We start from the raw sequence: 92,525 nt of genomic DNA, 5'->3' as shown, positions 1-92,525 counted from the left end.
AGAGCCCAGAGCCCAGAGCCCAGAGCCCAGAGCCCAGAGCCCAGAGCCCAGAGAATTGTCGGAGGAGCAATCTCTGCCGTCTAGTCCACTAAGCAAGAAAAGTGACGGCGCAACCTCAATGGAGAGCGAAATGTGTTATGCACGGAAACTCTGTCTTGCGGCCAAGTCCCAAGTCATGGACATGTTCCAGGAAGCCCGGCTTGGCAAGGCCGTCGACCCAAGCACGACGTTGCCGCTGGTCGGAGAAATCGCTGCCTCGGTGCTGCGCCAACCTCATGCCCTCATCAGCGTCGCACGCATCAAAACGCACGACGATTACACCTACCTGCACTCGGTTGCCGTCTGCGCCCTGATGCTATCGCTGGCCCGGCATCTCGATCTAGACGAGGAGCAAACGCGCCTGGCTGGCATCGGCGGACTGATGCACGACCTAGGCAAGGCCGCGATGCCGCTGGAAGTGCTTAACAAACCAGGCAAGCTCACCGATGCCGAGTTCGCCATCATGAAGCGCCACCCTGTGGAGGGCGCAAAGATGCTGCGCGCAGGCGGGGCCGAGCCCGGGGTGGTGGACATTGCCCTGCACCATCACGAGAAGATCGACGGAACCGGCTACCCGGATCGCTTGGCCGGTGACGCCATTTCACTCCTGGCCCGCATGGGCGCAATCTGCGACGTCTATGATGCCGTGACGTCGGAGCGAGCCTACAAAAAGCCGTGGGACCCGTCCGCGGCGATGCGGCAGATGGCCAAGTGGGAGGGCCATTTCGACAAACGCATCTTCCACGCCTTCGTCAAGGCCGTGGGCATCTACCCCGTCGGCTCCTTGGTTCGCCTGTCCTCTCAGCGTCTGGCCGTTGTCGTTGAGCCGGGAATGGAATCACTGCTGACTCCCAAGGTTCGCGTGTTCTTCTCGCTACGCTCGAGAGAGCCGATCCCGATGCAGACCATCGACCTGGCGGCCACGAGTTGCAAGGACAGTATCACTGGCCCCGAAGACCCGACGCTCTGGAACTTCAAGAACCTCGACGACTTGTGGATGGAATAGCCCCCACAAAACGACGGCCCCGTGAGGGAGCCGTTGAACATCGTCGAGCGATGCCCGTCCAGGGAGGGATGGCCGAGCTCGATTCTCCAGAAGGTAGCTGGTGACACGAGTGTTGAGCCCACCCAACTAGGGTGACGGAAATTTCTGGGGTTCCGGCTTACATCCCCAATCTCGGAAAGCTCCGAGGCGATGTGCATGTCAGCAACAAAACCGGGTGTGGAAGGGCCAATGAAAATGCCTGCCAACAAATAACCAATCAGTGCGGGTATTCGCATCTTTTCGGCCAAAAAGCCCAGTATCAACGCGACAACAAGTCCCGCAGCAATCGTCGTAATAAGGGGAATGTTGTGCTCCATAGAACTCCTTCTAACGTGTCCAGTATTCAACCGCTAGATATGAGCATAACTGGCCGGACTTTCATTCACCCTTACTGATTGGCTAAAAAAATGTCCTTTCATTACAGGATGTTAATGGCATCCTTTCGGTATGGGTAATAGTTTGATGGACAATGCTAGGTTCCGTGCCCGCGTACGGGTTCAGGCTTGAGCAGCCTTTACTTCCTTATAAAGATGAAGATTGGAACAAACTACGCTGCGATAGGTATTTTGAGCGTTGTCATGTTTGCTTTTGTTGGTTATCTTGACTACAGGGATTTCCAAAAAGAAAAGCAATAAAAAGCTAGCCAAAACCTCTAGTTAGGGCCGAACAAACTCAGCGACTCCAAGAGGCAAGCAGGTTGCCCCTTGGAGTACGTTAGATGTCGGCTCAATGCGTGCGTTTAGATTGGGTGGAAGGTAGAAAGATCGTAAGAATGCCCAAGAGCGGCATGAATGAGCACAGCGTGTAGACGTACTCGATACCACGCAGGTCCGCCAGATGGCCCAGCGCTGCGGCTGCAATACCACTAAAGCCGAACATAAGCCCAAAGAATACACCGGCGATCATGCCTACGTTGCCAGGCACCAGCTCCTGGGCATAGACCACAATGGCAGAAAAGGCCGACGCCAGGATAAATCCAATAATCACGCTCAACACGCTGGTCCAGAAGAGATCAACGTACGGCATGGCCAACGTAAACGGCGCGGCCCCCAGAATGGAAAACCAGATTACCGCCTTGCGCCCGATCCTGTCGCCAATGGGACCACCAAAGAACGTACCTGCTGCCACTGCGCCCAGAAACAGGAACAGATGCAGCTGGGAGCTGGCCACCGACAAGTGAAACTTCTCGATCAGATAAAACGTGAAATAGCTGGTGATGCTGGCCATGTAGATATATTTGGAGAAAACCAGCAAGGCCAGGACGACCAAGGCTCCCGTGATCTGGCGGCGAGACAGCCCATGCGTAGCTTCACGTCCCTTCTTTTTCCCCGCCGTATTTAAGTGGCCCCGATACCAGAGGCTAAGCCGATATTGCACGCCGATGGCAAAGAATCCGAACAGGCCGAACCACACGATATTGGATTGACCAAAAGGGATGATGATCGCTGCAGCGAGCAATGGCCCTACGGCGGTTCCTGCGTTGCCTCCTACCTGGAAAGAAGACTGAGCCAGACCAAAGCGGCCACCGGAAGCCAGACGGGCAACCCGCGAGGTCTCAGGATGAAAGGTGGATGAGCCAACCCCAATCAGCGCCGAGGCTACCAGTATGGTCGAAAAGGTATCGACAAAACCCAGCATCAGGATGCCTATCAGTGTACAGACAGCACCAGCCGGAAGCAGAAACGGTTTTGGATATCGATCCGTATAGAAACCAATCCATGGTTGCAGCAAAGAGGCTGTGACTTGAAAGGTCAGCGTAATCAGCCCTACCTGGGTAAAGGTCAGGCCGTAATTTTCCCTCAGCATGGGATAGATGGACGGAAGAACCGACTGGATAAGGTCATTGATCAGGTGCGCGAGCGCGCAAGAGAAAACAATGCTCATCACAAGGGGATTGGCGGCAGAGGCTGAACGGATGGAAGTGTCAGCCTGGGCAGTAGGCACGGACATGAACGGTACTCGTTATACTCATTGTTTGGTACCGTACTGTGCCATTTCGTAAGCATGGTATCTAGATACAATTCGAAACAGTGTGCAGGTCCGGTTGCGGTTTACTTATAAGCAAGGCAAATACGGCACCTTAAAAGCCACATCCTATCCAGTATGAAAGACGACCGGCAGGAAGGCCTCACTGGCACCAGCGAGGCGGATCAATTCAGTGCTCAAGACGTTACCCGGACCAGAGCCACGACACCGCTCCATCACAGGCACATCAGTTGGGATCGATTGAGGCTACCATCCTGTCCTTTATGAAGGATCACTTTACAAGACGCTGAGCCTCTTTTAGCAGGTCTCACATCAGTGATTTATCGTAAAAAGGGCAAGTAAGGCAAAACTACCCAAGGCCGACATCCCAGCCTGTATCTTCTTCAATATTCTCTGCAACAACCTGCTTTGTATGCGCATGCCACACCTCCTGCAAAGAACGATTACCCATTTCTGAAAGTACTTTTAATAGACAGCCGTAAAACGCTGTATCACTACAGGACCGGCTAAACGGTATAGCTGTTTGTCAGACTGCAACCCTTTTCTAAACCAAGAAATACCGAGCCGATATCAAAGTAGAAGCGTTGCAATAGCACGGGCTATTAGAGGCGAGCTGAAAAATAGCCCGGACGGATATCTGTTCTGAGAGGAATAAGACAGTACAACGTCCATCCAGGCTAAAGGCCTAGCTTCAACTTACTAGCAGGACCGCTAGCACGGTAAAGATACTCAATTAGGGGGATGAGAAGTTCGTTAGAAACGGTAAAGGTAAGTAAATAATCGATACAAAGGAGTAGGTCAGCATGAGGTTTCCAAGGTTCTTCTAAGACACGCCGCCTTTAATCAACAGCTGAACGGGAAATGACCTCTTGTATAAACCTCAAATCGGCTCTCGTACCAGAATGCCCTGTTCGGCTTTGCGCAGCTCGGATACAAGATTGGTATCCAGCAGGCGGATCAGGAGCGACCCGCCTTCCGTAAGTGAATTATTACTCGCGGAGCCTCAAACTATTACTCTGCTGTATCGGGAACCTAGTTTCTCAGATGCCGTTATTGAACGACCTACCTTAAAGACAGAACGTTGTGTCCTCTTTAGGATGAGGGATAATCAACAAAGCGTTTGCTCTAGGGTGCCCTAGCGAGGAAAGACGCCGCTGCGATGCTGTAATGGAATATGGCCGCGTTGCTTCTTCCACTCCAAAGCATGTGTTTAAAGCATCATGTGTCCGCACTGTGCCTGCCGGGCACTAAGTTCTATTAGACCGTGGGTCGTAAAGGTAAAACGTACGGCTAGACAGCCTGCGTTAATGCAAATGCTGACTATACTCATGGAAGCCACATTCCGCATTAGTAAAACAGGTAGACACCAATGCGCAGAAACAGGGAAGAAATGATTGCCATGCTTGAATCCCGAGTTCATCACGAAGCTCTCTGGTTCAGCCGCATCCCTTTGCTCATTGGCATCGTAGCGGCGGTCGTTGTTTGCTTGGGCTACGCTTCATCTCATTGGACGTTCATGGCGGTTGGGCTTTTTGTCCTGATTATCGGCTTTAGCACCCAGGCGGTGCTCTGGTTTGGCCTGAGAGATTTGAATCGTCGTCGTTAGCACTGTCTGCAAAAGATCTAACGAAAGCCCTAGGCACCTCGGGCTTTCTGTACTTGTATATCGCCACACGGTGCGTCACCGACTTTATTTATGGCTTCCCAAACGTGACATCCAATGTCATCGAGTCAGTATGGCGCATCGGATTCTGGCCAGTGGGCAGACGATCATCATCAGGGTGCATGTAAGTCATGCCTGTACCGAGCTTCTCGGTCATGAACTGGCCGCCTTTATTCATGGTTTCTGTCGAACCATCGTAGAAGCCAGCAATGGTCTTGTTACCAGCAGAATCGGTTGTAACGATATTGCTGGGCGCAGCGTCAGCAATACTCTTGTTATCACCAATCTCGAATCCCTTGTTATCCGTGGCATGGATCGAAGCGTTTCGGCCATCGATGTCACTGGTATTGATAAAGCCGTTGAAGAATTCCAGCCGGCTGGCATCAGGGCGGTAATGTCCGTCTGCATCCGCCTGCTTAAGCAGTCCAGTGGTATCGTCCTCGAATCTCATAACGCCTGTCTGCCCTGGCTCAAGCGTTAGCTCAGCGGTCAACTGCTCGTTCTTATCGAATTGGCCTATTTTGATCGGATGGTCCTGAGTATTGGTTATATTGAATGCACGCGGACCGCTACCGGCAGTGGGCCCGTCACTACTGGCTGGGTTTGCAGACGTTACCTTTTGCGGGTCAGTTTCGGGAGTTACAGCAGGGCCAGAAGCTACAGAAGGTTGTTCCAGACTACCAGCCGCTGGTGCGGTGGCTTTTCCTACCTCCCTACCCTTACTTTGGTCCTGAGAGGATGCTCCCGTGTCATTCTGATTTTGCTGTAACCGTTGCGCAATCATCTGAAGGATTTGCTGCACCAGGTCACGCACCAATGCCATCAAATCCTCTTCGTTAGCTCCCTGGACGCCACCTGGGGAATGACCAGCCCCAGCCTTGCCGAATGTAACTTCTCTTCCCTGGCTGGCAAGCTCAGAAGGCGAACCGAAATTAACCTGTCCGCCGTATGGCTGAGCCAGGCCACCGTTAAGCCCGGGCGTTGGGCCATAATCATTGCTGCCAAGGCTAAAACCTGGCTCAGCGGGCCCAAGCACTTTTACTGACATATCAGCCTCCACAGAGCAAATAGGATATTGCCTGTGTGGTCAATTTAAGTTTCGGGTTCCTACTTAATCGTCCTGACAGCTTTGGCAGTACGCGAACTGGAGAGGAGAAACGCTAACCGCTCACGGTGCAGCCAGCGTTTTTCTCCCTTGTACTACAGCTGCCTTTGCTTGAGATCTGAAAACGAAGCCTTGAAGCCCAGAATGAAATCCACCGCTAGAAACACAAGCAGGCTGGCGCCTAATACAGGCAGACAGATCCCCAGTACTGTTGAGATCACAATCGCCAGGATTCGTTGAGCCAGGCCCAGCTCACGCCATGCATCGATAAGACTCGGTTGAGGAATATCATTAAAGGTCGGACGACGACGCCACCAGAGCAGGTATCCCCAAACCACCATGACCACAAGGCCACCCGCAAATCCAATCAACAACAGCTGATTGGCAAGGCCGAAAAGTACCCCCATATGCGCATCGATACCCCACCGGGTCAGTTTGGCTGGCAGAGAATACTGAGCAAACAGGACATGATCCACCACCGCCAAGGAGCCGGGATCGATAGCAACCGCATCCACATGAGTAGGCCAGCGACGGTCGATTTCATTAACCGTCCAGGCTTTTCCCGGCTGTATGGCAGGTTTGATTTCCACCTTTGCAGCGTCAATGTGCTGGGTACGTGCAGCGGCCATCACCTGATCAAACACGTCGGGATCAACCGCTTCCATCTTTGGCATGTTATCCATGTGCATATGATGTTCGGCATGCTCGTCCATGGGCATCTTCATGGCGGTTGAGCTATCCAGCTCCGTTGAAACAACAGGCGTCGACCATCCATAATATGCACGCAGAATGCCGATATTGCTCCCTGCATACTGTGACCATGTCAGCCCCGTGGCCGAAAAGAACAGCAGCCCTGCCAGCAGCCATACCCCTGTGGACCCATGCAGAGAGCGTAGACCCGCCGGCGTCTTACCACGCGTACGACTCCGTCGTGACGCCCATAGCACCAAGCCGCCCAAGGTGGCGACCCATAGCCAGGATGCCGCCAGCTCACTATAGATTCGGCCTACATCACCCAACAGAAGGCCCCTGTGAAACTGATCCAGCCAGGTACGTAATGGCAGGACACCACTCGTCCCGTATACCTTCATATCGCCTTTGACCTCACCGGTCACCGGGTCGATAAAGATGGCACGGCTCTCGGAGGCGCCTAGGCCCGGCGCGTTGAACATCACCCGGGTAGTATCACCGGCTGCAGGCGCAGGGCGTACGGCAGTGATGCGAGAGGACGGATCTACCGCTGCCTGGGCCGCACGCACTTGGGCGGCAAGGCTGAGAGGAGCACCCTGGCTATCCGTATGCAGGGCATCGGCATAAAGGTAGTCCTCAAGCTGAGGGGTCAAAGCGTAGACAATACCGCTCAGCGCCGCCACGAGAAGAAAAGGACCAACAAAAAGCCCGATATAGAAGTGCAGTCGTTTGAGTAACTGGATAAACGCGCCCGGTCTATTCTGGACCGACGCTGGCGAAGAACCTGACATGAGAATTCACCACGGCTAAGCACGACGACAACACATGGCTGCCGCCAACTAAGGGTTAGTAAGTAAATGCCGCCAGTGGCTGTCAGGGCGCGCGGGGATTGAGGCAGGGAAATGCGTCACGGGGAGGTCGTCGACAACCGGCGTCCAGATGATACAGGCGTTGCCGTTTATGACGCAGCAGCCAGCTCAGCGCCGTGAAAACCATGAGCGCCAGTGGAAGCGTACCAGCGAAGGCGCAATCGCTCATGGCAAGCTGCTTGATAGCTGAATCATGAGATGAGTCAACCATGGGCATACTGCCCTGGTGCATATCTGGCGCGGCGGTCATAGCATGGTGATGTGCGTGATGGTCCATCTCCACCGTCGTTTCGTGGGGCAACGGGAGACGGTATGTCTGGCCATGCATGATGCTGTGACCAAAACTGCAGGCGAGACCATTGAGCAGGACGGCGGCAACCAGCATCCAGGCAAGAGAAGTAAAATGGGCTCGAACTGACTTCATACCAACCAATTTAGCACTGATGACAAACACAGGCCAGATGCGGGATTTGTTGTCGAACGGTGGATATACAGCAATACCGTACGTAGACGCCGGGCTGCGGCCACATGGCGCAACACCGGCTTTTGAAGAAATCAGGCCTGTCTGGGCTGCCCATTGGAGGCTGAGAGCCCACCATCGACAGGGAGATTCACGCCGTTTACGAAACGGGCATCATGACTGGCCAGGAACGCAATGACATCAGCGACCTCTTCGGCCTCGGCTGGTCTACCCAGCGGAATCCGCTCCCTGAAGCTGGCCATAAGCGATTCATTGCCAAGCATATCTTCCGTCAGCTCGCTTTTAGTGAGACTGGGGCATACGGCATTGACCCTGACGCCTTCTTCACCAAAGTCCATTGCCAAGGCACGGGTAAAGTTGGTCACTGCCCCTTTGGCCGCGTTGTAAATACTCATCCCCCAGTCACCGCCCAGGCCTGAGACCGAGGAGACATTGACGATGCAGCCCTTCTGCTTGATCAGCTCAGGCAAGGCGCTTCGGCTACAATAAAACACACCGTCCAAATCGGTGGACATGACCTTGCGCCAGTCGTCGACATCAGCCTCGGTAATCTTGCCCTGGGCCACCGTACCCGCATTGTTTACCAGCACATCCAGGCGGCCATACTTCTGGATGACATCCGCGATCAGCTGCTCTACTTGAATCCGGTCCGAGACATCAGCGGTCTTGATGTAGCTGCTATCCGCCGGAAGCGTACGCGCCACGTGCTCAAGCTTTTCGGTCGTTCTGCCCACCAGCACGACCTTAGCGCCCTCTTCCGCAAATCGTTTGGCAGTTGCTTCACCAATACCCGATCCTGCCCCTGTCACGAGCACCACCTTGTTAGTAAAACGAGTCATGTCAGCCTCTCTGGATCATGGAAGGTATGCACCAGTAGAACCGCAGCAGCAAACCCAAGTTCATCAGGAGGTGCATTGCAGAGCCAAGCGATCGCTAGTTAGAAAGTACATTCTGGCGAGGGCACGCATACCACTTTACAAGCGATGCTTATCGAGAACACAACGAATGAGACACAAGCGGCCCGCTAGTGCTTCGAGAGTCACTTAGACGTCGTCTATGCAAACCTTCATTATTGATTTCTCAATGCTATGTCGTTCACTTGATCGCTTGGGCAGGTTCAATGCCGCGATTACATGTCGCGCCGACAACGCCTCTACTCGAAACGGCATGCAATAAATTACACAACGAAAACAAATTTTGAATCGCTTTAAAAGCATTTAAATTTTCACAGAATTCAAGGATTGCTATTCGTTCCGCTTGCTCACGACCCTTAAAACTTTCATTAGGTACAACCTTGTCTGCATATCGCACGATTGCAGAAAACCTCGGACAAATCGGCCATATCAGGCTACGTTCAGTTATCAGCGTAGAGACGAATAGAAGTCCAAACCGCCTAATTTCCTGACACTTTGTACGTGAAAGATCTAATCCAGTGTTTATCGCACTTTGGCAACGAACGAGTTGTAACATTTTGACTCTGACCTGTATTGCTCAATTAGGTGGACTTATAACAATGCGGGCTTCAGGTTTGTTCGTAGCTGCTTTAGGCATATTCGCCAGCCAATACAGCGCTGCTTCGACGTTGTCTCAGGAATCTTACGGCACCACGCGAGATGGCCATTCTGTAACGCGCTACACCATGACTAACGACAAAGGCGTAAGCGTCTCTTTTTTAAGTTTTGGTGGTGTTATTACGGAGATCATTACGCCTGACCGACACGGCAAACGCGCCAACATTGTGCTGGGGTACGATGATCTGCATGGTTACGAAGTCGTGGATGCTCGTGAAGGCATCCACTTTGGCGCTCTGATTGGCCGCTACGCCAATCGCATCGTCAAAGGGCAGTTCACACTTGACGGAAAAAACTATCAGCTCGAACGAAATGATGGTCCTAATACGCTGCACAGCGGTAGCAAGGGCTATGACAAGCGCATCTGGCAGGTCACGCCATTGGTGACTGAAGGCCCTGTGGTCAAGGCTGCCCTGAAGCTAAACAGCCCAGAGGGCGATCAGGGGTTTCCAGGCAACCTCCAGCTAACCGTTACCTACAGCCTTTCTGACGACAACACATTTCGTATTGACTATCAGGCCCAGACGAATAAGAGCACGGTCATCAACCTGACCAACCACAGTTACTTCAATCTGGCCGGACCTGACAGTACTCATGGAGTCCTGGATCAGGTGGTGCAGATAAATGCCGATCATTATCTTCCCACCGATGCTCAGTCGATCCCTACCGGTACCCTGCAACCGGTGGAAAACAGTGTTTTTGACTTTCGAAGGCCTAAAGCCATTGGCAAAGACATTCGCGCCAACGACCCACAGCTGCTTTATGCCCATGGCTTTGACCACAACTGGGTATTGAACAAAGGCGCTGATCCAAAGGCGTTACAAGATGCGGCCAAGGTCGTTGATCATGGAACGGGTCGCACACTTGAGTGCCTGACTACAGAACCCGGCTTGCAGTTTTATACCAGTAATGCTCTCAAGGGGAACGTAACGGGCGCAGGCGGCAAGGTATATCGGCAGACTGAAGCGTTTGCCTTTGAAACCCAGCATTATCCAAACAGCCCGAACCAACCGGACTTTCCTAGTACGGTATTAAAACCTAGGGAGGTATTTAATAGCACGACCGTATTCCGTTTCGGTATTCAATAACGCCTTTGATAGTTCACTAAAGGATCCGCGCGTTTTTACAAAGAGAGAAACAGTTGATGAGCACTTTATCGACAAGGTCTGGATTGAGAACTTTCACTGCGGTTATCGCCGTTATATTCGCGGTAATTTTAGTGATTGGAGGGGCCTGGCTTGCAGTATTAGGCGGCTCGTATTATTACGTGATCAGCGGTATTGCTCTGCTGATCAGCGCTATTCTGCTCGCGCGTCGCTCTACCGCCGCGATCTGGCTTTATGCGGTACTGATGCTCGTGACGCTCGTATGGGGCCTCTGGGAAGCAGGCACCGATTTCTGGGCTCTCGTACCACGCCTGAATATTCTCGGTCTGTTGGGCATCTGGCTGTTGATTCCCGGAGTAACGCGTGGCATTGGCGCAGGTCTTAGAGCCAGCAAAACCTTTTTATCTGCAACGCTGGTGCTGTCCATTGCCGTACTGGTGTATTCGATCTTCAATGATCCGCAGGAGATCAATGGCAGCCTGGCGTCTACCCAACCTGCCCAGGCTCAGCCGGTAGAGGGTATCAGCCCGGCGGACTGGCCTGCCTACGGCAGGACCCAAAGCGGTACGCGCTACTCGCCGCTGAATCAGGTCAACGAGAACAACGTCAAAGACCTGCAGGTCGCTTGGACATTTCGTAGTGGCGAGTCCAGAACCGAGAACGATTCGGGGGAAACCACTAACGAACTGACCCCAATCAAGATTGGCGATAACATGTATATCTGCACCACGCACCAGATATTGGTAGCGCTGGACCCGGCTACAGGCAAGGAAAAATGGAGGTTCGATCCCAAGCTTAAATCGGAACCCTCCTACCAGCACCTGACCTGCCGTGGGGTATCCTATTACGATCAAGCCAACACCACGGAGTTTGCAGCCAGCCTCGCCGGTAAACCCCAGGCTCAAACCAGCTGCCCACGCAAGGTCTTCCTGCCCGTCAATGATGGCCGTCTCTTTGCCATCAACGCAGACAATGGCCAACCATGTAGCGAATTTGCCAACAATGGCGAGCTGGATCTTAAGGAGATGCATCCTTATACCTATCCAGGTGGTTTACAGCCCACCTCACCGCCGGTTGTAACGGGCACTACAGTAATCATTGGTGGCTCAGTTACTGACAACTTCTCTATCCATGAGCCATCAGGCGCCATCCGGGGTTATGACGTCAATACCGGCGCGTTGCAGTGGATATTCGATACGGGTGCAGAAGATCCCAATGCGATCCCGACTGACGGCAAGACCCTGGTTAACAACTCACCCAACGCCTGGGCACCCTTGGCCTATGATGCCGCTGCAGATGTAGTCTATGTACCGACAGGTAACGCCACGCCTGATATCTGGGGCGGCCACCGTACGCCGCTTATGGAGCGCTATGCCAGTGCCATCGTTGCGCTGAACGGCTCGACCGGTAAACTGGTCTGGTCTTATCAGACTACCCACCATGACCTCTGGGACATGGATGTACCTTCCCAGCCTACTCTTGCTGATGTAAAGACAGAATCTGGCGACACGGTTCCTGCTGTTTACGTACCGACCAAGGCGGGTAATCTGTTCGTACTGGATCGTCGTGACGGCAAGCCCATTGTGCCCATTACGGAGGTGCCGGTACCACAGGGCGCCGCAGAAGGCGATTGGGTAAGCCCGACGCAGCCTCGCTCCGCCTTGAACCTGACCCCCATCCAGACACTGACTGACAAGAACATGTGGGGCGCCACCATGTTCGATCAGCTGATGTGCCGCGTGATCTTCAAGCGCCTGAGCTATAAGGGTCAATACACGCCACCGTCCGAACAGGGCACGATTGTTTTCCCCGGTAACCTTGGCGTCTTTGAATGGGGTGGCATTTCCGTCAACTCCGATCGCCAAATAGCGTTAATGAATCCTATGGCGCTGCCCTTTGTGTCAAAGCTGATTCCGCGCGGCCCGGGTAATCCCATGTGGCCAGAAGAAGGCGCCAAAGGGACCGGCACCGAAACGGGCATTCAGCCTCAATATGGTGTGCCGTTTGGTGTAGAGATAAATGCGTTCCTGTCACCGCTGGGCCTTCCGTGCAAGCAGCCGGCCTGGGGCTATGTCGCCGGGGTCGATATGAAAACCCACGAAGTAGTTTGGCGTAAGCGAATCGGTACGATTCGGGACAGTCTGCAGGGGCTTCAACTGCCACCGTTGAAAATTGGTGTCCCCATGCTAGGAGGCCCGATCTCGACAGCAGGTAACCTGATGTTTATTGCCGGTACTCAGGACAACTATATCCGCGCCTATAACGTGACCAATGGCGACAAGGTATGGGAGGCACGTCTACCGGCTGGTGGCCAGGCCACACCCATGACCTACGAAGCCAACGGCAAGCAGTACGTTGTCATCATGGCGGGCGGGCACGGCTCCTTTGGCACCAAAATGGGTGATTATCTGATTGCATACGCCCTTCCCGATACGAAGTAAAATTCGTAATCAGAGCTGACCTCTACGCGAAGCCCGGAAATCTCATCCGGGCTTCGCTGTTTCTGCATTATGCCTAGGAATTGGCCTGCCAAAATAAACGTCGTTGTTGGCAGAGTTCATTGCCGCTGCGTTATGCTTGGCAATACAGCTCTCGGGCAGATGAGACCTGTCTCACTTGCTGCATCACTATTACAACAAGAGCCCCCAACCGATGCGAGCACTCTTCAAATACTGCGCCGCCATCCTGGCCTTTGGCGTTCTGGCAGGCCCTATACAGGCTGCAGACAAGGTTATTTTCGATACCGACTTCAATGTACTCAATGATGACGGTCAGGCATTCATCATGCTGGCGCAACTGCATGCGCAAAAACGGATCGAGCTGTTGGGCATGACGTTGGTGAGCGGCAATGCTTGGGTGGATCAAGAGCAGGTAGACGCCCTCAAGGCCGTCGAGCGTATGGGCGTGGAAAAGGAGGTCGGCGTTTATTCTGGCGCAGCCTACCCGCTTCTACATGACCTCTCGACGTACCCGCAAGAACAGGCGCTGTTTGGCGCAGGATGGCCTGGCGCCTTCAAAGGTCCACGACCGACTTCAGCCGATGCGCTCATCGCGCCTCCGGATGGCCGCGCCACCCATACGACGGTACGCCCTGAATCAGCGACCCAGTTCATTATCGACAGCATCAAGCAGCACCCCCATGAAGTCACAATTCTGGCTGTCGGCCCGCTGACTAACCTTGCCCTGGCCATCCGCAGCGCACCTGAGATCGTGCCGCTGATCAAGCGGATCGTGTACATGGGCGGCGCCATCGAGATTCCAGGCAATACCACGCCCGCAGCAGAATTCAACTGGTGGTTCGACCCGGAGGCTGCACGGATCGTTTTACGCTCGCCGATAGAGCATGTGATCTTTCCCAACGACGTCTGCGAAAAGGTCATCTTCAACGCAGGCGTCTACAAGCGCATCGTGGCCGCTGAAGGGGTTATCCCTGATCTGTACAAGACAGTCCTGGGCCCTGAGTTCGACAAGGACCCTGCCTACCAGAGTTTTACCTGGGACAGTCTGCCGGCGCTCTTCCTGGTGCACCCGGAACTGGTAACCGAATCGAAAGACCTTTGGGTTGACGTTGATACCCACTTTGGCCCGAACTACGGCAGGTCACTGGGCTACCACAAGAATCCCCCATTAGGCACCCAGAAAGCCAAGGTGGTATTTGGTATCGATCAACAAGCCTTTTGGAATGATTATGTAAAGCTGGTTACGTTGCCTGCCCCAGTCAAACGACCATGAAGTGGTGCCTAGGGTTGCCAGCTGTATTGTTGCAACCCTGTCCTTGCCTCCACACAGGTCTGCGCTGCTGGCACATCCTCCGCAGCCAGAAATTCTAAATAAAAACTTAGCGGATAGTGTTAGATCCCTTGCTGCTTTAACCAGGCCCCCGCGGTACCAGGGAAGTTGCGTATCTACAAATCATGCTAGTGAGTCATAAGCAGATCACCCTGCGCGGGGCGGCCTAAATAAAACCCTTGTGCCTGATGGCAATTAAGCCGAGTCAATAATTCAAGCTGTTCCTGGGTTTCAACGCCTTCAGCCGTAACAGTGAGCGATAAAGCACGACCCAAACCAATAATGGCTTCGATGATCGCCTCGCCACTAGACGAGCCATCCAACGCGGCAATAAAGCTACGGTCGATCTTGATGCCGTCGAAGGGATAAGTATGGACATAGCTTAATGACGAGTAGCCGGTGCCAAAATCATCCATGGCTAGCCTAACGCCTAGCTCCTTGAGTGCTCGCATAATAGCCAAAGCATCGTTGGTGTTATCAAGCATAACGCTTTCGGTAATCTCAAGCTCCAGGCGCTCAGGCGCAAGCCCGGTTTCCTCTAGAACCGCGTGTATGCGAGCTACCAAGTCACTGCGCTTGAATTCTATCGGTGAAAGATTGACCGAGACAAAGGCCGAGTCCTGCCACCGCGTAGCCTCTAGGCACGCCCTGCGTAATACCCAGTCACTCAATGGCACGATTAGGCCGGTTTCTTCCGCAATGGAAATAAAATGGTCAGGGCTTAAATAGCCGCGTAGAGGATGCTGCCACCGTACCAAGGCTTCGGCCCCTGTTAGATGACCGCCTCGTATCTTATAACGGGGCTGAAACTCCAAGCGCAATTCGTCTCGACGTAAGGCTAGTCTAAGATCCGTCTCGAGTTGCCGCCGAACCAGAAGACGACTACTCATCCGTGAGGTGTAAAACTGCCACGTGTTCCGGCCTGACGCTTTGGCTTCGTAAAGCGCTATATCGGCAAAACGCAAGAGATCGTCAGCCTGACAGCTATCCTCCGGCGCCGAAACGATCCCCATGCTGCATCCTACACTCACCTCATGCTTATTGATCAACACAGGCTTTCGCAGGCTATTAAGGAGTCGCTCGCAGAGTTTTTCAATAAAAGCCCGGTTTGGCAGACCGCTGGCTACAATGACGAACTCATCGCCCCCAATACGGGAGACAAGATCATCCTCACGCATACATTGTTTCAGCCGGTGAGAAACCTCAACCAACATCTGATCACCAGCCGCGTGCCCAAGGGTATCGTTTATGGGTTTGAAACCATCCAGATCAAGGTACAGGAGCCAAAGCGGATTCTCCGCGGTAGGCTTGGCCTCCAACCTCGCCTTGAGAAAGCGATACATCATACGCCGGTTGGCCAGGCCCGTCAGAGCGTCCTCCTGAGCATCTCTTAATCGCGCTTTTTCCTGGAGTTTGCGCGGCGTAATATCCTGTACAAAGGCGCTGAAGATCGTACGGCTGTCAATTTGGATCGCCGTGATGCGTGTCTCGACGGGAATCAGCATCCCATCCTTACGCAACGCCGAATGTTCGACAACCTTGCCCACATTGTTACTTTCTCCTGTGGCGAGGAAGCCTTTCAAATCGTCACGATAAGCCTGACGCATCATCGGCGGAATAATCAAATCCTCTATAGACGCGCCTATTGCTTCTTCTCGACTCCAGAGAAAGATCTCTTCGGCTTTGCGATTCCAGGCGGTAACAGCCCCCCTTTCATCCGTACAGATGTACCCGTCACTGGTATTTTCCAGGATGGCACTCAGTTCGGCCTCACGCTTATGCAGCGTTTGAATGTGCTCTTGCGCCTCTTTGGTTAGCGAGTCTTTCCTGGCAAGGAGAACCTCCTTATCGACCAGCATTTTCTGCAGCTGCCCGTTCAGACCTTGGAGCATGTCTTTCATGCGCATATCAAGAAGCGCCCGGCCAAACTTTCGGGCTGAATCTATTTCAGCCTTTGACCAGGGCTTGGCTTGGTAGCGAACCGTTTCTTTCCAGTCTTCAAATGACTTTCGCGGCGTCAACTGCCCAGGAGTAGAACCTGGCTCAACTGGCTTATGGGGATTACCTGCCCAATTAATGGTTTCAAGATACTCGGCCCTGAACCATAGCAATACAAACGGAGGACTGTGCGAGATTACAACCGCCAGTAAGCCGCTGGCCTGGGTGGCATACACCTTTGCAGGCTCATAATGATCTACAAGTCTTTTGGTCGCAAAGGTAGTCGGCATGGATGGCTCCAGAAGCCACTCTATCAATGCTCGGGCCTGCTCCTCAGATGGCGTACTGCCCAGTAGGGTAAGCTTACCGTGAAGAAGCAGTGCTGCACCCTCTGCGTGAACAAGGTGCTGAACATCCTTCAAATAGCGCCGAATACTTTCTTCAACAGCAGACAACCCTGTCAGCCTATTGAGTAACTCTTCACGAGCAAAAGCCAATTGCTGCGCCTGATTGTTAATCGCTTTTTCCAAATGCGCCTTAATCGATTGGCCCAGCGTCTGCCCTAATAGTTTACAGGTCTCGCGCATATCATAAGAGACCCGTTTGGGAGAGGTATGATGGCAGGAGACAAGTCCCCATAGTTGCCCATCCACGACTATCGAGACGGACATAGAGGCTGTAACGTTCAGGTTTTTAAGATATTGAACATGAATGGGCGAAACGCTGCGCAAGCTGCATCCGCTCATGTCCAATGGCTGACCTGTAATGGGGTTCAATACCGGAATGAGCGGAGCAGGTGTATACCCAGCATCCGCTATTGTTCTGATGGGATTCCGAAGATAAAGCGCTCGCGCCTGCCTGGGAATGTCGGAGGCGGGATAATGATGATTGAGGAGCGCGTCAAGACTATCGATCTTGTCTTCAGATGCGACAAGCCCAGTCCCATCCTCTAGAAACCGATAAATCATTACCCGATCAAACCCGGTCAGGCGGCGAAACTCCTCACTTGCACTCTTAAGCAGAGCGTGCAGACTGGTTGTGGCACTCCAAATTGTAAGAACCCGATGGATCTCGCCGACCCTCTGCGCCGCAGTGATTTGATGCTCTGAGGAAGGCTCCAGCTCTAGAAACAACACACCATTGCAAATATGTGCTGTTAGATCTACAGGTATACCAAGGTTGCCTGCCGGCGACAACGAGCCTAAATATAAAGGTTCAGTCATATCAGGCTCGAGCGTCAGAAGAGACGTCGCGGCCTCGGCCCCAAAAATCGTATCGACTGGCTGCCCCAGCAAGTCAGTAGGGTTTCGTGTTAAAAACCGCACAGTATCACCGGCAACTTGTTGAATAGTCTGGGTATCAGGGTCAATAGCAAGCAATATACCGTGTGGCTGAATCGATCCGGGAATATGAATCGGTTCCCTGTCACACTGCGCAAGATCAAGAGGCTGGGTCGTTTGATCCATAATTAAAAGGTACGCCTGAAGGTCAGTATGCGGGTAGAGCAACAACCGCTCCACGATAGGCTACGGCTTGGCTTGTTATAGGTCTGAGCCAATACACCGCCATTGGTTCGTTAGAGATTCCCCGCTTTACTTGATTAAGAACAGGCACGCCCTGAAACCACGTAGAGAGCAAACCATGTTTATCGTAACGGGTGGCACCCAGGGCATTGGCGCGGCGGTGGTTGAAAAACTGGTTGCTGAAGGGCATCAGGTCGTTTTTACCGGCCGGGACGAAAATGCAGGGAAAGCCCTGCAGACACGGCTGAAGACAGCAGTTTTCGTGGCAGGCGATGTCTTAAGTGAGCAGGACTGCCAAAAGGTCGTATCGCATGCAATGACATTGGGAGAGGGCCGACTGTCCGGCCTGGTCAACAGTGCCGGCATGTCCAGCCGTGGTGAGTTCGCCACGATGACTCAGGACACCTGGGATCATCTTTTCGCGGTAAACACGCGCTCGGTGTTTTTCTACATCAAGCATGCGCTTCCGGGCCTGCGGGCAGCACATGGCGCGGTCGTTACAGTGTCTTCCATTGCAGGCAAGACGGGTGAACAAGGACTTGCAGCATACTGTGCAACCAAGGCCGCTCTGCTGGGACTCACCCAGGCGCTGGCGTTGGAATATGGCTTAGAGGTGCGCTTCAACGCAGTGTGCCCTGGGCAGATCGCTACGCGCATGATGGACCAGGTTATTCAGGATGCCGCTCATCTTGCTGCGCTTACCTCACGGATACCCGCAGGCCGCCTGGGCTCGCCCCAAGAGGTAGCCGAAGCGATCTACTGGCTGCTGTCGCCTGCATCAAGCTATATTAATGGCGCTACGCTCACCGTTGACGGTGCTGAGACCGCTGGCCTTATGAGCCCAAAACGGTAACGAACAACTCATCCTTCAGCAGGCGTCAGCCTTTACCCCGCCACGTTTTTTGCGGGGCCTAGGCACTAAAAGCGCTTGCCAAGTCCGGGCGGTATGCTTAAGTTAGCGCTATCTCGAAAATTAAAGCAGTTAATCGTCATTGTTTTCGAGATGCATCATCTGGCAAACAAGAGCTACAACATACGAAGCCGCTATCTGTTCAGATTTCTTAATTAAAGATAGCGCTATCTTCGGCTGGAGAATCCTATGAATGCGTATATCCCTGCCCTGGTTGTGATGGGCGTGGCTGGTTGCGGTAAGAGCTGCATTGGTGAGGCCATTGCTCAACGCAGCGGTGGCGTCCTGATCGAAGGTGACCAGTTTCATCCTGCTGCAAACATCGCCAAGATGAGTGCTGGCATTCCGCTCACCGATGAAGACCGCGCCGACTGGCTGACTCGCCTGGGTCAGGAAATGGCTGATGCCGTAAACGCAGGTATCAAGCCCGTTCTCACCTGTTCCGCCCTCAAACAGAAGTACCGTGACAAGCTCCGTTCCGCTGTTCCAGGCTTGGGCTTTGTATTTCTGAATCTTACCCGTGAAGACGCAGCCGTGCGTGTTGCCAACCGGCCTGGGCATTTCATGCCCGCAAGCCTGGTGGATAGCCAGTTTGCAGCGCTGGAGCCGCCTCTTCAGGAAGACGCGACCCTTGTTGTGGACGCGACACTGCCCATCGAGGTGATCAGCCAGCAGGCGTCCGACTGGTGGAACGATACGTTTGCGGCTGTTAAAAGCGCCTGACCGGCCGGACTCCCGTTAACGCTTCATCTATAACAATAACATGTGAGGCGACATGTCCGGCATGTATGGCTTTGCTCCTTACCTCACCCTCACTGCATGTTGCAGCGAGGGTGTTGACGTTCTGGTAGTCCTCAGGCGTCAGGCGCGCACATGTATGGCTTTCGCTAACGACCAACAACAATAGAAAGTGGCCCACCATGACTGAACCTACTGCGCTCAGCGCCAGTATATTGCTCCTCATAGCAGCAGGCGCTGTAATTTTGTTGCTCCTCTTGATTATGCGATTTAAGGTCCATGCTTTTCTGGCGCTTGTGCTGGTAAGTATCCTGACAGCACTCGCGACGCAGATCCCTTTTGACAAGGTAGTCCCGACATTATTGACCGGCTTTGGTAATACCCTTGCCTCGGTGGCATTGCTGGTTGGCTTGGGCGCCATGATCGGACGTCTTCTAGAGATTACAGGCGGTGCCCAGGTTCTCTCCGACACCCTGATCAATCGCTTCGGTGAACACCGTGCGCCCTTCGCACTTGGCGTAGCATCGCTGCTTTTCGGCTTTCCCATCTTCTTTGATGCGGGGCTGATCGTGATGCTGCCGATCATCTTCAGTGTGGCCAAGCGTCTGGGCGGCTCTACGCTGAGCTATGCGTTACCGGCGGCCGGTGCATTTGCCGCCATGCACGCGCTGGTTCCGCCGCACCCAGGCCCGGTTGCTGCCGCAGAACTTCTGGGTGCAAACATCGGTTTGCTGGTTATCGTTGGAGCCATCATCGCGCTGCCTACCTGGTATTTTGGCGCTTATCTGTTCGGCCTGTGGTCGGGCAAGAAATTTCATGTTGGTATTCCGGCAAGCTTTTTGACCGATGCTGACCGTGATACTACAGTTACCCCGCCCCGCTTCTCTACCGTACTTGCTATCCTGTTGTTGCCCTTGATCCTGATCTTTCTAGATACCGGCCTGAATACCTTGAGCGTTATGGGTACAGTCAATGGCAAAAGCACATGGGTCCAGTTCCTGCGGATGCTGGGCAAGACGCCAGTGGCCTTGCTGATCACCGTGCTCTTTGCATTGATCGTCTTTAGCGGTCGACACAGCCGTAAGCATCTGGAAAAAGTATGTGACGGCGCACTCGGCCCTATCTGCTCCATCGTACTGGTGACGGGCGCAGGTGGCATGTTTGGTGGTGTGCTGCGTACAAGTGGCATTGGCGACGCACTGTCTCAGATGCTGGCAGATACCGGACTTCCGGTAATCGTTGCGGCCTTTGTGATCTCGGCGGCGCTACGGGTAGCCCAAGGTTCGGCAACCGTTGCCCTCACAACCGCAGCCGCACTCATGGCACCAACCGTAGCCGCAACCGGTGGACTGAGCCAGTTCGATCTGTGCTTTATCGTCGTAGCGATTGCCGGCGGCGCTACTGTGCTCTCACATGTAAACGACTCTGGCTTCTGGCTGGTGGGTCGCTTCCTTGATATGGACGAAAAAACCACGCTCAAGACCTGGACCGTGATGGAAACGCTCATTGGTACTATCGCTTTCGTGCTGGCCTGGATAGGCAGCCTGATACTCTGACAGAGCGTAAAACCGGACAGGTGAGCAACCACCTGTCCGGAAGACTATCCCAGTCTTGTCGTAAAGCCTTACTGCGCGTAAATCTCGATAATGCTGCCCAACAAGCGGTGCAAGTCGTCCCGATGCCCTGAGCGCGCAGCCGAGGCGCTACCATCTGAGGTCATGACGACCGTCAACTTCTGGCGGGGCACGATATACAGCATCTGCCCACCGAATCCCCAGCCGTAATACACCTCCTGGTTCGCGATTCGCGTAACAAACCAGCCATATCCATAACCATCCCCGGTATAGCGTGAGTAGGTACGAACCTGCCAGGATTCTTCTACCCAACGGGATGAGATCAGACGGCTACCGTCCTGGGTTACACCCTTCCTCCGGTACAGTTCGCCAAATGCCAGCAATGATCGTGGACTCATGGCCATTTCGTTACCACCGATATAGATACCCTGCGGATCGCGACTCCAGCTGGTAATGGCAAAACCATCAAGAGGTTTCAGCCAGAGTTGGGCCAGTTGCAAGGTCGAGCGCCCGGTTTGTCGGGTCAAAATAGCCGAAAGCAGGTGAGTTGAGCCGGTAGAGTAGATCATGGGACCACCAGGGTCGTTTTCAAAAGGACGCGCCAGGGCAGCTTTCACCCAGTTTCTGCTAGCAACCCAGGCCCCATAGTTCGGCCCTGAGGTAGACGCCAGTCCCGCCTGCATGGACAGGAGATTGCCAATCGTAATGTCCTTCAGCCGCAAATCTGGTTTTGCCGGAAGGTCTTCTGACAACAGCGGAGCGATTGTTTGATCAGTCCCTTTGAGAATCCCCTTGTCAATGGCGATACCGATCAGCGCTGATACCACCAGCTTGGAGGCAGATTTGATGTTGGTGGGTGTAGTCGTGCGGTGCCCTCGATAACCGCGCTCAGCCATCACCTGCCCATCGTGGCTGACAATCACCGTTTCCAGTGGCCCAAGTGCTTGAGCACCATCCAGTACCTGGGACAAGTTGGGATTGGCAGAGGCGCTGATAGACACCCAGCACAATACAATAAGCCCCATAGACCTGAAACGTGCCAAACGCCGAACAAGCGGAAGGATCGGAGGCATGACCAGAACCACACTGACCTGAATGACAAATCCGACCGTCATTAACGGACAAACATGCCCTTAAACTCGTTACGTAGCATTTCATTCAGACGTTATATGAGAGTAGAACATCTTGTGAAGCCTGAACCATCCAGTCACCTAAATTACACTTGGAAGACGCTGACTCGATCCGCTAGCTGACTTGCCAGGCCAGCAAGCTGACGACTGGCATCCGCGATATGTTGTGAGCCTTTTGAGGTTTCCAGGCTTGCCCCATGAATACGGTCGGTGCTTACCTCTTCTGCCACCACGCTCTGCTGTGCAGACGCTGAGGCAATCTGAGTGTTCATGCTGTTAATTGCGCCTACCTCAAGGCTTATACCTTGAAGCGCGGCAACAGCATCCGTTGTCAGCACCTCGGTGTCACGCGCCATGCTTCGGCTTAACTGCATTTCCTTGGCAGCGGTAGCCGCGCCTTCCTGTAGGGTTGCAATCATGCTTTCAATTTCGCGGGTGGATTCCTGAGTGCGCGTGGCGAGTGAGCGTACCTCATCGGCTACCACTGCAAAGCCCCGTCCATGTTCTCCCGCCCGTGCTGCCTCGATTGCCGCATTGAGTGCCAGCAAGTTGGTCTGCTCAGCCACTGACTTAATGACGGCCACGATTTTCTCGATATCTGCACTGTTGGTAGATACCATCTGTACCGTATTGGTGGCTTGCTCCATAGTCCTACCCAATGCCTGAACCGCCTTGCCTGCATTGACGATCAGCGTATTACCCTGCTCTACCTGTGCCTGTTGCTTGGGCTGCGGAGGCTCCATAGTCCGCAACCTCACCCACCTTCGTCATTTCGTTGACCGCAGCGGTCATCTGTTCAGCCTGAGTCGATTGCGTGCTTGGTTTTACGCCCTCGTGGAGACAGGGATAGTAATACTCGTCCAGATCTTACAGATGATGGTGTGCATCAATGATCGGCAAGTCGCTCATTGCTATTCTCCTTCGGAGGCTGGTCCTAGATTCAGACGCAGCTTCTTGATTACCACAGCCGACAGGGTCGGCTGTGGTGACTGTAATTAAAGAGATACCTTCAGCATGCGTTTGAGCGCGGCACTTATGTCGGCACGGCAGGTGTCGGAGCGCTGGCCAGGAAAACGGTCAAACCCATGGAATACGCCCGGGTAAACATGAAGCTCCAGCGGCACACCTGCACGCGAAAGCCGCATACCGTACTGCACATCTTCTTCGAGGAAAAGATCCAGCGCGCCTACTGCCATGAACGTAGTCGGCAGACCAGACAGGTCATCAGCCAATGCGGGCGAGAAATAACCCATCTGGCTGGCGCTTAGTTCATATGCGCCTTGCATGCATTTCCAGGCAAACTGGTTATCTTCTGCCGTCCAGTAGAATTCTCCCGTACTCGAATTCGACAGAGGTGCCTCTGCCGTACCGGTTCGGTAGTCCAACATGGGATAGATCAGCATCTGCCCGGCGAGAGGATAACGGCCCCTGTCGCGTGCCAGGAGCGCCAGTGCAGCGGCAAGTCCTCCGCCAGCACTATGCCCCATCACTAATACTCGATGCCTGTCGACCTGGAGTGTATCGGCTTGCTTGAAAAGCCATTCCAGACCGGCATAACAGTCCTCCAGCGGCCCAGGAAACGGCGTTTCAGGCGCAAGGCGATAATCAACGCCAACGACCACTGCACCCAATGCTTGGGCGAGCTCAGTTAGGTAATCGTCAACCATGGCCGTGTCGCCAACGACGAAACCACCTCCATGCAGGTACAAAATGGCCGGTCGGTTAGTGTGCAGCTTGGATTCAGGTCGATAAACACATAGCTGAAGACTGATGCCTAGACTCGGACCTGGAATGGCAACTGGGTCATAACCGGGAAATGCCGGGCTCGGGTAACCGGCTCGCAGGCGATCGCGAATCGCAGGTAGCGCTTCTTGGGTCCACGGCTCACCGGGTGGCTGGGCATAAGCCAGATAGTCAGGATCAACTAAAGCATGAGTCTTCATAAGGGAGCATATCGGTCAGGGATTCCAGGAAGACAGAATGACAAGGTAAGAATCAGTGATCCGCACCTTGTCGCTTCGACTACAGCCAACCCTTGATCTGCGCTGCGACCGCCTGGGTGGAAATCCCGTAGCGATCATGCAGAGTAGGCAGCGCGCCAGCATCGAGAAACGCATCCGGCAGCGCGATCTGCCTGAACGTCGGCGTCACACCGTTGCGTAGGAGCAGGCTGGCGACCGCCTCCCCCAGACCGCCCATGATGGAATGGTTTTCCACTGTTACCACAAGCCGCCCCGGCTTTCGGGCCTCCGCCAGGATGGTCTGTTCATCGAGTGGCTTGATCGTTGGTACATGAAGGATGGACGCGTCGATACCGTCGGCACGGAGACGATCAGCCGCCTCCACTGCACGCATGGTCATGAGTCCTGTCGAGATGATCAACACATCCTTACCTGGACAGAGCGTCTTGGCCTTACCGATTTCGAACTTATAGTCGAATCGATCCAGCACGAGCGGTACGTTGCCACGCAGCAGACGCATATATACCGGGCCATTATGGGCTGCGATAGCGGGTACAGCCTGCTCAATCTCCAATGCGTCACACGGATCGATAACCATCAGATTGGGCATGGCGCGGAAGATCGCCAGGTCATCGGTGGCCTGATGGCTCGGGCCATAACCTGTAGTGAGCCCCGGCAAGGCACATACGATCTTGACGTTGAGATTTTCCTCGGCGATGGCCATGCAGATGAAATCATACGCGCGGCGGGAGGCGAATACGGCATAGGTGGTCGCGAATGGCGTAAATCCCTCACGGGCCATTCCTGCAGCGGCGCTCATCAGAAGCTGCTCGGCCATGCCCATCTGATAGAATCGATCTGGATGCGCCTTGGCAAAGATATGCAGATCCGTGTACTTGGCAAGGTCAGCCGAGAGCCCGACGATGTCCTTGCGTTGCTCGGCCAACGCCGCTAATGCATGACCAAAGGGGGCTGGGCGTGTGGGTTGGCCCTCGCTGGCAATGGATGCGATCATCGCCGATGTAGTCAGGCGCTTCTTGGCCGGTTCGGCCGTTACAGTTGCAGAGGTTGGCGTATTCATTAGACTCTCCCGACTTCAAGGGCTTCCAGGGCTTTTTCCCATTCATCCTCGTCCACCCGAATGAAATGGGTCTTGTCACGTGTTTCCAGGAACGGCACGCCCTTACCCATGCGTGTGTCGCAAATGATGACGCGAGGCTGGGGGCCGGTGTGTTGCCTGGCATTATCGAATGCTGTTACCAACGCACCGAGATCGTTACCGTCGATCCGTTGCGTGTACCAGCCGAAGGCCTGCCAGCGATCGACAATCGGCTCGAACGTCAGGATTTCACTGGAACGCCCGTCGGCTTGTTGGTTGTTTACATCGATCACGGCAATCAGGTTATCGAGCTTCCAGTGGGACGCCGACATTGCTGCCTCCCAGGTAGAGCCCTCATTTAGTTCGCCATCAGAAAGCAGGTTGTAAACAAACGCCTCGGAGTGCTTGCGCTTGAGGCCCAGGCACGCCCCTACGGCAATCCCTAAGCCATGTCCCAGAGAGCCGCCTGTGATTTCCATACCGGGGGTGTAGGCAGCCATGCCGGACATCGGCAGACGGCTGTCATCGGTACCATAGGTTTCCAGTTCATCAAGGGGAACGATGCCCGCCTCGATCAGTGCGGCGTAAAGCGCAATGGCGTAATGACCGATAGACAGGTAGAAACGGTCACGCCCTTCCCACTCGGGGTTTTCCGGCTGATAACGCATTGCATGGAAGTAAGAAGCGGCGAGCAGATCGGCTGCCCCCAATGCCTGACCGATATAGCCCTGACCCTGCACCTGCCCCATGCGTAAGGCATGGCGGCGAATGTTGTAGGCGCGCTCCGCGAGATCGGGCGCGCCTGTCGGAGCAGATTGTGTTTGCATGGTATGACTCCTTGCTTGAACTCAACGATTGACCAAGGCAGCAGGGATACGGAAGACCAACAGGGCCCCGAATGCCAGCACACCGGTAATGAGGTACATGCCAATCGCACTGGAGCCTGTGGACGTGGTGATCCAGCCGATCAGATAAGGTGAGCAGAAGCCCGCCAGGTTGGCGAAGCTATTGACGGCGGCAATGCCGGCAGCAGCCGAAACACCACCCAGCAGATTGGTAGGCAGCATCCAGAACAGTGAAGAGGCAGAGAGAATACCGGCAGCAGCGAGGCAAAGGCTCAGGATGGAGGCGCTGATATGACCACCCAGCAGCGCGGCGAGTGTCAGACCTGTCGCACCGGCCACCATGGGAACAGCCAGATGCCAACGACGCTCACGATGTCGATCCCCGCTTCGGCCGGCCAGCAGCATCGCCACAATGGCGCAGCAGTACGGCAAACTTGTCAGCAGGCCGATATGCAAGGGATCAGCGATACCGGCGTTGCGTACCAGGGTAGGTAGCCAGAACGTGATTGCATACTGGCCCATCACCACACAAAAGTAGATGGATGCCAACAGCCAGAGCCGACGATCACGGATAAACGCACCTGCCGAGGCATGGGTGACCTTGTGCTGCTCATCTTCAGCCAGTTCGCTGCTGATCAGTTTCTTTTCATCGTCATCCAGCCAATGGGCATCCTTGACGCCATCCTTCAGGTAACTCAGTACCATCAAACCGACCACAACGGTAGGAACGGCTTCGATCAGAAACATCCACTGCCAACCGGCCCAACCGTGCACGCCGGCGAAACGCTCCATGATCCAGCCGGACAGCGGGCCGCCTACCATGCCGGACAATGGGATGGCGATAAACCACAGTACCGTCATCTTGGCGCGGCGGTAGGACGGGAACCAATACGTGAGGTAAAGCAGCAGGCCCGGAGCTAGCCCTGCCTCGGCAATGCCCAGCAAGAAGCGAAGCACATAGAATTGCCATGCCGTTTCGACAAAGGCAAACAGGGCTGAGATGATGCCCCAGGTAATCATGATCCGGGCGATCCAGCGCCGGGCACCCACCCTGTGCAGAATGATGTTGCTCGGGACTTCGCACAGGAAGTAACCGATGAAAAACATCCCAGCGCCCAGCCCATAGACCGCCTCGCTCAAGGCCAGGTCATTCATCATCTGGAGCTTGGCAAACCCGACGTTCACCCGATCCAGGTAGGCGCAGAGATAGCAGAGCATTAGAAAAGGCATCAACCGCCAGGCTGTCTTGCGATAGGCGTTTGAACGCGCGGTCGCAACCGCGTCGAGGGTAAGTGTCGTCATGGTGTCTGATCTCTTGTTCTTATAGTGGCCGGACGAGTTTTCAGAGACTCGCCGGAACGTCAGAGGCAGCACGAGGGACGAGCCACCCGCAGGCTCGTCCTTGAAACGTCAGTGAATTAGCATCCCGCCATTCACATCCAGTGTGGTGCCGGTCAGGTAACCGGAGAGATCGCTGGCCAGGAACAACGCAGCATTGGCGACATCCTTGGCTTCGCCCAGACGACCCAGCGGAATGCCTTCGATGATGGCGTGACGGCGCTCGTCATGCATCAGACCACCCGTAATGTCGGTTTGGATAAGCCCGGGCGTAATGGAGTTGACGCGTACGTTGTCTGGTCCTAGTTCACGCGCCATCGCCTTGGCCAGACCCAGCACCCCTGCCTTGGCAGCGCTGTAATGCGGACCGCCAAAAATACCGCCGCCGCGCTGGGCCGAGACGGATGACAGGCACACGATACTGCCAGACTTTTGTTGGCGCATGGCAGGAATAACCGCCTGGGACATCAGGAGCGTACCGCGCAGGCTAACGTCCAGCACCTTGTCGTAGTCCTGACGCTGGATATCCAATGTCTTGAGAGGCTGAGTAATACCGGCATTGTTTATCAGAATATCGATACGACCATACTGCTCCAGCACTTTGGCTACCGCATTCTTGACCTGAGCTTCATTCGCTACGTTAGCGGCAAGCCCCAAGTGTTCGGTACCCAGGGACGCCGCAGCAGCAGCCGAGGCGGCCTCATCCAGATCGAGAATAACGACGCGGGCACCGTGCTCAGCAAAGGTTCTGGCAGTGGCTCTGCCGATACCGCGTTCTGAAGCTGCACCGGTGATAATGGCGATCTTGCCTTCGAGTAGCATAAGACTGCTCCTGAATTATTTTTATGGATTCGGCTCAAGGCGGGCCGTTGTGTGCAGATTCCCTGGTTCGCAGTGCGCTGGCAATCCTGAAAAAGTCACTCTATGCTGAAAAAAATTCAGCATGGAGCGTTGGCACGCTTCAGTATCCACAGGAGGGAACAGACATAATGTCCAGCGAAGGAAACCGCCTATTATCGCTTCCGCCCTTCAAGGCCATCCAAGCCTTTGAAATGGCAGCGCGCCTGGGTAACGTTGCTAGGGCGGCCGAACAACTGGATCTAACGCCTTCCGCGGTCAGCCATCAGATCGCCAATCTGGAAACGTTAATTGGCCGTCCGTTGTTTCGGCGGACAGCCAAAGGCGTGACGCTGACGCCCTGTGGCGAGCAATACTTGAGAGACGTATCTGGAGTCCTCGATACGCTTGCAACAGCCACTCAGCGGGCCAGCAGTGATCTCAGTCAGGATTGCCTGCGCCTGCACTCCTCACCTAGCTTCGGCCTGCTTTGGTTACTGCCTCGCCTCGAAGCCTTTCAAGCCAGCCATCCTGACATACAGATCAACCTGTCATGCTCCTACGAGGCGCTGCATTTCAGCCGGGACAAGGTCGATCTGGATATCCGCCACGGCGTACCCAACTGGAATACGCTCGAAGTACGAACGATTCGCCATGAGCATGTAGCCGTCATGGCTTCTCCAGCACTGCTGCAGAAACAGCCGATAGCGGCTCCTCACGATTTGCTGACATGCAATCTGATTCTGTCTGAGGCAACCCTGGTCCAATGGCCTCAATGGTTTGCCCAACAAGGTCTTTCACTTCCCGAGGCTCCGTTTTCACTAAGCTTTGACCGTTCCTACATGACACTCGAAGCGGCCAGCCATGGATTGGGTTTCGCACTGGAAAGCACCCTGCTGGCACGTGAATATCTGGAACAGGGCAAGCTCGTCTCGGTATTTGGTGCTGAATTCTGTAGCCCGGTCAGCGCACACCATCTGGTATTTCCCCGCAGCCACTCGGACTTTCCTCGTGTTAGGCGCTTTCTCGCCTGGCTGCAGCAGGAGCTTGGTCATGACTTCAGCTACTAGATGAGCAGGGTTATGAAATCCACCTACACCACTGGAGAACGGGCCGCCGGCAGCCACTATAGGCGGCCCATGCAGGCATGTGCAACAACTGCTATTCGGCAGTGACATCTGCAAATTTAAGACAGTAGGTGTGATCAATCTGGATGCCGATAGGTTGCTGCCCGTTTATAAGCAGACGCCCGAAAACCTCATGATCACCCAGGGAGCTCATCTGGGAAACCGTAATTGTTCGAATCCTGAACCACTGACTGCCGTACGCCAGACGGACACCGGCGTAGCATGCCTGGCTTCTTGAGAGATTAAGGATGTCTGATGCAGACATGCTTTCGTTGATGATGATGGAGGCTGCCGCGAAGGGCGGATAGTAAGAGCCCTCGCTGTTTTGAACGGGCTCCAACTCACCGTTCAGATAACGGACAAGGTCACCCATAAGCACAGGCGTCTTCGCAAAGAGTGCCTGCAACAGATCCTTTTCGCTCATCCAATAATAAAAAGCGACCTTTTCTCTGGAGATGATCGCGCCTTCATCAACGGCCACCGTAACCTTGTGCAGCGATATACCGATCTCCTTCTCTCCCGCCGCGATGGCATGAAAGAGTGGGTGCTTTCCCTTATAGGTTGGCAGGTAGCTTGTGTGGATATTGAAGAAGTTGAACCTGCTTAACAGATTGGGCTTGATGATCCGACTGAAATAACAAATGACGCAGAAGTCAATGTCATTAACACCTGCCAGGGCCGTTTCGATGTCCTTATGGGAAGAAGCTACGCTGAGTGGAATATTTCTTAGAACGGTACAGGTTAGAAGGTCGTCATTCAAAAGCTGACTTTCGCAAATGACACCCACAACCTCAAAATCTTGACTGCAACAAAAATAATCTAGAACAGCGGCATTACTGCCCAAAAAAACCATCTTATACGTCATAAGTACTTGCCTGATCGCCATGCCCATATGCTGGCAGTTTTAAACAGGTGACTGTACCGATATACAACAAGCGCTGTAAAGGCATTAATACCTGGATAGTAAAAGGATTAATTATTTATATATTAAAACGGACGTTTAACTTTTTTTCACCCTGAATATTTTCAAGCCATTTCTCATAATTAAAGAATGTATCTTTTTTTGTTTTCCTCCTATGCTCGAAGCATCAAAAGCTCAATACCGCTCTGCTTCAACACTCTACTTGTTCCCAGCGCCGAATCTTACATACGCCGCCAACACAGGCCTACAGGCGAACGTAAGCCTGAATGCAAGCCTGTAAATGAACCTGTATGTAAAAAGCTTTATATAACCGTCCCTGAGCCACTTACGCAAAACAATAACCAAATATTCTTACCAGCCATTTGAACTTAATTAATCTCAGGCTATTCCTATTACGTGTTTCACAAAAAGACACGATTCAGGCTACCGCTGTAATGGGATGCTGCTTTTGCTTGGGACCATCCGTATAGATAGGCGACATTGAGAAATCTATGAATAGTAATCAATCCCGTTTTAAAGGTTTAACTGCTCATTGGACGAGGAACAAAATGATCAATGTTACGCAGCCTTTCCCTGGCAACAAAGTCAAACTCCAGTCTTATATAGATCAGATATATGCTTCAGGCTGTTTTACCAATCATGGTCCTCTTACTCGTCAGCTTGAGCAGCGTCTGAAAGAGTATCTAGGCGTACGGAATATCGTGCTTACAAGCAACGGTACCCTGGCCCTTCAGATCGCTTACCGTGCTTTGGGTATTCAAGGTAGCGCAATCACAACACCGTTCAGCTTCATTGCAACCAGTAGCACACTGCAGTGGGAGCATATTCGTCCGGTTTTCTCAGATATCGATCCTGTCACCTGGAACCTTGATCCCAGCCAGATCGAAGCCAGGCTACAAAAGGACACCTCAGCCATTGTCGCAACCCATGTATTCGGTAATCCGTGCGATGTGGAGCGCATCCAGGCAATCGCTGACCGTAACGGTCTGAAAACCATCTACGACGGCGCCCATGCCTTTGGCGTTCGCTATAAGGGAGAATCGATTGCCAACTGGGGCGATATCTGTACCTTGAGTTTTCACGCTACCAAGGTTTTCCATACCATCGAAGGGGGCGCCATTGTCACCAATGATGATGATTTGGCTCAACGTGCCCGTGAACTTGCCAACTTTGGTTTCTCCGAAGGCAATCGATTGAGTGGTCCGGGTATCAACGCCAAGCTCAACGAATTCTCTGCCGCAATGGGCCTCTGTGTTCTTGACGATATTGATCTGATCTTAGAGGAACGGGCTGAAATCGGTCACCGGTATGAATTAGCCTTGGCAGGGTATCTGGATCTTCAGCATCAGCAGCCGGGTAGCGAACGTAACTACAGCTATTTTCCAATCGCTCTGCAGGAAGAAAGCGAGCTGCTCAGAGTGACAGGTCAGCTTAACGAAAGGCAGATCAATCCACGCCGCTACTTCTACCCTTCTCTCGATACCGTTGAATACCTCCAGCCGCAGCAGCCTCAATGGATTTCCAGAGGCTTGAGTAAACGCGTGCTCTGTCTGCCGATCTTTCCCGGACTTACTTGGGAGTCGCAGCGCACGGTTATCGAAACGGTGCTCAGGGAAGTCGAGGCCAGACAACTTGTACGCTCGCAGCGCGAGACGTCCGGGCCTTACCAGGATGCCTTTACTTTCAACACCATGAGTGCCCTGCCTCTGTCCAACATGTGCAAGAAGTTCACCCTGTGAGCACTTCCCTAAAACGTTTTATGCTCAAGAACACCGGGCTCAGTTACCTGGGTCAGATCTATGTAATGCTGGCCGGCATCCTGATCATGCCGTTCTATCTCAGGCATATGGGTGCCGAAGCCTATGGCCTGATCGGTTTTTTTACGGCCATGCAGGCGTGGCTTTATCTGTTGGATGCGGGACTATCGCCCGCGCTTGCCCGTCAGATCGCTCATTTTCGGGGCACTCAGCAACACAGCCGATACACCTCCGGCCGTCTGCTGCGCTCGTTCGAGCTGCTTATCCTGCCGATAGCCGTGCTGACCGGCCTGGCTATTCATATGGGCAGTAATGCCATAGCCCATGGGTGGCTGCAGGCGAACCAGCTCGATCCTGTGATGATTGGGCAGTGCATTAGCCTGATGGGGCTGATGATAGTGCTGAAGCTTTACGCCACGCTCTACAAGAGCGGTATTCAAGGCATGGAGCAGCATCATTGGCTCAACGGCATCAATGTCTTTTTTGCAACGCTCCGGTATTTTGGCGCGCTGCTGTTTATTACCTATGTCAGCGCACAGCCCCTGCACTTCTTTCTCTATCAAACACTCGTAGGGCTGCTGGAAACGTTGTCCTTTGCTCACCGAGCCTATGATCTGATGCCCCGTCCTCGTCGCCTGACCGGATTTCACTGGCGGCTGGTCAAGCCTGTTTTACCGTTTGCCCTGGGTATGTCGTTCAGCACCGTACTGTGGATGCTGCAAACCCAGTTGGATAAGGTGCTGCTTTCCAAAGCGCTTACGTTGCAGGAATACGGCTATTTCTCTTTAGTTGCCCTGATCGCGACCGGCATTCTGTCGCTGACCAATCCCCTTGTACAAACGCTGTTGCCACGCCTGACCATGCTGACAGCAGAAGGCCGAATGACTGAGATGCGGGCGTTATACCTGAACGTATCACGTCTGTTTTGCAGTGTGCTGTTTCCCATGGCTGGTGTGATCGCCTTTCATGGACAAGCGCTTCTCCATGCCTGGACAGGCAACGCCGAGGCCGCGCTCTGGAGCGGTCCTGTCCTGGTCTGGTACATCCTTGGCAGCGCGTTACTGGCCATGAGCGGGTTTCAATTCTATCTGCAATATGCCCATGGCCAACTGCGGATGCATGTCTGGTTTGGTATCTGCTCAACGGCCATCAGCGTGCCGCTCATGGCTTATGCCATTCTGACTCATGGCGCGCTAGGGGCTGCCGGGGTATGGTTTGCGGTCAGCCTTGCCTCACTGGTCATCTGGCCTCATATCGTTCATGAGCGGTATTCACCGGGCCTCAGCTTCCTTTGGTTGTCGGACCTTTTGCGTATAGCCGGCATGACCGCCCTCGGCCTGGCGGTAGGCGACTGGCTGCTGCCAGCCCTGGATGGCAACCAACGGATCGAGACCTTTATAGGTCTGGCGGGACGAGGACTGCTCTGTCTGCTGCTGGTGTTTGTGTCTGCCAAAGCCGTATTTTCAAAACCGTATCTCTTGGATCAAACCCCGAGCGTTTAATCATGGAAGCAAGAACCGAACAGGTCATCAGGGAGCACTGGGGTGCTGATGAGAAACCGCTGGTCAGTGTTGTCTGCCTGACCTTCAACCAAGCGGCGTTCATCCGAGAAACGCTGGAGGGCTTTCTGATTCAGGAGACGCGGTTTCCCTTCGAGGTCATCGTGCATGACGACGCTTCGACGGATGGAACACAAGCCATCATCCAGGAATATGCCGCACGCTATCCCTCCATCATCAAGCCTATCTACCAGCAGCAGAACCAATACAGCCTGGGTGTTCCGTTCATTACTAAAATCTTTGCCTCGCTGGACACCCCTTATATTGCCATTTGCGAAGGTGATGATTTTTGGACGGACCCGCACAAGCTACAGCTGCAGGTCGACTTTCTTGAGCGCCATGAAGACTATGTGATGGCGTTTCACGACGCCTATATGTTCAACGAGCAGGGCATCATCCGAAACGTTCAACTGGCCGGACTGCATCGGCGCGATGCAAGTCAGCAGGAACTGCTGCGGGCTCGGTACTTTTCTACGCTCACCGTCTGCTTTCGCAATGTGATCAAGGCCCTTCCGCCCGAGCTGCACGGTGTGCGTATGGAGGACATGTGCTGGTGGTCATTGCTGGGCGCTCACGGCAAAGGCAAGTACATGAAAGAAATCCGTCCGGCTGCCTACCGTGTGCACAAGAATGGTGTCTTGTCGATGCGTCCGCAAAAGCACCGCACCGCCATGAGCCTGCACGCCTACTACAGCCTGGCCCGCTACTACCAGCGCATCGGCCAGCAAGACCTGTATGAATATTTCATGACCCAGGTATTCAGCCAGTCTCTGATTGTAATGACCCACCGCAACCGCATTCAGGCCTTCCTGCAATTGGCCCGCAAGGTTCTATTCAAACCCTTCACCAACATTATTCCTTCGGTCATTCGAAAATGATCAGACTTTCCTCAGCGGTATTGCTGCCCTGCAATACCGCTTCTGGCCCAAGAACGCTTACGCGAACGCACGCCTACCCGATTCCTGTCATGCCGTGCAAGGAGAAGCACCATGCTTAAAACGATTTCGATGATGCAGCCCTACCTGTTTCCTTACCTGGGCTACTTTCAGTTGATCGCCGCCAGTGACGTCTTTGTGCTGGTCGATGACCTGCAGTTCGTCAAAGGCTCCTGGATGAACCGCAACCGGGTATTAACTCACGATGGTCAGCCCAAGCTGATTACCTTTCCGCTGCGTAAGGGCAGCCGCCGGGCCGCTATCAATGAGCGCTGGCTGCCAGAGACGTTCGACCAGGAAGCAGACGCACTGCTTACCATGCTTGAGCACACCTACAAGAAAGCCCCCTATAAAACAGAAGTCCTGGCGCTGCTCAAAAGCATCTTTGCCAATCCGGATCGTAACCTTGCGCGGTTCGCCGAAAACTCGATTCGAGCCCTGTGCCGGTATATGAAAATCGAGACGCCCATCCTGATGCTTTCAGAACTGGCGGATACCCGGGCGATGGATAAGCAGGACCGCATCATTCGGATCGTTCAGCAGTTAGAAGGCACCTGCTACCTCAACTCAATAGGCGGCGTCCCGCTCTACTGTCCTGACTATTTCGCCGATCATGGGCTGCAATTGCGCTTCATCAAGATGGATGAAGTGACCTATCCTCAGCTTACCGCTGAGTTCGTCCCTTCCCTTTCCATTATCGACGTGCTGATGTTCAATTCAGCGGAGTCTGTAAAAGAACTGCTTACTCGCTATACGTTGATAGAGGGCGTGGCACACTCGGACTCACAGGTTGAGGTTGATACAATCCAGCCTGAGTGTGCAGTCATATAGACGCGATCACTTGACGGGTGTATCAGTATCAATAGGCAGGCTACTGTGTTTTCAATACGATACCGCAGCCTGCCATCATAACGATTTACTCAGACTACCCTGTAACGAAAGACTTTTTTGCAGTCCTCACGCCGTTGGGTTTAAGATCGTCAACAACACCTGAGCGTGTTCTGCTGCATCCCTTCCCAAGCCTGTCAGATAACCACCGTCGACTTGACTGATCAGGCCCTTTTCATGAAGTCGCTTGATACCGGCCAGGACTTCTTGCGTGGCGTCGTGGTGCACCTTTAAACCGGCCAGACTGTTGCTGAGGTCATATCGAGCCAGAAGGTTCATTTCTTCGATGAGTTCTTGGGTATACGGCATGGCGTGTCCTTATTTAAGTAACCCTCTTTCTGAGTCTAGCTGCCCTGCTTCAAAAAGCCTGCCTGAGAAAATGTTTCACTTTAAATCACATGCGGTATGCCGTTATCCGCTTATGGCCATATACAACACCAGTGCTGAAGCCATAACGTAAACCGCACTATGCAAAAAGGTGTTCATGATGCGCTTCCCTCACGTTTGATGACAGGAAGGAGCCTAATAGTCATCCAGATCTGGAAAAAGCCAGTACACTAGGAATGACTGTCAACCAGGAAGAGACTCAGGCCATGCAATTTGAGGATTTAAGGCTGTTTGTAACTACGATCAACGAGCAGAGCTTTACCGCTGCGGCAGAAAAGCTGGGGCTTTCCAAACAGTACGTCAGCCGAAGAACCATGGCGCTGGAAGAGGAACTGGGTGTACGCCTGCTCAACCGGACGACACGCAGCCTGAAACCTACTGACCTGGGCATGACCCTTTATGAGCGTGCCGTTCGGATTCTGGATGAAGTCAACGAGACGCAGGAGTTGGTATCCAGCCAGGGGGTGAACGTTCGCGGGACTTTACGTGTTTCGGCCCCGATGACGTTTGGTACGTTGCATGTCAGCCCGCTGTTGCCCAGGTTCATGCAAGAGAATCCATTGATCAGTCTGGAACTGGACCTTAATGATCGAGCAGTAGACCTGGTGGCCGAGGGGTATGACATGGCGATCCGCGGCGGGATGCTGGAGGATTCTACACTTATCGCCAAGCGTCTGATGGACATTCCAATGACGGCCTGCGCAAGCCCGGCGTACCTGGAGCGCCACTCAACCCCCGAAACACCGGATGATTTGCGTCACCATGAGTGCTTGCTTTACGGCCATGTGAAAAGCGTAGAGTGGAAATTTCAAACCCAGGGCCAGCTCGTATGCGTACCCGTGAAAGGCAAGCTGCGGACCAACAACGGGGAAGTTGTCCGGGACGCGGCGGTGGCCGGTCTTGGCATTGCCTATCTGCCGGTTTTCATTGTCAGTGACGCGCTCAACGATGGGCGTTTGCAGCCGGTCTTACAAGCGCACCAGCCACCCACTTCAGCCTTCTATGCGGTCTACCCTCAGCATCGTCAGTCATCCCGAGCCGTCCAGACATTCGCCAACTTCCTCAAGGACCATCTGGCGGTGTAGGTATGCCCATAGTCCGCGCAACCCTCAGGCTTGCCGCATGACCTGCTGGTCTCCCGAGCGGCGCCAGCTAAGCGGTGTGCATCCTACCGTCTTTGTGAATACACGGGTGAAGTGTGATTGATCTGAAAAACCACATTCCGCACCGATCTGGCTTATCGGCAAACACGTGTTCAGAAGCATCCGCTTGGCCTTGGCAATTCGTAATTGCTGATACCAGTCACGTGGCGAAACGCCTGTGTTTTTCTTGAAGGCTCGGGAAAAATGGCTTCTTGACAACGAGCAGGCACTGGCGATTTCGGATACCGATAGGCCATCGTCCAACTGCTCCATCATCAGACGCTTGGCCAGTTGCTCCTGCCAGCGAGACAAGGCAATCCGATCCTCACTCGGTAAGGTCACGTGCAAAGCGTCTGGCAAAAGGCGGGCTTGCAGTTCATCTATCAAGGTACGGCTGATCGGACCTTCCCCGTCTTGAACGCTATCAAGCGTTTCGAGGAGGCGCTGCATAAGTACCTGCGCAGTGTTGGGAACACTCGATCCAGGCTTTTCAGCCGTAATTGCAGGTAAGCGGTACGATAGCTTGGAACCCAGCGTGGCCATTGCAACGCTCCTTGAGGCGGTAAGGTTGGTGTCCAGTATCGGCTCTGGGAACCCTTAAGGTCCTTGTCTTAAGTTGAAGCGTTCTTAAACGAAAATACCTGCTTGTCATCAATGATTAACATGTGATCGCAACGCCTTTATCTCAGGCGTAACGAAAAAGGCCGGCTCCCCAGAGGGAGTCGGCCTAAAAGTACTAGCGTTGCTTGGAAAAGATCTGAACCGATCCTTAAGATTTCTTAATCAACGCGTCGACAATATTTCTGGGTGCCTCTGCATAGCGTGAGAACTCCATCGAGTAGCTGGCACGACCTTGTGACATCGAACGTACATCAGTCGCATAGCCAAACATTTCGCCCAACGGAACCTCGGCCCGAACCACCTTGCCGGAAAGGGTATCTTCCATGCCTTGAATCAGGCCCCGCCGACGGTTGAGGTCTCCCATTACATCACCCATGTAGTCTTCAGGTGTCACCACCTCGACCTTCATGATTGGCTCGAGCAGTACCGCGCCCCCTTTCTGGGACAGCTGCTTGGTTGCCATCGAGGCGGCGATCTTGAATGCCATCTCGTTGGAGTCCACATCATGGTAAGAGCCGTCGAAGACCGTGGCCTTGAGACCTAGCAAGGGATACCCGGCGAGCACACCATTCTTCATCTGCTCTTCGATACCCTTTTGAATGGCCGGGATATATTCCTTGGGAATCACGCCACCCACGACCTCACTAGTAAACACCAGACCCTCCTCGCCTTCATCAATGGGTGCAAATCGAATCCAGCAATGACCGAACTGCCCACGACCACCCGACTGGCGAACAAACTTGCCTTCGATCTCGCAGGTGTTGCGTATGGTCTCGCGATAGGCCACCTGAGGTTTACCAATATTCGCTTCGACGTTGAATTCACGCCGCATGCGGTCGATGAGGATATCGAGGTGCAACTCGCCCATCCCAGAGATGATGGTCTGCCCGGTTTCCTCGTCGGTCTTGACGCGGAAAGAAGGGTCTTCCTGGGCCAGTTTGCCCAGGGCAATCCCCATCTTTTCCTGGTCAGCCTTGGTCTTGGGCTCAACCGCTACGGAGATAACCGGCTCGGGGAAATCCATACGCTCCAGGATGATGGGCTTTTCAACCGAACACAGAGTGTCACCGGTCGTCACGTCCTTCATGCCGATCAAGGCGGCGATGTCGCCTGCGCGAACCTCCTTGATTTCTTCCCGCGTGTTGGCATGCATCTGCACCATACGGCCGACGCGCTCCTTCTTGCCTTTTACCGAGTTGAGTACCGAGTCACCTGATGAAAGCACGCCCGAATACACCCGCGCAAAAGTCAGGGTGCCCACGAAGGGATCTGTAGCGATCTTGAACGCCAGCGCCGAAAAAGGCTCGTTATCGTCGGCATGGCGCTCGTCAGTCCGCTCGGCATCGTCAGGATGCACGCCTTTGATGGCGGGAATCTCGGTAGGTGACGGTAGGTAGTCGATGACCGCGTCGAGTACCAAGGGTACACCCTTGTTCTTGAAGGATGAGCCACATACAGCCGGAACGACTTCACCCGCCAGTGTCCTCAGCCGCAGACCCGTGCGGATTTCATCGTTGGTCAGGGGCTCCCCTTCCAGGTATTTGCTCATGAAGTCTTCATTGGCTTCGGCGGCAGCCTCGACCATGCGCTCGCGCCACTCCTCGGCCTCAGCCTGCAGCTCGGCAGGAATGTCCTCCTCACGATAGGTCATCCCCTGATCATCATCATTCCAGTAGATGGCCTTCATCTTCAGCAGATCGATCTGGCCGACAAAGTTCTCTTCACGGCCAATCGGCAGCTGAATCGGAACCGGAGTATGACCCAGGCGTTTCTTGATCTGGTCAACGACGCGCAGGAAGTCCGCTCCCGCACGGTCCATCTTGTTCACATACGCAATACGAGGCACATGGTATTTGTCTGCCTGACGCCAGACCGTCTCGGATTGAGGTTCTACACCATCCGCACCGCTGAACACCACGACCGCGCCATCGAGTACCCGCAGCGAGCGCTCCACCTCAATGGTGAAGTCCACGTGCCCAGGCGTATCGATGATGTTGATCCGGTATTTGTCGAACTGCTTGGTCGAGCCAGACCAGAATGCAGTAGTCGCCGCGGACGTAATGGTGATGCCGCGCTCCTGCTCCTGCACCATCCAGTCCATGGTCGCGGCGCCATCATGCACCTCGCCCATCTTATGGTTCACGCCGGTGTAGAAGAGGATTCGCTCGGTTGTGGTGGTTTTACCAGCATCCACGTGAGCGACGATGCCGATGTTGCGATAGCGGTCGATAGAGGTCGTTCGGGCCATAGAAGATTCTCCTAGAAACCAGCATGGGTCAGCCGGCAGACAGGCGATACGGATATCCGCCCGGGTTGCAATAACAATAGACTGACTTACGAGGCTTGTATTGAACGTTTGTGCGTATCGCTAAAGGGAGCCTGTCTGATTGAGCAGACTCGTCTTACTGTCAACCAGATGGAGACTTTTTTACGCATTTCAAGTGGTTTATCACCCCACTCGATCGCTTTACTCTTGGTCGCATACCGATACAGGTAACAACATACCGTTGATTGACCAGGAGACCGAACATGTTAGCCCTTCGTAAAGCAACCGAACGTGGATTTGCCAACCATGGCTGGCTCAAGTCTTTCCACACCTTTTCCTTTGCCAATTACCGCAACCCCCAAGAACAGGGGTTTTCGGATCTGTTGGTCATCAACGATGACCGAGTCGCCCAGGGAAAAGGGTTCGGCACTCACCCTCATCGGGATATGGAGATCTTTTCCTATGTGCTCGAAGGTGCGCTCGAGCACAAGGACACCCTGGGTACAGGGTCCGTCATTCATCCGGGCGACGTGCAGCTCATGAGCGCCGGCACGGGAGTAGCCCACAGTGAATACAACCACTCCCAGAGCGATCCCGTACACTTTTTGCAGATCTGGATTGTGCCCAACGCTCGAGGTGCTGAGCCTCGCTACCAGCAAACGCACTTCAGCGCGGATAGCAAACGTGGCCGGTTGCGCCTGATCCTTTCACCTACAGGTGAGCAGGGCTCACTGGAAATTCGTCAGGATGCTCGTGTCTACGCCGGTCTGTTCGACGGTGAAGAGCAGGCGACTCTAACGCTGGGATCAAACCGCTACGCCTATGTGCATGTAGCCCAGGGGCAGATCGAACTCAATGGCCAGACACTGGCGGAGGGAGACGGTGTACGTGTGCGTAACGAGCAGGTGCTTACGCTAGCCAACGGCAAGCAGGCCGAGGTTATCGTCTTTGACCTGCGCCCCAATGAGCTGCCCATGATGCCATGATCGACGAGGGCCTCGAGTGGTCGAGGCCCTATCAGCCTCCGCTGTCGCTAACCGTAAACACAGTGTTTACGCCCCGCCTAGACATAAGGCCCACAACCCCACGTAGCCAGACGGAATACCTCCTTCCTTGACGCTAAGCAGATCACACGTTTACGAGGTCCATAGCGTTGCCGTAATAGGACTTCAGCGATGGATACTACTGTTGCTGCACGACAGGAGACCCGATCGATTCAGCCGATGGTCTGGCCTATAAAAAAGACGCCACGTAGGCGCCTGAGGGCATGTCTTCCATCCAAAGGAGCATCAGAAGACATGCATAACCTTAATTAAGGACGGTCTCGGCTCCAACCTCCGCCAAGGCTCTTGAACAGATTGATCTGTGACAAGGCCAGCTGAAGCCTGGTGTCTATCAGGGTATTTTCAGCCTGATACAGCGTGCGCTGACTATCCAATTGCGTCAGGTACTCATCGAGCCCCTGCTGATACCGTTGCTGTGCAAGGACAAGGCTTCGGGCAGCGCTATCACGAAGCCGCTCCTGAGCGTCGAGCTGACGCTGAAGTGGCTGACGCGCAACCAGCTCATCGGACACCTCTTTGAAAGCGGTCTGTATGGATTTTTCATATTCCGCCACACTGATCTCTTTGCGCAGTGTCGCGACCTCAAGCTGTGCGCGGTTACGACCGCCTGTGAAAATTGGCAGGTTGATCTGAGGCGTAAAACTCCATGAGCGATTACCGCCGTTGAACAGGTCTGAAAGTTCTGCGCTGCTAAAACCGGTATTGCCCGTGAGACTGATGCTTGGAAAGAACGCAGCGCGCGCAGCTCCGATAGTGGCGTAATTGGCTTTCAGCCGGGCTTCGGCAGCCTGTATATCCGGTCGGCGGGTCAGCAGATCTGCCGGAAGCCCGGCGGGTAAGGGCTTGTCCAACCCTTGCCTTTCCAGCGAAAGGGCGGGCGACAGATCATGAGGTAATGGTTGACCGAGCAGGAGAGCCATCGCATTGTCCGCCTGTCCTATACTACGCTCCAATGTGGCAAGATCACTGGCAGTTGTCTCTAGCAGTGTCTGGGCCTGAGCGATATCCAGTTCAGAACCAATCCCATAGTCGAAACGTTGATGAATCAATTCCAGACTCTGCTGACGGCTCTCATAGGCCTGCCGGGTTATGGCCATTCTCTCGCGCAGGGCACGCTGGTTGGTATAGGCCGTAGCGATTTCAGCGATCAGTGATAGCTCAACCGAACGTCGCGTCTCCTGCAACGCCAGATATTCACCCAAGGCTGCATCTCGAAGATTGCGGACACGGCCAAAGAGGTCCACTTCGTACGTGCTCAGCCCTACCCCTACGGTATACAGGTTGGTGACCTGGCTTCCACTGCTTACGGCCTGAGCCGGTAGCCCACCGGTGTTTTCCAGCCCGAGCGATGGGGAGCGCTGACGGGTTGCCGAGCCGCTTACGCTCACATTCGGCAACAGGTCCGCCCGCTGGATTCTGTATTGCGCCCGCGCCTCTTCAACGCGAAGCACTGCCATACGCAGGTCACGGTTCTGATTCAGCCCAATCTCGATAAGCCGACGCAGGCGCGGATCTGTAAACAATGCCTGCCAGTCCGGAACCGTTTCAGCTGGGTTCACCGGGGCTGATACCACCGGATAGTCCGCTGGTATAGGTGCAGGGGGCTGCTCGTAGGTAGGCGCCAAAGAGCAGGCACCCAGCAGGCCGGCCAGCAGAAGAACAGTCAACTTACTCATGGCGCTGCCCTCCTCTGGCTTGCGAGCGGGTAAGGCGAGAGACCCAATGCATGACGCTCACAAAAAACACCGGAACAAAGACAACCGCGAAGGTAGCAGTCAGCATGCCACCGATCACGCTTGTGCCAATGGCCTGTTGACTGGCGGAGCTGGCACCCGTCGCAATAGCCAGGGGAACCACACCCAGGATAAATGCAAGCGAGGTCATTACGATCGGACGCAGACGCAGACGTGCTGCCTCGACGGTGGCCTGGAATAGGCTATGGCCCTGGTCATGAAGACTCTTGGCAAACTCGATGATCAGAATCGCATTTTTTGCCGACAGTCCAATGATGGTGATGAGCCCAACCTTGAAGAACACATCGTTTGGCATGCCCCGCAGGACGACTGCGACTACGGCACCCAGGATGCCCAGTGGTACGACCAGCAGAACGGCTGTTGGAATCGACCAACTCTCGTAAAGCGCGGCCAGAACCAAAAAGACAATCAACAAGGACAGTCCCAGCAACAAGGGAGCTTGTGCGCCGGAGGTCTTTTCCTGAAGCGAAAGCCCTGTCCATTCCAGACCAAATCCCTGAGGCAGCTGATCGACCAGACGCTGTATTTCATCCATGGCTTCGCCTGTACTGTGCCCCGCCGAAGGCTCACCCGAAAGGCTGACCGCGGGATAGCCGTTGTAGCGGGTTAGCTGCGCCGGTCCCGTGGTCCACGTTACTTCGCAAAAGGCAGCCAGGGGCACCATCTTGCCGGACGCGTTACGCACCTCAAGCTTGAGGATATCCTCTGCCTGAAGGCGGGAATCGGCCTCGGCCTGAACAATGACCTGCTGCATGCGGCCCAGGTTGGGGAAATCATTCACGTAGGCCGAACCCATGGCAGTTGAAAGCAAGTTGCTGATATCGGCGAACGAGACACCCAGAGCGCTCGCCTGGAGCCGATCGACTTTGACCTCTACCTGTGGCGCTTCGGCCAACGCGGTCTCCCGTACGTTTGCCAGTAGGGCGCTTTTTGCAGCGGCAGACAGCAATGTATCCCGCGCCTTCTGCAAAGCCTCGTATCCTTTTCCGCTTCTGTCCTGCAGACGTAGCTCAAAGCCGCTGGAAGTCCCAAGCCCTTCGATTGGCGGCGGGCTGAGCGAATAGGCAATGGCATCCTGCAGTCCGGCAAATGCCATATTGGCACGCTCGGCAATGGCGTCGGCCGAATCTTCGACACGGCGTTCGGCCCAATCCTTTAATGTGGTAAATGCCAGAGCTGCATTCTGCCCGCTGCCGGAAAAGCTGAAGCCCAGCACCATGGTGGTATTGGCTACGCCAGGTTCCGTAGCATTGTGCGCTTCGATCTGCCGTGCGATTTCAATTGTGCGGTTCTGGCTGGCTCCGGGCGGCAGCTGGATATCGGTAATGGTAAAGCCCTGATCCTCGATAGGCAGAAACGAAGACGGCAGGCGAGTAAAGAGCAGCATGAGCCCTGCAAGCAGCACACCGTAGACCAGCATGTAACGACCTGTACGGCGTATGGCATTGGCGACCCAACGCTGGTAGCCGTCCGCGGCATGATCAAACCGTCGGTTGAACCATCCAAAAAATCCTTTCTTCTCGTGATGTACACCGTGCGGTATCGGCTTGAGTAGCGATGCGCACAGCGCAGGTGTCAAGCTCAGCGCCAGAAACGCCGACAATAGAATCGAAACCGCCATCGAGACAGAAAACTGCTGGTAAATGATTCCGACCGAGCCCGGCATGAATGCCATCGGAATGAATACGGCCGTCAGCACCAGCGTGATTCCGATAATCGCACCGGTAATTTCTGTCATGGCTTTTCGCGTGGCATCCCGAGGCGTCAGGCCTTCGCTGGCCATGATTCGCTCGACGTTCTCAACGACGACAATAGCGTCGTCCACCAGGATACCGATCGCCAATACCATGCCAAACATGGTGAGCACGTTGATGGAAAATCCTAGGGCCAACATGCAGGCAAATGTCCCCATCAAGGCCACAGGAACTACCAGTGCAGGTATCAGGGTATAACGGAGGTTTTGCAGAAACAGAAACATGACGGCAAAGACCAGCACCATGGCTTCGATCAAGGTATGAACCACCTTTTCGATCGAGACCTTGACGAACGGCGACGTATCGTAAGGAATGTCGTAGTTCACACCGGCCGGGAAGTAGTGTGACAGCTCTTCCATCTTGGCTTTGACCAAGGTAGCCGTGCTCATCGCATTACCGCCTGGCGCTAGCTGGATAGCCACAGCGGTGGTCGGCTTGCCATTGAGGCGAGTCCCGAACTGATAGCTTTGGCTGTCCACTTCGACCCGTGCGACATCACCTACGGTAACCGTCGATCCGTCGGCGTTGGCCTTGAGTACGATCGTCGAGAATTCCTCAGGTGTAGACAGCTGCCCTTTCACCTGTACGGCTGCGGTAATTTCCTGCGTGCTGCGGGTAGGCAAGTCGCCGATACTACCGGCGGGCACTTGCACATTCTGATCGCTGATCGCCTGGCTGACATCGGCCGGCGTCAGGTTGAAAGCTACCAGTTTTTGCGGATCAATCCATACTCGCATAGCGCGCTCGGCACCAAACAGCTGGGCCTTGCCCACACCTTCGATACGCTTGAGCTCATTAACGACGTTACGCGCCATGTAGTCGCTCAGACCGGTTTCATCCAGGCGTCCATCGGTAGACGTCAATGTGATCAGCATCAGAAACCCGGCCGAGACCTCTTCGATCTCCAGACCTTGCTGCGTAACCGCTCGAGGCAGTCTGGACTCGATCGTTTTCAAGCGGTTCTGTATATCGACCTTGCCCAGCTCCGGATCAGTACCTGGTTTAAACGTGACCGTAAGCGTCGCCATTCCCTGGCTGCTGCTGGAGGAGAAATAGAGCAGGTGATTGACCCCATTAAGCTCCTGCTCGATCAGACTGACAACACTTTCATCCAGGGTTTGCGCCGTGGCGCCCGGGTAGGTTGCGGTAATCTCGATCTGGGGGGGCGCAACATTGGGATACTGCGCCACCGGAAGATTGGGAATGGCCAGCACACCTGCCAGCAGAATGAACAGGGCGACGACCCAGGCAAATACCGGGCGCCTGATAAAGAAGTCTGGCATTATCGGGCTTCCTTGTCGGCAGGTGCATCGGTTGTAATTCCTGCCTCTTCTGCCTGGACAGGCATCCCCGGCCTGACGTATTGCAGGCCTGCAACGATTACGCGGTCACCTTCATGCAGTCCTTCGTCGATGATCCAGCGATCATTCTGGGCACCGCCAAGACGGACCGTCCGTTCCTCAACCTGATTCTGAGCGTTGACCAGCAAAACATTAGCCTGCCCTGCCGAGTCGCGCTGAACAGCCCGCTGCGGAACACTGATACCTCGCTCGTTCCTGGCCTGTTCAAGGCGCACTCGAACAAAGCTGCCGGGCAGCAAGTCAGCCTGCGGATTGGGAAACTGGCTACGCAGGGTGATCTGCCCTGTGCTTTGATCCACTGTAAGGTCCGAGAACAGCAGTTTTCCGGCTATTGGATACGCTGTACCGTCATCCTGTACGAGCGTTACGGCGGCCTGGTCCTCCCCTACGGTTTGTAACTGCCCCTCCCGCAGCGCACGGCGCAACACGTTGATCTGTCGGGTGGATTGAGTCACATCGGCATAAATAGGCTCGAGTTGCTGAATAATAGCCAGAGGCGTGGCGCTATCCTGCCCTACCAACGCGCCTTCCGTGACCAATGCCTTGCCGATGCGCCCGGAGATGGGTGCTGTGACGGTGGCATACCCCAGATTGAGCCGGGCACGTTTGAGCGTGGCCTGCGCAGCAGAGACTTCGGCTTCTGCCTGCAAAAAGGCAGCGTGCGCATTTTCGAAGTCCTGCTGGCTGACGGCGTGAGTCTTGATCAATGCAGAATAACGCTCGGCCTGCAAATGGGCCTGATAGCGATTGGCCTGGGCTTTTTTCAGGCCTGCCACGGCGCTGTCGACGTCCGCCTGCAGCGGCGCGGGGTCAATCCGAAACAATACGTCGCCTTGCTTGACCTGGCTTCCCTCACGGTAAACCCGTTGCAGCAGAACGCCTGCTACGCGGGCTCTCACTTCCGCCACTCGGGGCGCTACCAAACGGCCATTGAGTTCAGTCACCAAGCTAAGCGGCTGAGGTTTGATCGTCTCGACGGTGACAGACGTATCGGGTGCTTGCTGTGCAGAGGGCGCTGGGCGGTCACATCCTGTCAGCGCTAGTAACATCAATAAGCAAAAGGGGCGTAGGGAAAACTTAACGGGCGGCATCATGGTGTGCATCCTTCAGGAACAGCGCCATGCTAAAAGCCCCGCCCTGTCGGCTTTGTAAAAGCTTGTAGGGCATTTGTTAAAAAGTGTAATGACCGCTACAGAAGCTGTCGGGTTTGTTTATGCTCTTTCAAACCCTTCAGCGTGTCCTGCTATGCCTACCATCCTGCTGGTCGAAGACGATACCGCCCTGGCTGAACTGATTGCCACCTACCTGACACGTCATGCCTTCGCGGTTTCCATACTGTCCCGGGGCGACGAGGTTCAAGCGCATGTCCGGAAAAGATACCCGGATCTGGTCATCCTGGATCTTATGCTGCCGGGGCTTGATGGCTTGCAGGTGTGCCGCCAGCTCCGCGCAGACCATGCTGGCCTTCCTATTCTCATGCTCACCGCCCGCGACGATAGTCATGATCAAGTGGTCGGTCTCGAGTTGGGAGCGGATGACTACGTCACCAAACCCTGTGAACCACGGGTGCTATTGGCCAGGATTCGTACGCTGCTCCGGCGCAGCCAGCCGGAAACAGTTCGCAAAGATGCTTCGCGTGTCACCTTTGGTCGTCTGGAAATCGATTTAACCGAACGGGTTGTTCAGTGGCGGGACCAGCCGATCGAGCTGTCATCAGGCGAATTCGATCTTCTGGTAGCCCTGACTCGTCATGCCGGTGAAGTACAGAGTCGAGACCAGCTCTTGCAACAGGTACGTGGTATCGAGTTTAACGGTATCGATCGCTCCATTGATGTCGCCATCTCGAAGTTGCGCCGCAAATTCGAAGATACCTCTGGCGAAGCGCGCAGGATCAAAACGGTTTGGGGCAAGGGCTATCTCTTCAGCCGCTCCGAGTGGGAAGACTAGGATGTACCGGTCATGCTGAAGGTTCTGATCCGTTTATACCTGGTGGTGCTGGTTACCTTCAGCCTCGCCAACTATGTAGTGCCCGAACTTGTCGTTTCATTGTCCAAAGATCGTTACATTGCATGGAATCTGGATCAGTTCAGAGGTCAGATGGCCTTGATCCAGCAACGATTCCTGGAGCGCCCCAAAACAGAATGGGCTCAGTTAGAAAGGGAACTCAAGACCTCTTTTGCACCGCTTGAGGTCAGTCTTCGAGAAATGGCAAACGCTCAGTTGAGTCCGGATGAGCGTGAACAACTTGAACAAGGGCTCATGGTCATACACCTCGGTGAGTATGGCCTGCCTGATACGGTCATGGCTCCGCTGGACAATGAGCATTTCATAGAAGAGTCCAGCCCCCCCCTTCCTCTGGATATCAACCTGCTGTTCTGGGCCATGAACGTCCTGACAGGCGCAGCGCTTCTGGCCTGTCTGCTGCTCTGGCTACGTCCTCATTGGCGGGACCTGGAATCGCTGAGGCGTACCGCCTCAGCATTGGGCAGGGGAAACCTGTCTGCCCGAACTCACCTCTCCTCACGGTCCAACATTGCCGAGCTGGGCCATGTATTCGACTCGATGGCCACCGATATCGAGCGCCTGCTCAATCAGCAGCAGGAGCTGCTCAATGCAGTATCCCATGAACTTCGCACTCCGCTTTCCCGGCTCGACTTCGGCCTGGCCCTGGCGTTGTCCGAAGATATTCCAGAAGCCTCTCGTACCCGCCTACTGGACATGACCCGTCACGTTCGCGAGCTGGACGAACTGGTACTGGAGCTGTTGTCTTACAGTCGGCTGCACAGCGTGGCCGCTCAGTTGGAGCGGGTCGAACTCAATCTGGGTGAGTTTATCGATAGCATCGTTGGAGGGTTCGCTGAAGAACTGGAGCAGCGTGGAATCCTCTTGGAGGTGGACATGGCGATGGAGAAACAGCGAGTAAGTCTGGAGCCTCGTCTGACAGCCAGAGCATTACAGAACCTGATCCGAAATGCCATTCGCTACTGTAACCACCGCATCCGCCTGAGCGTAAGTGCTTTGGATCAGGATCATTATCAGATCACAGTTGAAGATGACGGCATTGGCATCCCGGAGGCAGAGCATGAAAAGATCTTCGAGCCCTTTTACCGGCTCGACCGCAGCCGCGACCGCACAACAGGCGGCTTCGGGCTTGGCCTTGCCATCAGCCGCAGAGCGATCGAGACTCAAAACGGGACATTAGCTGCAGACACCTCACCCTTGGGCGGCGCACGTTTCCGCCTGAACATGTCATTTCATACGTAGCAACCGAGAGACTCTATGTTCTTTTCTCTACTGGCCGCCACCTTTGTCGTTGCATTCATCACTTCCGCCACAGTCGTCGCCTTGTTCAACCATTCGACCAAGGCTGTCCTGGCCCGAATTATCAAGGATGACGTCAGTAGCGCCTGGCATCGATACATCACGTTCGCCAGCTTTGTGGTAGGTATTTCAGGTGGCGTGCGAATTTACGATCTTGAGCGCTATATCAGCGCGCAGACTACGGATGCTCAGGTACTAGTGCTTAATTCAGAACGCTGGACGCTCGAGATCTATCGCTCGTTGATTGAAACATTACAAAGCATCGCCTGGATGTATCTTGTCGTGTTTGTCGTTGCGTTGATTGCCTTTGTGATTGTTCGCGGAATCGAGGCTCGACATTCAAGATCCTGATGATGCCAATACCACAACTAGCGTTTTGGATGCATGCAAAGGTTATTAGGCTTATTGTGCTTGCGAATAGATGACTACATTCGCCCACCGAGCATGCTCACGACAACCAAACCAAGTGGATATAAAGTCCATACAAAGGCCGCACATGCCCAGTGACAACAGTAAGCGTCCGTGGGGGGCTGAACCGGATATGCGGCTCGGGTAGGCCAGATCCTTAACCAGCGATGGATACCGTTACTTGGGTCCTACGGTAAGAAACCGAGCCAAGCGTGGCGATAACGACAGAACTCACGAACCAACGCGTCACGCTTGGCATGATGAAAGGCGCCGATGCAAAGGTAATCAGCAGGTTACTCCCAATAAAGCCACCCAATATGCGAACCTCAAAATAAGGTGGCATAGATGTAGAATGTTCATGACTAACGTACGGTTTAAGGGATCAATCAGGCCGGTTCCGGGGCAGCAATGGCGGTTGGCATGGTAGCTCTCCAGCTGCAATGAATGTACGACAACTTTTGTCGAAGTGCGCCGCGGGAGCTTGAACGGTTGTGCTGTGTTTGGAACGTATGTGCTATTGATTGCGCTTTTTAGGCCGTTCCTCTGCTTTCGAGTGCCTATCACTGCACACTTGATTAACCGAGGTCAGGCAGCTTTAACCAACAGGCAGGCTCTCGGCTTTATTGTCCACCAAAATGTGACTATTTTTCGTTTTTCACCTAGTTACTTATTTAATCAGGCGACATTAAGCTTTCTTTCATACCGCTTCGGCACCTCCGCGAAGCCCTTGAACCCTTAATGGAAGAACTGAACATGACTAATTTGAACGCCTCTCAAGCCTATACCGCCACTATTGGACGCCTGTTGCTAGGTACACTGTTTCTGTTCAGCGGTATTGGCAAGCTGGCCGCGCCTGCTGCAACCATGGGTTACATCGGGTCCGTCGGCATACCGTTTCCACTTCTGGCCTACTTGGGGGCGATTGGCGTTGAGCTAGGGTTGGCCAGCCTGTTGCTTGTGGGCTACAAGACCCGCTGGGTAGCAGCCATCATGGCAGGCTTTACCCTCATGACTGCGGTGGTCTTCCACAATAACCTTGCTGATCAGAACCAGCTGATCCACTTTCTGAAGAACATCGCCATTACCGGTGGCCTGTTGCAGGTCGTAGCCTTCGGTAGCGGCGCCTTCAGCTTGGACGGCGCTCTTAGCAAACGTCGTCTCGCTCTCGCCTGACTTGATACCGCACGGTACGCCGCCTAAAAGGCGTACCGCCCTGCCCCGCACGATCAAAGAGACCCGCCGCCATGCCGTCCGTAATGAGCGCCTTGCTGACTGGAAATGCCGTGTTGCTGTTCGTGAATGTCTTCGCCGAGCAGTTGGGCGCACCGTTACCGTCCTATCCGTTTCTGGTCGCTTCAGGCGCCTCTGCCGACGCACCCATGAGGCTGGTCGAGTTTCTATTGCTCGCTTCGTTGGCGTGTGTCCTTGCAGACCTAGCCTGGTACTGGGCAGGTCGTCGTCACGGCGAGCGTATTCTCGCATGGCTTGCAAAACTACCCTTCTCTCATCGTAGGAACGCCGGTACCTGCTCGGCTCGCTTCGCAGAGCGGGGCGCTCAATGGTTGCTGGTGTCCAAATTCGTACCGGGCATGGGAGCGGTCGCCACGTTGATGGCAGGCGCACAGCGAATGTCGCTGGCTCAATTTCTGGTGTACGACATTCTGGGTTCAATGTTGTGGGCTGGTTCAGCGCTGGCGTTAGGGCATGCCTTTCAGGCCCCGGTGCTCTTGGCGCTGGACATGGTTCAGGAATACCTACTCCCCGGGCTGGCTGCTGCCGGGCTGATGCTTGCCGCAGCCCTGCTGGCGGCACATCACCTGAAACACCGTGCCACACACCATCAGGCGAGACACCTTAATCAGCAAGCCGTCACCCATCCTCGATAACCGGCGAATCAGCCTTTTACAGAGCCTTTGGTCGAAGCGTCTTTAATCCGCACGTTCAGCGTCACGGCATTGCCGGCTTTTCAACAGGTCAATCGGTTCCCCGTCTACACAGTGATAATGCCGAGGTCCTGCATGAGTCGCGCTGGCAGGTGGGGGCATTACCTTATTGGCCGGCTGGCTGGTGCAAACCGATATCGAAAGCGGTCGACTGACTCGGCTATTTCCGGATCACTACGTAAATCCGAATCAGGCCAGTGCCGCCATTTCGGCGCTGTATATGCCCAATCGGCGCGGCTCAAGGCGGGTCAGCGCCTTTATCGAATTTTGCGAGGGACGCCTTTCCACTCGCCAGGCATTGCGCCTGACGCAACGCTGCGTTGTTCTGCAGTCCAATTCTCTCGCGCTGCCCCCCTCTTTAAGGTATGCCTCATCAAAGGCAGAATGAAGCACCCGCTATGCACCCGACTGATCGTAACATTATCCGGGCTGTTTTCTGCTCTAGGTGTGGGGCCGGTAGTAGTTGTGCAGATACAGAAGATAGAGTAGCACCTCGCCTGGAGCCCATCGGGAGTAAAGGCACCTCCGCACCTGAGGCGAAGAGATAAGAAAAGATGAGAGTCAAACCTTCTGACTTTATGGCCTTTCCTGGTTACCTGAAACGCGACCTGACGGAGCATTACCCCTACAGGCAGACCACCAATAGACGTGTTCTCACACGCTTATATTGAACAAGCGGGTCTCGCTCCATTCTGTTTGTCGATTTTCTTGAAAAGACCTTGAACCGACTTGAATAACCGTTGCCTTGCCAAGAGACTTTAATGAGTACCGCATCGATGATCGAACATGAGTATTCTACTACTACACTATCAAAAGGGCTGGTATTACTTTTTGCCTTTTGCTGTGCCGCTATTGTGGCCAATCTCTATTACTCACAGCCCATCATCGATCTGATCGCTCCCGCCGTCGGACTCAGCGAGCACGATGCCAGCCTGATCGTCTCGCTGACCCAAATCGGATATGCCCTGGGGCTGCTCCTTTTAGTTCCGCTGGCCGATCTCCTGGAAAATCGTCGTCTGATGGTTATCACGGTTCTCGCCTCGGCTGTCATGCTGATGGCGGCGGGCCTTTCGACCCAACCCAGCGTCTTTCTAGTGGTCTCGCTGCTAATTGGTGTCAGCTCGGTGGCCGTACAGATACTGATTCCGCTGGCCGCCCATCTTGCTCCCGAACAGTCACGTGGGCGCATTGTGGGCACCATCATGAGCGGACTGCTGCTGGGTATCCTGCTGGCACGTCCGGCCTCTAGCCTGATAGCCGATCACTTCGGCTGGCGTACCGTGTTTTTTACTAGCGCCCTGATTATGCTGGCGATTGCAGGCGTGGTCTTGAAAGTGGTTCCCACACGTCAACCGTCCCACCAGGCACACTATGGCCAGCTCCTGTTGTCACTGGTTCATCTCTTCACACGTGAATCTGTGCTACGCCAGCGCTCGTTGTATCAGGGGTTGATGTTTGCCGCCTTCAGCCTGTTCTGGACGGCCGCGCCCCTTGAGTTGATCCGCCATTATGGTCTGTCACAAACCCAGATTGCCGTCTTTGCTCTGGTAGGTGCTGTCGGCGCAGTGTCTGCACCGATTGCAGGACGCCTTGCCGATGCAGGCCATACCCATCGCGCCTCGGCAGTTGCCATGCTGCTTGCCGCCCTGAGTTTTCTACCAGCGCTGGTTCATTCGCCTTATGGGGTCGTCAGCTTGGCAATAACTGGCATCCTGCTCGACTTTGCCGTGCAGATGAACATGGTTCTGGGTCAACGTGCCGTCTATATGTTAGATGCCAAGAGCCGCGCCCGTTTGAACGGCCTGTACATGACCAGCATCTTTATCGGAGGTGCCATGGGATCAGCGATAGCCAGCACTGTTTATGAACGAGGCGGCTGGTCAGCCATTGTTCTTGTGGGCAGTAGCCTACCGCTGCTGGCCCTGTTGTTCTTCGGCATTGGTCGCTTACGAGGCGCCAACGCATGATTGGGCTTTGATCACCGAGGCGGTCTTTTCGAGCCGCCTTTTTTCGTATCGCGTCGGCTTATTAGCTACGAGGGGCTGCCACAAAATTCACCATCCACTGCGCGATCAGGGCGCCCTGATGTGGCTGCTCCAACGAACTTACAGCCGTCTCGTACTGTTCGGCGGAAAAAACTGATTGGCGCCTTACCAACAGCCGGTTCGCATACTCGGCTACAAACTCCGGATGCCCCTGAAAGCACAACACCTGATCGTCCATGACGAACGCTGCATTCGGGCAGTAATCGCTACTGGCCAGGCACTGCGCGGCAGGAGGCAGCGCCGTGACCTGGTCCTGGTGCGAGACGATCAGCGTGACATTCTCCAGCGGAGGCTGCTGCCAGGAAAAGCCCTGCGCGACCTCGAAACGCTGTACCCCAATTCCCCACCCTCCCTTGGCGCGTTCGGCCACCCCTCCTAGCGCCAGGGCCAGCAACTGATGACCAAAGCAGATGCCCAAGAGCTTGTCACCTTGCTCATAACGCTGTTGTACATAGGTCTTGAGACGCTGAATCCAGGGCTCTTCGCCAAAGGAATCCGCTTTGCTGCCGGTAACCAGATACGCATCAAAGCGGGCATCATCCGGTGGGTAGTGGCCTTCGACGACGTTATATACCGTGCATTCAACCTGCTCCGGCACCTGCTCGAACAGACGAACAAACATGGCGCCATAGCCGTCGTACAGCTCGGCCAGTTCAGGGACAAGAATATCGGTTTCGAGAACACAGATCCGAGCAGACATGGGACTCCGAGGCATTAGCAAGGGATATGAGAACCGCTGCGCGACAGCGCAGGCAGCAGAAATATGGTACGTCAGCTCAGGAGTGCGGTTCTACCCGGAGCCATCCTTTTCGCTCCTCCTCCCTGCGAACTCAATGTTCATGGAAGCGTTTTTCCTGCGCCTTGCCGCGAACTTATTGAACACAATGCCATCAGTAAATTTTACAAAATGTGTATTCAGCGATAGCACTTTCGAGGCCAAGTGCACTCCACGTTTCATATAAATAGAAAAACACTATTTAACGTAGAGCACTCTTTTGGCCTACCACATCCGCTGTACATTTTATTCAATCAAAAGGAGCAGTACGTTCACGGAAGTCATGAGCAACTTTGACAGGATCAAGGAGATAAAGGCGCATGGCTATAGTTTCGCACAAGCATCAGGATGAAGAGCTTTACTGTCCAGACCATACCCGAACGTTCGATTACTTCGAAGAATTGCTCGATCTTGCCGGAATCAAGGTCAACGGCTCCAACCCTTGGGACATCCGGCTGCATAACAAGGGCGTTCCAGAGCAGGCATTAGCCCGAGGCAACCTGGGCCTGGGCGAGACGTACGTCAATGGCGACTGGGACGTCGACCGGGTGGATGAATTCATCTATCGCATCCTGACGGCAGACTTGCCCTCGCGCATACAGCCATCACGGTTGGTTCTCCACTACCTGAGAAGTCAACTGTTCAACCTTCAGAGTCAGAGCCGAGCCTGGCAGGTTGGACAAGTGCATTATGATCTGGGTAATGATTTCTACGCCGCCATGCTGGATCCGCGGATGACGTATACCTGCGGTTACTGGAAAAATGCGACGGACCTTGCTTCTGCCCAAGAGGCCAAACTTGACCTCATCTGCCGAAAGCTAGGCCTGCGTCCCGGTATGAAAGTGTTGGATATCGGCTGCGGCTGGGGCAGCTTCATGGGCTACGCAGCCGAGCATTATGGTGTCACGTGTGTGGGGGTTACGATTTCAAGAGAGCAGGCCGAATTTGCCAAACGCAAATATGCAGGCCTGCCGCTCGAATTCAGGTTGCAGGATTATCGTGACCTGGACGACACCTACGACCATATTGTCAGCATCGGTATGTTCGAGCACGTCGGGCGCAAGAATCACAGGACGTTTATGGAGGTCGCTCATCGCTGTTTAAAGGATAATGGACTCTTTCTGCTTCATACCATTGGCAAGAATCAGCGGCATTCCGCTCCCGATCCCTGGATCGACAAATATATTTTCCCTAACGGGGACCTTCCCTCGATTGGTCAGATAGGCGATGCCCTTGATGAATTATTTGTAGCTGAAGACCTGCATAACTTCGGAGCGGATTACGACAAGACGCTAATGGCCTGGTTTAAGCACTTTGATGCTGCCTGGCCAAGCTTTGAGAAAAAACTCGGCACACGCTTCTATCGCATGTGGACGTATTACCTGCAGTCTTGCGCTGCCGCCTTTCGCGCCCGGAATATCCAGTTGTGGCAGTGGGTGTTATCCAAGCGGGGCGTGCCGGGCGGCTATAACCGGCTGAGCTGAGTCTTCGCAATCGGCCCAGGCACAAGAACCATGCCTGGGTCGGTTTACCTTCAGGGCTGCGAATGCGCGCCATGATTTTGAGACCCAGTGGGATCCTTGATTTGGATGATCCTTCCCTTTTGCCAGGCATCGGCACCGGGATCGATGGCCGGAGCGACGATATCGGCCCGGGCAGCTTTTTTTGCCTTGCTGTCGATGCCCATACGACGATCACGCGCCTCGACCATCTGTGGATTGGCTTGGCCGTCGGCAGTAAATCCCATCATTAACTGAGGGACACCCAGCGGTAAGGTCTTGTCTTGGTCGGTGTGCCAGGTATGCCAGGTTTTTCCATACGTATGAACAAGCTTTTCCATCAGCTTATGCTCCGCCGGTTCGGGTATCCCGGGTGCTACCAGCTGCCCCGATTTCACCTCGTGGACATGGCTGTGCCACAGGGCTTTCTCCGCGGCAGGCAGCTGCTTAAGGAGCGCCTCATCGATGATGTACTCCACGCCCATGATCTTGGCATCCCTGGTATTGCCGTCATAAATGACACACTGGATGACCTGTTCGTTAAGGACCGAGCAGTAGTGATGAGCCTCCATCTGCCCATGCGGGTGTCCGTTGTAGAAATGGAAACCGTCCAGGTAGGCATTGAGGGCGTCGATAGGCGGCTTGCTTTGCAACACGTCGGCACCGGTTTCCAGGGTCTTGGTCATCGCCTGCTTGGGCGCACCGGGCGCAGTGACATAGGACTCCGTATTACCGCCGCTGGAGCAGGCGGCCAATAGGCACACCAGGGAAAGGGGAATCGCTCTTGCATTGACGCTCATGAGACACCTGTAATGATTACGCGAAATCATTTTCAGCGTAATAGAGATCTCCAGGAGCGCAACGAGGCAAGAGCTGAAGATAGGTTGCGCAACCCATGCGCCAAACGAGCGGCTGAGTCATGCAAAAAGAGAGGCTACAAGCGATAGAGCGAATGCAGCCTCACTTTTAGTCACTGTTGCCTTACTCTTCCGGTAATTCAACTAAAGGCTATGGCCTGTCCACAGTGCTCGCCAATCGTCCTGCAGGAGCCCAACGGGCCACAAGCGCACTACCACTTAGACATGGTGTTCAACCCTTCCGCATGCGCCGCACCCACATATGTTCAAGGCTGCCAGGGTTCGCCTTTGGTCTTTTCGGTGCGTTTCAATCGCTGTTGCATTGCGCTTTTACACAGAATTTGAGCGCTGACGGGCGCGGTAATGAACAAAAACAGGGGAATCAGCAATTCATGCAGGCTCAGGCCATCGTGCTGGGTTGTGAAATACAGCATGGATGCAATGACGGTACTGCCTACGCCCAACGTCGTGGCCTTGGTTGGGCCATGCAGCCGGGTAAAGAAATCAGGCAGCCGTAACAGTCCAATCGAGCCAATCAACGTAAATACGCTACCCACCAGGAGTAATACACAAACGATACCTTCAAGCCATGGGTTCATATGTCTCCTTACTCGATGATGTCGCCACGGGTAATGAATTTGGCCAGTACGACCGTGCTGATAAACCCCATCAACGCAATGATCAGCGCCGCTTCGAAAAACAGGTTTGAGTCCAGCCACAGGCCAAACAGTACAATCAATGCGATCGCGTTGATGTTAAGGGTGTCCAGCGCCAGGATACGATCGGACTGATGTGGCCCTCGTACCAGCCGGATAAACGCCAGCAGCACGGCAATAGTACATAGAGCCAGGCAAATAGGAATCACAATGGTCAGCATGGAAATATCTCCATCAGCGGCTGCTCGTAACGCGTCTTGATACTTCTAATCAGCTGCGCGGGATCTTCTTCGTTGAGTGCATGAACCAGAATGAGGGAATGATCCTCATTGAGTTCAGCCGATACGGTTCCAGGCGTCAGCGAGATGATACTCATGAGCAGGGTAAGGCCAAGGTCATCCCGAATATCCACAGGTACCTCGACAAAGATGGGATTGAGCCGCCGTGTCGGCCCCAAGACCAGTACAGCTACCTGAATGTTAGCGACGAGTGCGTCCCTGGTAACTCTAAGAAGCAACTTAACTGTCAGCCAGCCGTGTTGGGGCCGCGCGTTCTCGAACCACATCCGGGTACATAATCGTGGAATAGCCCAGCCCAGGAAAAGGCCCATAATCCAGCTTCCCAGACTGATGCTGTTGACCAATAGCAACCAGAGCACTACCAGAACTGCGCTTAACCATGGATGCGGAAACAATCGGCTCATCGGCTACCCTCCTGTAATACAGCACTGGCGTAAGCCGCTGGAGACATGATTTGTTGGGCAGCCTGGTCAAGGTAAAGCGTCAGCGGTTTTGCGACGACTACCAACACGACACTGGTGGACATCAGCGTTATCACGGCTAACAGGCGCCAGCCATTTGCCCTCTCCTGCCCGGCGATGCCCTCACCGCCTCGCCAGAACACCGTACTGCCCGCCCGGCTTAATGCAATGACGAGGCCGAGACTGGAGATCAGCAGTACCGGCCAGAGCCAGCGCGCCTCCGAAAGTGGTGCAGACTTCAGGATCAGCAGTTTTCCAAAAAATCCTGAAAACGGCGGCAGGCCCGCTATGGACACCGCCCCAATGAAAAACAGGCTGCCCAGAAGCATGGGCTGTCGCAGGGCAGGCCCTTTCTCCAGTCGGGCCCCGGTTTCCCCTCGCTGCCTGGCGACCATATCACTGAGCAGGAAGAGCCCTCCGGTAATCCATGTGGTATGAATCAAGTAGAACAGACAAGCCGAGATCGATTCCACACGTCCAAGCGACATGCCAGCCAACAGCAGCCCCACCGATACCAGCACCAAATAAGCCACCAGTTCCTGAAGTTGGCGCGCCGCCAGGGCACCAATGGACCCCAAGGCAAGGGTCAGCAAGGCCAGAGGCCACAGCAAGGGTTGCGCCAGATGGGATAATGCTCCGGCATCAGGGCCGAACAGCAGCGCATAGATACGCAAAATCGAATATACACCGACCTTTGTCATCACGGCGAACAATGCAGCGACCGGAGCCGTTGCCCCTGCGTAGGCACGTGGTAGCCAGAAGTACAGAGGTAGCAGGGCCGCCTTGAGTGCAAAGACCAACAGTAGCAGGAACCCGGCGGCTGCAATCAGCGGGGCATCGCCCGGCCCTACCTGTGCGATGCGTTCAGACAGATGTGCCATATTCAGGGTGCCTAGCAGCCCATACAGCACGCCTACGGCCACCAGAAACAACGACGAGCCCAGGAGATTAAGCAGTATGTAGTGCAGGCCCGCACTTGTGCGCTCCTTGCCACCGCCGTGCAACAGCAGCGCGTAGGAGGCGATCAGCAGGATTTCGAAGAAGACATACAGATTGAACAGGTCGCCGGTAAGAAAGGCGCCATTCAGGCCGGCTACCTGAAACTGGAATAACGCATGAAAATTAGGGCCGCGAGCATCGTCGCCCTGGCAGGCATAGAGTATGGCACCACTCGCCAGAACCGATGTAATCAGCACCATAATCGCACTCAGCCGATCCAGCACCAGCAGAATGCCAAAGGGAGCCGGCCAGTTACCGAGGGTGTAGGTTACGATTTCATCGCGGGCAGCAACAGTGATCAGCCACGCTGACAGCGGGATCAGCAGGAAGGTAGCCAACGCTGAAAAGTACCGTTTGTTTTGCGATGTCATACTATTGAACAGTAACAGGGCCGCCCCGCTGAAAAGCGGCAGTAGAATCGGCAGGATGATCACATGACTCATTGTTCCTCTCCGTCCACGTGATCGTTTCCAAGTTCGCAAACCGCACGGATGGACAGCACCAGTACGAATGCTGTCATCGCAAAGCTGATGACGATGGCAGTCAGCACCAGCGCCTGGGGCAAGGGGTCAGCATAGGTCTGGCTTTGACCAATGATGGGAGCAGCACCGGTCGACAAGCGCCCCATGGCAAAAAGAAAAAGATTCACAGAATAAGTGATCAGGGTCATTCCCAGTACGACCGGGAACGTACGTCCACGTAGCATCAGATAAACACCGCTCGCTGTCAGCACACCCAAGGTGATGGCAAATAACAGTTCCATCAGGACACGCCCTCCTCTTGCGGTCGGCCGCTTGAGGCCAAATGCGCCAGTGTCAGCAACGAGGAGCCTACAACGGTTAGGTAGACGCCCAGATCAAACAGCATCGCGCTGGCCAGTTCGACGTCACCGATCACTGGAATATGCAGGTGCGTGAACCCAGAGGTTAGGAAGGGCTTGCCAAACAGCCATGCGACCAGCCCTGTCGCCCCGGCCAGCAAAATGCCGCTGCCTGCCAGGCGGCGATAATCGAGAGGCAAGCGTGCAGTCGTCCAACGAAGCCCACTGGCAATGTACTGCAGGATCAATGCTGCCGTTGTGATCAGGCCCGCTATAAAGCCGCCACCGGGCAGTTGATGGCCACGCAGAAATATAAAGACGGAAACCAGCAGGGCCAGCGGTAGTAGGAGCTTGGCCATAACCTTGAGCATCAGAGGGTGCCGATCACGTATCCAGGGGGACCCACCCAGCCCCCGCTCGGGAAGCTTAGGGTTTAGCCCGTCCAGCATGGCGTAGACGGCGATGCCGGTAATGGCCAGTACGCTGATTTCGCCCAGCGTATCGAACCCCCGAAAGTCCACTAGAATCACGTTGACGACGTTGCTGCCGCCGCCTTCCGGTACGCTCCGGTCCAGGAAGAACTGCGCAATGCTCTCGTAGGGCCGCGTCAATACCGCATAAGCCAACAAAGAAACCAATCCCCCGCATCCCACCGCCAGTAGGCCGTCCCGTCCTCTTCGCAGTGCGGAGGATTCACGCGGTGTATGCCAGGGCAGGAAGAACAGTGCCAGTACCAGCAGGACCGTGGTGACAACCTCAACCGACAACTGAGTCAATGCCAGATCAGGCGCCGAGAACCGGGCAAACAGCAGAGACACCATCAATCCGGCTACACTGCTAAAGACGATGGCTTGCAACCGCCGACGGTGGAACAAGACGACTGAAATCGAGGCGGCCATAAGAGTCACCAGCCCTGCCGAGGTAACCGGGTCGAGTGGAGTCATCGCCACCGGCCCCGTCACTACCTCGAGATCCCACAAGGCACTCCCGGTTACGAGCAGTACGCCTATCAGCATAAGCGTCATGTATCGTTGTAGCGAGCCGTTCTCTACACGTTCGGTAAACAGGACGGTCAGCCGGACCAGACACTGGATTGCGCCCTCGAACACATCCCGCGCTTCGGCATCAGGAAGTTGGTTATACAGGCGAAACAGGGGACGCCGCATTCCAAAGTACAGCAGTACGCCACCGCCCAGCGCAATGAGGCTCATGACAAGAGGCAGATTGAACCCATGCCAGAGGGCCAGACTGTATTCGGGTAACGGTCCGCCCAATGAAACCCGTGCCGCCAGAGCAAGTAGATCGCCTACGGTCTGCTCAGGCATCAGACCTACCAGGACACACAGCAAGACGAGGATATTGACCGGCGCGCGCATCCAGAACGGCGGCTCATGGGGTGGAAAGTGAGGCATTGCCGAGGGATCAGGCGTCTTGTCCAGAAACGCCTGATGAATGAAGCGTACGGAATATGCCATGGTGAGCAGATTGGCAATGGTGGAGACGACGGGAATGACCCAATTAAACGGACCCAGCAACCCTTGCTCCAGGGTCTCACTCAAAAACATTTCCTTGCTCAGGAAACCATTGAGTAACGGCACTCCTGCCATCGACAACGACGCGACGATTGCAAGCAATGCCGTATGCGGCATGTAACGGTAGAGCCCTCCCAGCCGACGCAGGTCACGCGTACCCGTCTCATGATCGATGATCCCGGCCGCCATGAACAGTGAGGCCTTGAACGTCGCATGGTTGATGGTGTGGAAAATGGCAGCTACCGAGCTCATGTCGGTATCCAGCCCGAACAGCAAAGTGATAAGACCGAGATGGCTGATGGTAGAATAGGCCAATAGCCCTTTAAGGTCTTGCTGAAAGAAGGCCATGGCTGACCCAAGCACCAGGGTAACCAACCCGGTAAGGCTGACGATATAGAACCACTCATCTGTACCCGAAATAGCCGGATACAGGCGTGCCATGAGATAAATGCCAGCCTTAACCATGGTGGCTGAGTGCAGATAGGCTGAAACAGGCGTGGGCGCTGCCATCGCGTGAGGAAGCCAGAAGTGGAATGGAAACTGGGCAGACTTGGTAAAGGCACCTAGCAGAATCAGCACCAGCATCAGCGGATAGAGAGGATGTTCGACGATACGTGAGCCGGAAACCAGGATCTGGCTCAGCTCGAAGCTGCCTGCAATGTGCCCCAGCAAAAGTATGCCTGCCAACAGGGCAAGCCCCCCGCCTGAAGTAATCGTCAGGGCCATTCGCGCCCCGCGTCGCGAGTCGGAGCGATGGGACCAGAAACCGATTAGCAGAAACGAGGAAAGACTGGTGATTTCCCAGAAGACGAGCATCAGCAGCACGTTTTCGGAAAGAACGACCCCCAGCATGGCTGCCATGAATAACAGCAGGTAGCTGTAGAATCGTCCAATGGCCTCCTCAGACGATAGGTAGTATCGCGCGTAGAGAATGACCAGAAGGCCGATCCCCAGAATCAGCAAGGCAAAAAGAAAACTCAGCCCGTCCAGACGAAGGCTCAGGTTGAAGCCCAGGTTTTCCAGCCATGTGTACGAAACAGTGATGGCGGCTCCCTCTGCCAACCTGGAGCGCAAATTCAACAGGATGAAGAAGGCAATCGCCGCGGGTATCGAGGCCGCAATGGCAGGCAGGCGTCGACCGCCCCGATCAAACACTACAGGTAACAGGCTGCCAAGCAGCGGCAGTACGACAATCAGCACCAGCATCATACGGTGCGCCTGCTCATCACAATGTAAACAATCATGGAATGCCTTCCGACTCCCCTATTCCAGATACAGGCTCGACTCCAACGAGCTCATTAGGGGGTGGGACAAGCGACCGTCGCGTTAGTGCGCTGCATAATGGCATTCAGACAGGCACATGATTGATGACAAGACGTTAACAATAGCCATCAGGCGATTGATACCCTTATCCGCTCCCGGGGGATCGTTCGTTACGATGGGGCTGTGTGCCTGCATCAACATCGTCCAGGCTCCAGCGGAAGCCCTCTATGCTTAATCACGCCTGCGCCGAAAACGCATGCAATGATCAATCAGTGGCTAAGAGAAGAAGGCGTTCGGGCTTGAGCTGTTGAAGACCCAATGTGTTTGAGCCTGCTGGTAACTGCCTCATAAGCCCTTCGTAACAATCCTGTTACGCCATGGTGACAGTGCTGGGTCAATGCGTAACGAAATCAGGAACAGCATCGGAACACCAAAACAGGCCAAACCTTCAAGTCACTGATTAATAAATATTTTTTAAAGTTGGCACGGCACCTGCTTTATTCTTGGTATAACAAGAACAACAAATAAAACAGATCACTTCAAAACAACAAAAACAAGATTGAAAGTGGCGAAGCGAACTGATCATTTTAGAACTTGTGAAGTGTCTAAAGTAATCCGTTCACTTAAAGACAACATAATGCATCCGAAGCATCCAGGGGTTGCTTAGGGCCATACAAGAAAAACAAAAGGCATCGTGCAGCATGGTTGAGAGGGAGCTTAGGCTCCCTTTGTGCTATTTGCAGTATCGTTCAGTCAATGAATAGTTCTGAGCACGTTGCCGGTTATCCAGCGCTAGGCAACCTGATGGAACGAAATCAATCCAGGCGGGTATAGATGTAGAGTGCGGAAATTGTTAACGCAAAAAGCATCGTTACAACGCTGAGGGTGCCAGACAGTGTAAGCGCCGAAACCCTGCTTATCAGTCCCAGCCAGTCTGCTACTATCAATCCTGTGGCCATGCACACCAAAAGAGCAACTACTCGCGCCAGCATCACATCACCTGCGTTTTGCTATTTGACCATTAAGGAGCATTGCGAGATGGCACGCAATGCTGGCATATAAGTGTCAAATTGCCTCCACAAGTTCACCAAGTCACAGACCGCTTGTCGACCTGATAGCAGTTAAGTGCACACACCTGTGACGGACTTCTCTTTTGTTGAACAGGCTTATCGCTGATGCCGTCCTCGACGCCATGATTCACCCACCAGGATGACCAGATAAATCGCCCATGCACTCAGCAGGACGAATACGTCTCGAGAGGACCAGTGAAGGGGATTGAAACCTTCTCGTACACCTTGAACCCCATAAAGAATCAACGCAACGACAACCGCGCTACGACAAAGCCGCGCAAACGTCATGACTGGCTCCTTAAAAATCTCTGAACACCGTGACTATAAAGTTTTCATCAGACCCATACAGTACACGAGCGTTGAAAGCAGTGGCTGGCCTGTCACCCAGTCCCAGCCAGAGCACGCTACCCACACATTCAGGTAACCATTTTTGATTTAACGCCTGTCAATCCTTGCAGCGCCGTTTCGTCCTTGTTTGCGAATCACTTGACGACCCACTGAAAAGGCGTACGGCTTAGGGTAAAATGACTACGTAATGTAAAAGCAGATCTTGATAATGATCACGGAGGATAACCGCAATGCTGTTTGCTCTGGGTACATTACTCTGCCTGAGCGGTGCAGGTTGCCTGGCATTCGACCCGCTGGACCCTATGCTTCAGCTTGAAGGATTAGCGTTGATAGGATTGGCGCTATTGATTGTTCGTGAGGGCATACTCGAACTTAACTGAGGTATCGCCTGTAGTTCTCACGATACCTTGCCCGCCTCGCTCCGGCATATCTGATGCACCAGCTCCCGTGGATACTCGTTGAGTTCCCACTCATCACAAATGTAAGCCAATACGCTGAGACCATCCTGCTCCAGCAATCGGAACGCTGAGAGTTCACCGCATCGATAGTCATAACAGGCCCAGCTGCCTGGGTGTTTCTGACAAAGCAGAAAAGCTCGCGAGACATTTATCTTCTGCGAAACCAGCAGAGCCTGCAGCGCGGCAGTATCAACCTCACCTGTGGATTCTGACGCTTCTGAGCCGGAACTGCGCACAACCATAATTGCGTTTTGCTCAAACCTGAAGACTTCGATGTCCGACTGAGCGGTGCGACTGTAAAGGGTCGGCTGGTCCGGATTCTCGGGCTTCAATGGCGCAGGCTGGATACTCATGGGTGGGCTCATATAAGGGATAGGCGTGTCGTTGCAGCACTTTGATCAAGCGCACCTGGGTAGCCGCGTGGAAAAGGCTGATCCATATCAACGAACTCTGGCATTTCCGTATCCAGACTGTACGCCGTGCTTTTCAGCCAGCCAATAATATATTTACATTTTTTTCACGAAATTTTCACGATGTGATCATGTCTAGCGATAAGGTCTGCCTGTTGTATCAGGGAGCAGTTTGGGTTCGGGTGGTGAAGTGAACTGAAAGGGAGCTAACAAGGTATGAGTCACTTTATTAGCAATACGTACGAGCTTTTAAAGGAGCCGGCCGGCCGGCTGATACTGGAGTGCCTGCAAAGCGTTGAAAGCTATGGTCGCTCCTGGCGCCTCGATAAAGGCTCGGTGTATGGAAATCGCCTGTCTACCCTGTTTTCTGCAAGCAAACCAGACGGCCAGGGCCGTGATCGGTTGATGGTCGTTGCCGTGGAGACCCCGACGTGCGACTGGACGGTTAGCTACCAGCTCTTTTAACGCTATTTGGCCCGAACGCAGGCCGATTCCCTGATACGCGACGCGTACCACGCTTTCGGTTGCCTGTCTTGCTTTGTCTATTACCCAATAGGTGGCTGAAAAAGAAAGCTCTTTTATGGGCTGGTATTATCAAACAAATTAAAATAAGGCTTGGAGATGTGTTTGTGCAGGAGGCCTAACGGCGACGTTTCTTAAACGGCTTGCAGCTAACTAGGGGGTGCCTGGCGTCTGAGCGGTACTTTCAGCGCCTTTTGAGGGAGCGGGCCGTAAGTCCCACGGGTGCGCGATATACGTATCGATTCGTCAGGACGATCCGTCTGCTGCGCTCCAGCCTCGCACGCATAATGTACCTGCAAATGCTACCCCTCCCCCTTTCGCCCGATTAAACCCGTAGCCTCCACATAAGTGATGCCTGCTTGGTATGGCGGCTCGGCAGTAAGACGCAAAACGGTACGTCACGCTACACATTAGTAGATGAGCCCGCTGCACAACATCACGTCGTTGCGGACGATTTGGAGGCTGTCAACGCGGGTCGGCAGCGAGGATCAAGTCCCATGGCAGCCAGGAACAATTCTTGCCACCCGAACGCTGCATTAATAAAGGCATGAGCTTGCTAGCGTGGCTCAAACGGTCACTTTTATTTTGGTTCGTCCAGGCAGTCCCATGATTACAATAGAAACGCCTACCTATTACACCGCTACCAAGAAATACAATCTGAGCTTCCCAACGCTCGATGCGGACATCGAAGCCGACGTCGTTGTGATCGGAGGCGGCTTTTCAGGAATCAATACCGCTCTTGAGCTAGCCGAGAAAGGCATCACCAATATCGTGGTGCTCGAAGGTCGTTACCTGGGCTTTGGCGGCACGGGCCGTAATGGCGGACAGATCATGGCGGGTATTGGTCATGACCTGGACAAGATCAAGAACCAGGTAGGTGAAGACGGCCTCAAGACTATTTTCGAGATCAGTGACAAAGGCGCTGACATCATCAAGGGCCGGATTCAGAAATACGATATCGATGCGGACTTCCATCATGGCTACGGCTACATGGGCTTTAGCGCACGCCAGGAAAAGACACTACGCACCTGGGAGAAAGAGTTCAAATCACTGAACTCCGGCCACGAGATTGCCTTGCTGACAGGCTCGGAAGTCCGCCGCATTATTGGATCGGAGGCCTACACCAGCGCCCTGTTGCACATGGGCGGCGGTCATGTTCACTCACTTAACCTGCTATTGGGCGAGGCCAAGGCGCTAGCCAGCTATGGCGTCAAGATCTTCGAGCACAGCCCTGCCCTTGCCGTTGAGTATGGTGAGCGGATCACTGTGCGCACCGGGCAGGGCTCTGTCAGGGCAAGCAAGCTGCTTTGGGCATGCGACAGTTTCCTCAACAAGCTGGAGCCGGAACTCCATACCAAAACGATCAACACCTATGCGTTCCAGCTCATGACCGAGCCGCTCTCGGATGAATTGATCGAACGCATCAGCCCGATCCGTGGGGCCTACAGCGATATCCGCCCGGTCATTGACTATTACCGCGTTACGGCCGAAAACCGGTTGCTATTTGGCGCTGCTACGCCTTATCTCGACTATATCCCCAAAGACCTGAAGGCCTGGAATCGCAACCTGATGCTCAAGATCTTCCCGTACCTCAAGGACGTGAAGATCGATCTGGCCTGGGGTGGCCCGATGGCATGTGGTGCCAATCTATTCCCCCAGATCGGCACCTTGTCCGGCCGACCCAATGCGTTCTACGTACAGGGCTATTCAGGCTTCGGCGTAACGCCAAGCCACATTATCTGCAAGGTTCTGGCTGAGGGCATGAGCGAAGGCTCTGCCCGCTACGACCTGATCAGCTCGGTTCGCCATAGCAACATCATAGGCAAGGACCATTTCCGCCCGGTTATCTGCAGCCTGGGCAAGATCATGCATCAGAGCGCCGGCTACATGACAGGCCGCCGCTGATATTTTCCCTTAACGAAAAGGATCATTTCATGTCGTTATTCACTGTTAAACAAGGCACCGCACTGACCGATCTTGAAGCCTGGGGCACCGTGGCGGATCTGGGTTCGGAAATCCTGGAAGGCGACGGCAAGTGCTTTGGCAAGATGACCTTTGGTGCGCCGACCGACCCGGTCAGCTCTGCTTATTTTGGTACCACTAAAAGCAAGTTCCGAATGGTGTACCCGTTCAATGAGCAGGCAACGGTTGTTTATGGTGAGGTCATCCTGACTGACGAATCCACAGGCAAAAGTACCCATTACAAGACCGGAGATAGCTGGTCTGTCACCAAGGGCACACCTGTCCTGTGGGAAATCATCAGTGATGGGTTTGTCAAACACTACCTCGCGGCTGCATAAATCAGAGCCTAGGCAGACCTTCGTCATGATGCCAGCCACTGAAGGCAAACAGCGATGCCTACAGGCGGTAACGCGAATCGTACCGGCTTCCTCTGCCGTGCTCTATCAGGTAAATCAGCAGCTTGAGGCTCACCACTACGAGCTGCTGACCATGACGCCTCAGGTACATCAGTGCTACCTGGACGTCTACCGCGAATTTGATCCGTTGCGGCCCATCTGCTGTCACGAACTGGGATTGGCAGTCGTTCCCCTCAGCGTGGCAGCGACTCGGCAAGAAGCACATCGCTCGCGCCGATACGCCACCTTTCTCGATACCTACTCCATTTGCGATGTCATCGAAATCCTGACCTATCAGGCCGGACGGCCGGCATTTGGTATCTCGCTTCTGCGCACACGGGCACTAGGCGCATTTACAGCCGAAGAGATAGAGCGGCTGACAGGCCTGCAAAGTCTACTGGAGCTTACGCTGCCGTTGGCCTTCATCCATGAACCTTGCGAGACAGCCCGCCTGACCAGCCTGACGCCTCGAGAGCAGGACATTGCGTTGGCACTCAAAGACGGCCTGAGCAACAAGGCGCTTGCGCGGCATCTGGATATGGGACTGCCGACCGTTAAAACGCACCTGAATAACCTGTATCGCAAGTTCAACGTCACGAACCGCACTGAGTTGATCCGGCACCTGTTTCTGTGAGCTTTCTCCTGGCGACCTCAACCATCTGGTTGATACCGGGCGCCAGGCCGCTGGTGGATGATGACCTCACCTATCAAACGGAGTGTATGACATGACCCAACAACAGGACTGGATCACCGTAGGCGCACTGGCCGATGGCTTCAACCTCGATAACTACACGTTGCCTGTCTCGAACGACCTCAACGGCAGGACGCTAGTGCTCGACGGCCCGTCCGGCGAATCCATTACCTACCGCTTCAGCCAAAATGCGGTTGGCTGGTCCTCAGCAGACCACTCGATATCTCACGAGGCGGCCTCTCGTGTCACTTCCATCCGGGAAGGGATCTACCTGATCGACTTCCTTCAGCAGACCGACACCTCCACTGCCTCGATCAGCCTCGTGCTGGACGTGAAGCAAGGCGTTTTCACGCGGGTCTACGGGCAGCTCCCAACGCAGGATGATCAGCGCAGCGATCTGTTCAGGTGTGCCTTGTCGGGCCAGGATCTGACGCCAGTCTCGGCGCAGTTCACTCATGGGACGATACAGGGCCTTTATTCAGGTACATCACCGTCGGAAGCGAATCACCCACATCAGCCGACCCACGAACTGGTCGGCATCCGCAACTGCTACGCCTACAGTCCTCATGAGGTTTATGAACACATCTATCTCAACGAAAACCTCTACAGCTGGCATTGCCTGAGTGGCGTTGAACGTGGGCTGGCCGATACGGACCGCTGCCATTATTTCAAGCTGGAGAACGAGCTCTATCTGTTCGTATGGCGGGAAAAGATCATTCCTACGCTCGGGCTGGTGCTGATCGACCTGAAGCAACACCGCAGCGACGGAAAGATTTGCGGCCATACGGGTGATGATCTAGGGCAGTGGTCGAACTTCCCGGTTGGCTCATTCAGCAGAATCCTCAACACAACCGAGTACCCAGGCCATGAATGAAGTGAAAACCTACGTAATCACCGGGGCCGGTAGCGGTATCGGTGAGGCATGCGCCTATCGCCTTGCCGATGAAGGCGCCCAGCTTGTACTCATTGGTCGCCGTCGGGAACCGCTGGAGGAGGTAGCCGCTCGTACAGGTGGGCTGGTACTGACGGGTAATGCGGCCAGCAGTGCGGATTGGTAGACGTTCATCCCTCGGATCATCGAGCGCTTCGGCAGAATCGATGGCCTTGTGGCGTCAGCGGGCGGTCTGGGCCAGGGCACCGCACTTGAGACCAGCGACACCCGATGGCAGCAGGCGATGCAAAGCAATCTGGACACCGCTTTCTACAGCGTCAGGGCGTGCCTGCCCTCACTGATCGAGCGACGGGGCGCTGTCGTGCTGCTGGGCTCTATCGCCTCGCTGGCCGCAGGAGGGGGAGTTTGCAGCTATACCACCGCCAAACATGCCTTGATCGGCTTGACCCGCTCACTCGCCAAGGATTATGGCCCTGCCGGCGTCCACGTCAATGCGGTCTGCCCAGGTTGGGTGAAAACGCCGATGGCCGACGAAGAGATGCAGCCGCTGATGCAGCATTACGGCGAAAGTCTTGAGGCGGCGTATAGCCGGGTAACCCGCGATGTCCCTCTTCGCCGCCCCGCCACATCAGCGGAGATCGCTGAAGTCTGCCGGTTTCTGCTTTCTCCTGAAGCCTCGATCATCACAGGCGCTTCAATCGTGGCGGACGGTGGATCCAGCATCGTCGATGTGCCCACGCTTGCCTACGAGCACCTGTAAGGCCAGCCACGCCAGCGCAACAGCCAACGTAAACACAGGCCCAGTGGCGGGCCTACTTTCATTCGACATAACCGCAGGAGCAGGATGATGCAGGATCAGACATCAGCAGGATCGATACACGACTTTACCGGCAAGGTCGTTCTCGTCACCGGGGGCGGCCAAGGCATCGGGCGAGGAATTGTCGAGCACTTTGCCGGAGCTGGCGCACAGGTCGTCATTGCCGACCTCAATGCGGAGAACGCAGCAGCGGTCGCGCAGGGATTGCAAAAGGAAGGAAGACACGTGACCGCCCATCCGGTAGACCTGGCCGAGCGCGATCAGATCAGGACACTCATGGAAACCGTCAAGCAAATCTACGGCCGGCTGGATGCCCTGGTACACAACGCCGGCTACTTTCCACTAACTCCGTTCGCCGATATTACACCTGAAGTGCTGGAGCGTACCCTGGCCGTCAATCTGTCATCCCTGTTCTGGCTGACGCAGCAGGCATTGCCACTGTTCCGGCTACAGGGCGAGGGATGTGTACTGGTTACGTCTTCTGTGACAGGACCTCGAGTCGCTTATCCCGGACTCTGTCATTACGCGGCGGCCAAGGCTGGCGTGAACGGATTCATTCGTAATGCCGCCTTGGAACTGGCACCTCATAACGTTCGGGTGAATGGCGTCGAGCCGGGGATGATCCAGACACCTGCCATGGACAACTTGGGCGACAGCGACGTCACCCGACAAATCAGGGCCAGTATCCCGCTCGGGCGTCTTGGTCAGCCATCCGACATTGCCAGTGCGATGCTGTTTCTGGCCTCAGAGGCCGCCTCGTTCATTACAGGGCAGACTCTGGTTGTTGACGGTGGCATGACGCTGCCTGAATCCAAGATGGCCCTGGTGTGAACGCGCTACCAAATAGCCATTTTTGGCACATCTACATCTGAATGGTACGTTGAGGAACAGAACTTGCCTCAGTACGTAGGAAAGGCCTTTAACGAGCAGAAAGGTTTCCAAAATGCACCAAGACATCAAGGCTGCGTTACCGGTAAAGGCTCGAATGCATCACACCCATACTCAGGACGTATCGGAGCACTCCCACGCCATGACAGGCTGGGCATTGCATTATGACCAGGTCTCGTCTGGACGCTTCGAGGGCGAACTGATCGATATCCAGCTGGACTGGATGCATCTGACCCGCGATCGGTGCAATCAGGCATTGCGCAAGAACGGCTCGGCATGGCCAGGTGCGATTACATTCAGCCTGCCCCTCAACGAAGCGTGCGAGCTTCATTGCGCCGGACACTCGTTGAGAGAAGCCAGCCTGTTGGTCGCCCGCGGCGCTCACCTGCCAGAGTTGCAGACGCCTGCCAATCTCGACCTGCTATGCATCACCGTTGCAGAGGCCGAGCTGCTTCCCATACTAGAGCAGCAACAGAGCCCGTTCACACTTGACGACTTGCCGAAGTGTTACCGTCTCCGCCCCCATCAACGTTACAGCGAGTTCGTCAGGTTGCTTGACGACATCGCAAATACGCAAAGCCAGAGTCAAGGCCTCTTGAAGCACGAGGCTATCCGAAACGGTATCCGGGAAACCGTTCTGTTGCACCTTCTGGATCTGCTCGATGCTGGCGAAGAGGTTCCGGCACTGACTCCCACAGCCCGCAAGCGGATGGTAGACCGAGCCCGCGAGTATGCGCTTTCGTGTCAGGAAACGCCGCCTTCGATTTTGGAACTCTGTAACCGCATCGGCGCCAGCCGACGCAAACTGCAGTACTGTTTTCAGGAGGCGTTGGGCGTCAACCCGACCACTTATCTGCGTACGCTGCGCCTGAATGCGGCGCACCGTGCGCTTTGTCACAGTGACGGCACGGTTTCGGTGCAGGACGTAGCAGCCCAATGGGGCTTTTGGCACCTGAGCCGCTTTGCCAACGACTACGCTAAATTGTTTGGCGAAAAACCATCCGCCACTTTACGCCGTGTTCGTGAAGACTATATGACCAGTTTTGCCAAATCCGGATAACAACCCTCGCTTGACCTCCCCCACCCTAAGAAAAAACAAAGGGAGAGGTTTCGATGTACGAAGCATATAAGATCACAACAATTAGCTCCGTATTTTTAGCCACTTTATTTCTGACTCATCCCGCCCAGGCGACTGAGGGCGGAGCCCCTACAACAGCCTTTGGTGTCTATGATTTTGGCGCCGGGTTCACACCGCCGCCGTCGCCAACAGGCACCGTTGGCCTGCGTACCAACTACTACTGGGCCAATACTGTCAAAGACCGCCACGGCCGAGACAACGGGACTGATTTTTCCCTTGGCGTCCTCTCACTCGGCCTGGCTTATATCCGCATGACCGATACCGAACTGCTGGGTGCAAAATACGGGTTTGGTGTGATCGCGCCTTTTTTCGACATAGACGCTGATCTCAAGGTCAAGGTGGGCGGCACCACCGTCTTTTCGGACAGCACTCACGTATTCCGGCAGGCGGACCTGCAGGTGTTGCCACTGATTCTACAATGGACGCCCTCACGTAATCTTGGTATCAACGCGCAGTTCCAGATTCAGGCACCCACCGGCGATTACGACAAGAACCGTCTGGTCAGCCCCGGCCTCAACCACTGGACGTTTTCACCTATCGTCAACGCCACCTATATCAGTGATTCAGGATTCGAGGTGTCATCCAGCTTCGAGCTGGACGTGAACACCCGTAACCATTCTACGGATTACAAGAGCGGAACTGAGTACCGCCACGAGTTCGCAGTGGGCCAGCATTTCGGGCCTTGGACAGCCGGTATTGGCGGTTACTACTACCGCCAGCTCAGCGACGATGACGCACCCAACCTTACCTACGGTAACCGCGCCCGGGTACTGGCCATCGGACCTGCAGTGAGCTTTTTCCAGCCGGGGCTGCCACCTGTCTGGGTGCATGCTTACAAGGAATTCGACGCCCGTAGCCGTACCGAGGGTTATGCCGTCGCCGTGCGTTTTTCCCACAGTTTCTGAGGAATTACCATGTCCCAGTTCTATCTAGAAGGCCGGCATACTGCTGGTCGCGCGCAGGGCGCTGTCCTTATGCTTGGTAGCAGCCTGACAATCATGGGCTCCGTGATGGTCGCGCCGGTTCTACCCAAGATTGCCGCAGAATTCGGGCCGGTAGAGCCCCAGACGAGCGTTCTCATACCACTGGCCATTACGGGGCCGGCACTGGCCATTGCGCTTTGCGCACCGCTGGCCGGTTGGCTGGCCGACCGGCTCGGACGCAAACGTCTGCTGATTCTGGCGACACTGGTCTATGCACTTTGCGGCGCCACACCTGCATTTTTGGACAGCCTGAAAGGAATTGTTGGTCTGCGACTGCTCTTTGGCTGTGCCGAGGCGGCAGTCATGACTTGCTGCGTCACGCTCATCGCCGATTACTGGCATGGCGAACAACGCATGCGCTACGTAAACGGGCAAGTCATCACGATTGGTCTGGTAGGCTCGATCTTCTTTGCCATCGGTGGCGCACTGGGGGAACACTCCTGGCGAACACCGTTTCTGCTGTACCTGCTTCCCCTCCTGCTTGTCCCGGCCATGCTCAAGCTGCTCTGGGAGCCCGAGGCTCATCATGCCCGGGCAATGCATTCAACCGAGCCTGGGCAGTCCTCCCTTCCGCCGTTAATCATCAACTATCTATTGGTGTTCTTTGGCATGGTGCTGAGTTTCATCGTCCCAGTCCAAAGCCCCACCCTGCTGGTCGGGCTGGGGGTTACGTCCAGTACGCTGATCGGGCTGTGCGCAGGGCTGGGGCTTCTCACTTCACTGGGAGGCTCGCTGCTCTGGCCCTTCGTTCGTCGACGTGTAGGGCTCGCGGGGTGCAATGTGCTGCTGCTACTGCTCATGGCCAGCGGACTGTGGCTACTCATTACCGCCCACACCTATTACCAGGTTCTGCTCGCCGTGACGATTCACGGTCTGGGCGCCGGCATGCTGGTTCCCAATTCCATGGCACCGGTGATGAATGCTCTGAGCGCGACCGCCCGTGGCCGGGGACTCGGTATCTTCACCGCCTGCCTGTACCTGGGCCAGTTCTCAAGCCCACTGATCGTCATTGCTCTGCTTGGCCAAACCGGTGATCTGCACCATGCCATTGGCCTGCTTGCCATCGCCAGCGCCATCACCGCGCTTGTGTGGGCGCTGCTCAGCTTCCTGCGCCGTGGAATCACCAGCCCGGCCCGCTCCACCCATCCCTGAATTCAGTTACAAGGAGCTCCGTTTATGAATGACATCGACCACCTGCTGGACACCCTGGATGCCACAGCCCTGAGCCTGCTCGTACGGCAAGGTGAAGTGACACCAATCGAATTGCTCGACGCGGCGATCCAGCGGCTCGACCGGGTGAACCCGCAACTCAACGCCATCAGCGAGCGGTGCTATGACGTGGCCCGGCAGATGGCACAACGACCGGAAGCCCGACAAGGCGTACTGGCCGGTGTTCCGACCCTCATCAAGGACCTCTTCTCCCCTGTCCAGGGCGCCCGCATGACACAGGGCTCGCGCGTCATGGGTGAGGCACGCGCTGATCTTGATTGTGAAGTGGTTGCCCGTCTGCGTCGCGCGGGCTGTGTGTTTGCAGGCACCACCACGTCACCGGAATTCGGAACCTCCTACACCACCGAGTCGACCCGTTTCGGCGCCACCCGAAATCCCTGGAATACGGAACGCAGTGCCGGCGGGTCCAGCGGTGGTGCTGCCGCCCTGGTCGCTGCCCGTGCCATCCCGTTTGCTCATGGTAACGATGGGGGCGGCTCACTGCGTGTCCCGGCATCCTGTTGCGGGGTCTTCGGTCTGAAACCCACCCGAGGTCGGTTGCCTTCCGGTCCGCTGGTAGGCGAAGGGTGGGCCGGAATGGGGACGCCCCATGCCATTACGTTATCCGTACGCGACAGCGCCCTTCTGCTGGACGCCACCGCTGGGGCGGACCTGGGTGCGCCCTACGCAGCGCCGGCTCAAGCGATGCCGTTCGTCCAGGCCGTCTCGGCTGATCCCGCACCGCTTCGTATCGCGGTGATCGAGCAACTGGGGCCGTGGCCAACAAGTCCGGAAGCGTTGAAGGCGGTACGTCATACTGCACGGCTGTGCGAGCAGCTCGGCCATCATGTGGAGTTTGCCACCCTACCCGTCAATCTGCCGGGACTTTTGGACCACCTCTTCAATATCATTGGCCCAAGCACTCGAAACTTTCTGGATATGGTCGGCCAGCTGAGAGGGCAACCTGTAGCAGACGAAGAGTTGGACCCCCGTACGCGCATCATTCTACGCGAGCGGGGTGATATTCCGGCCGCACGTTATGCCGCCGCGGTAGAAAGCATCCACGCGCTGGGCAGGCAGCTGGCCTACTTCCTGATTGACCATGATCTGATCCTGACGCCAACCCTGACTCGGGAACCACCCCTGATTGGTGACCTGGACGCCTTTGACCCCAGCCTCAGCCTGGCCGAAGTAATCGAAGCCTTCCATAGCTATTCACCCTTCACGGCGCTGTTTAATGCGTCCGGCCAACCGGCCATGTCCGTTCCGCTCTACTGGACAGAGAATGGACTGCCACTCGGCTCGCATTTTGCGGCACGCTTTGGTGAGGAGCACACCCTGCTTGCGCTGGCGGCACAACTCGAACGCGCCCAACCCTGGGCGAACCGCAAGCCACTGGTCTGTGCATAAAGGTACGAGGCACAGGACGGAGCAGGTCCTGTGCCTTATTTCTCTACTAACGTGCCTCAACCTACCAGGACAGCGACTCGCCCTGGTAGCTGACAAAATCACACTGGCAGCGACCCGCCTGCTGCTCGATGACGGCAATCAGACCCTTGGCACTTTCGGTTGTGGTCAGTGGTGCCGAGTGGCCGCCCATGTCGGTCTGAACCCACCCCGGATGTAACGCCAGCACACTGAACGACAACGGGGTATGCGAGGATGCCCAGCTCCTGAGCAGGCTGTTCAGGGCCGCCTTGCTGGCTCCGTACAACGGCATATCCGCGGCACGATCAAGCGTGACACTTCCCATCTGGGAACTCATACACGCCACCACTCCGCCGTCTGCGATGCAATGGCTTAACCCTTCGACAATACGCAGCGGCGCAACTGTATTTGTCGAGAACAACTCTGCAATCTCTTCGGTATTGATTGCCATGACATCCTGGTGATCAGGTCCATAAATCCCTGCGTTGACGATCAGACGATCCAGCGTTGTGTTCTGCAATTGCTTCTTGAGAGAAGGAATCAGTGCCGGGTCCGTCATATCGCCGGACAGCAGCACCAGCCGATCGCCGTAAGTCGCGCTCAATTGTTGCAAGGCTTCGTTATCAGACCGACGAACCAGCGCAAAGACTTGCGCACCGCGTTCCAGGTACTGCGTAACCAGCGCCAATCCGATACCCCGTGACGCACCCACGATCAATACATTCATTTCGTTCAGCTCCCCTGGCGAGATTCATCAGCCCGAAATGGCAGATGAAATCGCTCCATGAAAAGTACAAGCGGTTGTCTGGAAAAGCCATTCTTCCGCCGCGGCGGCAGGCTCATGATCTCTTCCAAGCGTTACGCATTACCTGCATAAGAACAATGATACGGAGACATGCCCTCATGATGCCCGAAGATTATCGTGCCGAGAAAAACCGTCCACTGACGGGCGAAGAATACTTGGCCAGCCTGCGTGATGATCGTGAAATCTACATCTATGGCGATCGCGTCAAGGATGTCACTACCCATCCGGCCTTCCGTAACGCCGCGGCCTCCATGGCCAAGCTGTACGACGCCCTCCATGATCCCGAAACCAGAGAAACGCTTTGCTGGGAAACCGACACGGGCAATGGCGGCTATACACACAAGTTCTTTCGCTTCGCCCGTAACGCTGATGAACTGCGCGAACAGCGTGATGCCATCGCCGAGTGGTCGCGTCTGACCTATGGCTGGATGGGCCGCACACCTGACTATAAGGCCGCCTTTGGCAGCGCACTGGGCGCCAACGCCGAGTTCTATGGCAAATTCGAGCAGAATGCCCGCACCTGGTACAAGCGTATCCAGGAAGCGTGCCTCTACCTCAACCATGCTATCGTCAATCCGCCCATTGATCGCGACAAGCCGGTCGATCAGGTAAAGGACGTATTCATCTCCGTGGATGAAGAAGTTGACGGTGGCATCATCGTCAGCGGCGCGAAAGTCGTGGCGACCAACTCGGCCCTGACACACTATAACTTCGTGGGGCAAGGCTCTGCGCAGCTGCTCGGAGACAACACAGATTTCGCCTTGATGTTTATCGCCCCGATGAATACCAAGGGCATGAAGCTGATCTGCCGTCCCTCCTATGAGCTGGTGGCCGGGATGACGGGTTCTCCATTTGACTATCCGTTGTCGAGCCGCTTCGACGAGAACGACGCCATCCTCATCATGGATCGGGTGTTCATCCCATGGGAGAACATTCTGATCTATCGAGATTTCGATCGCTGCAAGCAATGGTTTCCACAAGGCGGCTTTGGTCGACTGTTCCCCATGCAAGGCTGTACCCGTCTGGCCGTCAAACTGGACTTCATCACCGGTGCACTGTTCAAGGCACTGCAATGCACCGGCTCGCTGGAGTTCCGTGGCGTGCAGGCACAAATGGGCGAAGTGGTTGCATGGCGTAACCTTTTCTGGTCACTTACTGACGCCATGTACGGTAATGCGTCCGAGTGGAAAAACGGCGCCTGGCTACCCAGCGCTCAAGCCTTGCAAGCCTACCGTGTGCTGGCGCCACAAGCCTATCCGGAGATCAAGAAGATCATTGAGCAGGTCGTGGCCAGCGGCTTGATCTACCTGCCGACCGGATCGCGCGATCTCAAGGACCCGACGCTGAACAAATACCTGAGTACCTATTGTCGCGGGTCCGGCGGTATGGGCCATGAGGAACGTATCAAGATCCTGAAGCTGCTTTGGGATGCCATCGGCACGGAATTTGGCGGACGCCATGAGCTGTACGAAATCAACTATGCCGGGAGCCAGGACGAGATCCGCATGCAGGCGCTGCGCCATGCACAAGGAACCGGTGCGATGAAGAGCATGACTGATATGGTAGAGAAGTGCCTGTCGGACTACGACCTAAACGGTTGGACCGTTCCGCACCTGACCAATCCGGACGATATCAACATGCTGGACCGTATTCGCCAGTAATCCTGCAATGCTGTCGCCGGATCGCTGATCCGGCGCCCCGTGGAGGTAGAGGTCATGACCCAACTCAGTCCAACCCAACAAGCCTTTCGCAATGCCATGGCGTCGCTGTCCGCCGCCGTGAATGTCCTGACCACCAATGGCCCTGGTGGACGCTGTGGCATTACGGCCACTGCCGTCTGCTCGGTCACGGACACGCCGCCCACCGTTATGGTGTGCATCAACCGCAACAGTGCCATGAATGGTGTCTTCAAGCAGAACGGGCGGCTGTGCGTGAATGTCCTGGCGGGCGAACATGAAGAAGTGGCCCGTCATTTTGCCGGGATGACTGGTATCGACATGGATGAGCGCTTCAAGCGTCACGCCTGGAAGGAGGGCCGCGAGGGCGTTCCGATTCTTGACGATGCCCTGGCCAGCCTGCAGGGAAGGATTACCGATACCCAGGAAGTCGGCACCCACTCGGTGCTTCTCGTAGAGCTCGATGAAATCTGTACCCGCGAGCGATGCGACAGCCTGGTGTATTTCAGCCGTAATTTTCATCGACTGCAACGCGAGCACAGTGCTGCCTGACCGGTCGCCCCTTGCCGCGTCATATGTGGCGCGGCTTTTTTAGGGATTACGACTCGGTTGCCAGAGTGCTGGCGCGACGGCTGATCCGATAGTCGCTGGGCGTAATACCTGCCTGGCGCGTAAAGAAGCGACTGAAGTAGGCCGGATCCTTGAAGCCCAGGCGAAAGCATATTTCGTTGGCGGAACTACCTGTGAACACCAACAGCCGCTTGGCCTCTTGCATAAGGCGGTCATGGACGAGCCGTTTCGAGGGAATGTCTGCGGTACGTCGGCAGATGTCGTTCAGCCGCGATTCCGTCAGGCCCAACTGATCAGCGTATCGGGACAATGGCCAATGCTCGGTGTAGTGCGCTTCGATGAGTTCATTGAAGCGCCGAAACAACTGCAGGTCATCCTGCCGCGCAGGCTGTGCCGCGATTGATTTTGGAGAGAGACGAAGCATGCTGATAAAGATCAGGCGAGTCAGGGCTATCAGGCCACAGGCCTGGCCAGGACGAGGTATACCCGCCTCTAGCCTTAGCAACTCAAACAACGAGGCCAGCCGCTCGGCCTCTTCGCGAAACTCAGCCTCCAGGCTGGCCAGACCTACACAGATCGGCAGGAATCCCGACGCGGTCCAGAGATCAGGCACCTCCTGCAATAGCGACCATACCAGCTGTTGGCGAACCGTCAGGACATGTCCGTCGCTGCCCTCCTCCGTCACAAAGGCATGGGGGACCGGAGGCGGGGTGATGAAGAACATGGGGCCTTGCTCCTGGTACTGCCGGTCATCCAGGTACACCCGAACCTTGCCGGTCTTCACGTAATGCACCTGAAAGAACCGGTCATGCCGGTGGGCACGCATGTTGCGCCCGAAGAACTCCGCCAGTCTGCCTAGCGCATCGTAATGCACCTCGGCATCGGCATAACGCTGGTCGTAGACCTGACCGATGTTGATGTTGGGGATCGGCTGGATAGACACGGACGCAGGACTTTTCATGAACATCATTCTTTTTGTTGTTGAACCAAGCATACGCGAACTCAGGTAACACTTGACCTTAGTTAACATATTAAATATAAAGTTAACACATTAACTATTTACTCCCAAACAGGTATGCCCTGTTTCCACACCAATAACAAGGGAGAGCGCCATGTCGCGATCACTTAGCGAATCTGCCAATGGAACACTGTTCGGCGTCGCCCTGAATTTCCAAGGCCTTTTGCGCAGCCGACTTGAAGAGTTTCACGAACCGCCTTACCAACAGCCCCCACTGAAACCGGTCCTGTTCATCAAGACGCCCAACACCCGTAACGGGCACCAGCAGCCCGTCATCATGCCCCAGGGGGAGCGTCTGCAGGCAGGCCCAGCCCTGGGAGTAGTGATTGGCAAACGGGCCAGCCGGGTAACTGAAGACCAGGCCATGGCCTACGTGGCGGGGTATACCGTCGTCAATGAATTCAGCCTGCCGGAAGAGAGCTACTACCGGCCTGCCGTGAAGGCCAAATGCCGGGACGGATTCTGTTCCATAGGTCCTGAGCTGGTGCCGGCAGAGGCCGTGAGCGACCCGAATCTGCTCACCCTCAAGCTCTATGTAAACGGCACGCTGCGCCAGGAAAACACGACGGCTAACTGGGTACGCACCATCCCTCAGCTGATCGCCGAGCTGAGCGAGTTCATGACGTTGAACGAAGGCGACGTGCTGATCACCGGTACGCCTGAGGGCCGCGTCGATGTCACGCCGGGTGATCGCGTAGAGGTCGAGATCGACCGCATCGGCCGCCTCACCAATACCGTAGTTGCGGAATAAGGAGCACCCCATGAAACATGCACGTATTCGCTATCAGGGTGAGATCCATACCGTTACCGTCGACGATGACCATGCAGTACGTCTGCCCAGTGGCGAACGGCTATTGGAAGACCAGGTGGAATGGCTGCCGCCCGCCACAGGCAGCATGTTTGCCCTGGGCCTCAATTATGCGGACCACGCGGCAGAGCTGGCTTTCAAAGCACCCACCGAGCCACTGGCCTTTATCAAATCGCCCAACACCTATACCGGACACAGGCAGATCACCTGGCGACCTGACAACGTCAAGTACATGCACTACGAGTGTGAGCTGGTGGCTGTCATTGGCAAACCGGCACGTCATGTAAAGCGCGCGGACGCTCTGGACTATCTGGCTGGCTATACCGTGTGCAATGACTACGCGATCCGCGACTACCTCGAGAACTACTACCGCCCCAACCTGCGGGTGAAAAACCGCGACTGCACCACACCGATCGGTCCCTGGATCGTCGACACCGCCGATGTGCCAGACCCGTCCAACCTGCGCCTGCGCACCTGGATCAACGGTGAGCTGAAGCAGGAAGGCACCACGGCGGACATGATCTTCGATATCCCCTACCTGATCGAATACTTTTCGAGTTTCATGACCCTGCAGCCCGGCGACATGATCGCCACCGGCACGCCGGAGGGCCTTGCCGATGTGGTGCCTGGAGATGAAGTCGTCGTGGAAGTGGAAGGCGTCGGTCGCCTCGTCAATACCATCGTCAGCGAAGAAGCTTTCTTCGCCGCAGCTGCCAAAGAGGTCTGAAATGATCAAGCACTGGATCAACGGCCGTGAGGTCGAGAGCAAGGAAACGTTCACCAATTACAACCCGGCGACCGGCGAGGCACTGGGCGAAGTGGCCAGCGGCGGCGCCGAGGAGGTCGCCCAAGCCGTGGCGGCTGCCAAGGAAGCTTTCCCCAAGTGGGCCAACACCCCGGCCAAGGAACGGGCCAAGCTGATGCGCAGGTTAGGCGAGCTGATCGACAAGAACGTGCCCAATCTGGCCGAGCTGGAAACCCTGGATACAGGGCTTCCAATTCATCAGACCAAGAACGTACTCATACCCCGAGCCTCCCATAACTTCGACTTCTTTGCTGAAGTCTGCACACGGATGGATGGGCATACCTATCCGGTCGATGACCAGATGCTGAACTATACCCTGCACCAGCCGGTAGGGGTCTGCGGCCTGGTTTCACCCTGGAACGTACCGTTCATGACAGCGACATGGAAAACGGCGCCGTGTCTGGCACTGGGCAGTACCGCCGTGTTGAAAATGTCCGAGCTGTCGCCCCTTACGGCCAACGAACTAGGCCGTCTGGCCTTGGAAGCAGGCATTCCGCCAGGCGTATTGAACGTCGTGCAGGGCTATGGCGCCACAGCTGGAGACGCCCTGGTTCGTCACCCGGACGTGCGGGCCATCTCATTCACTGGCGGCACCGCTACCGGCCGAAAAATCATGGAAACGGCGGGACTCAAGAAGTATTCCATGGAGTTGGGCGGCAAATCGCCTGTGCTCATCTTTGATGATGCCGATCTAGGCCGTGCGCTGGACGCCGCTCTCTTCACCATCTTCTCGCTCAACGGTGAGCGTTGCACGGCGGGCAGCCGTATCTTCATCCAGGAAACGGTTTACGACCAGTTTGTCGAGGAGTTCGCTGCACGCGCCAAGCGCCTGATCGTGGGTGATCCGCAAGATCCAAAGACCCAGGTCGGCTCGATGATTACCCAGGCTCATTACAACAAGGTCACAGGCTACATCAAGATCGGCCTGGAAGAAGGCGCCACGCTCATGGCAGGTGGTCTGAAGCGTCCAGCGAACCTGCCCGCCCATCTGACAAAGGGGCAGTTCATCCAGCCCACCGTATTTGCCAACGTCGACAACAGGATGCGTATCGCTCAGGAAGAGATTTTCGGTCCTGTCGTCTGCCTCATCAAATTCAAGGATGAGGCCGAAGCCCTGCGCCTGGCCAATGATACCGAATACGGCCTTGCGTCCTATATCTGGACCCAGGACATCGGCAAGGCGCACCGTCTGGCCCGTGGCATCGAGGCTGGCATGGTGTTCATTAACAGCCAGAACGTACGGGACCTGCGCCAGCCATTCGGTGGCGTGAAAGGCTCTGGTACCGGCCGTGAAGGAGGCGAGTACAGCTTCGAGGTGTTCACGGAGGTGAAGAACGTGTGCATCTCCATGGGCAGTCACCACATCCCGCGCTGGGGTGTGTAACCACTCCCGCCCCAGGGCCAGCGCCTGCTAGCGGTATCGGCAGGCAAGCACCCGGGTTTTCGGGCTTATCACGACCAAGCAGTTACAACACAGCGCCCTGATCTTCTGTTCGGGGCTAACAAGGAGAACTGTCATGGGCGAAGTCGTCCTTGCAGCCAAGATTACACATGTTCCATCCATGTATCTGTCTGAACTGCCCGGAAAGCACCAGGGTTGCCGCGAGGCAGCCATCGCCGGTCACAAGCTCATCGGTCAGCGCGCCCGCGACCTGAGCGCCGACACGGCCGTCGTGTTCGATGTTCACTGGATGGTCAACAGTGGTTACCACATCAATTGCGGGCAGCAGTTCGAAGGGATCTACACCAGTAACGAGCTGCCGCACTTCATCAAGGACATGGCGTATCAATATCCGGGCGATCCCGAGCTGGGAGCCCTGATCGGTGGGGAAGCCAATGCCGCGGGGATCCGCACCATGGCCCATAACATCCCTAGCCTGGAGCTTGAATACGGAACACTCGTTCCCATGCGCTACATGCACATGGGCGTACCGGACAGCCAAAAGCTCAAGGTCATTTCCATTGCCGCCTGGTGCGCCTGGCATCGGCTGGAAGACAGCTTTGCCTTTGGTGCTGCGGTTCGTCGCGCCATTGAAAAAAGCGACCGCAAGGTACTGGTACTGGCATCCGGATCACTCTCCCACCGGTTCTCGGACGATCGGGTCGCCGAGGTGAATATCCACAAGTGGACCCGCGAATTCGACAAGCAGGTCGACCTGCTTGTGGTGGAATTGTGGCGGCAAGGTCGCTTCAAAGAGTTCTGCGCCATGCTTCCAGACTACGCCGAGCACTGCTATGGCGAAGGCAAGATGCACGATACCGCCATGTTGCTGGGCTTGCTGGGTGGCGCTGAGTACGACAAACCCGTCGAAATCGTGACCGAGCCGTTCGGAAGCTCGGGCACCGGCCAGATCAACGCCATCTTTCCTGTTTGACTGGTGTTAGCAGCCTCCAGGGTCCGCACAGGCTCCTGGAGGATGCACGTCCGCTGGAGTAAAAACCATGCCCCACTTTATTGCCGAATATTCAGCCAATCTTGAACATGACGCAGACCTGCCGGGTTTGTTTGAAAAAGTCCACGCCTGTCTCGGCAACAGTGGTGTTTTCCCCCTAGGAGGTATTCGTAGCCGCGCGATCCGCATGGATACGTTCCGCATGGCTGATGGAAAACATGACTATGCGTTCGTTCATATGACGCTGAAGGTAGGTGCTGGCCGCGACCTGGAGACAAGGCGTCAAGTAGCTGATGCATTGTTCGAGGTGATCAAGCATCACTTCGCCGAGCTTCAGAGCAGACGCCTGCTGGCACTGTCGTTCGAGATGACCGAACTCTCGGCCGAACTCAATTACAAGCACAACAACATCCATGCCTTTCTGAGCGAGCAGGCCGGTTAGGCAGCGCTCCGTTTGCGTCCTTACAACAACAATAAAAGGCACCCACCATGGCACAGGCAATCGATACGCTTTCGGTTTCGGAAAAAAATGATGCAACTTACCGGCACATCACCTGGCGACTGATGCCATTGCTGCTGGTCTGCTATGTCTTCGCTCATCTCGATCGCATCAATATCGGCTTCGCCAAGCTGCAAATGAGCAGCGACCTGCACTTCAGCGATACCGTGTATGGATTTGGCGCAGGCCTGTTCTTTATTGCCTATGCCCTGTTTGGCGTACCCAGCAACCTGATGCTGGACCGTGTGGGGCCGCGCCGCTGGATTGCCACGCTGATGGTGGCCTGGGGCATCCTGTCCACCGGCATGATGTTCATCGAGTCCGCCACCGGCTTTTATACCCTGCGCTTTCTGTTAGGCGTGGCGGAAGCGGGCTTTTTCCCTGGCATCCTGGTTTATCTCAACCGCTGGTTTCCGGCCCATCGGCGGGCGTCGGTCACTGCACTGTTTGCCATTGCCGTCCCTATGGCAGGGGTCATCGGCGGCCCCCTGTCCGGCTGGATTCTGGAGCTGTTCAAGGACAGCGGCGGTCTGCGGGGGTGGCAGTGGATGTTCATGCTGGAAGGTCTGCCAGTGGTGTTGCTTGGGTTGGTCGTCCTCAAGGCGCTGCCGGACAGCTTCGAGAGCGTCAGCTGGCTTGAGCCTACCCAAAAGCGTCAACTCCGTGATGCCCTGGCGGGAGAGGAGCAGCGCAAAACGATTACCTCCTTTTCAGGCATTGTTCGCAACGGACAGGTGTGGTTGCTCGTGGCGATTTATTTTGCCGTCATGTTGGCCGTCAATACCCTCGCCTTCTGGATGCCAGCTCTCATTCACGGCGCTGGCATCGGTCAAGACAGCAACGTCGGCATGCTCAGTGCCATCCCTTATCTGGCAGGCTGCTTCTTCATGATCGCTGCGGGCCGCTCTTCCGATCGCCACCGCGAACGCCGCTGGCACCTTTGCGTCCCCCTCCTCATGGGTGCGGCCGGTATCGCCATCGCCGGGCTGGCACCTCAAAACACAACCCTTGTCATGCTGGGCCTGGTCATTGCAGGCATGGGCGCAAGCTCCGCGCTGCCCATGTTCTGGCAGTTGCCCCCGGCGTTTTTATCGTCAGGCACACAGGCGGCCGGCATTGCCATGATCAGCTCCTTTGGCAGCGTGGCGTCATTCCTCGCTCCCTACTTTATTGGCTGGATGCGCGATACCACGCAAAGCGCCAGCCTGGCGCTCTATGTTCTAGCGGCGCTCATTGCTGTCGGTGCCTTTTTGGTACTGCGCACCCCTGCCGCCATTGTCAATCCACAAGGAAACTAGCCATGCTCGACAACGCCTTTATCCGCGCGGCCGCTGAACGTCTTGACCAGGCCGAGCGCTCCCGGGAACAGATCGGTCAACTGTCCCTGGAGCAGCCAGGGATCACTATTGAAGATGCCTATGCCATCCAGCGCGCCTGGGTCGAAAAAAAGATCGCGGATGGTCGCAAAGTGGTTGGCCACAAGATAGGCCTCACCTCCCGCGCCATGCAGGTGTCATCCAATATCACAGAGCCGGACTATGGCGCTCTGCTCGACGACATGTTTTTCGAAGAAGGAACCGACATTCCCTTTAATCGATTTATCGTGCCACGCGTGGAAGTCGAGCTGGCCTTCGTCCTGGGCAAGCCACTGAAGGGTCCGAACTGCTCGATTTTCGATGTGCTCGATGCCACCGAGTATGTCATTCCGGCGCTTGAGATCATCGATGCGCGTATCCAACAGATCGACCCCTATACCAAGGCTACACGCAAGGTCTTCGACACCATCTCCGACAATGCCGCCAATGCCGGCGTCGTCATGGGCGGCAAGCCGATTCGCCCTCACGCTATCGATCTGCGGCGCGTACCGGCCATTCTTTACCGCAACGGGGTGATCGAGGAATCGGGTGTCTCCGCAGCGGTGCTTAATCACCCGGCCAAGGGCGTTGCCTGGCTGGCCAATAAACTGGCCGCCTATGACGTCACGCTGGAGGCGGGCCAAATCATCCTGGGCGGCTCATTTACACGCCCCGTGCACGCAAGCCCGGGCGATACTTTCCATGTGGATTACGACCAGCTCGGCAGCATCGCCTGCCGCTTCGTCTAAGACCGGTTTGGCCTGCGGCAGCGCGCTCATGCCCAGGCCAACCTCCCGCCGTGAGGATTTACCATGCAGCTTCCTATCAACACCTTCAAACAGCGCCTCAAAGGCGGTGACCCGCTGATTGGCCTCTGGATTGGCCTCGCCAATGCCTACAGCGCTGAATTAGCCGCCAACGCCGGTTTCGACTGGCTGCTGCTTGATGGCGAGCATGCGCCCAATGATGTCCGCAGCCTACTCGCTCAACTACAGGCCGTTGCGCCGTATGCCACCCACCCGATTATACGGCCACCCGTTGGCGATCCTGTGCTTATCAAACAGCTTCTGGATATTGGCGCCCAGACACTGCTTGTGCCGATGGTCGAATCCGCTGATCAGGCCAGGGAATTGGTAAAGGCCATGCGCTATCCGCCGGAGGGTATTCGCGGTGTAGGCAGCGCCCTGGCACGCGCCTCACGCTGGAACACGATCCCCGGCTACCTGGATCATGCTGATGAACAGATGTGTCTTCTAGTCCAGATCGAGAACCGAACCGGCCTGGATAATCTGGATGCCATTCTGGAGGTCAATGGAGTGGACGGAGTGTTCATCGGTCCTGCTGACCTGTCTGCCGCACTGGGACATCGTGGCAATCCAGGCCACCCAGACGTTCAAGCCGTAATTGAAGAGGCGATTGTTCGTATTGCTAAAGCCGGCAAGGCGGCAGGTATTCTTTCAGCCGATCAGACGCTCGCCCAACGTTATATCGAGCTGGGCGCAGTCTTTGTAGCGGTGGGGGTCGACACGACGGTGCTGATGAAAGGCCTTCAAACGCTGCTAGGCCATTTCAAGCACAACACTCCAAAGCCCACACATGGTGGCGGTGTCTATTAAGGTATGAAGCACCGAGCCTGAACTGAACCGGCGGCCCTTGGGCCGCTTTACCTGCCCAGCTGATCAGCTGTCATCCCGATCGGGATAGACAAGGCGCTCTTCGTCGTCATCCTCCGAGCCAGGCCGCACCTGTTTGAGCTCTTCCAGCAAGGCGATTAGCGTCTTGAGCTTTTCCTCACCAAATTGCTCCTGGATGCGCTGGTAGTTGGTCTCCATACCCGTGGCCATGGATTCGAAGCACGCCCGGCCACGATCCGTCAGGCTCACGTAAACACGTCGCTGATCCTTGGGTGTTTTCCAGCGCTGCACGTACCCGTCACGCTCCATGCGAGACAATACACCGGTCATGCTGGGCTTGAGGATGCAGGCCTGCTTTGCCAGCTGATGGCTCTCCATCTCGCCCCGCTGCCAGAGTATCCGAATGATGCGCCATTGCTGTTCGGTAAGGCCGTGCTCATTCAACAACGGACGGAAAAACCCCATGGCCGCTTCGCGGGCCTGCAACAAGGTAAGCGTAAGAGAAGGACGCGGTTTCAGCATGACAATTAGTCACCAAGAGCCATGAAAGATATCGTTGCACGGGCCGGACGCCAGCCCAATGAATAGATTGGCAGATATACCGCCATTTACCAACGGAGCGGGACCATCGCATATAATTAACATATTAATCAACCATTCTGAATTCCTCTTTGTCCCTCACCCTATTCAAATCGATTGGTGCATTCACGGTAGCGCAAGCCGCATTGCCTCATCACACCGGGTGATGCCTTGCGGGTGGCAGAGAAGATCAAACCCTGCGGCAGCGACATGCAAGCTCTCTTGATTGACGACTTCTAAGCTCTGGACATGAAGCCTTACCGCTTGCCTTAGAGCCTTGAGAATAGCCAGGAATCCCTTATGTCTACTGCCGAACTCATTACGCCCCTCGAGACTGTTACCCGTTTTCTGTCGCTTACGCATTCCAGCTTCGTGGATGGCCAGCCCAGCACCGCTTCTCGCGGCGATGTCATTGCGGTAAACGATCCCGCTTCGGCCCAGGCCATTTCACAGGTAAGGCTGGCCGAGCGGGAGGAAGTAGACCGTATCGTCGAGTCCGCCCGCGCTGCGTTTGTCGCGGGCACCTGGAGCAGGGCTCGACCGGCTGATCGTGAGCGCATCCTCCTGCGCTTTGCTGATCTCGTCGAAGCCCACGGCGAGGAACTGGCGCAACTGGAAACGCTGGAACAAGGTAAATCGATCCATATTGCCCGCGCGATTGAAGTCGGCGGCGCAGTTGAATACATGCGTTACATGGCCGGGTGGGCCACCAAGCTCGAAGGGCAGACGCTCGACGTCTCGATACCTGTTCCAACCGGCGCCCGTTACAACGCTTATACGCGCCGTGAGGCAGTTGGCGTAGTGGCAGGCATCGTCCCCTGGAATTTCCCGCTCATGATCGCCCTGTGGAAAATCATGCCGGCCCTGGCCTGTGGCTGCTCCATCATCATCAAGCCCTCGGAAGAAACACCTCTTACCGTGCTGCGGGTAGCCGAGCTGGCCATAGAGGCCGGCGTTCCGCCCGGTGTATTCAACGTACTGATCGGCCGCGGCTCGGTAGCGGGTGCCGCACTGGTGGCGCACCCCAACGTCAGCAAGGTGTCCTTTACCGGCTCTACGGCCATCGGCAAGCAGATCGGGACTGCCGCCCTGCAAAACATGACACGATTCTCCCTGGAGCTCGGTGGCAAGAACCCTATGGTGCTGCTACAAGACGCCGACCTTGAAAAAGCAGTTGCAGGCACGCTCATGGGCGGCCTACTCAATCAGGGTCAGGTGTGCGCCGCCGCTTCGCGCATCTACGTGCCGCATGCGCTAAAAGCAGACTATGTCGAAGCGCTTAGCGCCGCGGTAAACGGCATGAAGATCGGGCCGGGACTGGACCCAACCACACAAATCAACCCGGTCGTTTCACGCCGGCACCAAGGCAGTGTTCTTCAGCATCTAGAGCTGGCACGCCAGCAAGGGGCTACTGTCACGACGGGAGGCAATGCACCCGACCTGCCCGGCTATTACGTCCAGCCTACTGTGCTGGCCAACGTTGAGCACCACATGGCGGCGGCGCGCGAGGAGATCTTCGGACCGGTATTGTCCGTTATCGCTTACGACTCACTGGATGAAGCCATCCATATGGTCAACGACAGCCAATACGGCCTCACGGCCAGTCTCTGGACCAATGATCTGACCCGTGCCATGGACCTCATTCCCCGCATCGAGGCGGGCACGGTCTGGGTCAACAGCCACGTACCGGTCGACCCGAACCTGCCTTTTGGGGGCTACAAGCAATCCGGTATTGGGCGGGAGTTCGGCCGCGGCGCTGTCGAAGCCTTTACCGAACTCAAATCCGTGTGTATTGCCTACTGAGCCTGATGAACGCGGCCTGAGCATGCTCAGGCCGTCATCGACTGGCTACGGTAGTCCCGCGGGGACCTTTCGAAGTGCTTCTTGAACGTCCGGCTGAAGTGAGCCGAGTCGGTAAAACCCCATTTGAAAGCAATATCTGTGATCGACTCGTTGACCAGACGCTGATCGAGCAGATCGGCAGCGCTGCGTGCAAGTCGGGCACGCTGGATATAACGGCAGACGCTATCGCCCTCTTCTTCGAATAGCCGATACAGCTGGCGGATGGAAATGCCCAGCTGCGCCGCCAGTTTGGCAGGGCTCAAGGACGCATCGGCCAGCTGGTCGTGGATCAGTTGTTCCACTCCGCTTCGCAGTACGCCGCCCTTGGCCTGGAGCTCAACGGCCATTGCGGGCGCACTGGCTGTCAGGGCGGGTTTCAACAGGCTGATCAGCGAATCCTGGAGCGCCTCACCTTCATCATCCTGCCATTCCTGTGCCGGCATACCCTCGGCCAGCTGGGTACAGATCAGCCGAAGCAACCGGCCGCTGGCACTGCCTGAATTAAGCTTGCCAAAAATATGCTGTTGATTGGCCAGATGCGTGGACACCGCCTCGCGGGGAAGATGAATCGAGCAATGCTCCATCAAACCAAGCGGATTGATTTCGCAGGTGCCTGCAGAATCAACCAGCGCCATCTCACCGGGCACCAGATCGATGGTATGTCCATGCTGCGTGATCTGTGCTCGCCCGGATCGCTGCATGACCAGAAAGCAGTATCGATCACCATCTTGATCATGCCCTCGTTTGCGAGCCAGACAGGCCGCGTTGGTCTTGACCATGGCCAGTTCAAGTCCGGCTATACGCCGTTGGGTAAGCTCGCCGATAAACAGCGAACCGGTCAACGAGGGCTGCGCGGTAAACCGGCGGCCACAAAAAGCGCGAATCGTTTCTAGCCAGATCGAAAACGCATCGAGACGTTGGACTTGCATGGCATTTCACCTCGGCTGTCATTCAGCCTGTTGTTCTTGTAGATAGTTAACATGTTATCAATTTACTACGAAACTACAGAGGTGCAAGCCCTGATTCCATATGAGCTGATGACCGACCTCTCATTCACTATGCCATGTTCCCTGCCAGTCGCGGCAGTTTGCGCCCGCCAAAAAAGACTAAATGGCGATAACCCGTTAAACTACGCCTTTTTTTGTTTGGATTTTGAAAGTCGAGGGGCGATTTCGAAGGCGAAATACTACTCATGCCAATGAGCACACGCTGCCCTGAGGCCAACATCCACTGCAATACCTCGTCGCATTGCGAAGCGGCGACTGTTTTAGCTTGTACTGAAAGGAAGTAATACCATGGTAATGCACTACTCCACCGGCACTGATCAAGTCGCTTGCGGCCGCAGCAGTCCTAATGTCTCTACCCAGCCTGATCAGGTTACCTGCAAGACATGCCTGCGCTCGGCGGCTTATGCAGCGGCAACAGTAACCGACACTCAGGTTCAGGAGATTGCTGCTCCCGTACCGGCTGCCAAGACACAGCCTGTTGAGCAGTCCGTAACCTACCGTACCCGTAGCGTTGCGTTTGCCGAGTGGCAAAACAAGCTGGCCGATGGCAGCCGCCTGCCTCGCGGTCAGCATTTCAAGGGACCGCAAAAGAAAGCCGCGCTTTAATGCATTGCAGGGCGCCAGCGTAAGGCATGACCTTACCCTGGCGCCTGTATCAGGTGATCGATCCCGATAACTACTACCGCCGCTAGGCCAAGCCTGCCTGGGTCGTTACACTTGCCGTCCTATCCGCTACAAACAGAACACATGACTCATCGCCTCTTCACTGGTTTTATGCTCATGGCAGTCCTGCTACTAAGTGGATGCCAGAGCCGCTCGCTGACACCCGTTGAAACCACCTTGCAGGCGCGTCCCCTCCCGCTTGATCAGGTCAGCCGCCAGTCGGAATGCCGCTCCCTTGCCGAGCTCTACTCCAGTTGCTACGTCGCCCTGGCAACCTGGACATACGCCAAGACCGAGCAGAAGGCCACCCCGGAGGAACTCGAAGCGGCCATGCACGCTGCCAAAGCCCGCGCATTAAAACTGAACTGCCCGACGTTCTGGGAAGAAGACTGACACCCCGCCTAAAGGCGATTGATCGGAATTTTCAGGAAGGTCGCCCCGGACTCATCTGCAGGTGGCATTTCACCCGCCCGGATATTGATCTGGATTGAGGGCAGGATAAGCGTCGGCATCGATAGCGTTGCGTCCCGACGGCTGCGCATCTCGACAAAGGCCTCTTCGGCAATACCGTCGTGCACATGGATATTGCTAGACCTTTGCTCAGCCACCGTCGTCTTCCAGCATACCTCTCGTCCAGCGGGTGGATAGTCGTGGCACAGGTACAATGTCGTCTCTGCCGGTAGCGCCAGTATCCGCTTGATGGAACGGTACAGTTGACGGGCACTGCCACCGGGAAAATCGCACCGTGCGGTTCCTACGTCAGGCATGAACAATGTGTCGCCTACGAATACCGAATGCTCCGCTACCTGATAGGCCATATCCGCAGGTGTATGCCCTGGAACATGCAGCGCACGCGCCGCTAAACGGCCAATGTGAAACAGCTCATCCGGCTCGAACAGATAATCGAATTGTGAGCCGTCCAACCGGAACTCAGGCTCCAGGTTGAAAACATCACGGAAAACGCCCTGAACCTGGCGGATGGGAGCGCCAATGGCAATCTTGCCTCCC

Annotated in this window: 81 protein-coding genes and 3 pseudogenes (1 of these 84 only partly in view); 49 read left to right on the top strand and 35 right to left on the bottom strand. The window is 55.3% G+C overall.

Going from position 1 to position 92,525, the window contains the following annotated elements; all coding sequences use genetic code 11:
• Positions 1-175 precede the first annotated feature (175 nt).
• Entirely contained in the window at positions 176-1,045 is an 870-nt protein-coding gene (locus tag HMPREF1487_RS22675; RefSeq protein ID WP_223198360.1) for an HD-GYP domain-containing protein, read from the top strand.
• 176 nt (positions 1,046-1,221) lie between these two features.
• Here the strand turns inward: HMPREF1487_RS22675 and HMPREF1487_RS26980 are convergent.
• Positions 1,222-1,401 (bottom strand): annotated as a pseudogene (locus HMPREF1487_RS26980) (sodium:proton antiporter); the annotation flags it as partial.
• A gap of 409 nt (positions 1,402-1,810) precedes the next feature.
• Positions 1,811-3,034 carry an MFS transporter gene (locus tag HMPREF1487_RS22670; protein WP_010799102.1) on the bottom strand — a complete coding sequence of 408 codons (1,224 nt, stop codon included), beginning with the start codon at positions 3,032-3,034 and terminating at the stop codon, positions 1,811-1,813.
• Positions 3,035-4,439: 1,405 nt separating this feature from the next.
• Here HMPREF1487_RS22670 and HMPREF1487_RS22665 point away from each other — a divergent pair.
• Complete coding sequence (locus tag HMPREF1487_RS22665; RefSeq protein ID WP_010799101.1) at positions 4,440-4,676, top strand: hypothetical protein; 237 nt, start codon at positions 4,440-4,442, stop codon at positions 4,674-4,676.
• An 88-nt stretch (positions 4,677-4,764) separates the two neighbouring features.
• On the opposite strand, the gene HMPREF1487_RS22660 is transcribed toward HMPREF1487_RS22665, so the two are convergent.
• Positions 4,765-5,781 carry a hypothetical protein gene (locus tag HMPREF1487_RS22660; RefSeq protein ID WP_010799100.1) on the bottom strand — a complete coding sequence of 339 codons (1,017 nt, stop codon included), beginning with the start codon at positions 5,779-5,781 and terminating at the stop codon, positions 4,765-4,767.
• A 152-nt stretch (positions 5,782-5,933) separates the two neighbouring features.
• Positions 5,934-7,319 (bottom strand): PepSY-associated TM helix domain-containing protein, encoded by a 1,386-nt coding sequence (locus HMPREF1487_RS22655; RefSeq protein WP_010799099.1) that lies wholly within the window; start codon positions 7,317-7,319, stop codon positions 5,934-5,936.
• A 343-nt stretch (positions 7,320-7,662) separates the two neighbouring features.
• Here HMPREF1487_RS22655 and HMPREF1487_RS27815 point away from each other — a divergent pair, with 343 nt between their 5' ends.
• Complete coding sequence (locus HMPREF1487_RS27815) at positions 7,663-7,815, top strand: hypothetical protein (protein ID WP_218186947.1); 153 nt, start codon at positions 7,663-7,665, stop codon at positions 7,813-7,815.
• 137 nt (positions 7,816-7,952) lie between these two features.
• Here HMPREF1487_RS27815 and HMPREF1487_RS22645 read toward each other — a convergent pair whose 3' ends face one another.
• The gene (locus HMPREF1487_RS22645) at positions 7,953-8,717 is read right to left on the bottom strand and encodes a meso-2,3-butanediol dehydrogenase (protein ID WP_010799097.1); all 765 of its coding nucleotides are present in this window, start codon (positions 8,715-8,717) and stop codon (positions 7,953-7,955) included.
• 674 nt (positions 8,718-9,391) lie between these two features.
• Between HMPREF1487_RS22645 and HMPREF1487_RS22640 the strand changes: the two genes are divergently transcribed.
• The 3 genes from HMPREF1487_RS22640 to HMPREF1487_RS22630 all read left to right on the top strand — a co-directional run bounded on the left by HMPREF1487_RS22640 (position 9,392) and on the right by HMPREF1487_RS22630 (position 14,287).
• Positions 9,392-10,537, top strand: a complete 1,146-nt coding sequence (locus HMPREF1487_RS22640; protein WP_010799096.1) for an aldose epimerase family protein — start codon at positions 9,392-9,394, stop codon at positions 10,535-10,537.
• A gap of 83 nt (positions 10,538-10,620) precedes the next feature.
• Positions 10,621-12,996: a glucose/quinate/shikimate family membrane-bound PQQ-dependent dehydrogenase gene (locus tag HMPREF1487_RS22635; RefSeq protein ID WP_371106395.1), complete on the top strand. Its 2,376-nt coding sequence runs from the start codon at positions 10,621-10,623 to the stop codon at positions 12,994-12,996.
• 211 nt (positions 12,997-13,207) lie between these two features.
• Entirely contained in the window at positions 13,208-14,287 is a 1,080-nt protein-coding gene (locus tag HMPREF1487_RS22630) for a nucleoside hydrolase (protein WP_010799094.1), read from the top strand.
• A gap of 185 nt (positions 14,288-14,472) precedes the next feature.
• Here HMPREF1487_RS22630 and HMPREF1487_RS26430 read toward each other — a convergent pair whose 3' ends face one another.
• Positions 14,473-17,748 (bottom strand): bifunctional diguanylate cyclase/phosphodiesterase, encoded by a 3,276-nt coding sequence (locus HMPREF1487_RS26430; RefSeq protein WP_051370269.1) that lies wholly within the window; start codon positions 17,746-17,748, stop codon positions 14,473-14,475.
• Between the two features lie 175 nt (positions 17,749-17,923).
• Here HMPREF1487_RS26430 and HMPREF1487_RS22620 point away from each other — a divergent pair, with 175 nt between their 5' ends.
• From HMPREF1487_RS22620 to HMPREF1487_RS22610, 3 genes are all read left to right on the top strand, one after another.
• Positions 17,924-18,658, top strand: a complete 735-nt coding sequence (locus tag HMPREF1487_RS22620; RefSeq protein ID WP_010799092.1) for an SDR family NAD(P)-dependent oxidoreductase — start codon at positions 17,924-17,926, stop codon at positions 18,656-18,658.
• A gap of 246 nt (positions 18,659-18,904) precedes the next feature.
• Positions 18,905-19,438, top strand: a complete 534-nt coding sequence (locus tag HMPREF1487_RS22615; RefSeq protein WP_010799091.1) for a gluconokinase — start codon at positions 18,905-18,907, stop codon at positions 19,436-19,438.
• Between the two features lie 197 nt (positions 19,439-19,635).
• Entirely contained in the window at positions 19,636-21,009 is a 1,374-nt protein-coding gene (locus HMPREF1487_RS22610; protein WP_010799089.1) for a GntP family permease, read from the top strand.
• A gap of 68 nt (positions 21,010-21,077) precedes the next feature.
• On the opposite strand, the gene HMPREF1487_RS22605 is transcribed toward HMPREF1487_RS22610, so the two are convergent.
• The 7 genes from HMPREF1487_RS22605 to HMPREF1487_RS22575 all read right to left on the bottom strand — a co-directional run bounded on the left by HMPREF1487_RS22605 (position 21,078) and on the right by HMPREF1487_RS22575 (position 28,222).
• Complete coding sequence (locus HMPREF1487_RS22605; protein ID WP_010799088.1) at positions 21,078-22,142, bottom strand: serine hydrolase domain-containing protein; 1,065 nt, start codon at positions 22,140-22,142, stop codon at positions 21,078-21,080.
• A gap of 101 nt (positions 22,143-22,243) precedes the next feature.
• The gene (locus HMPREF1487_RS22600) at positions 22,244-22,900 is read right to left on the bottom strand and encodes a methyl-accepting chemotaxis protein (protein WP_010799087.1); all 657 of its coding nucleotides are present in this window, start codon (positions 22,898-22,900) and stop codon (positions 22,244-22,246) included.
• A gap of 252 nt (positions 22,901-23,152) precedes the next feature.
• Complete coding sequence (locus tag HMPREF1487_RS22595; protein ID WP_010799086.1) at positions 23,153-24,100, bottom strand: alpha/beta hydrolase; 948 nt, start codon at positions 24,098-24,100, stop codon at positions 23,153-23,155.
• Between the two features lie 79 nt (positions 24,101-24,179).
• A complete protein-coding gene (locus HMPREF1487_RS22590) occupies positions 24,180-25,199 on the bottom strand; it encodes a transketolase family protein (protein WP_010799085.1) in 1,020 nt (339 codons plus the stop codon).
• A complete protein-coding gene (locus HMPREF1487_RS22585; protein ID WP_010799084.1) occupies positions 25,199-26,044 on the bottom strand; it encodes a transketolase in 846 nt (281 codons plus the stop codon). Before HMPREF1487_RS22585 ends, HMPREF1487_RS22590 begins: the two co-directional genes overlap by 1 nt.
• A 21-nt stretch (positions 26,045-26,065) precedes the next feature.
• Positions 26,066-27,364 (bottom strand): MFS transporter, encoded by a 1,299-nt coding sequence (locus tag HMPREF1487_RS22580; protein ID WP_010799083.1) that lies wholly within the window; start codon positions 27,362-27,364, stop codon positions 26,066-26,068.
• Positions 27,365-27,472: 108 nt separating this feature from the next.
• The gene (locus tag HMPREF1487_RS22575; RefSeq protein WP_010799082.1) at positions 27,473-28,222 is read right to left on the bottom strand and encodes an SDR family NAD(P)-dependent oxidoreductase; all 750 of its coding nucleotides are present in this window, start codon (positions 28,220-28,222) and stop codon (positions 27,473-27,475) included.
• A 167-nt stretch (positions 28,223-28,389) separates the two neighbouring features.
• On the opposite strand from HMPREF1487_RS22575, the gene HMPREF1487_RS22570 reads away from it, so the two are divergent.
• Entirely contained in the window at positions 28,390-29,307 is a 918-nt protein-coding gene (locus HMPREF1487_RS22570; protein WP_037031208.1) for a LysR substrate-binding domain-containing protein, read from the top strand.
• A gap of 91 nt (positions 29,308-29,398) precedes the next feature.
• Here HMPREF1487_RS22570 and HMPREF1487_RS22565 read toward each other — a convergent pair whose 3' ends face one another.
• Complete coding sequence (locus tag HMPREF1487_RS22565) at positions 29,399-30,229, bottom strand: formyltransferase family protein (RefSeq protein ID WP_010799080.1); 831 nt, start codon at positions 30,227-30,229, stop codon at positions 29,399-29,401.
• Between the two features lie 605 nt (positions 30,230-30,834).
• Between HMPREF1487_RS22565 and HMPREF1487_RS22560 the strand changes: the two genes are divergently transcribed.
• The 4 genes from HMPREF1487_RS22560 to HMPREF1487_RS22545 all read left to right on the top strand — a co-directional run bounded on the left by HMPREF1487_RS22560 (position 30,835) and on the right by HMPREF1487_RS22545 (position 35,368).
• A complete protein-coding gene (locus HMPREF1487_RS22560; RefSeq protein WP_010799079.1) occupies positions 30,835-32,025 on the top strand; it encodes a DegT/DnrJ/EryC1/StrS family aminotransferase in 1,191 nt (396 codons plus the stop codon).
• On the top strand, positions 32,022-33,545 hold the full coding sequence (locus HMPREF1487_RS22555) for an oligosaccharide flippase family protein (protein ID WP_371106394.1): 1,524 nt from the start codon (positions 32,022-32,024) through the stop codon (positions 33,543-33,545). Before HMPREF1487_RS22560 ends, HMPREF1487_RS22555 begins: the two co-directional genes overlap by 4 nt.
• Before the next feature lie 2 nt (positions 33,546-33,547).
• Positions 33,548-34,480 (top strand): glycosyltransferase, encoded by a 933-nt coding sequence (locus HMPREF1487_RS22550; RefSeq protein WP_010799077.1) that lies wholly within the window; start codon positions 33,548-33,550, stop codon positions 34,478-34,480.
• 111 nt (positions 34,481-34,591) lie between these two features.
• On the top strand, positions 34,592-35,368 hold the full coding sequence (locus tag HMPREF1487_RS22545; RefSeq protein ID WP_010799076.1) for a WbqC family protein: 777 nt from the start codon (positions 34,592-34,594) through the stop codon (positions 35,366-35,368).
• Positions 35,369-35,494: 126 nt separating this feature from the next.
• Here the strand turns inward: HMPREF1487_RS22545 and HMPREF1487_RS22540 are convergent, their stop codons facing one another.
• Positions 35,495-35,734 (bottom strand): TIGR02647 family protein, encoded by a 240-nt coding sequence (locus tag HMPREF1487_RS22540; protein ID WP_010799075.1) that lies wholly within the window; start codon positions 35,732-35,734, stop codon positions 35,495-35,497.
• 254 nt (positions 35,735-35,988) lie between these two features.
• Here HMPREF1487_RS22540 and HMPREF1487_RS22535 point away from each other — a divergent pair, with 254 nt between their 5' ends.
• Positions 35,989-36,897, top strand: coding sequence for a LysR family transcriptional regulator (locus HMPREF1487_RS22535; RefSeq protein WP_010799074.1), 909 nt, complete (start codon positions 35,989-35,991; stop codon positions 36,895-36,897).
• Positions 36,898-36,921: 24 nt separating this feature from the next.
• Here the strand turns inward: HMPREF1487_RS22535 and HMPREF1487_RS26425 are convergent, their stop codons facing one another.
• Positions 36,922-37,497 (bottom strand): helix-turn-helix domain-containing protein, encoded by a 576-nt coding sequence (locus HMPREF1487_RS26425; protein WP_010799073.1) that lies wholly within the window; start codon positions 37,495-37,497, stop codon positions 36,922-36,924.
• Positions 37,498-37,723: 226 nt separating this feature from the next.
• The gene (gene fusA, locus HMPREF1487_RS22525; protein ID WP_010799072.1) at positions 37,724-39,823 is read right to left on the bottom strand and encodes an elongation factor G; all 2,100 of its coding nucleotides are present in this window, start codon (positions 39,821-39,823) and stop codon (positions 37,724-37,726) included.
• Between the two features lie 281 nt (positions 39,824-40,104).
• On the opposite strand from fusA, the gene HMPREF1487_RS22520 reads away from it, so the two are divergent.
• On the top strand, positions 40,105-40,827 hold the full coding sequence (locus HMPREF1487_RS22520; RefSeq protein WP_010799071.1) for a pirin family protein: 723 nt from the start codon (positions 40,105-40,107) through the stop codon (positions 40,825-40,827).
• A gap of 326 nt (positions 40,828-41,153) precedes the next feature.
• Here the strand turns inward: HMPREF1487_RS22520 and HMPREF1487_RS22515 are convergent, their stop codons facing one another.
• From HMPREF1487_RS22515 to HMPREF1487_RS22505, 3 genes are read right to left on the bottom strand one after another with little or no spacing between them, the layout of a single operon-like run.
• A complete protein-coding gene (locus HMPREF1487_RS22515) occupies positions 41,154-42,581 on the bottom strand; it encodes an efflux transporter outer membrane subunit (RefSeq protein WP_010799069.1) in 1,428 nt (475 codons plus the stop codon).
• Positions 42,574-45,696 carry an efflux RND transporter permease subunit gene (locus tag HMPREF1487_RS22510; protein WP_010799068.1) on the bottom strand — a complete coding sequence of 1,041 codons (3,123 nt, stop codon included), beginning with the start codon at positions 45,694-45,696 and terminating at the stop codon, positions 42,574-42,576. The genes HMPREF1487_RS22515 and HMPREF1487_RS22510 overlap by 8 nt, the downstream gene beginning before the upstream one ends.
• Complete coding sequence (locus HMPREF1487_RS22505; RefSeq protein WP_010799067.1) at positions 45,696-46,868, bottom strand: efflux RND transporter periplasmic adaptor subunit; 1,173 nt, start codon at positions 46,866-46,868, stop codon at positions 45,696-45,698. Before HMPREF1487_RS22505 ends, HMPREF1487_RS22510 begins: the two co-directional genes overlap by 1 nt.
• 151 nt (positions 46,869-47,019) lie before the next feature.
• Between HMPREF1487_RS22505 and HMPREF1487_RS22500 the strand changes: the two genes are divergently transcribed.
• From HMPREF1487_RS22500 to HMPREF1487_RS22470, 7 genes and pseudogenes are all read left to right on the top strand, one after another.
• Complete coding sequence (locus tag HMPREF1487_RS22500) at positions 47,020-47,721, top strand: response regulator (protein WP_010799066.1); 702 nt, start codon at positions 47,020-47,022, stop codon at positions 47,719-47,721.
• Positions 47,722-47,733: 12 nt separating this feature from the next.
• On the top strand, positions 47,734-49,038 hold the full coding sequence (locus HMPREF1487_RS22495; protein ID WP_010799065.1) for an ATP-binding protein: 1,305 nt from the start codon (positions 47,734-47,736) through the stop codon (positions 49,036-49,038).
• 15 nt (positions 49,039-49,053) lie between these two features.
• Positions 49,054-49,446 (top strand): hypothetical protein, encoded by a 393-nt coding sequence (locus tag HMPREF1487_RS22490; protein ID WP_010799064.1) that lies wholly within the window; start codon positions 49,054-49,056, stop codon positions 49,444-49,446.
• Between the two features lie 810 nt (positions 49,447-50,256).
• Positions 50,257-50,676: a DoxX family protein gene (locus HMPREF1487_RS22485; RefSeq protein WP_010799063.1), complete on the top strand. Its 420-nt coding sequence runs from the start codon at positions 50,257-50,259 to the stop codon at positions 50,674-50,676.
• A 71-nt stretch (positions 50,677-50,747) separates the two neighbouring features.
• The gene (locus HMPREF1487_RS22480; protein WP_010799062.1) at positions 50,748-51,389 is read left to right on the top strand and encodes a DedA family protein; all 642 of its coding nucleotides are present in this window, start codon (positions 50,748-50,750) and stop codon (positions 51,387-51,389) included.
• A gap of 104 nt (positions 51,390-51,493) precedes the next feature.
• A pseudogene (locus HMPREF1487_RS28090) lies at positions 51,494-51,729 on the top strand (LysR substrate-binding domain-containing protein); the annotation flags it as partial.
• Positions 51,730-52,207: 478 nt separating this feature from the next.
• Positions 52,208-53,413, top strand: coding sequence for an MFS transporter (locus HMPREF1487_RS22470; protein ID WP_112297990.1), 1,206 nt, complete (start codon positions 52,208-52,210; stop codon positions 53,411-53,413).
• Between the two features lie 61 nt (positions 53,414-53,474).
• Here HMPREF1487_RS22470 and HMPREF1487_RS22465 read toward each other — a convergent pair whose 3' ends face one another.
• A complete protein-coding gene (locus HMPREF1487_RS22465) occupies positions 53,475-54,191 on the bottom strand; it encodes an amidotransferase (RefSeq protein WP_010799059.1) in 717 nt (238 codons plus the stop codon).
• A gap of 395 nt (positions 54,192-54,586) precedes the next feature.
• Between HMPREF1487_RS22465 and cfa the strand changes: the two genes are divergently transcribed.
• Positions 54,587-55,750, top strand: coding sequence for a cyclopropane fatty acyl phospholipid synthase (gene cfa, locus HMPREF1487_RS22460; protein WP_010799058.1), 1,164 nt, complete (start codon positions 54,587-54,589; stop codon positions 55,748-55,750).
• A gap of 50 nt (positions 55,751-55,800) precedes the next feature.
• Here the strand turns inward: cfa and HMPREF1487_RS22455 are convergent, their stop codons facing one another.
• The 8 genes from HMPREF1487_RS22455 to HMPREF1487_RS22420 form a co-directional block, all read right to left on the bottom strand.
• Positions 55,801-56,565: an OBAP family protein gene (locus HMPREF1487_RS22455; protein WP_010799057.1), complete on the bottom strand. Its 765-nt coding sequence runs from the start codon at positions 56,563-56,565 to the stop codon at positions 55,801-55,803.
• Positions 56,566-56,888: 323 nt separating this feature from the next.
• Positions 56,889-57,221: a Na+/H+ antiporter subunit G gene (locus HMPREF1487_RS22450; protein ID WP_010799056.1), complete on the bottom strand. Its 333-nt coding sequence runs from the start codon at positions 57,219-57,221 to the stop codon at positions 56,889-56,891.
• Between the two features lie 8 nt (positions 57,222-57,229).
• Positions 57,230-57,499, bottom strand: coding sequence for a K+/H+ antiporter subunit F (locus tag HMPREF1487_RS22445; protein WP_010799055.1), 270 nt, complete (start codon positions 57,497-57,499; stop codon positions 57,230-57,232).
• Entirely contained in the window at positions 57,493-57,981 is a 489-nt protein-coding gene (locus HMPREF1487_RS22440; protein WP_010799054.1) for a Na+/H+ antiporter subunit E, read from the bottom strand. The genes HMPREF1487_RS22445 and HMPREF1487_RS22440 overlap by 7 nt, the downstream gene beginning before the upstream one ends.
• A complete protein-coding gene (locus HMPREF1487_RS22435; RefSeq protein ID WP_010799053.1) occupies positions 57,978-59,480 on the bottom strand; it encodes a monovalent cation/H+ antiporter subunit D in 1,503 nt (500 codons plus the stop codon). The genes HMPREF1487_RS22440 and HMPREF1487_RS22435 overlap by 4 nt, the downstream gene beginning before the upstream one ends.
• On the bottom strand, positions 59,477-59,800 hold the full coding sequence (locus HMPREF1487_RS22430; RefSeq protein WP_010799052.1) for a Na+/H+ antiporter subunit C: 324 nt from the start codon (positions 59,798-59,800) through the stop codon (positions 59,477-59,479). Before HMPREF1487_RS22430 ends, HMPREF1487_RS22435 begins: the two co-directional genes overlap by 4 nt.
• Entirely contained in the window at positions 59,800-62,598 is a 2,799-nt protein-coding gene (locus tag HMPREF1487_RS22425) for a monovalent cation/H+ antiporter subunit A (RefSeq protein ID WP_010799051.1), read from the bottom strand. Before HMPREF1487_RS22425 ends, HMPREF1487_RS22430 begins: the two co-directional genes overlap by 1 nt.
• Positions 62,599-63,818: 1,220 nt before the next feature.
• Positions 63,819-64,010 (bottom strand): hypothetical protein, encoded by a 192-nt coding sequence (locus tag HMPREF1487_RS22420; protein ID WP_010799048.1) that lies wholly within the window; start codon positions 64,008-64,010, stop codon positions 63,819-63,821.
• A 290-nt stretch (positions 64,011-64,300) separates the two neighbouring features.
• Between HMPREF1487_RS22420 and HMPREF1487_RS27470 the strand changes: the two genes are divergently transcribed.
• Positions 64,301-64,450 (top strand): hypothetical protein, encoded by a 150-nt coding sequence (locus tag HMPREF1487_RS27470; protein ID WP_010799047.1) that lies wholly within the window; start codon positions 64,301-64,303, stop codon positions 64,448-64,450.
• Positions 64,451-64,467: 17 nt separating this feature from the next.
• Here the strand turns inward: HMPREF1487_RS27470 and HMPREF1487_RS22415 are convergent, their stop codons facing one another.
• Positions 64,468-64,881: a hypothetical protein gene (locus HMPREF1487_RS22415; protein WP_010799046.1), complete on the bottom strand. Its 414-nt coding sequence runs from the start codon at positions 64,879-64,881 to the stop codon at positions 64,468-64,470.
• A 273-nt stretch (positions 64,882-65,154) separates the two neighbouring features.
• Between HMPREF1487_RS22415 and HMPREF1487_RS22410 the strand changes: the two genes are divergently transcribed.
• The 11 genes and pseudogenes from HMPREF1487_RS22410 to HMPREF1487_RS22360 all read left to right on the top strand — a co-directional run bounded on the left by HMPREF1487_RS22410 (position 65,155) and on the right by HMPREF1487_RS22360 (position 75,845).
• Positions 65,155-65,403: a hypothetical protein gene (locus HMPREF1487_RS22410; protein WP_010799045.1), complete on the top strand. Its 249-nt coding sequence runs from the start codon at positions 65,155-65,157 to the stop codon at positions 65,401-65,403.
• 663 nt (positions 65,404-66,066) lie between these two features.
• Complete coding sequence (locus HMPREF1487_RS22405; RefSeq protein ID WP_010799044.1) at positions 66,067-67,365, top strand: NAD(P)/FAD-dependent oxidoreductase; 1,299 nt, start codon at positions 66,067-66,069, stop codon at positions 67,363-67,365.
• A gap of 29 nt (positions 67,366-67,394) precedes the next feature.
• Entirely contained in the window at positions 67,395-67,760 is a 366-nt protein-coding gene (locus tag HMPREF1487_RS22400; protein ID WP_010799043.1) for a cupin domain-containing protein, read from the top strand.
• 25 nt (positions 67,761-67,785) lie between these two features.
• Positions 67,786-68,451 carry a helix-turn-helix transcriptional regulator gene (locus tag HMPREF1487_RS22395; RefSeq protein ID WP_010799042.1) on the top strand — a complete coding sequence of 222 codons (666 nt, stop codon included), beginning with the start codon at positions 67,786-67,788 and terminating at the stop codon, positions 68,449-68,451.
• Between the two features lie 91 nt (positions 68,452-68,542).
• Complete coding sequence (locus tag HMPREF1487_RS22390; RefSeq protein WP_010799041.1) at positions 68,543-69,382, top strand: MoaF C-terminal domain-containing protein; 840 nt, start codon at positions 68,543-68,545, stop codon at positions 69,380-69,382.
• A pseudogene (locus HMPREF1487_RS22385) lies at positions 69,375-70,160 on the top strand (SDR family NAD(P)-dependent oxidoreductase). The gene HMPREF1487_RS22390 and the pseudogene HMPREF1487_RS22385 overlap by 8 nt, the downstream one beginning before the upstream one ends.
• Before the next feature lie 87 nt (positions 70,161-70,247).
• Positions 70,248-71,048: an SDR family oxidoreductase gene (locus HMPREF1487_RS22380; protein WP_010799038.1), complete on the top strand. Its 801-nt coding sequence runs from the start codon at positions 70,248-70,250 to the stop codon at positions 71,046-71,048.
• 112 nt (positions 71,049-71,160) lie between these two features.
• On the top strand, positions 71,161-72,165 hold the full coding sequence (locus HMPREF1487_RS22375; protein WP_010799037.1) for a helix-turn-helix domain-containing protein: 1,005 nt from the start codon (positions 71,161-71,163) through the stop codon (positions 72,163-72,165).
• Between the two features lie 53 nt (positions 72,166-72,218).
• Complete coding sequence (locus HMPREF1487_RS22370; protein WP_010799036.1) at positions 72,219-73,148, top strand: SphA family protein; 930 nt, start codon at positions 72,219-72,221, stop codon at positions 73,146-73,148.
• Between the two features lie 9 nt (positions 73,149-73,157).
• Entirely contained in the window at positions 73,158-74,378 is a 1,221-nt protein-coding gene (locus HMPREF1487_RS22365) for an MFS transporter (RefSeq protein WP_010799035.1), read from the top strand.
• 24 nt (positions 74,379-74,402) lie between these two features.
• A complete protein-coding gene (locus HMPREF1487_RS22360; RefSeq protein ID WP_010799034.1) occupies positions 74,403-75,845 on the top strand; it encodes an amidase in 1,443 nt (480 codons plus the stop codon).
• Positions 75,846-75,906: 61 nt separating this feature from the next.
• On the opposite strand, the gene HMPREF1487_RS22355 is transcribed toward HMPREF1487_RS22360, so the two are convergent.
• On the bottom strand, positions 75,907-76,590 hold the full coding sequence (locus HMPREF1487_RS22355) for an SDR family oxidoreductase (RefSeq protein WP_010799033.1): 684 nt from the start codon (positions 76,588-76,590) through the stop codon (positions 75,907-75,909).
• Between the two features lie 176 nt (positions 76,591-76,766).
• Here HMPREF1487_RS22355 and hpaB point away from each other — a divergent pair, with 176 nt between their 5' ends.
• Together hpaB and hpaC are read left to right on the top strand one after the other, a co-directional pair.
• Positions 76,767-78,329, top strand: coding sequence for a 4-hydroxyphenylacetate 3-monooxygenase, oxygenase component (hpaB, locus tag HMPREF1487_RS22350; RefSeq protein WP_010799032.1), 1,563 nt, complete (start codon positions 76,767-76,769; stop codon positions 78,327-78,329).
• A gap of 54 nt (positions 78,330-78,383) precedes the next feature.
• Positions 78,384-78,896 carry a 4-hydroxyphenylacetate 3-monooxygenase, reductase component gene (gene hpaC / locus HMPREF1487_RS22345; protein WP_010799031.1) on the top strand — a complete coding sequence of 171 codons (513 nt, stop codon included), beginning with the start codon at positions 78,384-78,386 and terminating at the stop codon, positions 78,894-78,896.
• A 46-nt stretch (positions 78,897-78,942) separates the two neighbouring features.
• On the opposite strand, the gene hpaA is transcribed toward hpaC, so the two are convergent.
• Positions 78,943-79,875 carry a 4-hydroxyphenylacetate catabolism regulatory protein HpaA gene (hpaA, locus tag HMPREF1487_RS22340; protein WP_037031110.1) on the bottom strand — a complete coding sequence of 311 codons (933 nt, stop codon included), beginning with the start codon at positions 79,873-79,875 and terminating at the stop codon, positions 78,943-78,945.
• Between the two features lie 151 nt (positions 79,876-80,026).
• Between hpaA and HMPREF1487_RS22335 the strand changes: the two genes are divergently transcribed.
• The 8 genes from HMPREF1487_RS22335 to hpaI all read left to right on the top strand — a co-directional run bounded on the left by HMPREF1487_RS22335 (position 80,027) and on the right by hpaI (position 87,408).
• Complete coding sequence (locus HMPREF1487_RS22335; RefSeq protein ID WP_010799029.1) at positions 80,027-80,683, top strand: fumarylacetoacetate hydrolase family protein; 657 nt, start codon at positions 80,027-80,029, stop codon at positions 80,681-80,683.
• Between the two features lie 10 nt (positions 80,684-80,693).
• Positions 80,694-81,467 carry a fumarylacetoacetate hydrolase family protein gene (locus HMPREF1487_RS22330; RefSeq protein WP_010799028.1) on the top strand — a complete coding sequence of 258 codons (774 nt, stop codon included), beginning with the start codon at positions 80,694-80,696 and terminating at the stop codon, positions 81,465-81,467.
• Between the two features lies 1 nt (position 81,468).
• Entirely contained in the window at positions 81,469-82,929 is a 1,461-nt protein-coding gene (gene hpaE, locus HMPREF1487_RS22325; RefSeq protein WP_010799027.1) for a 5-carboxymethyl-2-hydroxymuconate semialdehyde dehydrogenase, read from the top strand.
• 133 nt (positions 82,930-83,062) lie between these two features.
• Positions 83,063-83,920, top strand: coding sequence for a 3,4-dihydroxyphenylacetate 2,3-dioxygenase (gene hpaD, locus HMPREF1487_RS22320; protein WP_010799026.1), 858 nt, complete (start codon positions 83,063-83,065; stop codon positions 83,918-83,920).
• 67 nt (positions 83,921-83,987) lie between these two features.
• A complete protein-coding gene (locus tag HMPREF1487_RS22315) occupies positions 83,988-84,380 on the top strand; it encodes a 5-carboxymethyl-2-hydroxymuconate Delta-isomerase (protein ID WP_010799025.1) in 393 nt (130 codons plus the stop codon).
• Between the two features lie 47 nt (positions 84,381-84,427).
• A complete protein-coding gene (locus HMPREF1487_RS22310) occupies positions 84,428-85,735 on the top strand; it encodes an MFS transporter (protein WP_010799024.1) in 1,308 nt (435 codons plus the stop codon).
• Between the two features lie 2 nt (positions 85,736-85,737).
• Positions 85,738-86,541 carry a 2-oxo-hept-4-ene-1,7-dioate hydratase gene (gene hpaH, locus HMPREF1487_RS22305; RefSeq protein ID WP_010799023.1) on the top strand — a complete coding sequence of 268 codons (804 nt, stop codon included), beginning with the start codon at positions 85,738-85,740 and terminating at the stop codon, positions 86,539-86,541.
• A 63-nt stretch (positions 86,542-86,604) separates the two neighbouring features.
• Positions 86,605-87,408: a 4-hydroxy-2-oxoheptanedioate aldolase gene (gene hpaI, locus HMPREF1487_RS22300; RefSeq protein WP_010799022.1), complete on the top strand. Its 804-nt coding sequence runs from the start codon at positions 86,605-86,607 to the stop codon at positions 87,406-87,408.
• Between the two features lie 63 nt (positions 87,409-87,471).
• Here hpaI and hpaR read toward each other — a convergent pair whose 3' ends face one another.
• Complete coding sequence (hpaR, locus tag HMPREF1487_RS22295) at positions 87,472-87,948, bottom strand: homoprotocatechuate degradation operon regulator HpaR (RefSeq protein ID WP_010799021.1); 477 nt, start codon at positions 87,946-87,948, stop codon at positions 87,472-87,474.
• A 357-nt stretch (positions 87,949-88,305) separates the two neighbouring features.
• Here hpaR and HMPREF1487_RS22290 point away from each other — a divergent pair, with 357 nt between their 5' ends.
• A complete protein-coding gene (locus HMPREF1487_RS22290; protein ID WP_010799020.1) occupies positions 88,306-89,808 on the top strand; it encodes an aldehyde dehydrogenase family protein in 1,503 nt (500 codons plus the stop codon).
• 26 nt (positions 89,809-89,834) lie between these two features.
• On the opposite strand, the gene feaR is transcribed toward HMPREF1487_RS22290, so the two are convergent.
• Positions 89,835-90,776, bottom strand: a complete 942-nt coding sequence (feaR, locus tag HMPREF1487_RS22285; protein ID WP_010799019.1) for a transcriptional regulator FeaR — start codon at positions 90,774-90,776, stop codon at positions 89,835-89,837.
• A gap of 366 nt (positions 90,777-91,142) precedes the next feature.
• On the opposite strand from feaR, the gene HMPREF1487_RS22280 reads away from it, so the two are divergent.
• Both HMPREF1487_RS22280 and HMPREF1487_RS22275 read left to right on the top strand, forming a co-directional pair.
• Positions 91,143-91,460, top strand: a complete 318-nt coding sequence (locus tag HMPREF1487_RS22280) for a hypothetical protein (protein WP_010799018.1) — start codon at positions 91,143-91,145, stop codon at positions 91,458-91,460.
• Between the two features lie 141 nt (positions 91,461-91,601).
• A complete protein-coding gene (locus HMPREF1487_RS22275) occupies positions 91,602-91,910 on the top strand; it encodes a hypothetical protein (protein ID WP_010799017.1) in 309 nt (102 codons plus the stop codon).
• An 8-nt stretch (positions 91,911-91,918) separates the two neighbouring features.
• Here the strand turns inward: HMPREF1487_RS22275 and HMPREF1487_RS22270 are convergent, their stop codons facing one another.
• Positions 91,919-92,525: the 3' portion of an MBL fold metallo-hydrolase gene (locus HMPREF1487_RS22270; protein ID WP_010799016.1), read on the bottom strand. The gene runs 257 nt beyond the window's last position; 607 of the gene's 864 nt are visible here — the last part of the coding sequence; its start codon lies off the right edge, out of view; its stop codon occupies positions 91,919-91,921.

Origin of the sequence: Pseudomonas sp. HPB0071 (genome assembly GCF_000478505.2) — a bacterium.
In the GTDB taxonomy this organism is placed as follows: Bacteria; Pseudomonadota; Gammaproteobacteria; order Pseudomonadales; family Pseudomonadaceae; genus Chryseomonas; species Chryseomonas luteola.
This window is presented reverse-complemented; position numbering and strand designations above follow the sequence as displayed.

Excerpts from the sequence above, each read along its gene's own strand:
- HMPREF1487_RS22675 (WP_223198360.1), top strand. The coding sequence starts at position 176 with ATGGACATGTTCCAGGAAGCCCGGCTTGGCAAGGCCGTCGACCCAAGC.
- HMPREF1487_RS22670 (WP_010799102.1), bottom strand. The coding sequence starts at position 3,034 with ATGTCCGTGCCTACTGCCCAGGCTGACACTTCCATCCGTTCAGCCTCT.
- HMPREF1487_RS22665 (WP_010799101.1), top strand. The coding sequence starts at position 4,440 with ATGCGCAGAAACAGGGAAGAAATGATTGCCATGCTTGAATCCCGAGTT.
- HMPREF1487_RS22660 (WP_010799100.1), bottom strand. The coding sequence starts at position 5,781 with ATGTCAGTAAAAGTGCTTGGGCCCGCTGAGCCAGGTTTTAGCCTTGGC.
- HMPREF1487_RS22655 (WP_010799099.1), bottom strand. The coding sequence starts at position 7,319 with ATGTCAGGTTCTTCGCCAGCGTCGGTCCAGAATAGACCGGGCGCGTTT.
- HMPREF1487_RS22645 (WP_010799097.1), bottom strand. The coding sequence starts at position 8,717 with ATGACTCGTTTTACTAACAAGGTGGTGCTCGTGACAGGGGCAGGATCG.
- HMPREF1487_RS22640 (WP_010799096.1), top strand. The coding sequence starts at position 9,392 with ATGCGGGCTTCAGGTTTGTTCGTAGCTGCTTTAGGCATATTCGCCAGC.
- HMPREF1487_RS22630 (WP_010799094.1), top strand. The coding sequence starts at position 13,208 with ATGCGAGCACTCTTCAAATACTGCGCCGCCATCCTGGCCTTTGGCGTT.
- HMPREF1487_RS26430 (WP_051370269.1), bottom strand. The coding sequence starts at position 17,748 with ATGGATCAAACGACCCAGCCTCTTGATCTTGCGCAGTGTGACAGGGAA.
- HMPREF1487_RS22620 (WP_010799092.1), top strand. The coding sequence starts at position 17,924 with ATGTTTATCGTAACGGGTGGCACCCAGGGCATTGGCGCGGCGGTGGTT.
- HMPREF1487_RS22615 (WP_010799091.1), top strand. The coding sequence starts at position 18,905 with ATGAATGCGTATATCCCTGCCCTGGTTGTGATGGGCGTGGCTGGTTGC.
- HMPREF1487_RS22610 (WP_010799089.1), top strand. The coding sequence starts at position 19,636 with ATGACTGAACCTACTGCGCTCAGCGCCAGTATATTGCTCCTCATAGCA.
- HMPREF1487_RS22605 (WP_010799088.1), bottom strand. The coding sequence starts at position 22,142 with ATGACGGTCGGATTTGTCATTCAGGTCAGTGTGGTTCTGGTCATGCCT.
- HMPREF1487_RS22600 (WP_010799087.1), bottom strand. The coding sequence starts at position 22,900 with ATGGAGCCTCCGCAGCCCAAGCAACAGGCACAGGTAGAGCAGGGTAAT.
- HMPREF1487_RS22595 (WP_010799086.1), bottom strand. The coding sequence starts at position 24,100 with ATGAAGACTCATGCTTTAGTTGATCCTGACTATCTGGCTTATGCCCAG.
- HMPREF1487_RS22590 (WP_010799085.1), bottom strand. The coding sequence starts at position 25,199 with ATGAATACGCCAACCTCTGCAACTGTAACGGCCGAACCGGCCAAGAAG.
- HMPREF1487_RS22585 (WP_010799084.1), bottom strand. The coding sequence starts at position 26,044 with ATGCAAACACAATCTGCTCCGACAGGCGCGCCCGATCTCGCGGAGCGC.
- HMPREF1487_RS22580 (WP_010799083.1), bottom strand. The coding sequence starts at position 27,364 with ATGACGACACTTACCCTCGACGCGGTTGCGACCGCGCGTTCAAACGCC.
- HMPREF1487_RS22575 (WP_010799082.1), bottom strand. The coding sequence starts at position 28,222 with ATGCTACTCGAAGGCAAGATCGCCATTATCACCGGTGCAGCTTCAGAA.
- HMPREF1487_RS22570 (WP_037031208.1), top strand. The coding sequence starts at position 28,390 with ATGTCCAGCGAAGGAAACCGCCTATTATCGCTTCCGCCCTTCAAGGCC.
- HMPREF1487_RS22565 (WP_010799080.1), bottom strand. The coding sequence starts at position 30,229 with ATGACGTATAAGATGGTTTTTTTGGGCAGTAATGCCGCTGTTCTAGAT.
- HMPREF1487_RS22560 (WP_010799079.1), top strand. The coding sequence starts at position 30,835 with ATGATCAATGTTACGCAGCCTTTCCCTGGCAACAAAGTCAAACTCCAG.
- HMPREF1487_RS22550 (WP_010799077.1), top strand. The coding sequence starts at position 33,548 with ATGGAAGCAAGAACCGAACAGGTCATCAGGGAGCACTGGGGTGCTGAT.
- HMPREF1487_RS22545 (WP_010799076.1), top strand. The coding sequence starts at position 34,592 with ATGCTTAAAACGATTTCGATGATGCAGCCCTACCTGTTTCCTTACCTG.
- HMPREF1487_RS22540 (WP_010799075.1), bottom strand. The coding sequence starts at position 35,734 with ATGCCGTATACCCAAGAACTCATCGAAGAAATGAACCTTCTGGCTCGA.
- HMPREF1487_RS22535 (WP_010799074.1), top strand. The coding sequence starts at position 35,989 with ATGACTGTCAACCAGGAAGAGACTCAGGCCATGCAATTTGAGGATTTA.
- HMPREF1487_RS26425 (WP_010799073.1), bottom strand. The coding sequence starts at position 37,497 with ATGGCCACGCTGGGTTCCAAGCTATCGTACCGCTTACCTGCAATTACG.
- fusA (WP_010799072.1), bottom strand. The coding sequence starts at position 39,823 with ATGGCCCGAACGACCTCTATCGACCGCTATCGCAACATCGGCATCGTC.
- HMPREF1487_RS22520 (WP_010799071.1), top strand. The coding sequence starts at position 40,105 with ATGTTAGCCCTTCGTAAAGCAACCGAACGTGGATTTGCCAACCATGGC.
- HMPREF1487_RS22515 (WP_010799069.1), bottom strand. The coding sequence starts at position 42,581 with ATGAGTAAGTTGACTGTTCTTCTGCTGGCCGGCCTGCTGGGTGCCTGC.
- HMPREF1487_RS22510 (WP_010799068.1), bottom strand. The coding sequence starts at position 45,696 with ATGCCAGACTTCTTTATCAGGCGCCCGGTATTTGCCTGGGTCGTCGCC.
- HMPREF1487_RS22505 (WP_010799067.1), bottom strand. The coding sequence starts at position 46,868 with ATGATGCCGCCCGTTAAGTTTTCCCTACGCCCCTTTTGCTTATTGATG.
- HMPREF1487_RS22500 (WP_010799066.1), top strand. The coding sequence starts at position 47,020 with ATGCCTACCATCCTGCTGGTCGAAGACGATACCGCCCTGGCTGAACTG.
- HMPREF1487_RS22495 (WP_010799065.1), top strand. The coding sequence starts at position 47,734 with ATGCTGAAGGTTCTGATCCGTTTATACCTGGTGGTGCTGGTTACCTTC.
- HMPREF1487_RS22490 (WP_010799064.1), top strand. The coding sequence starts at position 49,054 with ATGTTCTTTTCTCTACTGGCCGCCACCTTTGTCGTTGCATTCATCACT.
- HMPREF1487_RS22485 (WP_010799063.1), top strand. The coding sequence starts at position 50,257 with ATGACTAATTTGAACGCCTCTCAAGCCTATACCGCCACTATTGGACGC.
- HMPREF1487_RS22480 (WP_010799062.1), top strand. The coding sequence starts at position 50,748 with ATGCCGTCCGTAATGAGCGCCTTGCTGACTGGAAATGCCGTGTTGCTG.
- HMPREF1487_RS22470 (WP_112297990.1), top strand. The coding sequence starts at position 52,208 with ATGAGTACCGCATCGATGATCGAACATGAGTATTCTACTACTACACTA.
- HMPREF1487_RS22465 (WP_010799059.1), bottom strand. The coding sequence starts at position 54,191 with ATGTCTGCTCGGATCTGTGTTCTCGAAACCGATATTCTTGTCCCTGAA.
- cfa (WP_010799058.1), top strand. The coding sequence starts at position 54,587 with ATGGCTATAGTTTCGCACAAGCATCAGGATGAAGAGCTTTACTGTCCA.
- HMPREF1487_RS22455 (WP_010799057.1), bottom strand. The coding sequence starts at position 56,565 with ATGAGCGTCAATGCAAGAGCGATTCCCCTTTCCCTGGTGTGCCTATTG.
- HMPREF1487_RS22450 (WP_010799056.1), bottom strand. The coding sequence starts at position 57,221 with ATGAACCCATGGCTTGAAGGTATCGTTTGTGTATTACTCCTGGTGGGT.
- HMPREF1487_RS22445 (WP_010799055.1), bottom strand. The coding sequence starts at position 57,499 with ATGCTGACCATTGTGATTCCTATTTGCCTGGCTCTATGTACTATTGCC.
- HMPREF1487_RS22440 (WP_010799054.1), bottom strand. The coding sequence starts at position 57,981 with ATGAGCCGATTGTTTCCGCATCCATGGTTAAGCGCAGTTCTGGTAGTG.
- HMPREF1487_RS22435 (WP_010799053.1), bottom strand. The coding sequence starts at position 59,480 with ATGAGTCATGTGATCATCCTGCCGATTCTACTGCCGCTTTTCAGCGGG.
- HMPREF1487_RS22430 (WP_010799052.1), bottom strand. The coding sequence starts at position 59,800 with ATGGAACTGTTATTTGCCATCACCTTGGGTGTGCTGACAGCGAGCGGT.
- HMPREF1487_RS22425 (WP_010799051.1), bottom strand. The coding sequence starts at position 62,598 with ATGATGCTGGTGCTGATTGTCGTACTGCCGCTGCTTGGCAGCCTGTTA.
- HMPREF1487_RS22420 (WP_010799048.1), bottom strand. The coding sequence starts at position 64,010 with ATGACGTTTGCGCGGCTTTGTCGTAGCGCGGTTGTCGTTGCGTTGATT.
- HMPREF1487_RS27470 (WP_010799047.1), top strand. The coding sequence starts at position 64,301 with ATGCTGTTTGCTCTGGGTACATTACTCTGCCTGAGCGGTGCAGGTTGC.
- HMPREF1487_RS22415 (WP_010799046.1), bottom strand. The coding sequence starts at position 64,881 with ATGAGTATCCAGCCTGCGCCATTGAAGCCCGAGAATCCGGACCAGCCG.
- HMPREF1487_RS22410 (WP_010799045.1), top strand. The coding sequence starts at position 65,155 with ATGAGTCACTTTATTAGCAATACGTACGAGCTTTTAAAGGAGCCGGCC.
- HMPREF1487_RS22405 (WP_010799044.1), top strand. The coding sequence starts at position 66,067 with ATGATTACAATAGAAACGCCTACCTATTACACCGCTACCAAGAAATAC.
- HMPREF1487_RS22400 (WP_010799043.1), top strand. The coding sequence starts at position 67,395 with ATGTCGTTATTCACTGTTAAACAAGGCACCGCACTGACCGATCTTGAA.
- HMPREF1487_RS22395 (WP_010799042.1), top strand. The coding sequence starts at position 67,786 with ATGATGCCAGCCACTGAAGGCAAACAGCGATGCCTACAGGCGGTAACG.
- HMPREF1487_RS22390 (WP_010799041.1), top strand. The coding sequence starts at position 68,543 with ATGACCCAACAACAGGACTGGATCACCGTAGGCGCACTGGCCGATGGC.
- HMPREF1487_RS22380 (WP_010799038.1), top strand. The coding sequence starts at position 70,248 with ATGCAGGATCAGACATCAGCAGGATCGATACACGACTTTACCGGCAAG.
- HMPREF1487_RS22375 (WP_010799037.1), top strand. The coding sequence starts at position 71,161 with ATGCACCAAGACATCAAGGCTGCGTTACCGGTAAAGGCTCGAATGCAT.
- HMPREF1487_RS22370 (WP_010799036.1), top strand. The coding sequence starts at position 72,219 with ATGTACGAAGCATATAAGATCACAACAATTAGCTCCGTATTTTTAGCC.
- HMPREF1487_RS22365 (WP_010799035.1), top strand. The coding sequence starts at position 73,158 with ATGTCCCAGTTCTATCTAGAAGGCCGGCATACTGCTGGTCGCGCGCAG.
- HMPREF1487_RS22360 (WP_010799034.1), top strand. The coding sequence starts at position 74,403 with ATGAATGACATCGACCACCTGCTGGACACCCTGGATGCCACAGCCCTG.
- HMPREF1487_RS22355 (WP_010799033.1), bottom strand. The coding sequence starts at position 76,590 with ATGAATGTATTGATCGTGGGTGCGTCACGGGGTATCGGATTGGCGCTG.
- hpaB (WP_010799032.1), top strand. The coding sequence starts at position 76,767 with ATGATGCCCGAAGATTATCGTGCCGAGAAAAACCGTCCACTGACGGGC.
- hpaC (WP_010799031.1), top strand. The coding sequence starts at position 78,384 with ATGACCCAACTCAGTCCAACCCAACAAGCCTTTCGCAATGCCATGGCG.
- hpaA (WP_037031110.1), bottom strand. The coding sequence starts at position 79,875 with ATGAAAAGTCCTGCGTCCGTGTCTATCCAGCCGATCCCCAACATCAAC.
- HMPREF1487_RS22335 (WP_010799029.1), top strand. The coding sequence starts at position 80,027 with ATGTCGCGATCACTTAGCGAATCTGCCAATGGAACACTGTTCGGCGTC.
- HMPREF1487_RS22330 (WP_010799028.1), top strand. The coding sequence starts at position 80,694 with ATGAAACATGCACGTATTCGCTATCAGGGTGAGATCCATACCGTTACC.
- hpaE (WP_010799027.1), top strand. The coding sequence starts at position 81,469 with ATGATCAAGCACTGGATCAACGGCCGTGAGGTCGAGAGCAAGGAAACG.
- hpaD (WP_010799026.1), top strand. The coding sequence starts at position 83,063 with ATGGGCGAAGTCGTCCTTGCAGCCAAGATTACACATGTTCCATCCATG.
- HMPREF1487_RS22315 (WP_010799025.1), top strand. The coding sequence starts at position 83,988 with ATGCCCCACTTTATTGCCGAATATTCAGCCAATCTTGAACATGACGCA.
- HMPREF1487_RS22310 (WP_010799024.1), top strand. The coding sequence starts at position 84,428 with ATGGCACAGGCAATCGATACGCTTTCGGTTTCGGAAAAAAATGATGCA.
- hpaH (WP_010799023.1), top strand. The coding sequence starts at position 85,738 with ATGCTCGACAACGCCTTTATCCGCGCGGCCGCTGAACGTCTTGACCAG.
- hpaI (WP_010799022.1), top strand. The coding sequence starts at position 86,605 with ATGCAGCTTCCTATCAACACCTTCAAACAGCGCCTCAAAGGCGGTGAC.
- hpaR (WP_010799021.1), bottom strand. The coding sequence starts at position 87,948 with ATGCTGAAACCGCGTCCTTCTCTTACGCTTACCTTGTTGCAGGCCCGC.
- HMPREF1487_RS22290 (WP_010799020.1), top strand. The coding sequence starts at position 88,306 with ATGTCTACTGCCGAACTCATTACGCCCCTCGAGACTGTTACCCGTTTT.
- feaR (WP_010799019.1), bottom strand. The coding sequence starts at position 90,776 with ATGCAAGTCCAACGTCTCGATGCGTTTTCGATCTGGCTAGAAACGATT.
- HMPREF1487_RS22280 (WP_010799018.1), top strand. The coding sequence starts at position 91,143 with ATGGTAATGCACTACTCCACCGGCACTGATCAAGTCGCTTGCGGCCGC.
- HMPREF1487_RS22275 (WP_010799017.1), top strand. The coding sequence starts at position 91,602 with ATGACTCATCGCCTCTTCACTGGTTTTATGCTCATGGCAGTCCTGCTA.